This is a genomic window from uncultured Planococcus sp., assembly GCF_947501725.1.
Lineage (GTDB): Bacteria > Bacillota > Bacilli > Bacillales_A > Planococcaceae > Planococcus > Planococcus donghaensis_C.
In genome coordinates this window covers 171,701-287,043 of the sequence record NZ_CANMXD010000004.1, presented here as the reverse complement: position 1 = coordinate 287,043, position 115,343 = coordinate 171,701, and the positions used below count along the sequence as shown (strand labels likewise).

General features: G+C 45.0%; 124 protein-coding genes, 1 other RNA gene, 1 pseudogene and 1 riboswitch (2 of these 127 running past the window's edge). Of the genes and pseudogenes, 111 read left to right on the top strand and 15 right to left on the bottom strand.

Annotated elements, in window-relative coordinates; translation table 11 throughout:
* The 4 genes from Q0785_RS08050 to Q0785_RS08035 all read left to right on the top strand — a co-directional run.
* A protein-coding gene (locus Q0785_RS08050) for a hemerythrin domain-containing protein (protein WP_298828262.1) crosses the window boundary here: on the top strand, positions 1-300 show its 3' portion. 228 nt of this gene lie to the left of the window's left edge; the window shows 300 of its 528 coding nt (coding positions 229-528); its start codon lies off the left edge, out of view; it ends in the stop codon at positions 298-300.
* A 283-nt stretch (positions 301-583) separates the two neighbouring features.
* Positions 584-2,113 (top strand): nitrate/nitrite transporter, encoded by a 1,530-nt coding sequence (locus tag Q0785_RS08045; RefSeq protein ID WP_298828259.1) that lies wholly within the window; start codon positions 584-586, stop codon positions 2,111-2,113.
* Positions 2,114-2,174: 61 nt separating this feature from the next.
* Positions 2,175-3,188 carry a GTP 3',8-cyclase MoaA gene (gene moaA, locus Q0785_RS08040; RefSeq protein ID WP_298828256.1) on the top strand — a complete coding sequence of 338 codons (1,014 nt, stop codon included), beginning with the start codon at positions 2,175-2,177 and terminating at the stop codon, positions 3,186-3,188.
* 59 nt (positions 3,189-3,247) lie between these two features.
* On the top strand, positions 3,248-3,946 hold the full coding sequence (locus Q0785_RS08035) for a Crp/Fnr family transcriptional regulator (RefSeq protein ID WP_298828253.1): 699 nt from the start codon (positions 3,248-3,250) through the stop codon (positions 3,944-3,946).
* A 65-nt stretch (positions 3,947-4,011) separates the two neighbouring features.
* On the opposite strand, the gene Q0785_RS08030 is transcribed toward Q0785_RS08035, so the two are convergent.
* On the bottom strand, positions 4,012-4,914 hold the full coding sequence (locus Q0785_RS08030; RefSeq protein WP_298828250.1) for an aldo/keto reductase: 903 nt from the start codon (positions 4,912-4,914) through the stop codon (positions 4,012-4,014).
* 80 nt (positions 4,915-4,994) lie between these two features.
* On the opposite strand from Q0785_RS08030, the gene Q0785_RS08025 reads away from it, so the two are divergent.
* The 7 genes from Q0785_RS08025 to Q0785_RS07995 all read left to right on the top strand — a co-directional run bounded on the left by Q0785_RS08025 (position 4,995) and on the right by Q0785_RS07995 (position 11,738).
* Positions 4,995-5,546, top strand: a complete 552-nt coding sequence (locus Q0785_RS08025; RefSeq protein ID WP_298828247.1) for an NUDIX hydrolase — start codon at positions 4,995-4,997, stop codon at positions 5,544-5,546.
* 104 nt (positions 5,547-5,650) lie between these two features.
* Entirely contained in the window at positions 5,651-6,112 is a 462-nt protein-coding gene (locus tag Q0785_RS08020; RefSeq protein WP_008430965.1) for a Fur family transcriptional regulator, read from the top strand.
* A gap of 111 nt (positions 6,113-6,223) precedes the next feature.
* The gene (gene xerD, locus Q0785_RS08015) at positions 6,224-7,126 is read left to right on the top strand and encodes a site-specific tyrosine recombinase XerD (protein ID WP_298828242.1); all 903 of its coding nucleotides are present in this window, start codon (positions 6,224-6,226) and stop codon (positions 7,124-7,126) included.
* A gap of 68 nt (positions 7,127-7,194) precedes the next feature.
* Positions 7,195-8,382, top strand: coding sequence for a phosphopentomutase (deoB, locus tag Q0785_RS08010; protein WP_298828239.1), 1,188 nt, complete (start codon positions 7,195-7,197; stop codon positions 8,380-8,382).
* Positions 8,383-8,501: 119 nt separating this feature from the next.
* A complete protein-coding gene (locus Q0785_RS08005) occupies positions 8,502-9,806 on the top strand; it encodes a pyrimidine-nucleoside phosphorylase (protein ID WP_298828236.1) in 1,305 nt (434 codons plus the stop codon).
* Positions 9,807-9,875: 69 nt separating this feature from the next.
* Positions 9,876-11,198, top strand: coding sequence for a diaminopimelate decarboxylase (gene lysA / locus Q0785_RS08000; protein ID WP_298828232.1), 1,323 nt, complete (start codon positions 9,876-9,878; stop codon positions 11,196-11,198).
* Between the two features lie 180 nt (positions 11,199-11,378).
* On the top strand, positions 11,379-11,738 hold the full coding sequence (locus tag Q0785_RS07995) for a GNAT family N-acetyltransferase (protein WP_223632952.1): 360 nt from the start codon (positions 11,379-11,381) through the stop codon (positions 11,736-11,738).
* Between the two features lies 1 nt (position 11,739).
* Here Q0785_RS07995 and Q0785_RS07990 read toward each other — a convergent pair whose 3' ends face one another.
* Positions 11,740-12,240: a DUF309 domain-containing protein gene (locus tag Q0785_RS07990; protein WP_223632949.1), complete on the bottom strand. Its 501-nt coding sequence runs from the start codon at positions 12,238-12,240 to the stop codon at positions 11,740-11,742.
* Between the two features lie 83 nt (positions 12,241-12,323).
* Between Q0785_RS07990 and Q0785_RS07985 the strand changes: the two genes are divergently transcribed.
* The 11 genes and pseudogenes from Q0785_RS07985 to Q0785_RS07935 all read left to right on the top strand — a co-directional run bounded on the left by Q0785_RS07985 (position 12,324) and on the right by Q0785_RS07935 (position 23,528).
* Positions 12,324-13,097, top strand: coding sequence for a segregation/condensation protein A (locus tag Q0785_RS07985; RefSeq protein ID WP_298828222.1), 774 nt, complete (start codon positions 12,324-12,326; stop codon positions 13,095-13,097).
* Positions 13,075-13,665 carry an SMC-Scp complex subunit ScpB gene (gene scpB, locus Q0785_RS07980; protein ID WP_298828220.1) on the top strand — a complete coding sequence of 197 codons (591 nt, stop codon included), beginning with the start codon at positions 13,075-13,077 and terminating at the stop codon, positions 13,663-13,665. Before Q0785_RS07985 ends, scpB begins: the two co-directional genes overlap by 23 nt.
* Positions 13,666-13,922: 257 nt before the next feature.
* Complete coding sequence (locus Q0785_RS07975; RefSeq protein WP_223632941.1) at positions 13,923-14,654, top strand: pseudouridine synthase; 732 nt, start codon at positions 13,923-13,925, stop codon at positions 14,652-14,654.
* Positions 14,655-14,745: 91 nt separating this feature from the next.
* Positions 14,746-15,306, top strand: a complete 561-nt coding sequence (resA, locus tag Q0785_RS07970; protein ID WP_298828213.1) for a thiol-disulfide oxidoreductase ResA — start codon at positions 14,746-14,748, stop codon at positions 15,304-15,306.
* 13 nt (positions 15,307-15,319) lie between these two features.
* The gene (locus Q0785_RS07965; protein WP_298828211.1) at positions 15,320-16,978 is read left to right on the top strand and encodes a cytochrome c biogenesis protein ResB; all 1,659 of its coding nucleotides are present in this window, start codon (positions 15,320-15,322) and stop codon (positions 16,976-16,978) included.
* The gene (ccsB, locus tag Q0785_RS07960; protein WP_298828209.1) at positions 16,975-18,159 is read left to right on the top strand and encodes a c-type cytochrome biogenesis protein CcsB; all 1,185 of its coding nucleotides are present in this window, start codon (positions 16,975-16,977) and stop codon (positions 18,157-18,159) included. Before Q0785_RS07965 ends, ccsB begins: the two co-directional genes overlap by 4 nt.
* A gap of 158 nt (positions 18,160-18,317) precedes the next feature.
* A complete protein-coding gene (locus Q0785_RS07955; protein WP_298828207.1) occupies positions 18,318-19,034 on the top strand; it encodes a response regulator transcription factor in 717 nt (238 codons plus the stop codon).
* On the top strand, positions 19,027-20,808 hold the full coding sequence (locus Q0785_RS07950) for an ATP-binding protein (protein WP_298828205.1): 1,782 nt from the start codon (positions 19,027-19,029) through the stop codon (positions 20,806-20,808). Before Q0785_RS07955 ends, Q0785_RS07950 begins: the two co-directional genes overlap by 8 nt.
* A gap of 37 nt (positions 20,809-20,845) precedes the next feature.
* A pseudogene (gene sigX, locus Q0785_RS07945) lies at positions 20,846-21,388 on the top strand (RNA polymerase sigma factor SigX); the annotation flags it as partial.
* On the top strand, positions 21,378-22,580 hold the full coding sequence (locus Q0785_RS07940) for a hypothetical protein (RefSeq protein WP_298828201.1): 1,203 nt from the start codon (positions 21,378-21,380) through the stop codon (positions 22,578-22,580). The pseudogene sigX and the gene Q0785_RS07940, both read left to right, overlap by 11 nt.
* Positions 22,581-22,653: 73 nt before the next feature.
* Positions 22,654-22,786: riboswitch (FMN riboswitch) on the top strand.
* Between the two features lie 145 nt (positions 22,787-22,931).
* Complete coding sequence (locus Q0785_RS07935; protein ID WP_298828159.1) at positions 22,932-23,528, top strand: ECF transporter S component; 597 nt, start codon at positions 22,932-22,934, stop codon at positions 23,526-23,528.
* Positions 23,529-23,719: 191 nt separating this feature from the next.
* On the opposite strand, the gene Q0785_RS07930 is transcribed toward Q0785_RS07935, so the two are convergent.
* Positions 23,720-23,971 carry a ferredoxin gene (locus tag Q0785_RS07930; RefSeq protein WP_142826477.1) on the bottom strand — a complete coding sequence of 84 codons (252 nt, stop codon included), beginning with the start codon at positions 23,969-23,971 and terminating at the stop codon, positions 23,720-23,722.
* 106 nt (positions 23,972-24,077) lie between these two features.
* Here Q0785_RS07930 and Q0785_RS07925 point away from each other — a divergent pair, with 106 nt between their 5' ends.
* The 36 genes from Q0785_RS07925 (at position 24,078) to Q0785_RS07750 (ending at position 55,041) form a co-directional block, all read left to right on the top strand.
* Positions 24,078-25,103, top strand: coding sequence for a helix-turn-helix domain-containing protein (locus Q0785_RS07925; protein ID WP_298828147.1), 1,026 nt, complete (start codon positions 24,078-24,080; stop codon positions 25,101-25,103).
* The gene (locus Q0785_RS07920) at positions 25,100-26,527 is read left to right on the top strand and encodes an ATP-dependent DNA helicase RecQ (RefSeq protein ID WP_298828144.1); all 1,428 of its coding nucleotides are present in this window, start codon (positions 25,100-25,102) and stop codon (positions 26,525-26,527) included. The genes Q0785_RS07925 and Q0785_RS07920 overlap by 4 nt, the downstream gene beginning before the upstream one ends.
* 79 nt (positions 26,528-26,606) lie before the next feature.
* Positions 26,607-27,395, top strand: coding sequence for a LysM peptidoglycan-binding domain-containing protein (locus Q0785_RS07915; RefSeq protein ID WP_298828141.1), 789 nt, complete (start codon positions 26,607-26,609; stop codon positions 27,393-27,395).
* Between the two features lie 67 nt (positions 27,396-27,462).
* Positions 27,463-28,092, top strand: a complete 630-nt coding sequence (locus Q0785_RS07910) for a CBS domain-containing protein (RefSeq protein ID WP_298828138.1) — start codon at positions 27,463-27,465, stop codon at positions 28,090-28,092.
* A 68-nt stretch (positions 28,093-28,160) separates the two neighbouring features.
* Positions 28,161-28,922, top strand: a complete 762-nt coding sequence (locus Q0785_RS07905) for a metallophosphoesterase (RefSeq protein ID WP_298828135.1) — start codon at positions 28,161-28,163, stop codon at positions 28,920-28,922.
* A 67-nt stretch (positions 28,923-28,989) separates the two neighbouring features.
* Entirely contained in the window at positions 28,990-29,958 is a 969-nt protein-coding gene (locus tag Q0785_RS07900) for a YpdA family putative bacillithiol disulfide reductase (protein ID WP_298828132.1), read from the top strand.
* A gap of 67 nt (positions 29,959-30,025) precedes the next feature.
* Complete coding sequence (locus Q0785_RS07895) at positions 30,026-30,994, top strand: asparaginase (protein ID WP_298828129.1); 969 nt, start codon at positions 30,026-30,028, stop codon at positions 30,992-30,994.
* 87 nt (positions 30,995-31,081) lie between these two features.
* Complete coding sequence (prsW, locus tag Q0785_RS07890; protein WP_298828126.1) at positions 31,082-31,777, top strand: glutamic-type intramembrane protease PrsW; 696 nt, start codon at positions 31,082-31,084, stop codon at positions 31,775-31,777.
* Positions 31,778-31,857: 80 nt separating this feature from the next.
* Positions 31,858-32,532, top strand: coding sequence for a (d)CMP kinase (gene cmk, locus Q0785_RS07885; protein ID WP_298828123.1), 675 nt, complete (start codon positions 31,858-31,860; stop codon positions 32,530-32,532).
* A 1-nt stretch (position 32,533) separates the two neighbouring features.
* Positions 32,534-33,124: a lysophospholipid acyltransferase family protein gene (locus Q0785_RS07880; protein ID WP_298828119.1), complete on the top strand. Its 591-nt coding sequence runs from the start codon at positions 32,534-32,536 to the stop codon at positions 33,122-33,124.
* A 68-nt stretch (positions 33,125-33,192) separates the two neighbouring features.
* Positions 33,193-34,338, top strand: a complete 1,146-nt coding sequence (gene rpsA, locus Q0785_RS07875; RefSeq protein ID WP_298828116.1) for a 30S ribosomal protein S1 — start codon at positions 33,193-33,195, stop codon at positions 34,336-34,338.
* Between the two features lie 22 nt (positions 34,339-34,360).
* Positions 34,361-35,395, top strand: a complete 1,035-nt coding sequence (fni, locus tag Q0785_RS07870) for a type 2 isopentenyl-diphosphate Delta-isomerase (protein ID WP_298828113.1) — start codon at positions 34,361-34,363, stop codon at positions 35,393-35,395.
* A gap of 93 nt (positions 35,396-35,488) precedes the next feature.
* Positions 35,489-36,799 (top strand): ribosome biogenesis GTPase Der, encoded by a 1,311-nt coding sequence (der, locus tag Q0785_RS07865; RefSeq protein ID WP_298828110.1) that lies wholly within the window; start codon positions 35,489-35,491, stop codon positions 36,797-36,799.
* A gap of 21 nt (positions 36,800-36,820) precedes the next feature.
* A complete protein-coding gene (locus Q0785_RS07860; RefSeq protein WP_298828107.1) occupies positions 36,821-37,840 on the top strand; it encodes an NAD(P)H-dependent glycerol-3-phosphate dehydrogenase in 1,020 nt (339 codons plus the stop codon).
* An 87-nt stretch (positions 37,841-37,927) separates the two neighbouring features.
* Complete coding sequence (locus Q0785_RS07855; protein WP_223632841.1) at positions 37,928-38,131, top strand: DUF2768 domain-containing protein; 204 nt, start codon at positions 37,928-37,930, stop codon at positions 38,129-38,131.
* A 10-nt stretch (positions 38,132-38,141) separates the two neighbouring features.
* Positions 38,142-38,852 (top strand): hypothetical protein, encoded by a 711-nt coding sequence (locus Q0785_RS07850; RefSeq protein WP_298828100.1) that lies wholly within the window; start codon positions 38,142-38,144, stop codon positions 38,850-38,852.
* 172 nt (positions 38,853-39,024) lie between these two features.
* Positions 39,025-39,297 (top strand): HU family DNA-binding protein, encoded by a 273-nt coding sequence (locus tag Q0785_RS07845; RefSeq protein ID WP_006829858.1) that lies wholly within the window; start codon positions 39,025-39,027, stop codon positions 39,295-39,297.
* A 644-nt stretch (positions 39,298-39,941) separates the two neighbouring features.
* Entirely contained in the window at positions 39,942-40,526 is a 585-nt protein-coding gene (folE, locus tag Q0785_RS07840) for a GTP cyclohydrolase I FolE (protein ID WP_298828092.1), read from the top strand.
* A 21-nt stretch (positions 40,527-40,547) separates the two neighbouring features.
* Positions 40,548-40,769: a trp RNA-binding attenuation protein MtrB gene (mtrB, locus tag Q0785_RS07835; protein WP_006829861.1), complete on the top strand. Its 222-nt coding sequence runs from the start codon at positions 40,548-40,550 to the stop codon at positions 40,767-40,769.
* Positions 40,770-40,846: 77 nt separating this feature from the next.
* Positions 40,847-41,623: a heptaprenyl diphosphate synthase component 1 gene (locus Q0785_RS07830; protein WP_298828079.1), complete on the top strand. Its 777-nt coding sequence runs from the start codon at positions 40,847-40,849 to the stop codon at positions 41,621-41,623.
* A 5-nt stretch (positions 41,624-41,628) separates the two neighbouring features.
* Positions 41,629-42,327: a demethylmenaquinone methyltransferase gene (locus Q0785_RS07825; protein ID WP_223632829.1), complete on the top strand. Its 699-nt coding sequence runs from the start codon at positions 41,629-41,631 to the stop codon at positions 42,325-42,327.
* A gap of 31 nt (positions 42,328-42,358) precedes the next feature.
* Positions 42,359-43,324: a heptaprenyl diphosphate synthase component II gene (hepT, locus tag Q0785_RS07820; RefSeq protein ID WP_263298539.1), complete on the top strand. Its 966-nt coding sequence runs from the start codon at positions 42,359-42,361 to the stop codon at positions 43,322-43,324.
* A gap of 85 nt (positions 43,325-43,409) precedes the next feature.
* Positions 43,410-43,856: a nucleoside-diphosphate kinase gene (ndk, locus tag Q0785_RS07815; RefSeq protein ID WP_008431013.1), complete on the top strand. Its 447-nt coding sequence runs from the start codon at positions 43,410-43,412 to the stop codon at positions 43,854-43,856.
* 225 nt (positions 43,857-44,081) lie between these two features.
* Positions 44,082-45,254, top strand: coding sequence for a chorismate synthase (aroC, locus tag Q0785_RS07810; RefSeq protein WP_223632822.1), 1,173 nt, complete (start codon positions 44,082-44,084; stop codon positions 45,252-45,254).
* A 2-nt stretch (positions 45,255-45,256) separates the two neighbouring features.
* Complete coding sequence (gene aroB, locus Q0785_RS07805; RefSeq protein ID WP_298828070.1) at positions 45,257-46,330, top strand: 3-dehydroquinate synthase; 1,074 nt, start codon at positions 45,257-45,259, stop codon at positions 46,328-46,330.
* A complete protein-coding gene (aroH, locus tag Q0785_RS07800) occupies positions 46,330-46,713 on the top strand; it encodes a chorismate mutase (protein WP_298828068.1) in 384 nt (127 codons plus the stop codon). Before aroB ends, aroH begins: the two co-directional genes overlap by 1 nt.
* Positions 46,710-47,798: a prephenate dehydrogenase gene (locus tag Q0785_RS07795; RefSeq protein WP_298828066.1), complete on the top strand. Its 1,089-nt coding sequence runs from the start codon at positions 46,710-46,712 to the stop codon at positions 47,796-47,798. Before aroH ends, Q0785_RS07795 begins: the two co-directional genes overlap by 4 nt.
* 16 nt (positions 47,799-47,814) lie before the next feature.
* Positions 47,815-49,098, top strand: a complete 1,284-nt coding sequence (aroA, locus tag Q0785_RS07790; protein WP_298828064.1) for a 3-phosphoshikimate 1-carboxyvinyltransferase — start codon at positions 47,815-47,817, stop codon at positions 49,096-49,098.
* 86 nt (positions 49,099-49,184) lie between these two features.
* Positions 49,185-50,438 carry a tetratricopeptide repeat protein gene (locus tag Q0785_RS07785; protein ID WP_298828062.1) on the top strand — a complete coding sequence of 418 codons (1,254 nt, stop codon included), beginning with the start codon at positions 49,185-49,187 and terminating at the stop codon, positions 50,436-50,438.
* 14 nt (positions 50,439-50,452) lie between these two features.
* Entirely contained in the window at positions 50,453-51,013 is a 561-nt protein-coding gene (locus Q0785_RS07780) for a ReoY family proteolytic degradation factor (protein ID WP_298828060.1), read from the top strand.
* Between the two features lie 9 nt (positions 51,014-51,022).
* Positions 51,023-51,475, top strand: coding sequence for a DUF2487 family protein (locus Q0785_RS07775; protein WP_298828058.1), 453 nt, complete (start codon positions 51,023-51,025; stop codon positions 51,473-51,475).
* A gap of 140 nt (positions 51,476-51,615) precedes the next feature.
* A complete protein-coding gene (locus Q0785_RS07770) occupies positions 51,616-52,119 on the top strand; it encodes a ubiquinol-cytochrome c reductase iron-sulfur subunit (RefSeq protein ID WP_223632800.1) in 504 nt (167 codons plus the stop codon).
* Between the two features lie 21 nt (positions 52,120-52,140).
* Complete coding sequence (gene qcrB / locus Q0785_RS07765) at positions 52,141-52,815, top strand: menaquinol-cytochrome c reductase cytochrome b subunit (protein ID WP_223632797.1); 675 nt, start codon at positions 52,141-52,143, stop codon at positions 52,813-52,815.
* Positions 52,816-52,853: 38 nt separating this feature from the next.
* On the top strand, positions 52,854-53,636 hold the full coding sequence (locus tag Q0785_RS07760; RefSeq protein WP_223632794.1) for a menaquinol-cytochrome c reductase cytochrome b/c subunit: 783 nt from the start codon (positions 52,854-52,856) through the stop codon (positions 53,634-53,636).
* Between the two features lie 61 nt (positions 53,637-53,697).
* Positions 53,698-54,309: a DUF1405 domain-containing protein gene (locus Q0785_RS07755; RefSeq protein WP_298828050.1), complete on the top strand. Its 612-nt coding sequence runs from the start codon at positions 53,698-53,700 to the stop codon at positions 54,307-54,309.
* Between the two features lie 54 nt (positions 54,310-54,363).
* Positions 54,364-55,041, top strand: a complete 678-nt coding sequence (locus Q0785_RS07750; protein WP_298828048.1) for a zinc metallopeptidase — start codon at positions 54,364-54,366, stop codon at positions 55,039-55,041.
* A gap of 39 nt (positions 55,042-55,080) precedes the next feature.
* Here the strand turns inward: Q0785_RS07750 and Q0785_RS07745 are convergent, their stop codons facing one another.
* Positions 55,081-55,947: a YitT family protein gene (locus Q0785_RS07745; RefSeq protein ID WP_298828045.1), complete on the bottom strand. Its 867-nt coding sequence runs from the start codon at positions 55,945-55,947 to the stop codon at positions 55,081-55,083.
* A 107-nt stretch (positions 55,948-56,054) separates the two neighbouring features.
* Between Q0785_RS07745 and Q0785_RS07740 the strand changes: the two genes are divergently transcribed.
* From Q0785_RS07740 to Q0785_RS07665, 16 genes are all read left to right on the top strand, one after another.
* Positions 56,055-56,393 (top strand): nucleotide pyrophosphohydrolase, encoded by a 339-nt coding sequence (locus Q0785_RS07740; protein ID WP_298828043.1) that lies wholly within the window; start codon positions 56,055-56,057, stop codon positions 56,391-56,393.
* Positions 56,390-57,190: a 4-hydroxy-tetrahydrodipicolinate reductase gene (dapB, locus tag Q0785_RS07735; RefSeq protein WP_298828041.1), complete on the top strand. Its 801-nt coding sequence runs from the start codon at positions 56,390-56,392 to the stop codon at positions 57,188-57,190. Before Q0785_RS07740 ends, dapB begins: the two co-directional genes overlap by 4 nt.
* A 12-nt stretch (positions 57,191-57,202) precedes the next feature.
* A complete protein-coding gene (mgsA, locus tag Q0785_RS07730; RefSeq protein ID WP_223632776.1) occupies positions 57,203-57,607 on the top strand; it encodes a methylglyoxal synthase in 405 nt (134 codons plus the stop codon).
* 11 nt (positions 57,608-57,618) lie between these two features.
* The gene (gene bshA / locus Q0785_RS07725) at positions 57,619-58,761 is read left to right on the top strand and encodes an N-acetyl-alpha-D-glucosaminyl L-malate synthase BshA (protein ID WP_298828038.1); all 1,143 of its coding nucleotides are present in this window, start codon (positions 57,619-57,621) and stop codon (positions 58,759-58,761) included.
* Entirely contained in the window at positions 58,758-59,891 is a 1,134-nt protein-coding gene (locus Q0785_RS07720) for a CCA tRNA nucleotidyltransferase (RefSeq protein WP_298828036.1), read from the top strand. The genes bshA and Q0785_RS07720 overlap by 4 nt, the downstream gene beginning before the upstream one ends.
* The gene (locus Q0785_RS07715; RefSeq protein WP_298828034.1) at positions 59,869-60,852 is read left to right on the top strand and encodes a biotin--[acetyl-CoA-carboxylase] ligase; all 984 of its coding nucleotides are present in this window, start codon (positions 59,869-59,871) and stop codon (positions 60,850-60,852) included. Before Q0785_RS07720 ends, Q0785_RS07715 begins: the two co-directional genes overlap by 23 nt.
* Positions 60,853-61,212: 360 nt before the next feature.
* Positions 61,213-62,049 (top strand): pantoate--beta-alanine ligase, encoded by an 837-nt coding sequence (gene panC, locus Q0785_RS07710; protein WP_298828032.1) that lies wholly within the window; start codon positions 61,213-61,215, stop codon positions 62,047-62,049.
* 3 nt (positions 62,050-62,052) lie between these two features.
* Entirely contained in the window at positions 62,053-62,436 is a 384-nt protein-coding gene (gene panD / locus Q0785_RS07705; RefSeq protein ID WP_223632766.1) for an aspartate 1-decarboxylase, read from the top strand.
* Between the two features lie 145 nt (positions 62,437-62,581).
* Entirely contained in the window at positions 62,582-65,344 is a 2,763-nt protein-coding gene (gene dinG / locus Q0785_RS07700; RefSeq protein WP_298828029.1) for an ATP-dependent DNA helicase DinG, read from the top strand.
* A 24-nt stretch (positions 65,345-65,368) separates the two neighbouring features.
* Positions 65,369-65,539 carry a YpmA family protein gene (locus tag Q0785_RS07695; RefSeq protein WP_191714259.1) on the top strand — a complete coding sequence of 57 codons (171 nt, stop codon included), beginning with the start codon at positions 65,369-65,371 and terminating at the stop codon, positions 65,537-65,539.
* Positions 65,540-65,547: 8 nt separating this feature from the next.
* Positions 65,548-66,024, top strand: coding sequence for a DUF5590 domain-containing protein (locus tag Q0785_RS07690; RefSeq protein ID WP_298828020.1), 477 nt, complete (start codon positions 65,548-65,550; stop codon positions 66,022-66,024).
* 15 nt (positions 66,025-66,039) lie between these two features.
* Positions 66,040-67,230, top strand: a complete 1,191-nt coding sequence (locus Q0785_RS07685) for a pyridoxal phosphate-dependent aminotransferase (protein WP_298828017.1) — start codon at positions 66,040-66,042, stop codon at positions 67,228-67,230.
* Between the two features lie 31 nt (positions 67,231-67,261).
* Positions 67,262-68,557, top strand: coding sequence for an asparagine--tRNA ligase (gene asnS, locus Q0785_RS07680; protein ID WP_298828014.1), 1,296 nt, complete (start codon positions 67,262-67,264; stop codon positions 68,555-68,557).
* Positions 68,558-68,586: 29 nt separating this feature from the next.
* Positions 68,587-69,288 carry a DnaD domain-containing protein gene (locus tag Q0785_RS07675; RefSeq protein ID WP_223632756.1) on the top strand — a complete coding sequence of 234 codons (702 nt, stop codon included), beginning with the start codon at positions 68,587-68,589 and terminating at the stop codon, positions 69,286-69,288.
* Between the two features lie 12 nt (positions 69,289-69,300).
* Positions 69,301-69,981: an endonuclease III gene (gene nth / locus Q0785_RS07670; protein WP_298828006.1), complete on the top strand. Its 681-nt coding sequence runs from the start codon at positions 69,301-69,303 to the stop codon at positions 69,979-69,981.
* The gene (locus tag Q0785_RS07665) at positions 69,956-70,294 is read left to right on the top strand and encodes a YpoC family protein (protein WP_298828003.1); all 339 of its coding nucleotides are present in this window, start codon (positions 69,956-69,958) and stop codon (positions 70,292-70,294) included. Before nth ends, Q0785_RS07665 begins: the two co-directional genes overlap by 26 nt.
* Before the next feature lie 43 nt (positions 70,295-70,337).
* Here Q0785_RS07665 and Q0785_RS07660 read toward each other — a convergent pair whose 3' ends face one another.
* Together Q0785_RS07660 and recU are read right to left on the bottom strand one after the other, a co-directional pair.
* Positions 70,338-73,049 carry a penicillin-binding protein 1A gene (locus Q0785_RS07660; RefSeq protein ID WP_298828000.1) on the bottom strand — a complete coding sequence of 904 codons (2,712 nt, stop codon included), beginning with the start codon at positions 73,047-73,049 and terminating at the stop codon, positions 70,338-70,340.
* 34 nt (positions 73,050-73,083) lie between these two features.
* Positions 73,084-73,695 (bottom strand): Holliday junction resolvase RecU, encoded by a 612-nt coding sequence (gene recU, locus Q0785_RS07655; protein ID WP_298827997.1) that lies wholly within the window; start codon positions 73,693-73,695, stop codon positions 73,084-73,086.
* A 354-nt stretch (positions 73,696-74,049) separates the two neighbouring features.
* Between recU and Q0785_RS07650 the strand changes: the two genes are divergently transcribed.
* The 11 genes from Q0785_RS07650 (at position 74,050) to Q0785_RS07600 (ending at position 89,446) form a co-directional block, all read left to right on the top strand.
* A complete protein-coding gene (locus tag Q0785_RS07650; protein WP_298827994.1) occupies positions 74,050-74,418 on the top strand; it encodes a YppE family protein in 369 nt (122 codons plus the stop codon).
* Positions 74,411-76,681 carry a DEAD/DEAH box helicase gene (locus Q0785_RS07645; RefSeq protein ID WP_298827991.1) on the top strand — a complete coding sequence of 757 codons (2,271 nt, stop codon included), beginning with the start codon at positions 74,411-74,413 and terminating at the stop codon, positions 76,679-76,681. The genes Q0785_RS07650 and Q0785_RS07645 overlap by 8 nt, the downstream gene beginning before the upstream one ends.
* 6 nt (positions 76,682-76,687) lie before the next feature.
* On the top strand, positions 76,688-77,935 hold the full coding sequence (locus tag Q0785_RS07640) for a ribonuclease H-like domain-containing protein (protein ID WP_298827988.1): 1,248 nt from the start codon (positions 76,688-76,690) through the stop codon (positions 77,933-77,935).
* A gap of 65 nt (positions 77,936-78,000) precedes the next feature.
* On the top strand, positions 78,001-78,294 hold the full coding sequence (gpsB, locus tag Q0785_RS07635) for a cell division regulator GpsB (protein ID WP_223632736.1): 294 nt from the start codon (positions 78,001-78,003) through the stop codon (positions 78,292-78,294).
* Between the two features lie 48 nt (positions 78,295-78,342).
* Positions 78,343-78,722, top strand: an RNA gene (gene rnpB, locus Q0785_RS07630) — RNase P RNA component class B.
* Positions 78,723-78,889: 167 nt separating this feature from the next.
* Positions 78,890-80,026, top strand: a complete 1,137-nt coding sequence (locus Q0785_RS07625) for a class I SAM-dependent RNA methyltransferase (RefSeq protein ID WP_298827981.1) — start codon at positions 78,890-78,892, stop codon at positions 80,024-80,026.
* A gap of 49 nt (positions 80,027-80,075) precedes the next feature.
* Entirely contained in the window at positions 80,076-81,983 is a 1,908-nt protein-coding gene (locus Q0785_RS07620) for an ATP-dependent DNA helicase (protein WP_298827978.1), read from the top strand.
* Positions 81,984-82,036: 53 nt separating this feature from the next.
* Entirely contained in the window at positions 82,037-83,542 is a 1,506-nt protein-coding gene (locus Q0785_RS07615) for a carboxypeptidase M32 (protein WP_298827976.1), read from the top strand.
* A gap of 533 nt (positions 83,543-84,075) precedes the next feature.
* On the top strand, positions 84,076-84,834 hold the full coding sequence (locus Q0785_RS07610; RefSeq protein WP_298827973.1) for a glucose 1-dehydrogenase: 759 nt from the start codon (positions 84,076-84,078) through the stop codon (positions 84,832-84,834).
* Positions 84,835-84,931: 97 nt separating this feature from the next.
* Complete coding sequence (locus tag Q0785_RS07605) at positions 84,932-88,513, top strand: dynamin family protein (RefSeq protein ID WP_298827970.1); 3,582 nt, start codon at positions 84,932-84,934, stop codon at positions 88,511-88,513.
* 3 nt (positions 88,514-88,516) lie between these two features.
* On the top strand, positions 88,517-89,446 hold the full coding sequence (locus tag Q0785_RS07600) for a sulfurtransferase (protein WP_298827966.1): 930 nt from the start codon (positions 88,517-88,519) through the stop codon (positions 89,444-89,446).
* Positions 89,447-89,489: 43 nt separating this feature from the next.
* On the opposite strand, the gene Q0785_RS07595 is transcribed toward Q0785_RS07600, so the two are convergent.
* On the bottom strand, positions 89,490-90,800 hold the full coding sequence (locus tag Q0785_RS07595) for a hemolysin family protein (RefSeq protein ID WP_298827963.1): 1,311 nt from the start codon (positions 90,798-90,800) through the stop codon (positions 89,490-89,492).
* A gap of 170 nt (positions 90,801-90,970) precedes the next feature.
* Between Q0785_RS07595 and Q0785_RS07590 the strand changes: the two genes are divergently transcribed.
* The 6 genes from Q0785_RS07590 to Q0785_RS07565 all read left to right on the top strand — a co-directional run bounded on the left by Q0785_RS07590 (position 90,971) and on the right by Q0785_RS07565 (position 96,361).
* A complete protein-coding gene (locus Q0785_RS07590; RefSeq protein WP_298827958.1) occupies positions 90,971-92,548 on the top strand; it encodes an amidohydrolase in 1,578 nt (525 codons plus the stop codon).
* Positions 92,548-93,297 (top strand): SDR family NAD(P)-dependent oxidoreductase, encoded by a 750-nt coding sequence (locus Q0785_RS07585; protein WP_298827955.1) that lies wholly within the window; start codon positions 92,548-92,550, stop codon positions 93,295-93,297. The genes Q0785_RS07590 and Q0785_RS07585 overlap by 1 nt, the downstream gene beginning before the upstream one ends.
* A complete protein-coding gene (locus Q0785_RS07580) occupies positions 93,294-93,503 on the top strand; it encodes a hypothetical protein (protein WP_298827952.1) in 210 nt (69 codons plus the stop codon). The genes Q0785_RS07585 and Q0785_RS07580 overlap by 4 nt, the downstream gene beginning before the upstream one ends.
* A 293-nt stretch (positions 93,504-93,796) precedes the next feature.
* Positions 93,797-94,435: a pyridoxamine 5'-phosphate oxidase family protein gene (locus tag Q0785_RS07575; RefSeq protein ID WP_298827949.1), complete on the top strand. Its 639-nt coding sequence runs from the start codon at positions 93,797-93,799 to the stop codon at positions 94,433-94,435.
* Positions 94,436-94,555: 120 nt separating this feature from the next.
* Entirely contained in the window at positions 94,556-95,014 is a 459-nt protein-coding gene (locus tag Q0785_RS07570) for an SRPBCC family protein (protein ID WP_298827946.1), read from the top strand.
* 36 nt (positions 95,015-95,050) lie between these two features.
* Positions 95,051-96,361, top strand: a complete 1,311-nt coding sequence (locus Q0785_RS07565) for a hypothetical protein (RefSeq protein WP_298827943.1) — start codon at positions 95,051-95,053, stop codon at positions 96,359-96,361.
* Between the two features lie 104 nt (positions 96,362-96,465).
* Here Q0785_RS07565 and Q0785_RS07560 read toward each other — a convergent pair whose 3' ends face one another.
* Positions 96,466-97,035: a biotin transporter BioY gene (locus Q0785_RS07560; RefSeq protein WP_298827932.1), complete on the bottom strand. Its 570-nt coding sequence runs from the start codon at positions 97,033-97,035 to the stop codon at positions 96,466-96,468.
* 191 nt (positions 97,036-97,226) lie between these two features.
* Here Q0785_RS07560 and Q0785_RS07555 point away from each other — a divergent pair, with 191 nt between their 5' ends.
* Together Q0785_RS07555 and Q0785_RS07550 are read left to right on the top strand one after the other, a co-directional pair.
* On the top strand, positions 97,227-97,544 hold the full coding sequence (locus Q0785_RS07555; RefSeq protein ID WP_298827927.1) for a hypothetical protein: 318 nt from the start codon (positions 97,227-97,229) through the stop codon (positions 97,542-97,544).
* 100 nt (positions 97,545-97,644) lie between these two features.
* Positions 97,645-98,661, top strand: a complete 1,017-nt coding sequence (locus tag Q0785_RS07550) for a potassium channel family protein (RefSeq protein WP_298827924.1) — start codon at positions 97,645-97,647, stop codon at positions 98,659-98,661.
* 258 nt (positions 98,662-98,919) lie between these two features.
* Here the strand turns inward: Q0785_RS07550 and Q0785_RS07545 are convergent, their stop codons facing one another.
* The 3 genes from Q0785_RS07545 to Q0785_RS07535 all read right to left on the bottom strand — a co-directional run bounded on the left by Q0785_RS07545 (position 98,920) and on the right by Q0785_RS07535 (position 99,857).
* Positions 98,920-99,063, bottom strand: coding sequence for a hypothetical protein (locus Q0785_RS07545; RefSeq protein ID WP_298827922.1), 144 nt, complete (start codon positions 99,061-99,063; stop codon positions 98,920-98,922).
* A gap of 290 nt (positions 99,064-99,353) precedes the next feature.
* Complete coding sequence (locus tag Q0785_RS07540) at positions 99,354-99,494, bottom strand: hypothetical protein (RefSeq protein WP_223632685.1); 141 nt, start codon at positions 99,492-99,494, stop codon at positions 99,354-99,356.
* A gap of 45 nt (positions 99,495-99,539) precedes the next feature.
* Positions 99,540-99,857, bottom strand: a complete 318-nt coding sequence (locus Q0785_RS07535) for a hypothetical protein (RefSeq protein WP_298827916.1) — start codon at positions 99,855-99,857, stop codon at positions 99,540-99,542.
* A 241-nt stretch (positions 99,858-100,098) separates the two neighbouring features.
* On the opposite strand from Q0785_RS07535, the gene Q0785_RS07530 reads away from it, so the two are divergent.
* The 6 genes from Q0785_RS07530 (at position 100,099) to Q0785_RS07510 (ending at position 105,192) form a co-directional block, all read left to right on the top strand.
* Positions 100,099-101,196, top strand: coding sequence for a hypothetical protein (locus Q0785_RS07530; RefSeq protein ID WP_298827913.1), 1,098 nt, complete (start codon positions 100,099-100,101; stop codon positions 101,194-101,196).
* A gap of 99 nt (positions 101,197-101,295) precedes the next feature.
* Entirely contained in the window at positions 101,296-102,045 is a 750-nt protein-coding gene (locus tag Q0785_RS07525; RefSeq protein WP_298827910.1) for a class I SAM-dependent methyltransferase, read from the top strand.
* 32 nt (positions 102,046-102,077) lie between these two features.
* Positions 102,078-102,419, top strand: a complete 342-nt coding sequence (locus Q0785_RS07520; RefSeq protein ID WP_298827907.1) for an ASCH domain-containing protein — start codon at positions 102,078-102,080, stop codon at positions 102,417-102,419.
* The gene (locus Q0785_RS20370; RefSeq protein WP_366522830.1) at positions 102,383-102,574 is read left to right on the top strand and encodes a nucleotidyltransferase family protein; all 192 of its coding nucleotides are present in this window, start codon (positions 102,383-102,385) and stop codon (positions 102,572-102,574) included. Before Q0785_RS07520 ends, Q0785_RS20370 begins: the two co-directional genes overlap by 37 nt.
* Before the next feature lie 351 nt (positions 102,575-102,925).
* Positions 102,926-104,197 carry a serine/threonine transporter SstT gene (gene sstT, locus Q0785_RS07515; protein ID WP_223632670.1) on the top strand — a complete coding sequence of 424 codons (1,272 nt, stop codon included), beginning with the start codon at positions 102,926-102,928 and terminating at the stop codon, positions 104,195-104,197.
* Positions 104,198-104,484: 287 nt separating this feature from the next.
* A complete protein-coding gene (locus Q0785_RS07510) occupies positions 104,485-105,192 on the top strand; it encodes a DNA alkylation repair protein (protein ID WP_223634838.1) in 708 nt (235 codons plus the stop codon).
* Positions 105,193-105,283: 91 nt separating this feature from the next.
* On the opposite strand, the gene Q0785_RS07505 is transcribed toward Q0785_RS07510, so the two are convergent.
* Positions 105,284-105,559, bottom strand: a complete 276-nt coding sequence (locus tag Q0785_RS07505; protein ID WP_298827898.1) for a hypothetical protein — start codon at positions 105,557-105,559, stop codon at positions 105,284-105,286.
* A gap of 133 nt (positions 105,560-105,692) precedes the next feature.
* On the opposite strand from Q0785_RS07505, the gene Q0785_RS07500 reads away from it, so the two are divergent.
* Entirely contained in the window at positions 105,693-106,127 is a 435-nt protein-coding gene (locus Q0785_RS07500) for an NUDIX hydrolase (RefSeq protein WP_298827895.1), read from the top strand.
* Between the two features lie 145 nt (positions 106,128-106,272).
* On the top strand, positions 106,273-106,488 hold the full coding sequence (locus tag Q0785_RS07495) for a hypothetical protein (protein WP_058385191.1): 216 nt from the start codon (positions 106,273-106,275) through the stop codon (positions 106,486-106,488).
* A 94-nt stretch (positions 106,489-106,582) separates the two neighbouring features.
* On the opposite strand, the gene Q0785_RS07490 is transcribed toward Q0785_RS07495, so the two are convergent.
* Together Q0785_RS07490 and Q0785_RS07485 are read right to left on the bottom strand one after the other, a co-directional pair.
* On the bottom strand, positions 106,583-107,275 hold the full coding sequence (locus Q0785_RS07490) for a DUF3169 family protein (protein WP_298827877.1): 693 nt from the start codon (positions 107,273-107,275) through the stop codon (positions 106,583-106,585).
* Positions 107,272-107,478, bottom strand: coding sequence for a helix-turn-helix transcriptional regulator (locus Q0785_RS07485; RefSeq protein ID WP_223632658.1), 207 nt, complete (start codon positions 107,476-107,478; stop codon positions 107,272-107,274). Before Q0785_RS07485 ends, Q0785_RS07490 begins: the two co-directional genes overlap by 4 nt.
* 208 nt (positions 107,479-107,686) lie before the next feature.
* Here Q0785_RS07485 and Q0785_RS07480 point away from each other — a divergent pair, with 208 nt between their 5' ends.
* The 7 genes from Q0785_RS07480 to Q0785_RS07450 all read left to right on the top strand — a co-directional run bounded on the left by Q0785_RS07480 (position 107,687) and on the right by Q0785_RS07450 (position 113,493).
* Complete coding sequence (locus Q0785_RS07480) at positions 107,687-108,109, top strand: Rrf2 family transcriptional regulator (protein WP_298827874.1); 423 nt, start codon at positions 107,687-107,689, stop codon at positions 108,107-108,109.
* A 24-nt stretch (positions 108,110-108,133) separates the two neighbouring features.
* Positions 108,134-109,060: an NAD(P)/FAD-dependent oxidoreductase gene (locus Q0785_RS07475; protein WP_298827871.1), complete on the top strand. Its 927-nt coding sequence runs from the start codon at positions 108,134-108,136 to the stop codon at positions 109,058-109,060.
* A gap of 487 nt (positions 109,061-109,547) precedes the next feature.
* A complete protein-coding gene (locus Q0785_RS07470) occupies positions 109,548-110,141 on the top strand; it encodes a class I SAM-dependent methyltransferase (RefSeq protein WP_298827868.1) in 594 nt (197 codons plus the stop codon).
* 297 nt (positions 110,142-110,438) lie between these two features.
* Positions 110,439-111,827 (top strand): M1 family metallopeptidase, encoded by a 1,389-nt coding sequence (locus Q0785_RS07465; protein ID WP_298827865.1) that lies wholly within the window; start codon positions 110,439-110,441, stop codon positions 111,825-111,827.
* 258 nt (positions 111,828-112,085) lie between these two features.
* Positions 112,086-112,535 carry a hypothetical protein gene (locus Q0785_RS07460; protein WP_223632644.1) on the top strand — a complete coding sequence of 150 codons (450 nt, stop codon included), beginning with the start codon at positions 112,086-112,088 and terminating at the stop codon, positions 112,533-112,535.
* 154 nt (positions 112,536-112,689) lie between these two features.
* Complete coding sequence (locus Q0785_RS07455; RefSeq protein ID WP_223632632.1) at positions 112,690-113,175, top strand: hypothetical protein; 486 nt, start codon at positions 112,690-112,692, stop codon at positions 113,173-113,175.
* A gap of 135 nt (positions 113,176-113,310) precedes the next feature.
* Positions 113,311-113,493: a hypothetical protein gene (locus Q0785_RS07450; RefSeq protein ID WP_223632630.1), complete on the top strand. Its 183-nt coding sequence runs from the start codon at positions 113,311-113,313 to the stop codon at positions 113,491-113,493.
* On the opposite strand, the gene Q0785_RS07445 is transcribed toward Q0785_RS07450, so the two are convergent.
* Positions 113,475-113,711: a hypothetical protein gene (locus Q0785_RS07445; protein WP_223632628.1), complete on the bottom strand. Its 237-nt coding sequence runs from the start codon at positions 113,709-113,711 to the stop codon at positions 113,475-113,477. The two genes, Q0785_RS07450 and Q0785_RS07445, sit on opposite strands and share 19 nt — an antisense overlap.
* Positions 113,712-113,827: 116 nt before the next feature.
* On the opposite strand from Q0785_RS07445, the gene Q0785_RS07440 reads away from it, so the two are divergent.
* The 3 genes from Q0785_RS07440 to Q0785_RS07430 all read left to right on the top strand — a co-directional run.
* Positions 113,828-114,226 (top strand): NUDIX domain-containing protein, encoded by a 399-nt coding sequence (locus Q0785_RS07440; protein ID WP_298827860.1) that lies wholly within the window; start codon positions 113,828-113,830, stop codon positions 114,224-114,226.
* A gap of 150 nt (positions 114,227-114,376) precedes the next feature.
* Positions 114,377-114,787 (top strand): HIT domain-containing protein, encoded by a 411-nt coding sequence (locus tag Q0785_RS07435; protein ID WP_223632624.1) that lies wholly within the window; start codon positions 114,377-114,379, stop codon positions 114,785-114,787.
* A gap of 65 nt (positions 114,788-114,852) precedes the next feature.
* On the top strand, positions 114,853-115,343 hold the 5' portion of the coding sequence (locus tag Q0785_RS07430) for an MFS transporter (protein WP_298827856.1). It continues 754 nt past the right edge of the window; the window shows 491 of its 1,245 coding nt (coding positions 1-491); its start codon is at positions 114,853-114,855; its stop codon lies beyond the right edge, outside the window.

Below are 115,343 nucleotides of genomic sequence, written 5' to 3'. Positions count from 1 at the left end.
TTTTTTCCAGCATTAGGGAATTATATCGGATTCGAGCAGGGTCCTCTTGTCGGTATTCAAGACGAGCATCAAGAGATTGATGCTTATATCGGTCATTTCTTTCACCATACCCGTGACAATATCGATTTGTTGACATTGGAACAGATGAAGACAGTCGCTCAGGATGCTGCAGAGGCATTTGAAGTCTTGACGGTCCATTTCATGAAAGAGGAAACCGTGTTGTTCCCGATGGCTGAAAAAGCCATGAAAGCAGTCGATCAGGATGAATTATATAAAAAACTGAATACCCTTATCACCTGAAAAGATCGAGGGGCTGTCCTAAAAATCATGGAAAATGATTGTGGGGCGGCCTTTTTTTATTGGTCAAGAAATTGGGCGCTTCCACTTTTCTTGATTGTCCAGACTCCAGCTCCAGCGCTTGCCAGGACTAAACGGACGCTTCCGCTTTTCTGAAATTTAAGGGTTTCCCCTCCCAGTAGAAGGGCTCTCCCTTATTAAAATGCAGATACGCTCGGGATACAATGAAGGCAGGGAATCAATATGAAAAAATCGTAAAGAAAATTCAGTGGAAAAGGTGATTTTGATGATTAAGAAACTGCAATTGCCCCTTCAAACAATGAATCTCGTGGTCGGTTTTATGGTGTGGGTGATTATATCTTCCCTGATTCCATTTATCAGCGAAGATATAGCCATAGCTCCGGAAAGATTGGCTATAGTAACGGCTGTGCCTGTTGTCCTGGGTTCCATTCTGCGGATTCCACTTGGCTATTACGCCAATGTCTTTGGAGCGCGAATTATTTTTCTAGTAAGTTTTATCCTGCTTTTGTTTCCGGTCTTTTACTTAAGTGAAGCCTCCAGTTTTTCAGACCTCATCATCAGTGGATTATTCCTGGGCATCGGGGGAGCAGTCTTTTCAGTAGGGGTAACCTCACTTCCGAAATACTATCCGAAGGAAAGACACGGATTCGTCAACGGAATTTATGGTGCCGGTAACATCGGTACAGCGGTCACTACATTTTCAGCTCCATTGATTGCCACACAGATTGGTTGGTCAAACACTGTCAAGATCTACCTGATCCTGTTGCTGATTTTTGCCGCATTGAATTTCTTCTTTGGTGACCGCCATGAACCGAAAGTGAAAACCCCTATTATTGAACAGATTAAAGGCGTTTATAAAAATGAAAAACTTTGGTTCTTTTCCTTGTTCTATTTCATCACATTCGGTTCTTTTGTAGCATTTACGATTTATCTGCCCAACTTCCTAGTCAGTAATTTCGGGCTGGATAAAGTGGATGCCGGTATGCGGACTGCCGGTTTTATCGCACTTGCGACTTTTCTCCGGCCGGTAGGCGGATGGCTTGCCGATAAACTGCAGCCTTTGCTGCTGTTAATGGGTACGTTCTTCGTCTATACCATCGCAGCCATTGTGCTGGCGTTCTCTCCGACAATCGGGATCTATACAGTCGGTAGTTTGGCTATTGCAGTAAGTGCCGGTATCGGCAACGGCGTCATCTTTAAACTAGTGCCGTTTTACTTCAATAAGCAGGCAGGTATTGCAAACGGCATCGTATCCATGATGGGCGGCCTCGGCGGATTTTTCCCACCGATCATGCTGTCGATTATCTTTTCCGTCACGGGCCAATATTCAATCGGATTTATGCTCCTCTCCCAAGTTGCACTGGCGAGTCTCGTGCTGGTTGTCTGGATGTACTACCAGGATCGCCTGCAGCTGGCAGCCGAAGTTTTCAAGTCAACCGGACAGGGCATTTTAGTGACAGATATTTCCGGGAAAATAAAAACGGTGAATCCGGCTTTCACTAAATTGACTGGCTTTGAAGAAGAGGATGTCATCGGCCAAAACCCAAGCATCATGAAATCCGATAGACAGCCAAAAGACTTCTACAAAGAAATGTGGCAGGAAATAGAGCAGAAGGGAATGTGGCAAGGGGAAATTTGGAACCGGCGCAAAAATGGAGAGGAATATCTTCAATGGTTGAATATCAGTGCAGTAAAGGATGACACAGGTGAGGTCGTCCGTTACGTTGGTACATTCACGGATATCACTTCTGAATACCAGAAAAAAACCGGCGCCATTCCAGTGATGACTACATGAACAAGAGACCGAAAAAAACTCTTTTAACTGAATGAAGTGTTTAAGAAAGGTGGATACGAAGATGATGGAACCATTGACCGATCGGCTGGGACGTCCAATGAGGGATTTGCGCATTTCTGTTACAGACCGCTGCAACTTCCGGTGTTCTTACTGCATGCCAAAAGAGGTGTTCGGTGACGACTATGCATTTTTGCCTAAACAGGAATTGCTGACTTTTGAGGAAATCCAAAGACTCACCAGATTATTTGTGTCGATGGGGGTTAAAAAAATTCGATTAACGGGCGGAGAACCTTTATTGCGCAAGGGATTGCCGGAATTGATCAAAATAATCTTTTCGGTTGAAGGGGTAGAAGATGTCGGATTGACCACCAATGGCTTGCTGCTTAAAAAGCACGGCCTGGCTTTATACGATGCAGGACTCAGAAGACTGAACATCAGCCTTGACGCACTGGATCCGGAATTATTCGGAAGCTTGAACGGTCGAGGGGTCAGCTCAGAAAATATTTTGGAACAGATAGATTACGCAAAAGCTCTTGGATTTGAAATCAAAGTGAATATGGTGGTCCAAAAAAATGTCAATGAGGCTGAAATACTTCCTATGGCTGCCTATTTCAAAGAACGGGAAATCACATTGCGTTTTATTGAGTTTATGGATGTCGGAAATGACAATAATTGGAGCTTTGAAAAAGTCGTAACCAAGCACGAAATCCTCCGGAAACTGGAATCGGTTTATACATTAACGGCTGTCGACGAAGATTATTTTGGGGAAGTTGCCAAACGGTACCGTTATGAAGGCAGCGAAGCTCAAGTTGGTTTCATCACATCCGTTTCAGAATCGTTCTGTTCATCGTGTACAAGGTCCAGGTTATCGTCCGACGGAAAATTCTATACCTGCCTTTTCGCTACGGAAGGATTCGATATCCGTAAACTTCTTCGGGGTGATTGGGATGATCGGCAGCTTCTTGATGCAATCGGTGCAGTCTGGAGCGGGAGAAAAGATCGTTATTCCGATGAACGGACTGAAGAAAGTGCCAAAAGCCGAAAGAAAATCGGGATGTCTTATATAGGCGGTTGATCTTTCGGGTATAGGTAAGGGAGAGATCTAACGATATGGATCAATACAGGAGGGAAAGTATGGAGAACAATGGGGTAAAGCAACCATCTTCGTCACATGAACATCTATGTGTATCCATCGTTCCAATTTTTAACCATCTTGAACCAGCCGAACTGAAAGAAGTCGCCGCTACAACCAAAGGTCGGAATTTGTCAAAAGGCGAAATTCTCTACAGGGCTGGCGAAAAATCCAATTCTTTGTACATTATCCATAAAGGGAAATTGAAAGTATATCGTTTGACTGAAAGTGGCAAAGAGCAGGTGATCCGGATTTTGCAACCGGGTGATTTCACAGGTGAACTGGCTCTTTTTACTGACAATGTACACGATTCTTATGCAGAAGCAATGGAAGCTACGGAACTGTGCACGATCAGCAGTGAAGATATTAACGAATTATTTTTGAAATATCCGCAAATATCATTGAAGATCATCAAGGAATTCTCGTTAAGACTGGATCAGGTAGAACATCAAGTGACCAGTTTTACGACAGAAGACACGGAGACGAGAGTCGCGTTGTATTTGGTTCAGCAAGCTGAATCCAGCCAGAGTAAAGAGATCCGATTGCCGATGTCGCGAAAAGACCTTGCCTCTTTTCTCGGAACTACACCGGAAACGATCAGCCGGAAATTGGCTAAGTTTGAAGATAAAGGATGGATCCAGCAATACGATCAACGAGCCATACGGATACTGGATATCGAGAACTTATCGATTTATAAATAGAAAACCAGCAGCAAACCGTTTTTTATTGACGGCATTGCTGCTGGTTTTTTATTGTTAAGATTAGGTTATTCTCGATGATCCTGATAGATATCCTGGCGAGTCAGTTCTTTAGCCTCTTTAATTTGCTCGGGTGAAACCGGCATATCGTAAGCTTTGATGGTCGCTTTGAGCTGATCTGCTGAACTGGCACCAGCGACGACTGAGCTGACTGTGTCGTGCTGCAATACGCTCTGTAATGCCAAGGCATGCAAATTGTCGTGGACTGCCGATAATTTCTGGAGAGTGGTTTTCAATTCCTCTGCCCCATACCCCATATAGCCGTCCATTTTTCCTGCCCGCTGAAGCCCTTCCCCGGTTAATAGGCCTTTCGCAAGCGACCCGCGTGTAACAACGGATTTTCCAGCTTGTCCGATGCTGTCAAGAAGTTCTTCCGGCCGGCGGTCCAGTAGGCTGTATTGCATCATGATGGAAGAAATATCACTTTTTTCGAGAAAGCGTCTGATGACGTTCGGCCGGATGGAAGAAATGCCATACGCACGAATCAGCCCTTCTTCTTTTAATTCTTCAAAAGCCTCAATGGTTTCTTCGGCATCATCGGTGATCATGCCACCATGCAATTGGTACAGATCGATATAGTCCGTCTGGAGCCGTTTTAAGCTCGCATGGATCTGCTTTTTGATGTACGCTTTCGTCGGATTCCACTTGACCTCATCTGTTTGGGCGCTCCATTCATTGCCGACTTTGGTAGCTAAGACGATGTCTTTTCGGTGCTCTTTTAATGCTTTTCCGACAACTTCTTCGTTAACTCCTTTGTTATACAGATCGGCAGTATCAAAATAGTTGATGCCCTGTGCAATTGCTTCATCAACAATGATGCTTGTTTCTTTTGCATCTGTTGGCAGGGACATGCAGCCCAACCCGATTTCACTGACTTCAATCTCGCTGCTACCTAAAAAGTTTTTCTTCATTTCTGCACCTCATTTAGTCTGTCCTACCTTATATGGTATACTTTTCCTCAGAGAAACCACAAATGAAAAGAGGATTCCAAATGAAAAAGTTTGAAGAAAAGACCATTCATTCAAATCGTTTATACGAAGGGAAAATCATTAATTTGAAAGTTGATGATGTGTCGCTTCCCAATGGCCACACATCGAAACGTGAATTGATCGAGCATCCAGGAGCGGTTGCCATCATCGCCATTACTCCTGAAAATAAAATCATACTGGTGGAACAATACCGAAAAGCATTGGAACGTTCCCTTGTGGAGATTCCTGCAGGGAAGCTTGAACCCGGAGAAGCTCCCGAATATACCGCAATGCGTGAGTTGGAAGAAGAAACAGGGTATACAGCAGAGAAGCTTGTTAAAATACAAACGTTCGCCACATCTCCTGGATTTGCGGACGAAGTTGTCCATTTGTTTGCGGCGGAAGGATTAAGCAAAGCGACAAATGGTGCGGTACTTGATGACGACGAATTCGTGGAATTGATGGAAGTAACCATTGAAGAAGCGGAAAAAATGGTTGTAGATGAAAGAATCTATGATGCAAAAACTGCGTTTGCCGTGCTATGGGCAAAGCAACGAATCTCAATTGAGAATTGAAACTATTATTACTTTGTAACGATTATCATTAAAGAGTGGATAGTATTGTTGTAATTGAGAACTCCCTTTTGATATAATAGAGGCAGTTTGAGGGAGGGCGTCGCATGGAAACCAGGATTGATCGGATTAAAAAGCAATTACACGCTGCGAGTTACAAATTGACGCCACAGCGTGAAGCGACAGTTCGAGTTTTGTTAGATCATGAGGAAGACCATCTAAGTGCGGAAGACGTCTATCTTTTAGTGAAAGACATTGCACCGGAAATCGGATTGGCAACGGTGTACCGAACATTAGAGCTTTTAACAGAATTGAAAATTGTCGACAAAATAAATTTCGGTGATGGTGTGTCGCGCTACGATTTGCGTCAGGAAGGCGCAGCACATTTCCATCATCACCTTGTGTGTTTGGAATGTGGAGCAGTGGATGAAATTCAGGAAGACCTTCTGGAAGATGTGGAGAACATAGTAGAGAAACGTTGGAATTTCCAAATTAAAGACCACCGTCTTACTTTCCATGGCATCTGCTGGCGCTGCAACGACAGCAATTCCCAAAATCCATCAGAATAACTGATGCCAAAAGGACGGCCCATACAGGCCGTCCTTTTTTTATGGGAAAACAGAAATGTTTGTATGGAGGGATTGGCTAGTTTAAATGTAAAATATAGAGGAGGCAGACGCATGAATTTTGGCAAAGATGCACTCGACGATTACGTGCATTTTCTGCGTGTCGAAAGACAGCTTGCGGATAATACACTGTCGTCATACGAACGGGATCTGAAAGCCTATCTGCAGTATTTAAAAGAAGTGGAACAATTGGAGTCCCTAAGCAAAGTCGAACGCGTACATATATTGAATCATTTGCGCCATCTGAAGGAATCGACGAAAACTCCACGGACAGTAGCCCGCCATATTTCATCAATCCGTTCATTTCATCAATTCCTGATTCGTGAACGAATTGTAGAAACAGATCCAACTGTTCATTTAGAGATGCCCCAAATGGACAAGAAACTTCCGAATATCCTCTCTATTGAGGAAGTGGATGCTCTGATACAGGCACCAGCCACCAATAAAGCGAACGGTTTACGGGATCAGGCCATGCTAGAATTATTATATGCCAGTGGAATGCGGGTCAGTGAATGCATCAATCTGGATGTAGAAGACGTCCATTTAACGATGGGGTTTGTCCGCTGTACTGGTAAAGGCGGGAAAGAACGAATCATTCCTTTAGGGAAATCGGCGCTGAAATCCTGTCAAACCTATCTTGAACAGGGACGATTGGACCTAATGAAAAGTGGGGAAAAAACGGATGCGATGTTCATCAATCAGCGCGGTAAACGACTGACCCGCCAAGGGTTTTGGAAACTGCTGAAGCAGCATGCCCAAAAAGCGGGCATCCAAAAGGAATTGACACCACATACGCTGCGCCATTCCTTCGCTACACACCTTTTGGAGAATGGAGCAGATATCCGCGCAGTTCAGGAAATGCTGGGCCACGCAGACATCTCGACCACACAAATTTATACACATGTCAGCAAAACACGCTTAAAAGATGTTTATTCTCAATTTCATCCTCGCGCTTAAAAGAGGTCTGACTTCCGACAAGAGTTCGGAATGTGGTAAAATAAAAACGAAAATAAGGAGGAAGACTTATGACAATCAAACCATTTAAACGCGTACACTTAGTAGTATTGGATTCAGTGGGCATCGGTGAAGCACCTGACGCTGAAGCCTTTGGAGATAAAGGATCAAACACACTTGGCCACATTGCGGAAGCGATGGGCGGATTGAACATGCCGAATATGGAGAAACTCGGCCTTGCCAACATCGTCCCGGTGAAAGGGCTTGCAGCATCTGATGCTCCGGCAGCCTATTACGGCAAATTGCAGGAGGCTTCAGTCGGCAAAGACACTATGACTGGCCATTGGGAAATTATGGGTTTGAATATCGACACACCTTTCAAAGTCTATCCAGACGGATTTCCAGAAGAGTTGATCCGACAGCTGGAAGAAAAGACAGGCCGCAAAGTTCTTGGCAACAAACCGGCGAGCGGTACTGAAATTCTGGACGAACTTGGCCAGCAACATATGGAAACGGGCGCAATCATCGTCTATACATCTGCTGACCCAGTCTTGCAGATTGCGGCTCACGAGGAAATCATTCCACTTGATGAGCTTTACCGCATTTGTGAAATCGCCCGCGAATTGACACTGGAACCGGAATACCTGGTAGGCCGTGTCATTGCACGCCCGTTCCTTGGACAACCCGGAGCTTTTAAACGGACATCGAACCGACATGACTATGCTTTGGCGCCATTTGAACGCACGGTAATGAATGAGTTGAAAGATGGCGGCAAAGACGTGATCGCCATCGGCAAAATTGATGATATCTACAATGGCGCAGGCGTCACGAAAGCCTTGCGTACAAAAGACAACATGGACGGCATGGATAAATTGGTTCAAGTCGTGGGAGAAGAATTTCACGGATTGAGTTTCCTGAACCTGGTGGACTTTGATGCGCTTTACGGACATCGCAGAGATCCGAAAGGGTACGGAGATGCACTGGAAGCATTTGATGTCCGATTGGCCGAAGTACTGGAAAAAATGCAAGAAGACGACCTGTTGATTCTTACAGCCGATCACGGCAATGACCCGACGTTCCCTGGTACGGATCATACGCGCGAATATGTTCCGCTTCTCGCTTATTCTCCGCGCTTCAAAAGCGGCGAGCAGCTGGAAACCGGAAAGACGTTTTCTGACATCGGTGCTACTATCGCTGAGAACTTCTCAGTGGCGATGCCTAAATTCGGCAAGAGCTTTTTGTCCCGTCTAAATGGGTAATCATCTAAAGTGAATTAATTAATTATATTGCGTACTCTACTGTTGCCGAAAAACAACAAATACTCCAATAAGCTTTTGGTTCACAGTTCGAAAACTAAACTAAGAAGGCGGTAGAATTCATGAGAATGGTAGATTTGATTGAAAAGAAAAGAGACGGCAATGAGCTGTCGACCGAAGAAATCAAGTTCGTCATCACCGGCTATACAAATGGCGATATCGAGGATTATCAGATGAGTGCATTTCTGATGGCTGTCTATTTTCAAAACATGACAGAACGCGAGCGCGCAGACCTGACGTTGGCAATGGCTGAATCAGGAGACCAAATCGACTTGTCGGCGATTGAAGGCATAAAAGTAGATAAGCATTCCACGGGCGGAGTCGGTGATACGACTACACTTGTTCTTGGTCCTTTAGTGGCGGCATGCGGCGTTCCGGTTGCAAAAATGAGTGGGCGCGGCCTTGGCCACACCGGCGGAACGATTGACAAATTAGAAGCGATTGACGGCTTTCATGTGGAGCTTTCAACAGAAGATTTCATCAAACAGGTAAATGACCATAAATTGGCGGTTATCGGCCAAAGCGGCAATCTGACTCCTGCCGATAAAAAATTGTATGCATTGCGTGATGTGACAGGTACTGTCAATAGCATCCCGTTGATTGCTAGCTCAATTATGAGCAAAAAAATTGCAGCTGGAGCAGACGCAATCGTCCTTGACGTTAAAACAGGCGAAGGCGCATTTATGAAGACTCCTGAAGATGCCAAGGAATTGGCACATGCTATGGTGGGGATCGGCAATGCAACAGGCAGAAAAACAATGGCCATCATTTCTGATATGAGCCAGCCACTTGGCTTTGCGATCGGCAACGCATTGGAAGTCAAAGAAGCGATTGAAACACTGCAAGGCAAAGGGCCGGAAGATCTGACGGAATTGTGCATGGTACTCGGCAGCCAGATGGTTGTTGTTGGAGGCAAAGCAGAAACATTGGAAGAAGCCCGCACTATGCTGGAAAACGTGATTGAAAATGGACAGGCTTTGGAAATCTTCAAGCAATTCATCGCAGATCAAGGTGGAAATCCGGCAGTGGTGGATGATGTCACATTATTGCCACAAGCTGAATTTGTTACAGAAGTCCCTTCCAAAGAAGAAGGCTATGTGTCATTTATGGAAGCTGACGAAATTGGTACAGCCGCAATGGTACTGGGAGCAGGCAGAGCAACGAAGGAATCCGAAATCGATTTAGCTGTCGGCATTGTCCTCCACAAGAAAGTTGGAGACTTCGTCAAAGAGGGAGAGTCGATCGCTACGATCTATTCCAACACAGAAGAAGTCGCAGAATGTTCTAAAATGATATATAATAGTATCGAATATACTAGTGAACCGGTTGAAAAAATCAAGTTGATCTCAGCTTTGATAACCGATTGACAAAAAATCTTGCTGGGTAGTCGCTCAGCAAGATTTTTCACATACATACATCATCAGGAGGGGCTTTTATTGCATTTATACGGCACACAATCAATCAATGAGCAGAATCATTTGACCATAGGTGGAACGGATTCCTTGGATTTGGTGAAAACCTATGGAACGCCGCTTTACGTCTACGATATCCAATTATTCCGAGATCGAGCCAGAGCGTTTCAACAGACTTTTGAAGAGGCAGACATCGGCTACCAGGTCGCTTATGCGAGCAAAGCATTTTCGACTATCGCCATTTACCAGGTAGCTGCAGAAGAGAACCTGTCTTTGGATGTGGTTTCCGCTGGGGAATTATATACAGCCGTTAAAGCCGGGTTCCCGGTCGAAAAGATCCATTTCCACGGCAATAACAAAAGCTTGGAAGAATTGCAGATGGCGTTTGAAGTGGGGATCGGCTGCATCGTGGTCGATAATTTCCACGAAATTGACTTATTGAAGAAACTTTCTGAGCAGTCCGAACGACCAATGAATATCCTGTTGCGTGTGACACCTGGAATTGAAGCCCATACACATGACTACATCACGACCGGGCAGGAAGATTCGAAATTCGGTTTTGATTTGAAGAACGGCCAAGCGGACAAGGCATTCCAGCAAACATATGATCATGAATATTTGAAGCTGATGGGTCTTCATTGCCACATCGGTTCTCAGATTTTTGATACAGGTGCATTCCAGCTGGCTGCAGAAAAACTGCTGCAGAAAATGGCTGGCTGGAAAGAGGATTTCGGTTATACGTGTCCGGTATTGAACTTGGGCGGAGGCTTTGGAATTCGTTATACAGAAGATGACAAGCCGCTTGAACCTGCGGTCTACGTGAGGCAGATGATTGAAACTGTCAAACAGACATCTGAAGCTGCGGGTTATCCGATTCCGGAAATTTGGATCGAACCGGGCCGTTCATTGATCGGCGATGCCGGAACGACGCTTTATACCATCGGCTCGATGAAGGAAGTGCCCGGCACACGCAAATATGCGGCGGTTGACGGAGGCATGTCGGATAATATCCGTCCTGCACTGTACGGAGCAAAATACAGTTCATTGATAGCCAATAAGGCAAATGCGGCATTGACAGAACAATACACCATTGCAGGGAAATGCTGTGAATCAGGAGACAAACTGATCGAGAAAGCCGAGCTTCCTATGGTTGAACCGGGAGATATTTTAAGCGTTTTCTGTACAGGTGCCTATGGCTATTCAATGGCAAGCAATTATAATCGCATCGCCCGTCCAGCTGTTGTTTTCGTGGAAAATGGTGTACACCAGCTGGTTGTAAAACGTGAAACAAATGATGATCTGATTAAACAGGATCTGAGTTATTCCCAAAAGGCTGTCAAAAAATGAAAAAGGGAAACTTGGTCTTGTTGCTTTTTATCCTCGCGATGGCCATCGCATGGGGAATCGTCTATTGGGTCTTTTTTGCAGAAAATGTCGTTAGCGGCTAAAGAATGCTCTCTTGAGTTATCCAGAGATCTATAGTAGTATGGTAAAAGCCGCTTTTAGACGAAAATGAGGGATTTAATTATGTTATTCAGATATAAAAAATCATTCGAGAAAATCGCTATGGGGCTGATGTCATTCATGCCGAAAGAGCGAGAGTTGAAAAAATTGCAGCAAACCATGCATATCTATGAAGAAAATCCGGATTGGCAATTATTCCTTTGGAAAAAAGGGGATGATTTTGTCGGGTTATTAGGTGTGGAAGTCGGCGAGGAATCCTATACGATCCATCATTTGTCAGTGAATCCTTCGCATCGCGGAGACGGAATCGGCCATGAAATGGTGGACAAGATCCAAGATATTATGCAAGATCGAAAAATGCTGGCGACGGAAGAAACCGAAGCATTTCTAAAAAAATGCCCAGTAAAAAAAGGCGACCTTTAAGTTAAAGGTTCCGCCTTTTTTTTTGTTCACGTAAGCTGATGATGGAAGTACGGTCACGAAGCCTATGCTTATGCATAAGAAAGTAAGGATCCTGTTGCGTTAGAGGGTGTTCAGAGTAATAGGCTTCGACAGCCTGTTTCAGCTCTTCGGAAATGATCGGGATTTGCTGGTCGAAAAAAGGTTTGCGTTCTGTGACAGCTTCAATCGATTCCGTTAAGATACCGATCAGCTTTTCATGATCAAATCCTTCCACCCAAACGCCGCCTGAAGCCAATTTGACCTTTGCACGGATAAACGAGCGCAAAGCTCCCGGATAATTGCTTCTTCGCCAATGGTACATGCCGACTGCCAACTGGATCCAGCCGGTAAGTGGATGCATCTTATCTTTGGGGGCGATGGACTTCCAGTATTCTTCGCCAACTTCGTGGCATTCGAAAAAATCTTTTTCTTGATTAAAATTGATGATGTATTGGATAAACAGCGGATGTTGAAGTGGATGCATTTTGATCCCCTTTCTACTATAATAAAGGTTAATTGCCCATTAATCGGGAACAATGAGTATTTTAACAGTCAGGTGGTAAAATCATGTCTTACGAAGTAAAAGTAGAGGCGTTTGAAGGTCCTCTAGATTTATTATTGCATTTAATCCACCGTTTGGAAATTGATATTTACGATATTCCTGTTTCACAGATTACTTCACAGTATATGGAACACATACGTGCGATGCAAGTCCTGGAATTAAATGAAGCAAGCGAGTACCTTGTTATGGCGGCAACTTTGCTGGCGATAAAAAGCAAGACGCTGCTGCCTGTCCATGAAGGGGAACTGGATGAAGTAGAATATGAATTCGATGAACAGGATCCCCGTGAAGAGTTGGTATCACGGCTTGTCGAATACCGCAAATTCAAGGATGCTTCTGAGAAGTTGAAAGAGTTGGAAAGTAAACGCTCATTCATTTTTACGAAAGCCCCCATGGATTTATCGGAAATACAGGCAGCCATTCCGTACGAACAGGTCGATCTCGAAGTGAATGCTTATGACATGCTCGGGGCATTTCAGAAGATGCTTCGCCGTAAGCAATTGAAAGCACCATTATCTGCGCGGATCGCAAGACAGGAAATTTCCATCAAACATCAAATGACTTCAATCGTCAACCAATTGAAGTTATCAAAAGGACGTACGTCATTCAGTAATCTGTTTCCATCTGATGACAAAACCGTTTTAGTGGTATCATTCTTGTCCATTCTGGAATTGATGAAGCGGCAAGTAGTTGGGGTTGAGCAGGAAACCAATTTCACGGACTTGATGGTGGAACTGAGAAAGGACAAGTGGGAATATGAAGACGAATCTTTCGAGTAAAATAGAGGCTTTGCTGTTTGTGGCAGGAGATGATGGCCTGACGATGAAACAGCTCCATTTTTTGACGGAAGCGGAGATTGAAGAATTACAAGCAGGAATCGTGGAGTTGGAGATACGTTACGCTGAATCTGTCAGCGGCATCTGCCTTAAAGAACTGGCAGGAGTTTTTCAGCTGGTAACCAAGCAGGAAGTAGCTGAAACGATTCAAAAACTGGTGGAGAATCCCACTGTCCAAGCATTGTCTCAAGCTTCTTTGGAAGTTTTGGCAATCATTGCCTACAAGCAGCCGATTACGCGGGTGGAGGTAGAGGATCTGCGCGGAGTAAAAAGCGAGAAAGCGCTGCACACCCTTGCGGCGAAAGGATTGGTTCAGGAAGCGGGTCGGGTTGAAGGGACAGGACGCGCCATTTTATATGGCACAACCAACGAATTTTTGAATTATTTCGGGTTGAAGAACTTGGATGAACTGCCTCCGCTGCCTAAGGAAGCGATGAATGATCTGGATGAAGACGCAGATCTTTTTATGACAAATTTTCAACAGACTTTTAAAGAAGAAGTGAAAGTATAGAGATTCTCTGAAGGCTGAGCCATTGACAGTCTTCTTTTCTTTTGAGCTTAGCGCTTCCGCTTTTTTGTGAAATGTGACATAATTCCGAGAGGAACGAACGGCATATCGAGTTATTGTAAACCATTTGCAGTACTTGGCAGGGATGTCTGGAAATGTGCAATTGCATACTCCAGTCTATTCTGTTGCAGCGTTTATCCCAGTAGGGTGAGCGAGCACGTAGGCTTTTCGAAAAAAATACTAATGAGGTGAACTTATTTATGGAAAGATTACAGAAAGTACTAGCACATGCAGGAGTGGCGTCACGACGTAAGTCGGAACAATTGATCTTGGATGGAAAAGTAAGAGTCAATGGAAAAACGATCAAAGAATTGGGAGTCAAAGTTTCAAGCACGGATAAGATCGAAGTGGAAGGCGTTCAGCTTGAAAAAGAGCAGAAAGTCTATTATTTATTGTATAAGCCACGCGGTGTCATTTCTGCTGTTTCTGATGATAAAAACCGGAAAGTTGTCACGGACTTTTTTGGGGATATCGAAAAACGGATTTATCCGGTCGGGCGTCTGGATTATGATACATCCGGCTTGCTGATTATGACAAATGACGGTGAATTCGCCAATATGCTGACCCATCCGAAATTTGAAATTGACAAAACTTATGTAGCCCGCTTAAAAGGGATCCCGGAAAGAGACGATTTGAAAAAATTGGAACGTGGCATCAAACTCGAGGATGGCATGACAGCCCCTGCAAGAGTGAAGCTTTTGTCTGGAGATAAAAAGACGGGCAAAGCGATTGTGCAGATCACTATTCATGAAGGCAGAAACCGCCAAGTCCGCAGAATGTTCGAAGCAATCGGTTACCCGGTTCAGAAATTGAGCCGTGAACAATTCGCTTTCCTGACACTGCATGGCTTGAACGCGGGTGAATCGCGCGAGCTTTCTGCGCATGAAGTCAAACTTTTGCGCGTTTTGGCTGAAACGGGCAAGCGCGTCTAACGTTCACAAACACTTCAAAACTCCAGACTTGTGACTGTTTAAACTTTGTTATAATTAAGTTTGCATAATATCCCTCGAAGGAGGAACAAGTATGGGTGAACAGGTCAAACAAAAAAAGAACAGCAAGAAGCAAAGAAGAGCTGTGATGAGAACAGCCATCCTGGCGATACTGGTTGCCGCGATCGGCTACACCATCTATAACAGTGCAACGGCCAAGGATGTCAGCTTGCTTGAAGTCGGTGACAAAGCGCCTGATTTTGCCTTAGTGGATCTTGAAGGCAATGACCATAAATTATCGGATTATGAAGGCCAAGGAGTCTTTTTGAATTTCTGGGGTACTTGGTGCAAACCATGTGCAAAAGAAATGCCAGCCATGGATCGGCAATATGAAGCTTTCTCAAATGATGGCGTTCAAGTGCTCGCAGTAAACATTGCTCAATCAGATTTTGAAGTCCAATCTTTCGCTGATCAATACGGTTTGTCTTTTCCAGTAGTGATTGATAAAACAAAAAGTGTGATGACGGCCTATAACATCAGGCCATTGCCAACCACAGTGCTTGTTAATCCGGAAGGAAATATTCAGCGCATCATTACAGGTGAAATGACTGAAGAGGATATTGAAGGGTTTATGGAAGAAATCAAACCTGAATAAGGAGATTTTTTGGATGGAAAATTTACAATGTCAATGTGGTCATGTAAATCCGCCCGGCACGAAGCTCTGTGAATCGTGCGGGCGGTCTTTGACTGAAAAAGATCAAAACAGCAAGCTGGTGGATATGCGCTACGAAGGAACAGCCAGACGTTCCCAAACCTACAATAAATCCATTATCGACAAAATCTGGAACTTTTTTTCAAGCGTAAAAGTAGGCGTCAGCATTATTGTCATTCTATTGATAGCTGCAGCCATCGGTACGATCTTGCCACAGCAGGCGTTTGTACCTGCGACTACAGAAACTGCGATTCAGGAATATTATGCAGATACTTATGGCAGTATTGGCCGCGTCTATCATTTTCTTGGTTTTCATGACCTCTACAGCTCCTATTGGTTTATCGCGTTAGTTGGGATGTTGGCAATTTCGTTGGTGATTGCCAGTTTAGACCGTTTCGTCCCTCTTTATAAATCGTTGAAAAATCAGAGGGTGCTGCGCCATCCAAGCTTTATGGACAAACAGCGTATTTATGCTGAAGGTCCTGGAGCAGAAGATACGCTGCAAAAAGCTGAGACGAAATTGAAGGAATTGAAATACAATGTCCGCACGGATAAAAATGGGCTTTTAGCTGAAAAAGGGCGTTTTTCCCGATGGGGTCCCTACGTCAATCACATCGGCCTGATTATTTTCTTGTTTGGCGTCATGCTGCGTATGATTCCCGGTTTCTATATAGACGAAAGCCTGTGGCTGCGTGAAGGTGAAACCAGAGCCATTCCTGAAGTGCCTGGATACTATCTGGAAAGCAAGAACTTCGAATTGGAAAATTACTCAGGTGAAGGCGAAGAAGAAGTGTTCGGCGAAGCTCTGGATCGTGTCGGCACGGTAGCGAAAAATTATCAGACAGATGTTGTGTTGTATCAGAAACCGGAAGATGCGTTGCCGGGTGCTGATGACAGCCAGGAAGTGGTAAAAGAATTTCCAATCCGAGTCAACCAACCGTTGAAATTTGATGGCTACGCTATTTACCAGATGGATTATCGTTTGGATGAGCTGAAAGCGATGACCTTCGCTTTGACCAATAAAGAAACGGACGAATCGCTTGGTGAACTGACCATCGATTTGATTGATCCGGAAGATACCTATGAGCTTGAAAGTGGTTCAACTGTTGAATTACTTGGCTATTACCCGGATTTTTCAGGGTTTGAAGACGGAGAACCACAAACCGCAACCCCGTTGCCGAACAATCCTGGATTCCTGGTGGAACTGACTACTCCTGAAACACCTGAAGGAGAAACGAGCTTTATTACGATTCAAAACACGGTGGAACCTTTAGGTGAAAATGACTATAAATTAGCTTTCCAGAGTGTAGAAACACGGGATGTTTCAGGTCTGACAGTTCGAAAAGACAGCACGCTGCCGATTCTCGGACTTGGCGGTCTAATCTTTATGATCGGTGTAGCGCAAGGGATGTATTTTAACCATCGCCGTTTCTGGATTCAGCAAAAGGCTGATGGCACAATCTTGCTTGCTGGACATACCAATAAGAATTGGTTCGGTTTGAAGAAAGATCTTGATCAAGTTGTTGAACATGCGTCACTGCCCGCTTACACAGACCAGCAGGATGAAATCGACAAAGCAGAGAAAGCGGAAAAGGAAGGTGAAGCATTGTCATGAATTTAGCCGATTTAAGCTCAAATTTATTATACGTTGCCTTTATTGCCTATTTAATTGCGACATTTGTTTTCGGAGGAGCAGTAAAAGGCAATAAAGAAGGAACGTTCAAATCAGAAAAACGGTGGGGCAGAGTTGCCATCACCATCACTGTAATTGGCTTCATCGCCAATCTGGGTTATTTCTTTACAAGGTGGGGTGCAACCGGACATGCACCACTCAGCAATATGTTCGAATTTACCACGGCTTTCGGCATGACATTGGTCGGCGGATTCATTATTTTGTATATCCTATACAAAACGCCGGTTCTTGGCATGATTGTATTGCCTGTCGCATTATTGATCATCGCATTTGCAAGTATGTTCCCAAGCGAAGTCAGCCCGCTCATTCCAGCACTGCAAACAAACTGGTTGGCGATCCATGTCAGTACAGTAGTTATTGCAGAAGGAATTCTTGCCATCAGTGCTGCTGCCGGGCTTATCTATCTATTGAAAGTAGTGGACCTTACCAAAAGATCCAAGCAGCGTTTCTGGCTTGAAGCCATCATGTACTCACTGGTACTGGTTCTCGGTTTTGTAGTAGCCAGCACGTTCTTCTCGGCCACAGGCTACGAAGCAGAGTTTACCTACGTGGATAAAGAAGGCGCAGATGCTGCCATCACTTACTCAATGCCGCCGATTTTTGGTATGAACGAATATGTGGCTTTGACGGATGAAGCGATGACACCTCTTATCGAAACACCTGCACTTGTTCATGCCGGCAAACTTACGACTGTGTTTTGGTCTGTCATTGTCGGAACAGTTCTTTATTGGTTGATTCGTCTGATTTCAAGAAAACGCATTGCAGCTCTCCTGAAACCATTCGTCAAAAATGTGAATCTGCAATTGATGGATGAAATCGGCTATCGCGCCATTATTATCGGATTCCCGGTCTTCACACTGGGCGCATTGATTTTTGCCATGATTTGGGCACAAATCGCCTGGTCCCGTTTCTGGGGCTGGGACCCGAAAGAAGTATGGGCTCTGATCACCTGGTTATTCTATGCAGCATACCTTCATTTGCGTTTAGGCAAAGGCTGGCAAGGTGAAAAATCCGCATGGCTGGCTGTTATCGGCTTTGTGATCATCATGTTCAATCTGGTTGCTGTTAATTTAATCATTGCCGGATTGCATTCTTACGCGTAAAGCAGGATGGATAAAAGCCTTTTCCGGAAACGGAAAAGGCTTTTTGTTTAGTGCAGGTGTTTCGGCCTCTGGATTTGGCCGGCGCTTGCGCTTTTCTTTATTTTTGACATAGTTATCGGTACAATGATACATAACAGAAGAAAGTTGGAGGGGTTAGCATGTCTGAAGAGATTACGGTATTGGTAGTGGACGATGAGGAACGGATTCGGCGATTGCTGAAGATGTATCTGGAGCGTGAAGGATATTTGGTGGAAGAAGCTGAGAATGGTGTCCAGGCGCTGGAAATGGCGACGGAAAAAGATTACCATTGCATTCTGCTCGATCTTATAATGCCTGAAAAAGATGGTATTGAAGTTGCTACGGAATTGCGTGAAACGAAAATGACACCGATCATCATGCTTACCGCAAAAGGCGAAGAAGCCAACCGTGTGGAAGGCTTTGAATCCGGAGCGGATGATTATATTGTCAAACCCTTCAGTCCAAGAGAAGTGGTGTTGCGTGTCAAAGCGATATTACGGCGTTCATCCGCCTATTCGCCGATTTCCAATTCAACAGTCTCAAAAGACTTGGTTGTCTTTCCCCATCTGACGATAGACCATGACGCGCACCGGGTCACTGCTGATGGCGTAGAAGTGAACTTAACACCAAAAGAATATGAATTACTATACTTTTTAGCAAAAGCACCGGATAAGGTATTTGACCGGGAGCATTTGCTGAAAGAAGTTTGGCATTACGACTTTTTCGGCGATTTGCGGACTGTCGATACACATGTCAAGCGCTTACGTGAAAAACTGAACCGCGTGTCGGAGTCTGCAGCGAAGATGATCGTCACCGTTTGGGGCGTAGGCTATAAGTTTGAGGTAGGAAATGAATAGAATATGGAATAGTGTCGTCGGGAAGCTCTGGATTACGATCCTGCTTCTCGTTTCCTTTGTCCTTTTTATAGTGACAGTTCTGCTTTTGGAGTTTCTTGGAAACTACCACAGTGAAACAGTGGAAGAAGCGTTGAACAGCGAAGCGAATATGATTGCGAATATTTTCAACGACCATGAAGAAGTGTCCGGTGCGCTGGGGATCATTGAAGATGTCATCGGTCCAGAAACCAATGCGGTTATCGCTGAAGAGCCATATGACAGCAGCTATTATATTCATGATGGCTTAAATGGCGCGGAAACGCGTGAAAAAATATTGAATGAACCTACTTTTCAAAAGGTATTTGAAACTAGTGAAACAGTGATGAAGGAAATGCTTTTGCCTTCATTGACGGAACAGAACCGTCTGGAGTCCTATATTGTCCTGGCAAGTCCATTGCAGACTGGAGAAGAGCAGCATGGGGTCGTATTTATCTATCAATCATTGGAAGTGATGGACCGTACTGCAGAACGGACGACCAATATCGTTTTCCTGTCGGCATTCATCGCTCTTTTGCTGACGACGTTTTTTGCGTTCTTTTTGTCTTCCCGAATTACATCGCCTCTACGGAAAATGAGGGAAGGTGCATTTGAATTGGCGAAAGGCAATTTTGACACTAAAGTAAGAGCTACTTCAAGCGACGAAATCGGTCAATTGGCTACGGCATTCAATCAAATGGGCCGACAACTAAAGCATCATGTCGAAGTGATCAATCAGGAAAAAGAACAATTATCCAGTATTTTGACATCGATGGCTGATGCAGTCATCACTTTTAATCAGGATAAAACCATCTTATTGAGTAATCCGCCAGCAGAGAAATTATTGCAGCAGTGGGTCTTTAAAAAGGGCGCTACTGAAGCGCAGCCGCTGCCGCCGGAAATGCTTCATATGCTCGATCATGTACTCGGCTTTGAAGAGGAGATCGAGGAGGAGCTGGAGATTGAAGGTGCTTATTACGCCATTAATTTCAGCCCCTTATACAGTGGTGAAACCATACGGGGAGCTGTTGCCGTTTTGCATAATATGACGGAGCAGCACCGTTTGGAAAAACTCAGAGAAGATTTTATTGCCAATGTATCCCATGAGTTACGGACTCCGATAGCCATGCTTCAGGGATATAGTGAAGCGATTCTTGACGATGTCGGGGCTACAGAGGAAGAACGACGTGAAATGACCAAAATCATTTATGAAGAATCGCAGCGGATGGGGCGTTTAGTCACCGATCTATTGAATTTGGCACGAATGGAATCCGGTCATATGAGGCTCTACAAAGAAATTGTCCAATTGAATGGTGCAATCGAGCGCATGACACTCAAATTCTCGCAAATTGCTAAAGAGAACGGAGTCCAGCTGTCGTTCGAAACGACAATCGACGATTGGTCAGCCAGTGAAATCGATCAAGATCGAATTGAACAGGTTATGACCAATCTGATAGATAATGCGATCCGCCACACACCCGAAGGAGGGCAAGTGGTGGTTCGTGTCGAACAACAACAGGAGTATGCGAAAATATCCATTAATGATAATGGGGTAGGAATTTCAGAAAAAGATCTGGAGTTCGTCTTTGAACGTTTTTATAAAGCGAATAAGGCCAGAACACTCGGCAAAGGCGGAACTGGCCTTGGACTGGCGATTGCCAGTAATATCATCCAGGCGCATGAGGGCAAAATCTATGCGGAGAGTAAAATGGGACAGGGAACTTCATTTGTCTTTTTACTTCCTTTGAAGAATATGTAACTTTCTATAGACAGAGACGACTAATCTTAAGAACGGGGGGAGTATATTGAATGACTCCGTTTTCCATCGGCTGTATGAACAATATCACCAGGACGTTTTTCAATTCTTGATTTATCTGGTGAAAAACAGGCATCTTTCAGAAGACTTGATGCATGAAGTGTACATCCGTGTTTTTCGGGCATATGACCGTTTTGAAGGGAAAAGCTCTGAGAAAACATGGCTTTTTTCGATTGCCAAAAACGTAGCGATCGATCATTTCCGAAAAACAGCAGTACGTAAAAAACACTCGATGGAGTTTTTTGATTGGGAAACACAGCAATTGGTTTCGTCTGACCGGATTCCTGAAGAAGTATCATTATTGAACGAAGATAAAATCCTTCTGTATAAGGCATTGGATACCTGTACGGGAGACCAGAAAATGGTTATCATCATGCGGTTCTTCCAAGATTTGTCGATAGCAGAGACTGCTGATGTTCTGGGGTGGACTGAAGGGAAAGTAAAGACCACACAGCACCGCGCAATCAAATCCTTGCGCGAAAAATTAATAGCCAGGGAAGGGGGAGAAGAAAATGCCGAATAGCAAATGGACCGATGAGACTATCGAAGATTTGTTAAAGGATTTCCCCACTATAAAAGATGACCGGACAAAAGAAGAAGTTTATAATCGTCTCCTCCAAAAAGAGAAGGTCCAAAAAAGGCCGAAAAGATGGCTTCCATTATTGGTAGCGGCATTGGCATTTATAACCATTGGCATAATGGTGGCTTCCATCATCAGCCAAAACGGAGCGGATAGCGCTCAAAATCCAGAAAATTCAAGTGGCGAATCAGAAGAGTCCACGGCTGTAACTGAGGGAAATGGACAAGAAGGGGCTGCTGATATGGCTGCTGATGAAGAATCCGGAACAGAAGAACCGGGTCAATTTTCAACATCGCAGGTAGAAGTTCCATTGCGCACAGCAGTTTATGAAGAGTCGATCGGTGATCAGGTACTCATGACACTTGGAATGACTGATAATGCGTTCGTAATACCGGTCTCTTTCTTGATCCCGCGTGACCAGGTTGATGCAGCTTTTGATGACATCGCACCCTCCTCCGTTGATTTGTATAAGGAATACGCCGATGATATTGATGAAACGCAGCTAGGATTCGACGAATATCATCCTTATGTCGGAACGTTGGAAAAAACATCTTCTGGCATCCGTCATATGTTGCCTCAGGACCATCAATATGACATGGCATCTGCCAGTATCGGTGTCTATCTCAATACACTTTCAGAGACATTTACAGAGGTACCTGTAATAGAAGTGGTCAATGATGATGGATCACCCGCGGAGTTTTCTGAAATTGGGCAAATGGAGCCACTCGTTCCAGACCAAAACAATATTGCCTATTATTCATTTTCAGCTGGAAATGGTCAGATTTACCTTGTGCCTGGCTATGATATGCCGTTTGAAGAAGTGAGTGAAGCAATTAAAGCACTTGCAGACAGCCCGAACGATTTCTATCAGCCCACCATTCCAGCAGACCTGGATTTTCAGGTGGCAGAGACGGCAGACTTGGTAGAGATTGAGTTCGAAGGTACAGTCGACCTGAGTTTGATGGACCAGTTGGAAGCGGTCCGGATGATTGAAAGCCTAGTCATGACGGCTGATGCTTTTGATAAAGAAGTGAAAGTGAAAGGCTTGAAACCGGAAATCTGGAATGGATTTGACTTTAGCCAACCATTGCCGATTCCAGTAGCGCCAAACCTGCTGGACTGGCCGGTGCAGTAATAAGAGGGGGTGTAAACAAATCTGTTTACAATGCCTCTTTTTTATACTAAGATTAGGCCATAACAAAATATCGATTCATCTTCGGGGCAGGGTGCGATTCCCTACCGGCGGTAATTGAACTCTGTTCATAAGCCCGCGAGCCGTAAAACGCAGGATTTGGTGAGACTCCAAAGCCGACAGTATAGTCTGGATGGGAGAAGGTGAAGGTGCGGACGTTTGTCGTTTACATGTAGACGGAACGCTTATTAAGTGTGCCTTTTCTCCTTTAAGTGCTTGTTGCTTAAGGGTTTTTATATGTAGATGCTGGGTCCAAGCCTTTCTTCTGGTGAATCACGACAAGGAGAGAGGAATATGAAGAACAAGAAGTTACAAACGATGATCGTCATTGGGATGTTGAGCAGTATTTCTTTTATTTTGATGCTTTTCAACTTTCCGCTACCCGCTTTACCTGCTTTTTTGAAAGTGGATTTCAGTGATGTGCCTGCATTGATTGCAGCCGTTACAATGGGTCCGGTCGCAGGGATTTTAGTCGCATTCTTTAAAAACGCATTGGATTGGTTATTTGCAGGAAGTCCAACAGGCGTTCCGGTTGGGCACATGGCGAATTTTGTGACGAGTCTGCTGTTCATTTTGCCGGTTTATTTTATCTATCACAAAGTAGCAACCAAAAAAGGCATGGCTTTCGGATTGGCAGTCGGTACATTATCCATGGCGATTGGTATGAGTATTTTAAATTACCTGGTCTTTCTGCCGATGTACACGTATTTCCTTAACATGCCAGCTGAAACAGGCAGTGTATTGTTCGGAACCATCGTTTTGGGGATTTTACCGTTTAACTTAATAAAAGGCCTGCTCTTGACTGCGGTCGTCCTACTGATGTTCAGCAGCATGCACACGTGGATCGAAAAGCAGCGTTCCTATTATTTATCTATAGATAGAAAAGAGTAAGCGCCCATGTAGCTCTGCCGGGCATAAGACAGACCAGCAGAGTGGCGCTCTTTGCCACGGCGCTGGGTTGACTTATGACCCAAAGAGCTGGGCGCTGAAGCCTGGACAGAGAAAAGCCAAAACACTTTACATTAAAATCAAAAAAGAAGGCGTTCGGGAGGTTAACCTCCCGAACGCCTTTTCTAGTTGAATCAGTCTTCGTATTTTAAAGGGTCGCCTTCGAAAGATGAATCTGCAACTTTGATGGAATCTGTTGGACATCCTTCAAATGCATCTTCCATGTCTTCCTCGAGTTCGTCTGGAACTTGTTCTGTTCCCATGTTATTATCTAAAATAACAAAAGCGATTCCTTCGTCATCGTAATCATAAATATCAGGTGCAGCAGCACCACAAGCACCACAAGCGATACAAGTATCCTTGTCGACAATGGTATACTTAGCCATATTGTTTTCCTCTCCTTTATCTCCGAACAAGTTCAGTTATGCTATCGTATTTATTCTAAAGGTGTTTGAGGAGTTTTTCAACCCAAAACCGCTAGGGGGCACAAGCTTGTTATTTACCGAACTCATTTTGGCCATTATGAAGGCCGTTAATCGGCAGCGGACCATCTCTTCCCCTTATCATTTGATAAAAGGAAAGAAGTCTGGGCAAACGATACAGGATATCGGCTATTTCGGCCTTTATCCTTATTTCGGTGTGCTGCCAAAACTAGATAAGAAAGCCTATGACGGAGCGATTCAGAGCTTGTTTTCACAAGGTTATTTGTTGGCCAATGATCAAGTGGTCGATCTATCCGAAAAAGCGTTGGACTTGGATATTGGAGCGTCGCCATTGAACGGTTGGAAATACAGGGGCAATGAAAATCTTTTCTTTAGCCGTTTGTCACTAATTGTTCAAACTTTCTCCCATTTCAGCCAACGGGCAAATACCTTTGATCCAATTGTCAGCAATGAAGAAATACAAAGCTGGGTAAAAATCTATCTAAACCGGATCCGTTTTCGTGATTTGACAGTGGCTCAAAGCTTTAAAGAAGAACTTGTAATTACATTAACCGATACGGCTGTATCTGAAACACATAAAATGATCGTTATGGAGCGTTTATCCGGATTCGGATTGAGCGGTATGACGTGGCAGCAAATTGCAGCTTCCAAAAACCTGTCCGTCATGGATGTCCAATTGATGGCTGTAGAAACACTGCATGGTTGGATGGCGGTGATTGAACGTTCCAAGCTACCACTCTTGACCGGACTTATGGAAGGCATCATTCAGCAATCTTCGTTAACCGAGTCTGCACAGCGCACAGAAAAACTTTTTGAGAGGGGCTTTTCTTTGGAACAGATCGCTTCTCTTCGCCAATTGAAATCCAGTACCATCGAAGATCATTTCGTGGAGTTGGCTATGAATGATCCATATTTCAATTACACGCCATTCGTGGATGCCGGATTATTTAAGGCGATTATTGCCGAAAGCCGACGTCAGAAAACAAAAAGATTGCGTGAAATCAAAGAACATTTACCGGAGGCGAGCTATTTTCAAATACGTCTGGCTCTGGCGATTAAGGAGGAACAAGGATGACTCTGGATGACTTATTATATTCCACCTATGGTTTCTCTTCATTCCGACCAGGTCAACGGGAAATCATTGAGCGGGTATTGGCCGGCGATGATGTCATCGCCTTGTTGCCGACCGGAATGGGGAAATCAATCTGTTACCAGTTGCCAGCAAAACTTTTGCCGGGCAGTGTCTTGATCGTATCCCCATTGCTGTCGCTGATGCAGGATCAAGTCGCCCAACTGAAAAAAATGGGTGAGAAATCAGTTGTCGCCATCAACTCATTTCTAAAGCCGGAAGATAAAGAGAAGATTTGGAGCAGCCTGAGCTCTTATAAGTTTATTTTCATATCACCGGAGATGCTGGTTCAGCCTTTTGTTAAAAGACAGCTTCAACAGCTCCAGATTTCCTTGCTGGTAGCCGATGAGGCCCATTGCATCTCACAATGGGGTTTTGACTTCAGACCGGATTACCTGCGGATTTCAGAAATCCTGCCCACCTTAAAATTCCCCCAGGTACTGGCATTGACTGCCACAGCTACGGACAAAGTTACGGAAGAAATAAAGAAATACCTTGAATTGAAACAACCTTATATTTACTGCCATCCTATGGACAGGGAAAATATTGTCTACGATATAAAAAAGTTTGAGGATAGCCGCGAAAAGCTGGATTTTCTGAAGGGTTTTATTCGAAAATTCAATGGTCCCGGAATTATTTATGCAGGCACTAGAAAAAAGTCCCAAGAACTGTCGATGCTTTTAACAGAACAAGGTATTTCCTCTGCTTTCTACCATGGAGGAATGGAGCATCAGGATCGGGTTTTTGTCCAACAGCAATTCCAGAATGGTGAATTGCAATGGATCTGCTCCACGAATGCTTTTGGGATGGGTGTCCATATCCCGAATATTCGCCATGTCATCCATTTTCAATTGCCGACTTCCATAGAAGGATATGTCCAGGAAGTGGGAAGAGCCGGAAGAGATGGCCAACCGGCTTTGGCTACGCTGCTTTATGCGCAAGGTGACGAAGCATTGCTCGAAAGCCTGGTCATGGACGATTTGCCGACTCAGCATGAAATCGAAGCGGTTTACCGCGAGGGCAGTGCGGCGACGTACTTAATCGACCAGGGGATTGTCCGGGAAACTGCGTTTCGTGTACTCTCTTATTGGATCACAAAATTGCCCTTGGAAGGTGTCATCAGGCAAATGGAACTGTTGAGAAGCGGCAAGAGGCAGCAAGCTGCGAAAATCCGTGAGTTTCTATCCCATGAAGACTGTCTGCGGAGTTATATTATCGAATGCTTTGATCAGGAGCTCTTAGACAAACCGGTTAATTGTTGTGTGAACGATGGAATTGATTACACTGTCTTTGAAGCTTATTCAGATTCAAAAGAAAAGCAATTACCCCTTGAATGGCAAGACCGTTTACGTGTAATATTACCTATATAAGAATCTCATTAACTAACATTTACAAATGAGCCTTTTTTCGTCATAATAGATATATTAGTACAGATAGGGGTAGTCATGTATGGGGAATAATAGTTATCATGAGTCGATTGAGAAGAATCGACAGGAAATATCGGTGGACAAAAATTCGGCATTGTCGAGAGCAGCTCAACGGCAGGCACAAAAGCCTAAGACCAAAAAAAGCAAAAGTCTCTTGATGCCTGCATTATTTTTTATCTTTATATTAATTCCGGTTTCTTTGCTGATTTATGTGGCTTTCTTATTCGAACCCGACGATACACTGACAGCTAAACCCGCAGAAAATGAAGTAAGCTTTGAGATGAATACCCAACCGTCAGCTGCTTCTGTTGCTGCGGCAGATGAAGAAAAAGAAGCAAAAGAGAAAGCTGAAAAAGACAAGGCAGCTGCAGAAAAAGAAGCAGCTGCTGCAAAAGCGGCTGAAAAAGAAGAGGCTGATGCTGCCGCGAAAGCAGAAGCAAAGGCCAAAGAAGAAGCTGCCGTGAAAGCCGATGCTGAAGCGAAGGCGAAAGCTGCAGAAGCGGAAGTTCAGGCAAACGCTGAAGCCAAAGCGAAAGCCGATGCTGAAGCGAAGGCCGTAGCAGAAGCCCAGGCAAAGAAAGAAGCAGAAGCAGAAGCAGAAGCGAAAGCAAAAGCTGAAGCTGATAAAGAAGAGGAAGCTCCTAGTGCAAACGGTAAAACCTATGTCGTTCAATCCAGCGAAACCTTGTATCGAATCGCCGTCAATAATTACGGGGCAGCAGGAGCGGCTGCAGCAGTGGAAAAAATCAAACAGGCTAATGGGTTGAGTTCGAACAGCATCAGCCCTGGACAAACCCTTATTTTGCCGTGAGCAGGCGGTTGATTAAAAGCAGCCGGATAGGGAATAATGAGTAGAGAATAGAGAGTGGGGCGAGCAGATGTTTGTTAAAAGTGCAATGGTCAAACGAGAAAAATGCCATACAGTAAAGTTAAATGACTCCGTACAAGTAGGTTTCGATCTATTGGAGAAGTATTCAATCGATGCTTTACCGGTAGTTGAAGGAACAGAGTACAAAGGGATTTTCACATGGTATCATGCATACCGCGCCTTTTTCTATTCCGGAAAATCGAAAGAAGAGTTCAATAGCACAACTAAAGTTAGCGATGTAATCGTTAATGAAGATGTTTATCTGAATATCAATGATGTGTATGAAAAAGCATTGGTTGAATTGAATGATTTCCCAATTATTGCAGTAGTTGAAGACCAGCAATTTTTGGGGATCGTGACCCGTTTCGACATCGTCAACCAATTGCAAAGTGCTTTTGGGATGAACAAACCAGGTTACCGCATTACATTTACATCGGTGGAATCGGAAGGCCGGATTGGCCGACTTGGAGAGATCATTGAAAAATACAAGGAATCCGTCATTTCCCTCGTCACTTTTGATGAGACCAATAAAATGGTACGTCGCATTGTCTTGAAGATTAAAAAGAAGGATAATGTCGATCGCTTTGTAAAGGAACTGGAAAAATCCGGTTTCCGTGTATTGGACATCGCAGAAGATTAATAGCAGAATAAGAAGAAAAAACATAAGCCCCGCTTATGTTTTTTCTTCTTTTTGGAAGGAAGCCCGACATGAAATATTTGATTCGTATAGTTCTGGCAGCTCTGGTGCTGCTTCTTTTTATGGTGCGAAATGCTTTCTCGGAAAAATTGGTGAAAAAAACAGTTGAATTGCGTGCCGTCAAACCTTTTGAGCCGTTTAAACTTCTTTTTATCGCCGATGTCCACAGGAGAGTCATTCAATCCGATATAATCGATTTCCCGATAGATCTCATCATAATCGGGGGCGACTTGGTGGAGAAAGGTGTTCCGCTGGAGCGGGTTGCTGAAAACATAAAAACCTTAACGGACCGTGCTCCCGTTTATTTTGTTTGGGGCAATAATGACCGGGAAGTCGACGAAACTTCGCTCAGAAAAATTTTCGATCATTATGGAGTGAATGTACTGGATGACCGATCGATGACACTGTTCGGCAACGACCGGCTGAAGCTGGTTGGATTTGACCATTTTGCCTATAAACCTGATGGGTTGGAAAATGCTTTCAAAGAGATTGATGATCAGGACACGGTCCTGTTTGTTTCGCATACCCCTTTTGATTTCTGGAAAATCAAAGGGGAATATTCAGCGGATCTGCTGCTTGCCGGCCATACCCATGGTGGGCAAATACGTATCGGACCATTTGGTTTGTTCAGGAATGGTTCTATGAAGATGAAGAAGGACCGGGTTGAGTTGATCAGCAACGGTTTCGGAACGACGACTTTGCATCTGCGGTTAGGTGCACAAGCGGAATATCATCTATTGACTGTTAAGCCTAAAGTAGAGATGTCCGAATAAAAGTTTGTCACAAACCAGCTGCATCCATTATGCTTAGAAAAGGATTAAATACAGGAGATGTTCAGATATGGAATATGTAGATGCCCTAATTATCGGAGGCGGGCCGTGCGGCTTATCGGCCGCCATTGAATTGAAAAAAAACGGCCTTCAGCCGCTAGTCATCGAAAAAGGCAATATCGTCAATGCCATTTTCAATTACCCAACCCATCAAACCTTTTTCAGTACCAGTGAAAAATTATCGATTGGGGATGTGCCATTCATCATCGAAGGACGTAAACCCAAACGCAATCAGGCGCTGGTCTATTACCGGGAAGTCGTTAAGCGGAGCGGTATCAAAGTGCGTTCGTTTGAGACGGTGGAACAGGTGGAAAAAGACGGCTTGTTTACCGTGACCACTTCAAAAGGCCGCTATCAGGCAAAATATGTGATTGCTGCCACCGGCTATTACGATCAGCCCAATGAACTTGAAGTGGAAGGTGCGGATCTTCCTAAAGTGATGCATTACTTTAAGGAGGGCCATCCTTATTTTGATCAGGATGTTTTGATTATCGGAGGGAAAAACTCCGCTGTTGATGCAGCCCTTGCTTTGCACAAGGCCGGAAGCCGAGTAACTGTTTCCTATCATGGCACCAGCTACTCGAAAAGCATTAAGCCCTGGATTCTGCCGGAATTTGATGGTTTGGTACGAAAAGGCGAAATTACGATGCTGTTCGACTCGATGGTCGACAAAATTACAGACAACAGTGTGGAGTTGACCGTCAATGATCAAAAGGAAACGATTCCCAATCAATTCGTTTTTGCGATGATCGGCTATCATCCCGATCATCAATTCCTAAGATCGATGGGCATTTCCATCGATCCGGTTTCCGGACGCCCAAGCTTCGATGAAAACTCGATGGAGACCGAAGTGGAAAATCTGTACATTGCCGGAGTCATCGCGGCAGGGAATAATGCCAATGAAATCTTTATTGAAAATGGACGCTTTCATGGACAGCAAATTGCGGAAGCTATTGCAAAAAAAGAAAGCACAGTTTGATTGTGCTTTCTTTTTATGGTCCTGAAAATTGAGGCCGATTAACCGCAACAGGAAAGGGAGTTGGAATATGAAGAAGAAAGTATCATTGATTACGACAGGCGGGACAATTGCCAGCAGGGAGATTTCCAACGGACTTTTAAAATCCGGTGCGATTTCAGGGAAGGAATTAGCTGAGCTATGCCAGCTGCCGGAAGAAATCGAAGTTAAAGTAATCGACGTATTCCAGTTGCCGAGCATGCATATCGGCTTCGATGAGATGTTGACAGTAAGAGAAGCAGTCCTTAAAGAACTGCAGGATCCTGAAGTTGAAGGGATCGTTGTGACACATGGTACGGATACTTTAGAGGAAACCTCTTATTTCTTGGATCTGACAATTGACGATGAACGGACTGTGGTCATCACAGGCTCACAGCGTTCTCCTGAGGAAGTTGGAACCGACGTCTACTCCAACCTCCGCAACTCCATTTATGTGGCGGTGGACCACAGCCTGAGAGGGATAGGAGCTGTTGTTGTATTCAATGAGCGGATATACAGCGCCAAATATGTTAAAAAAGTCCATTCCAGCAATCTGCAGGGCTTTGATTCGTTTGGTCATGGTTATCTTGGCATCATTGACAACGATACAGTAAGGGTCTATCAGAAGCCGGTGCTGCATGAAGTTCACTCTGTACATGGCCCATTGCCTCGGGTGGATATCATCAAATGCCACTCAGGGCAGGATGGCTATTTGATTGATATGCTGGTTGCCGGACCTTCTAAAGGTATTGTTTTGGAAGCGGCTGGAAGAGGGCAGGTGTCGCCTCATATGGTGGAGGCGATCGACCATGCGGTCAGGCAGGGGATTCCGGTGGTTCTGACGACTGGCGCTGAAGAAGGAAATGCCTATCCTGCATACAGCTATCCAGGAAGCGCGCATGACCTGTTGACGCGTGGCGTTATTTTGGGAAGTGACTACGACAGCAAAAAAGCACGTATTAAGCTTGCGGTTTTATTGTCAGCTAAAAGCGATATACAGGCTGATGTTTTTGAACGATAGCCAATTGGTAAAAACTATCCAGCTAAGATGAAAATTATGTTGCAAAACATGGTACACTAGATGTAATCCAAACAAAGGGGTACGCGTATGTTCATCTTACTAACTGTAGCAATAGCCCCAAGTCTAGCGCTTTTCAGTTATTTGTATTTGCGCGATCAATTTGCAAGTGAACCGTCGAAGCTGCTGTTTCAAAGTTTTTTATATGGAGCTGTTCTGACGTTCCCGATACTTTTTGTCCAATACGTGTTTAATGCTGAAGGCGTCTTTACCAATGATTTTACCCGGAATATCCTGTTTTCCAGTGTGATTGAAGAGTTTTTCAAATGGCTGGTTTTATTGATAGCGGTCTATCGCCATGTCGATTTTGAAGATCCTTACGACGGAATTCTTTATGGAGCCAGTGTTTCTCTCGGGTTCGCAACAGTCGAGAATATTTTATATCTGCTGGAGTTCGGCCTTCAGACCGCATTTATCCGTGCATTCCTGCCGGTATCTAGCCATGCATTGTTCGGAGTTGTGATGGGCTATTATTTCGGCAAGGCGAAGTTCACCAGGAGCAGTAAACGCTGGCGTTGGATCGGTTGGGCGTTTATAAGTTCTGTAATTCTTCATTTGGCTTATAACACCAGCCTGTACGTTTATGACAACATCATTTACGGAGCCATTCCGTTCATGCTGTTCCTCTGGTGGTTCGGCCTCCGAAAAGTCAAACAGGCCCACCAACTTTCCCTGACGCATTACCATGACCATAATTCATCAGCGCAATCAGGCGAGCTAAAATGAATTTCTAAAGAAAAGTCTTATACATGAAGACTTTTTTTTTATGTTAAAATATGATGAATACATAGGATGAGGTGACTATTTTGACGAAACCGATACAAATAGCGATTGATGGGCCAGCTGCTGCAGGCAAAAGTACAATAGCGAAAATTGTGGCAGAGAAATTAGGCTATGTATACATCGATACCGGTGCTATGTACCGTGCTATTACATTGAAAGCTCTTACAGAAGGAATCAATATGGCCAGCAACGAAGAGGCAGGCAAATTATTATCTAAAACAGAAATCGACCTGCAGCCAACAGATGACGGCCAATTGGTATTCCTAGATAAAAAAGATGTAACAGAAGCGATTCGTTCCCAGCACGTAACGAAAGCTGTTTCTGAAATGGCTGCCCATGAACTGGTCCGCCTGCGGATGGTTGAACTGCAGCAGCAATTGGCTGAAGGGCGGGGAGTGGTCATGGATGGACGGGATATCGGGACCCATGTCCTACCGGACGCAGCATTGAAAGTGTTCATGTCGGCATCTGTCGAAGAACGTGCAAGAAGAAGGTTCGAGGAAAATAAGAAAAGGGACATCCTGACGCCCCTTGAAGATCTGCAGGCTGAAATTGCCGAAAGGGATAAAATGGACAGCGAACGCGAAGTGGCACCGCTGCGCCAGGCGGAAGACGCAATCTATCTCGATACAACCGCTCTGACGATTGATCAGGCGGCTCAGGAAATATTGAAACTGGCTGAAGAGAGGTTGGGGTAAAGTGAATTTATATGCAGTCGGCAAAGGCCTGGTAAAAACCGTATTAAGTCCTTTATATCGTTTTGAAGTGATCGGAGCTGAGAATTTTCCAAAAGAAGGCGGTATTCTCCTGTGTTCCAACCATATCCATGCGCTTGACCCGCCCGTTGTCGGAATGACGGCTCCAAGAACTGTGCATTTCATGGCAAAAGAAGAACTCTTCAAGGCACCTATTCTGGGGCCGATTCTTCCGAAGGTGAACGCTTTCCCGGTCAAACGGGGGATGAGTGATCGTGAAGCTCTCCGTACAGCACTGAAGATTTTGAAAAGCGGTGAAGTTGTAGGGCTATTTCCTGAAGGCACCCGTTCAACGGATGGCGTATTGAAAAAAGGGTTGAGCGGCGCTGGATTTTTCGCGCTCCGCGGCAATGCAGACGTAATGCCCTGTGCGATCATCGGACCTTATAAAGCATTCCGCAAAGTCAGAGTGGTATACGGAGAACCGATCCGGATGGACCCATTCCGCGAGCGGAAAGCTTCAGTTGATGAAGTGACCGAAGCCATTATGGGCAGTATACAGAAGATTTTGGATGAGTATGCCGACAATAAGTGATAATTTTTGTTTTTATTAGAGAATTCGAATAAAATAGAAGGTGGATAGTTTGTGAAGGAGGGCTACTTATGTCAGAGGAAACGAACATGATGGAAAACCGTGACTTCCAAACAGGAGATCGCGTAAAAGGGATAGTGGCAAAAATAGAAGAAAAAGCAGTGACCGTTACAATTGAAGGGGCGCCTTTTGACGGCATCATACCTATTAGTGAGTTATCAAGCCTTCATATCGAAAAGGCATCGGATTCCGTTGAAGTAGGTGACGAGCTGAATCTGATCATAACGAAAGTGGAAGATGAGAATTTTGTTTTATCCAAACGCAAAGTCGATGCCGAACAGGCATGGGATGAATTGGAGAAAAAATTCGAATCAGGCGAGATTATAGAAGCTGAAGTAAAAGACGTCGTAAAAGGCGGTCTGGTAGTTGATTTGGGTGTGCGCGGATTTGTTCCCGCTTCCTTGGTGGAAGATTACTTTGTTGAGTCTTTTGAAGACTATAAAGGCAAGACATTGACCTTTAAAATCGTCGAAATGGAAAAGGAAAATAACCGTCTGATCCTTTCCCATCGGGCAGTCATCGAGAAGGAAAAAGAGTCGCAGAAAGAACAGGTGATGGAGCAGATCCATGCCGGAGACGAGCTGAAAGGGAAAGTGCAGCGCATTGCATCCTTTGGCGCATTTGTCGATATAGGTGGAGTGGACGGCTTGGTCCATATCTCCCAATTGTCTCATGAACATGTGGAAAAGGTTTCTGATGTGGTCACGGAAGGGCAGGAAGTTACTGTTAAAGTACTGTCCGTCGACCGCGATTCAGAACGCATTTCGCTGTCCATCAAGGATACGCTTCCTGGGCCGTGGGATTCCATCGACGAAAAAGCGCCAAAAGGTTCCGTCCATACCGGTACGGTCAAACGTCTTGTCAGCTACGGAGCATTTGTGGAAGTTCTCCCTGGAGTTGAAGGGTTGGTCCACATTTCTCAAATTGCACACAAGCATATCGCAACACCGAACGAAGTGTTGACGGAAGGCGAAGAAGTTCAAGTTAAAGTGCTGGAAGTCAATAAAGCAGATAAACGCCTGTCGCTCAGCATCAAAGAACTGCAGGAAAAAGAAGGCGAACAGGATTTCTCAAGTTATGATATGCCTGAAGAGTCTACTGGATTCTCCATCAGTGATGTAATCGGTGATAAATTAAAAGGATTTAAGTCCGAATAATATGTCGAGAGCCGAACGGAAAATGGATCATATACAATACGCTTTATCGACAGGGCAGAGCAGAAAAAACATGTTCGATGATATCCGGTTTGTTCATCAGGCTTTGCCTGATTCGGCGGTCGCCGATATTAGTATAAAACCCAAAACAGGTGATTTGAACTTGAAATCACCTGTTTTTATTAATGCCATGACGGGCGGCGGAGGCAGGGACACCGAACAATTGAACGGTCTTTTAGCTCGGGTTGCCAGAGAGACTGGAGTTGCGATGGCTGTTGGGTCGCAGATGGCAGCACTCAAAGACAGCAGTGAACGGCAGTCCTATGCAATTGTCAGAAAGCAAAACCCCGAAGGCATCCTGTTCGCGAACCTTGGCAGTGAAGCAACTGTGCAACAGGCAGCGCAAGCGGTTGAAATGATCGAAGCAAACGCATTGCAGATCCATTTGAATGTCGTGCAGGAGTTGACCATGCCTGAAGGAGATCGTGATTTCCGGGGAGCGCTGGAACGCATACAGGCAATTGCTGAGCATCTTTCCGTCCCTGTAATCATCAAAGAGACGGGCTTTGGCGTATCGCGCGAAGCTGCAGAAAAATTGAAGGATACCGGTATATCGGCAATTGATGTCAGCGGTTTTGGCGGAACGAATTTTGCGCTCATTGAAAATGAGCGGCGCCGAAGAAAGCTTTCCTATTTTGAAGATTGGGGCATCCCAACAGCTGCAGCTATTGTGGAAGTGAAGAGCGTCTTTAAAAAAACGGTCCTTGCTTCCGGCGGCATACAGGATGCACAGGACATGATTAAAGCTTTTCTACTGGGAGCAGATGCAATAGGTCTCGCAGGTTCTTTCCTGAAGACCGCAATACAAGATGGCGAAACTCAGCTCATCAATGATATAGAAGCGCTGTATGAAGATTTGGCGATGATAATGACGGCCCTTGGAGCAGAAAACCTGACAGAGCTGCAGAAATGTCCGGCAGTCATCAGCGGGGAACTGGCACAGTATCTCAGTGCCAGAGGCTTTAGTCCGGCATCTTATGCAAACCCGGAGAAAAACTGAATATTGCACATTTTAAGGGGATGGACATTTAACAGATGCCATCGCCTTTTTCGTGTATAATAGGCATATCAGAAGTGGAAGGATGAATTTATTATGTCTAAACCGGTAGTAGCAATAGTAGGCCGGCCGAACGTTGGTAAGTCCACGATATTCAATCGCGTGGTAGGAGAACGGGTTTCCATAGTGGAAGATATTCCAGGAGTGACGCGTGACCGTATTTACAGCTCGGCAGATTGGCTGACACATGAATTTAACATTATAGACACAGGAGGCATCGATCTACGTGACGAGCCATTCCTTGAACAGATCCGCCAGCAGGCAGAAATCGCCATGGACGAAGCGGATGTCATCATTTTCCTTGTCAACGGACGCGATGGCGTTACAGCACAGGACGAGCAGGTAGCCAAAATTTTATACCGTACAAAAAAACCGGTCATTTTGGCCGTCAATAAAATCGATAATCCTGATATGCGCCACATGATCTATGATTTCTACACGCTCGGAATGGGCGAACCTTTTCCGCTTTCAGGATCACACGGATTGGGATTAGGGGATCTTTTGGACGAAGTAGCCAAAAACTTCCCGACAGACGATGAAGAAGAGTATCCGGATGACGTCATCAAATTCTCATTGATCGGCCGTCCGAATGTCGGCAAATCATCTCTTGTGAATTCATTCCTGGGTGAAGAACGCGTTATCGTCAGTGAAGTCGCAGGAACCACGCGCGACGCTATTGATACTCAATATGAATACAATGACCAGCCATACGTTATTATCGATACGGCTGGAATGCGCAAAAAAGGGAAAGTTTATGAGACGACTGAGAAATACAGTGTATTGCGTGCTTTGCGCGCCATTGAACGCTCGGACGTTGTTTTAGTGGTCTTGAACGCAGAAGAAGGCATTCAGGAACAGGATAAAAAAATCGCCGGATATGCACACGAAGCCGGTAAAGCTATCATTATTATCGTCAACAAATGGGATGCCATCGAAAAAGATGAAAAAACCATGAATGTCATGACACGCAAAATCCGTGAGCATTTCCTATTCCTGGATTATGCACCGATCATGTTTGTCTCCGCAATCAGCGGCAAGCGTGTCCATAGTATTTTGGAAATCGTCAACAAAGTGAACGATAACCATTCGAGACGCATCCAGTCGAGTATCTTGAACGAAGTAATTGAAGACGCAGTTGCCATGAATCCGGCACCAACGGATAAAGGCCGTCGTCTGCGTGTTTATTATGCAACTCAAGTGGCCATCAAGCCGCCGACATTCGTCGTCTTTGTCAACGAACCGGATCTGATGCATTTCAGCTATGAACGCTTCCTGCAGAACCGGATCCGCGAAAGCTTCGATTTTGAAGGAACTCCTCTTCGTCTGATAACGAGAGCGCGTACTTAAGGTAAAAGGTGGTTTTAGCTTATGGAAAAAGTTTCTGTTTTTGGAGCAGGAAGCTGGGGGACCGCATTGAGTTATGTATTGGCTCAAAACGGCCATGATTTATTGCTATGGACACATCGCCAGGAACAGGCTGATGAGATCAACCAGCATACAAACAAACGGTATTTAAAAGAAACGCAATTACCGGAGAGCCTGAAGGCGACGAGCGATTTGGCTGCAGCTGTCGAGCACGCGGATATTTTTGTCCTCGCTGTTCCGACGAAAGCCATCCGGGAAGTCTGCCAGGATATCAAAAGGAATCTGGATCGTAAAATTCTATTCGTCCACGTTTCCAAAGGAATTGAACCGGATTCACTAAAGCGGATTAGTGAAATGATCCGTGAGGAAATACCGGAACAATGGATTGAAGATGTGGTTGTATTGTCCGGTCCAAGCCATGCGGAAGAAGTGGTTCAGGAGCATCCGACCACCGTTACAGCGGCTTGCGAGAACACCGCAGCAGCTAATCGGATCCAGGATCTGTTCATGAACCATTATTTCCGTGTCTATACCAATACTGACGTTATTGGCGTTGAAATCGGCGGTGCTTTGAAGAACATCATTGCCTTGGCAGTGGGGATCACTGACGGTTTAGGTTTCGGCGATAATGCGAAAGCGGCCATCATGACACGCGGACTGGCTGAAATCGCCCGTCTCGGCGTAAAAATGGGAGCAACCCCCCTCACGTTCTCTGGATTGACCGGAGTGGGTGACTTAATCGTGACCTGTACGAGTGTACATTCGCGTAATTGGCGGGCAGGAAATATGCTCGGCAAAGGCAAGTCCCTCGACGAAGTGCTGGAAGAAATGGGCATGGTCGTCGAAGGGATCCGCACCACAAAAGCGGCTTATCAATTGTCTAAAGCATATGATGTACCGATGCCGATCACAGCGGCGCTTTATGCTGTTCTTTTTGATAATGTGTCGACTGACGATGCGGTTGGAAAGTTGATGGGACGCATGAAGAAGAACGAAATGGAAGATTTGATCAACTTGCTTTAATTGTCACAAAAGAAGAGGATGCTACAAGCTGACTCTTCTTTTTTTATGCTATACTATTGACTGAAACACTATGAAAGGCGGGCAATTATGAGTGCTTTAGATAAAATGTGGGTATCATTTGCTGGGATTGCTTTTTTGATGATTTCAATGGGCTTTATCTATTTAAGCAGATACAAACTGAAAAACGGCATCCTTAAATTTATTTTCGCGCTAGTTGCATACATCTTGCTGATTCTTGGATTCTTCATCATGATATTCACGGTATTCAGCGGCCCTACCGGCGGCGCATGAGGTGAGAAAAATGAAAAAAACATCAATGCTCATTCTGCTTCTGCTGATTTCTGCATTTCTGACAGCCTGCGGATATCCTCAAAGCGAAAGAGCTGAAAATCAGATTCCGTATGAGGATCAACTGATTACAGTTCAAAATGCAGTAAATCAATACAGGGGAGCGACAGGTGGTTTGCTGCCGATCAAGACTCGGGAAATGGATGTTGATCAGTTCATCAAATACCCTGTCGATTTCTCGAAAATCGTTCCTGATTATACAGCAGAAGTGCCGACAAACGCATTTGAAACCGGCGGTATTTTTCAGTACGTACTTATGAATGTTGAAGAAAATCCAACAGTGAAGTTGGTCGATCTGCAGTCCGCGGAAGCGATAAGATCCGTCAATGTGCGGAAAAGTGCCAACGGAGGACAAGCTCCGATATCCGATATCCTTGCAGATAATGTCTATAAGTTCAACCACAAAGCGATGGGTTTTTCTGAGGAACCGACAGCCGTGAGCCCTTACAGCGGCCGTAATTTGCCGATGGTGATCACAGGCAGCGGGGATGTTTACATCGATTATTCGATGGATCTTTATTCTGCTCTTCAGGAATATGAAGGGGAGCTGGAACCAGGCCAGGATATCCGTTTCATCCTTTATGAGGACCATCCAGTGGTCCCTGCCTATTCACTTCCCTACACTATAAACGAAGAAAATGAACCGGTATTTTTAAGCGAGTGAAAACATTGATTTGACGCGTTTTTGATAGAAATGACCGCTTTTTAGAAAGTTTTGTTAGTATTTGGTGGTTTTATTGAAAAAGCGGGCTGTTTGTTGTTGCTATGCGATTTTCGATGTGATACTCTTTTTACAGGATTGATGATTGCATCCCCTTTGAGAGGAGGTGAATAGCATGAACAAAACAGAATTAGTGAACTCTGTTGCTGAAGCAGCTGAACTTTCTCGTAAAGACGCTGCCAAAGCAGTTGACGCTGCATTTGAGACGATTCAAGACGCTCTAACTAAAGGTGAAAAAGTTCAGTTGATCGGATTCGGTAACTTTGAAGTACGCGAACGCGCGGCCCGCAAAGGACGTAACCCGCAGACTGGCGCTGAAATCGAGATCGCTGCAAGCAAAGTTCCTGCATTTAAGCCAGGTAAAGCGCTTAAAGATGCAGTGAAGTAAGCTTTAGCCTCTGTACATAGGATGACTTTTGCGAGACACAATCTTGCAAAAGTCATTCTTTTTTTGAGTCAACAGTTTTGCGAAACACCTGTGCGTATGCTACGATTCATGTGAGAAAAGCGGAAGCGGCCGTTCTGCTCTGACAGGCATAAGACGATCTGGCGAAGCGGCGTCCTTTGCCGCATAGCCAGAGTGGCTTATGACCCGAGGAGCAGGCCGTTGGAGCTGGACAATGAGAAAAGCGGAGGGAACCGTTTAGACCCGACAGGCATAAGGCAGACCAGCAGAGTGGCGTCCTTTGCCACGCAGCTGGGTTGCCTTATGACCCCGAGGGTCTGGCTCCCGGAGCTAGACAGTGAGAAAAGCGGAAGCGGCTTAAGGAAGGTAACCTAAAATCGCGGCTTCCTGCCGCAACGGTTACCTGACCCACATCCTGTGGGCCTCCGACAGGCATAAGACGGGCTGCCGAAGTGGCGCCCTTTGCCACACAGGCGGAACGGCTTATGATCCCGAGGGTTTGATCGCCGAAGCCATTGATGAGAAAAGCAAAAGCATTCCAGGAAAAGCACAGTTAAAAACATATCCGCCGGTAGCCATCCTGCTGCCATCCAAATAACGATTCGTCTTCAACAGGAGGAAACAGAATGATAGATGTGAAAACACAGAAGGTAGACCTTGATAAAATAGAACAAGCTGTCTCGATGATTTTAGAGGCGGTTGGGGAAGACGTAAACCGAGAAGGATTAAAGGATACGCCTAAAAGGGTAGCTAAGATGTATGCGGAAGTATTTTCTGGATTAAAGGAAGATCCGAAAGAATATTTCAAAACCGTTTTTCATGAAGGCCATGAAGAACTGGTGCTCGTCAAAGATATTCCTTTCTACTCGATGTGCGAACATCACCTCGTTCCGTTTTTCGGAAAAGCGCATATCGCCTATATTCCTCGCGATGGGGTTGTGACTGGGTTAAGCAAATTGGCCCGTGCGGTAGAGACAGTTGCGAAACGTCCACAGCTCCAGGAACGCATCACTTCGACGATTGCAGATTCATTGATGGAAACATTAAATCCGCATGGCGTTTACGTCATGATTGAAGCCGAGCATATGTGCATGACCATGAGAGGCATCAAGAAGCCGGGCTCGAAGACAGTGACAGCAGTATCCCGTGGGATACTGGAAACCGATGACATCAAACGTTCGGAAGTCATCACTTATATCAATATGGACTAATACGGAAAAGCAGGTGTGAAAATGGCTCAGACAGAATATATTATTATCCGCGCCCAGGAAGACGGTGTGAATGTCATCGGATTGACGCGCGGCAACGACACAAAATTTCACCATACTGAAAAATTGGATAAAGGCGAAGTGATGATTGCCCAGTTTACGGAGCACACTTCAGCTATGAAAATCCGCGGTAAAGCGGAAATTCATTCTGCCCATGGTATCGTCGAAAGCGAAGCTAAAAAATAAACGATATTGGATGAAGGCAAGGCTTTGCCTGTGATATACTATTGTAGTATGGCTAAATCATGAATGGAGCAAGCAGTATGAAGGGACATCAAATACAATCGAAAATTATTTCCATGGAAATCGAGGTCTTGAATGCTGTGCGCCAGCGGACACTCGACCAGTTTACAGATGGTCCATCCGTCAAAGAATCCCGTTTGTTTTTTTTGTTATTGCCTTTTTTCGACGGGAAAACTTGGTCGGCAGATATCGAGTCCTCTGCAAAAACGGTTTCCATCGTCTATGCCGCTTTGCATGCCCATGATCAAATCAGAGAAGATGCACCTATCATCAAAGAACAGCAATTGACCGTGCTTGCTGGTGATCTGTACAGTGGAATCTATTATCAGATGCTGGTGAATGCCGAGAATATTGCCATGGTCCAGCACCTGGCGTCCGCCATTATTCAAGTGAGTGAAAAGAAAACTTCGTTCTTTGAAGACGAGATCCGGCCGATTGAAGAAATAGAAGAAGCGATTACTATTATTGAAACTGAACTTTTAATGTCATTTTATAGATTCTATGGCTATACCGAATACGCTCCAATCGCTGAACAGGCGTTGCTGTATATACGCTACACAGACGAGCTGAAGCGGTTGCAATCCAAAAATTATACCCTTTTCCTTCGTGAACTGAACGCCAATCTTGTTCATGAAATTTATACCGAACATTGGTTGCTGGAAAAGCTGGATAGCCTGCATGGACGGATATTAGCATCCATCGCTGATTGTTCACTGGATTATGAACTGGCACAATTTTTGCTCCATCAAATAACCCCGCACCAGCATAGAGCTGAGCAGCTGACCCGAGAAGGATGACTGATATGCCTAAAACAAAAGAACAAAGAGTCCACGAAGTATTTGAAAAGATTTCAGAGAACTATGACCAGATGAATTCAGTCATCAGTTTTCAGCAGCATAACAAATGGCGTGAAGATACCATGTATAAAATGCAGGTTCCCAAAGGTGCTGCAGCTATCGATGTTTGCTGTGGAACTGCTGATTGGACCATTGCGCTTGGAAAAGCTGTCGGTGAAACCGGTCAGGTCGTCGGCCTGGACTTCAGCCAGAACATGCTGAATGTCGGACATGAGAAAACCAAGGAAATGCCTCAAATCAAATTGATACAGGGAAATGCCATGTCACTGCCATATCCCGATAATTCATTTGACTTTGCGACAATCGGTTTCGGTCTTCGTAATGTTCCGGATTACCGCCAGGTCCTTTCTGAAATGCACCGCGTACTGAAGCCGGGTGGAATGATTGCCTGTCTAGAAACATCACAGCCTGAGAACATTCTCTTCAAACCATTTTTCAGAGTGTATTTCCGTTTCATCATGCCAGTCTTCGGCAAGCTTTTCGCTAAAAGCTATAAAGAGTATTCATGGTTGCAGGAATCGGCAAAAACTTTCCCGGGCATGAAACAGCTGGCGAAACTGTTCACGGAAGTCGGATTTGAAAAAGTGAAGTACAAACCGTATACAGGAGGCGCCGCAGCCCTCCACCTAGGAATAAAAAAGTAAATTAGCGGGAGAAGGATTTTAAGTGGAAAAGATGAAGTTGAAATTGCTCTATTCCGACCTTAGACCGGAACTGGAAATGATCGAGAAGGAATTGGAACAGGCAGTGGATTCCAAATCTCTCCTTTTAAATGATGCGTCTCTTCATTTATTGCAGGCCGGAGGGAAAAGAATCCGACCTGTTTTTGTTTTGCTTGCAGGAAAATTCGGCGATTATGATATTGATGTCATGAAACGCGTAGCCGTGCCGCTGGAACTGATCCACATGGCTTCATTGGTCCATGATGACGTCATTGATGACTCGGAGATCCGGAGAGGCCAACCGACTGTCAAGGCGCAGTGGAACAACAGTGTTGCGATGTATACAGGAGATTTTATTTTGGCGCGTGCATTGGAACGGATAACTGAAATTGAATCTCCACGTGTCCATGAGATCCTCTCGAAGACTTTGATTGAAGTTTGCCGTGGTGAAATTATTCAGATCAAAGATAAATACAAATTGGATCAAAATTTGCGGGATTATTTCCGCCGCATCAAACGGAAGACGGCTTTGTTGATTTCTTCGAGCTGTGAATTGGGCGCGCTTGTTTCGGGAACTGATGAAAAAACTGCAGCTCATCTTCGCCGTTTCGGCTATTTTATCGGGATGTCCTTCCAGATTATCGATGATATTCTCGATTTCACATCAACTGATGAAGAACTGGGAAAACCGGCGGGCAGCGATTTTATCCAAGGAAATATCACTTTGCCTATTTTGTGTGCGCGAAAGGATCCCGAAATCTATGCCATGTTGAAAGAAAATTTAAATAAGGAATTATCCACTGAAGAACGGTTGCGGATTGTCGAGACAATCCGCAAGAGTTCTGCTATCGAGGAAGCAAAAGCGATGAGCGAACGGTATTTGGAAAAAGCTTTGCGTGAACTTACATTCCTGCCAAAAGGGCGAGCGGTGAAAACAATGCGGAAAATTGCATTCTTTATCGGGAAACGGAATTTTTAAGTTGCCGGTTGACAAATGACTCGACAATGATAGTATTTTTTAAGGTGGGCAATAAGCCTGAGCTTTTAATAGAGGAGTGTTTACAATGGAAAAAACATTTTTAATGGTTAAACCAGACGGCGTTCAACGTAACGTAATCGGAGAAATCGTCGCACGTTTCGAGAAAAAAGGATATCATTTAGCAGGTGCTAAATTGATGCAGATCCCTACTGAATTGGCAGAAGAACATTACGGCGAGCACAAAGAACGTCCATTCTTCGGCGAATTGGTTGAATTCATCACTTCAGGTCCTGTATTCGCAATGGTTTGGGAAGGCGAAAACGTTATTTTGACTGCACGTCAAATGATGGGCGCTACAAACCCTAAAGATGCAGCTCCAGGAACGATCCGCGGCGACTTCGCAGTTACTGTCGGCAAAAACATGATCCACGGTTCGGATTCTGCTGAAAGCGCAGAACGCGAAATCGGCTTGTTCTTCAAAGAAGAAGAATTGGTTTCATACGAAAAAACAATGAACAGCTGGGTTAACTAATCCAATCTGATGAAAAGCAGCTCAGCTGCTTTTTTTTATATTTACTGATAGAGCCGTCCGGTTTTCGGGCGGCTCTATTTCATTTTGGAAATGAACAAATATTGAAGGTAAAAATTCTCAATTGATTGAAGTTTCACTTTATCTGATTTTCATATAGAATTGAAGAAATGCCTTATGGTATAGTGATACATAAATACTTTAGCACGTTGAAGGGAGAAAGCGTAAATGCGTTATTTAACAGCAGGAGAATCACACGGTCCGCAATTGACTGCCATCATAGAGGGGTTGCCGGCGCAATTGCCTTTGACGGCAGAAATGATCAATAAAGAGTTGAAAAGACGCCAAGGCGGACATGGACGCGGAAGACGGATGCAAATCGAGAAAGATACGGTTGAAATTGTTTCCGGCGTTCGGCATGGCAAAACATTGGGCTCTCCTGTAGCTTTAGTCGTTGCGAATGACGATTGGAAACATTGGACTTCCATTATGGGTATCGAACCGATCGAAGAGACAGAAGAAGTGAAGCGCCAAATATCGCGCCCACGTCCCGGACATGCGGATTTGAACGGTGGCATGAAGTATGGGCACCGGGATCTAAGAAACGTCCTGGAGCGGTCGTCAGCGCGTGAAACGACGGTCCGTGTAGCAGTTGGGGCAGTAGCCAAGCAGTTGCTCGCAGAACTGGGCATCAATATCGTCTCTCATGTAACCGAAATCGGTGGCATTAAGGTGAACCCAGAAAGTTATCTTGGAAAGTCGGCTGACGAAATCCGTGATATCGTTGAAAATGATGCAGTATATTGTGCAGATCCTTCCGTCACCAAACAAATGACGGATTTAATTGACCAAACCAAGAAGAATGGCGATTCCATCGGAGGAACAGTGGAAGTGATAGTAGAAGGCATGCCGGCAGGGATCGGAAGCTATGTCCATTATGACCGGAAACTGGATGCTAAATTGGCAGCAGCGATTATGAGCATCAATGCCTTTAAAGGCGTGGAATTTGGTTTGGGATTTGAAATGGCCCGTAAACCCGGCAGTGAAGTGCATGATGAAATCCTATGGGATGAAGAACATGGCTATACGCGCAAAACCAATAATCTGGGTGGATTCGAAGGCGGCATGACAACCGGAATGCCGATTATTGTCAGAGGGGTCATGAAACCGATCCCGACCTTATACAAACCGTTAAACAGTGTGGACATCGAAACAAAAGAGCCGTTTCAGGCAAGCATTGAGCGATCTGACAGCTGTGCGGTTCCGGCAGCATCCATTGTTGCCGAGCATGTAGTGGCCTGGGAAGTTGCGAACGCATTGCTGGATCAATTTGATGCGGATCAAATGCCGCGTTTGGTCGATAACCTGAAAAATTACATGAATTACACGAAGGAGTTTTAAGCATGAAGCAATTGCGGGTCGAAGCTGATCAACCATATACAGTCCACATCGGTTCTGGGGTATTCGATTTGTTTGCTGATGCATATCGTCCTTTGCTCGATGCGGCAGACCGCATTGTCGTTATAGCGGATGAACGGGTTGCAGAGCTTCACTTGCAGTATTTAATGGGTTTTCTGGCAGACTGGGATATCCGTGTCATGACGGTCCCTGCCGGAGAAAATGCGAAGTCTGTGGAGACCTTCATGGCCTGCCATAGCTTTCTGTTATCCGAAAACTGTTCAAGAAATTCATTGTTGTTGGCATTTGGAGGAGGAGCGACAGGAGATGTGGCTGGATTTGTCGCTTCAACTTTTATGCGCGGCATTCCGTTCATCCAGCTTCCAACGACGATTTTAGCCCATGACAGTGCGGTAGGTGGAAAAACAGCCATCAATCACGAATTGGGTAAAAATATGATCGGTACGTTTTATCAGCCGAAAGCGGTTTTGTATGACAGCAAGCTGCTCACTACATTGCCACCGGGAGAAATTCGTTCTGGAATGGCTGAAGTGATCAAACATGCTTTCATATCCAATGAAGAGTGGCTGGCAGAACTCTTGTCAATCCGTGATTTCGCGGATATCTCCCAAGAGGATCTGAATCGGCATTTGGAAAAAGGCATTGCAGTAAAAGCTGCTATAGTCGAAGAAGATGAATTTGAAGGCGGCGTCCGCAAATACTTGAATTTCGGCCATACTTTGGCACACGCTTTAGAGGGGCACCTGGGTTACGGCAAAATTACGCATGGAGAAGCGGTGGTGTTGGGCATGTCCTACGCATTGTTGCTTTCAGGACACGAAAAATTGGATGAATTCATCCGATGGTCCAATGCAAATGGCTATCCACTTCATTTATTGCGGGAAATTCAATTTGAAGCCTTATTGCCTTATATGAAAAAAGATAAGAAGTCCTCGAAAGGTGCGTTGAATTTTGTGCTGCTGGAGCAGACGGGCAAGCCTTTTGTGGAAAAAGTGGAAGAACTGCACGCCAGTAAAGCATATGGAAAATTAGTTTTACAGATAGGAGAAGTGATTTAATGATACGTGGAGTAAGAGGTGCAATCACGGTTTCTGCAGATCAGCCGGAAGAAGTCCTGAAAGAAACAAGACGGCTGGTTTTGGAGATGGCCAAAGAAAACAAGATCGAACCGGATCATGTTGCTTCTGTCATCATTTCGACAACAACTGATATTTCTTCGGCTTTTCCTGCAAAGGCTGTCCGAACAATTGAAGATTGGAATTATGTACCGGTCATGTGCACGCATGAAATGGACGTTCCCGGAAGCATGCCTTTGTGCATACGAGTCATGATGCATGTCAATACAGAGCTTAGCCAACAGGAAATCCATCATATTTACTTAAATGAAGCGACGAAACTGCGCCCGGATCTGACGGCTAAAAGCCAGGTGAGTTCGACGTGACAACTCATATTTTAATCATCGGATTGGGCTTGATTGGCGGATCGCTGGCAAAAGCGCTTCAGCGCAATAGCGATGTCCATGTCGCCGGCTACGATGCTGATGCATTAACTGCAAGAAAAGCTTTTAAGATGGGCATAATACATAGTTCGCCTCCATCACTTGAACAAGCAGCTTCTGAAGCGGATCTCATCATTTTTGCTACGCCCGTAGGTGCCACGATTAAACTGATGGAGCAAAGCAGATACTGGAATTTAAAAGAAGATGTCATTTTAACGGATACAGGCAGTACGAAAATACAAATAATGGAAGCTTCAAAAAGTCTGGATCATATTTTTATAGGCGGTCATCCGATGGCTGGTTCCCATAAAAGCGGTGTAGAGGCTGCAAAAGACGTCTTATTTGAAAATGCCTTCTATATTTTAACGCCTGGTGATAAAACGGATGAAAAGAGTCTCCAGTTCCTAAAGAAATTATTGGCGGTGACAAAAGCGAAAATCGAAGTGCTGCCAGCTGAAGAACACGATCATATGACAGCGATCGTCAGTCATTTTCCGCATTTGATCGCTGCTTCGCTGGTCCATCAATTGGATCAGGAGGAGAAATTCCCTTTTGCCCGGCAGTTGGCAGCAGGCGGTTTCCGGGATACGACACGTATTGCTTCATCGAATCCGGAAATGTGGCGTGACATCACCACCCAAAACAACGCGATGATCGTCCAGCAATTAAGCAATTGGATGGAGCAGATGGATCAATTGAAAGATATGCTCGTGAAAAACGACCCTGAACCGATCGAGCAATTCTTTTCGCATGCCAAAACGGTACGCGACAAACTCCCGATAGCCGGACATGGAGCGATGTTTTCCGTATTTGACCTTTACATTGACATCCCCGATGTTCCCGGAAGTATATCGGAATTGACGGGCTATCTGGCAGAAGAACAGATCAGCATCGTCAATCTTCGGATTCTGGAAACGCGTGAGGATGTGTTCGGTATTCTCGTCATCAGTTTCCAAACTGCTGAAGACCGTGCCCGTGCACAGAAATGCATTTCGGCACGGACTGTCTATGATTCGTATATTTCCTGAAAGGACGGATAAGCCCATGGCAATATCGTTAACGTATAAAAAACCTTCCCTGACCGGCAGCATCAAAGTGCCAGGGGACAAATCCATCTCCCACCGTGCCATCATGTTCGGTTCGATGGCTACCGGGAAAACTACAGTTGAAGGCTTCCTGATGGGAGACGATTGTTTAAGCACCATATCCTGCTTCAAAAAATTAGGCGTCGAAATTGATATTGCAGATGACCTTGTTACCATCCAAAGCGAGGGGGAAGATTCCTGGAAAGAGCCTTCCGAGGTTCTGGACACAGGAAATTCAGGTACCACCACTCGCCTGATGCTTGGTTTATTGGCGGGAACATCCTTCCATTCGATTCTGGCAGGCGATGAATCGATCGCCAAACGTCCAATGAAGCGAATCATCAATCCGCTTCGTGAAATGGGAGCCGATATCCGTGGACGGATGGATGGACAATACACGCCTTTAGCAGTTCAAGGAACACAGTTGAAGGCAATTGACTATACATTGCCTGTTGCCAGTGCTCAAGTGAAATCCGCGATTCTCTTGGCAGCACTGAAAGCGGTTGGCAAGACAGTCATCCACGAACCGATTGCGTCACGCGACCATACGGAAATCATGCTGGAACATTTTGGGGCCACAATTACGCGTGAAGATCACCAGATCAAGCTGGAAGGCGGCCAGAAGCTGACGGCAGCCCATGTACAGGTGCCAGGTGACATATCATCGGCTGCGTTCATGATCGGAGCGGCTTTGATTACAGAAGACAGTAAAGTGATTTTGGAGAATGTCGGCATCAATCCGACTCGTACAGGCATTTTGGATGTGATTGAACAAATGGGCGCTTCTTTTAATCTGGAAGAAAACGATACACAGGGAGAGCGTTCCGCTGACCTGACCGTTTATTCCAGCAATTTGAAAGGGATTGAAATCGGCGGTGACTTGATTCCACGGCTGATTGATGAAATTCCTTTGATCGCCCTTATTGCGACGCAGGCAGAAGGAACGACCGTGATTAAAGACGCTGAAGAGCTGCGGGTCAAGGAAACCGACCGAATTGCAGCAGTCGTCAAGGAATTGTCGAAAATGGGTGCGGACATCGAAGCGACGGAAGATGGCATGATCATCCATGGACCTACGGCCTTGACCGGTGCTGAAATGACCTCTTACGGCGATCACCGCCTGGGCATGATGGCGGCAATCGGTGCTTTGGCGGCTTCCGGTGAAGTTGTGATCGATGATGCGGAATGTATCTCGATTTCCTATCCGAACTTCTTTGAACAATTGAATTTACTGACAAATTGACTCTCCTCCTGGAGAGTTTTTTTATTATGATAAAGCGGTTCTTTCGTGTAGGATGAGAGTAAGAACGTGAAGGAATAGGTGATAGTATGGCTAATATTGAAGAGATACAAAAAGCGGTGGAACAAGGGGATCCCGATCTCCTGAACACCTTACTGGATAAGTATTTGCTGCAGGGAGATCCTGATGAGCAATATGGTCTATCTGAATGGCTTGCAGAAATCGGCTTTGTGGAAGAAGCCATTAAGGTGCTGGAGCATCTGCAGTACATTTTTCCTGAAGAAGCACAGTTGATCATCGACCGGGCCAACCTGTTGATTGATGCCGATCGGGAAGACGATGCATTGAATGCCCTGATGGAGGTGCCGAAAGACGACGAGCTGTATGCACAGGCGCTCGTTACGCTGGCAGACCTGTTTCAGTTGCAGGGATTGCTTGAAGCAGCTGAGAACCGCTTGAACGAAGCGATAGAACTGATGCCGGATGAGCCGCTGCTGCAGCAGGCAAAAGCGGAATTGCTGCTGGATTCCGGACGTTATCTGGAATCGGCGAAGATCTATCAGGAACTCGAAGCGCAAAATATCGCAATTGAAGGCGTAAACTTTTCCGAACGGCTGGCTGAAGTATATAGTGCAGGAGCTGCCTACGAGGAGGCCTTGCCTCATTATGAAAAAGCGTTGGAGGATCAGACGACGCCGGATGTTCTGTTCGGTGCAGCATTTGCCGCCTTCCAGACACGCCAATATGAAATGGCCGTCCGCCGTCTTGACGAATTGATCGACATCGATCCCGATTACTTTTCAGCTTATTTATTGAAGGCGCAAAGCCTGAATATGACAGAAGATTACCCGGCAGCCTATCAGGCCATAAGTGAAGGCATAGCAAGGGACGAATTCGACAAGGAATTGTATCTATTTGCCGGCAAGCTGGCCATGAAACTCGGTAAGGCAGAGGAAGGTGTTGGACATCTGCGCCAGGCAATTGCATTGGATCCAGAGTATATGGAGGCCATCTACACGCTGGTGTCGTATTTCCATGCTGAAGAGTCGGATGACGATGTGCTCGAGCTTGCAGAGATGGTGATCGAAAGCGGCGACGATTGGGCGGGCCTTTACCCAATGATCGCTGAAGCCTATGAACGCGCTGAGAATTACGGGCAGGCAACTGTTTATTACGATAAGGCTTACCCATCTTTTAAAGAGGATGCAGGTTTTCTGAAAAAGTATGCCTTATTCCTGATAGAAGAAGGAAAAAGAGAGGGCGCCCTCGAAATTATTAAAGAGCTGCAGGTATTGGAACCTGAAAATCCGGAATGGTTCGATTGGCAGCAGTCATTTGATTGAAAGGAGGAAATTTCATGACCGCTTCAGTATCGATAGGTGAGAAAAAGCAATTCGTCCGTTGGTTTCTGCAATCCTACAAGATGAAAAGACGTGAATGCATTTGGATTCTTAATTATATGTTGAGCAACGAAGAGCTGCTTGAAAAAACCCATTTTGTTGAAGAAGCGCATTATTGTCCACGTGCAATGGTCATGTCCTCTACTGAATCGAAAGAAATTCCGTTTCGCTTCTATAAAGGAAATCTGATGACAGCAGATGCGGAAAAGTCGTTTCATGATCTGCGATTGAATCCTGATGATGATTTGTACGTTCAATTGAATTTCCCGAATATACCTCCACCAGCGTTGTATTTATCTGTGTTGGAAGAAAATCCGTATGTACCTAAAAACGCATCGGTCAATGAACAGGATCGCCTGATAGCGGAGAAGATTCTCGAAGAGAGTATGTCGATTTTTCAGGAAGAAACCATTCACAAACAAATTGATGAGGCACTGGATGCCAATGATCGTGACCGTTTCTTCGAACTGTCAGCGATGTTGCAGGCATTCAAAACCTTGAAAAAAGATGGAGAGTGAAAAAGTTTTATGCATTTTATCGGAAAAGAAATGGATCAATATTTAAGCCAACAGGACTATGTGGATACGGCTGTAGTGCCGCTCTTGCAATTGGATTTAAGCGCTGCAGGCATGAAGCCGAGTGCAGGCGCTTCTGAATACCTGCAAACCTTGACGGCATTATTGGAAAAGCAATTTAAAGGGCGGATCCTTTTGTTTCCGCCCGTTTCTTATGCCAAAATAGCGAATCGGCAGCGAATTGCCGATGAACTATCGGAAGAACTGGAGCATACCAAGTTCAAACATGTCTTTTATCTGACTACTGATTCGGAATGGCGGATGATCGACAGCCTGAAAAACGTTTTATGGCTGCCTGCAATTCCGATCGAAGATATGGACCAATCCTTCAAGAAATCGGTCATGGAAGACCAGCTGAGACAGGTATTGCCGCTATTTATGAAAGAATGGTCACATCATTCATGAAATGTTCACAAACTACTGGAATACGCTGAATGCGATATTGACCTAAAGATTTGATTGATATATCATTAGGTTGTCCTAGTAATTATATTTGAATGAGTATGTCCATTGGACTGACCTTGAATGTTAGAGGGGGGAAAAGGATGAGTAATAATCGTGTATCACGACGTCAATTTTTAGGCTACACATTAACTGGTGTAGGCGGTTTCATGGCAGCAGGAATGTTGATGCCAATGGTTCGTTTTGCGGTAGACCCGATACTTCAGCAACATGAAGGCGGAGATTTCGTTCTAACTGATCAAGCTGCAGCTGATATTACTGAAGAGCCAGTACGTGTCGACTTTGCTTTCGAACAAACGGATGCATGGTACGTATCTGAAGTAACGAATTCAGCTTGGGTGTATAAAGAAGGCGATAAGTTAATCGCGCTTTCACCTGTCTGCAAACATTTAGGATGTACAGTGAACTGGGCGGGAGATCCAGAAAACCCGACACAATTCTTCTGTCCATGCCACGCAGGCCGTTATGAGAAAAACGGACAGAACATCGCAGGAACACCACCGCTTGGGCCACTGGATGAGTACGAAGTACAAGAACAGGATGGCTTTGTAGCGATCGGTGCAGTAAGACAAAACACATTAGTTTAATAGTTAGGGGGTACGACACCAGTGCTAAACAAGTTATATGATTGGGTTGATGAGCGATTAGACATCACGCCTATCTGGCGTGATATTGCTGACCATGAAGTACCTGAGCACGTAAACCCCGCACACCACTTTTCAGCATTTGTATATTGTTTTGGAGGACTTACATTTTTCATTACAGTAATTCAAATCTTATCCGGTATGTTCTTAACCATGTATTATGTACCAGATATTGAAAATGCTTGGCAGTCGGTTTACTATCTTCAGAACGAAGTCGCTTTTGGAGAAATTGTGCGTGGGATGCACCACTGGGGAGCTTCTCTTGTAGTAGTTATGATATTCCTTCATACACTGCGGGTATTCTTTACAGGTTCTTATAAGAAACCTCGTGAGTTGAACTGGGTCGTGGGCGTTATGCTATTTGGCGTAATCCTTGGATTGAGTTTCACAGGTTACTTGCTTCCATGGGATATGAAAGCTCTATTTGCAACAAAAGTTGGGATTGAAATTGCAGCATCTGTACCGGTTATCGGACAATCAATCAAGATTCTATTGGCTGGGGATTCAACAATCCTTGGTGCACAGACTTTGACACGATTCTTCGCTATCCACGTCTTCTTCTTGCCTGCGGCTTTGCTTGGGTTGCTAGCTGCTCACTTTATCATGATCAGAAGACAGGGTATTTCAGGACCGCTATAATTCATTCTGCAACAAGGATTTATTAAGGAGGGAACACTATGCATCGCGGAAAAGGGATGAAATTTGTAGGGGATTCGCGTGTTCCGAGTATGGAATTCCGTAAGCCGAATGTTCCTAAAGATTACTCCGAATACCCTGGTAAAACAGAAGCTTTCTGGCCGAACTTCCTTTTGAAAGAATGGATGATCGGTGCAGTCTTCTTGATCGGTTATTTGCTTTTGACCGTCGCCCATCCGTCGCCTCTTGAAGGTCAGGCAGATCCGACCGATACAGCTTATATTCCTTTGCCAGACTGGTATTTCTTGTTCTTATATCAATTACTGAAATACGAATTCGCTTCCGGACCATTCAACGTGGTTGGTGCCATCATCGTTCCAGGACTTGCTTTTGGAGCTTTAATGCTGGCTCCATTCTTGGATCGCGGACCGGAAAGACGTCCTTCTAAACGTCCATTGCCAACAGGCTTCATGCTTCTTGGTATCGCTTCTATCATCTTCCTTACATGGGAGTCAGTAGCAAACCATGACTGGGAAGCTGCTGAAGCGCAAGGACAGATTACAGAGGAAGTCGAAATTGATACGGCTGACCCAGGATATGAAATCTACTCTGGAGCAGCATGCATCAGTTGCCATGGCGACAATCTGGAAGGGGCTGTTGGACCAACACTTGTTGGAACTGGCTTGTCTCCTGAAGAAATCGCTGACATCGCTGTCAATGGTATTGAAGAAGGCGGAGCACAAACGATGCCACCTTCGTGGGACGGAACAGATGAAGATCTGCAAGTCCTGGCTGAATTTATTTCAGGCCTTGAAGCTGAATAATAAAAAAGAAAAAAGAGCCGGGAAACCGGCTCTTTTTTTCTACCCTGAAAGGAAGAAATTGATGCTATCCTTTGCGATTAAGATATCTGCCTGGCTGATGTACCGGCCGTTTTTGATCCTGCTTTTCTTCATTAACTTGGGCGGTACGGTATACGGTTACATATGGTATGGCTGGCAACTGAAAATCACTGAGCCGATTTTTCTGATTTTTGTACCTGACAGTCCGACAGCGAGCCTGTTCTTTACGATTGTGCTGGGACTGTGGATAGTTGGCAAGCGGAGCAGGCTGTTTGAAGCGTTGGCCTTTGTCACATTGATCAAGTATGGCTTATGGGCAGTTGTCATGAACTTGCTGACATTATGGGAAACGGGTTCAATCGGATGGATCGGCTGGATGCTGGTCGCTTCCCATTTTGCAATGGCCCTCCAAGCGGTCCTGTATATTGAACATTACCGCTTTGGCTGGTTCACTGTTGCATTGACCGCCATTTGGACATTGCATAATGATGTCATCGATTATGTCTTTGGCCAAATGCCTATTTACAGTACCTTGAGTGCCTACAGCAGCCAAATTGGCTACTTCACTTTCTGGTTATCAATAGCTTGTGTCGGTTTTGCCTTTTATGTGGCTTATTTGAATAAATCACAATCCGTTTCAGTTGACCAATATTGACTATCCCAAGTAAAATAGGGGTATCAAGCAGAAAGAAAGAGGTGTCGGTTACACATGGGTGGATATATCCTATATTTTATCCTTTTACTGATCATCCCGATTTGGGCTCAATTTAAATTAAAAAGAACATATGGTAAATACTCGAAAATCCGTTCTACTTCCGGCCATACTGGAGCACAGGTGGCACGTACGATTCTGGATGCCAATAATCTTCAGGATATTAAAGTTGTGGAAAGCCGCGGTATGCTGAGTGACCATTATAATCCATTGACAAAAACTGTTGCTCTCAGCAGCCATAATTATCATGAAGCTTCCGTCGCTGGGACTGCAGTTGCGGCTCACGAAGTCGGACATGCCATCCAGGATGCAGAAGACTATTCGTTCTTGCGCCTACGCCATCGCCTGGTGCCGATCGTTAACATCTCATCGAATATGTCATGGGTCTTCATCATGATCGGTTTCTTCTCCGCTTGGAGCGGAGCGCTATTGATCGGGATCATCCTATTGGCAGCAGGTGTGGTTTTCCAATTGGTGACCTTGCCGGTGGAATTCAACGCCTCCAACCGGGCGATGGACCAGTTATTGTCGCATAATATCATCCGGAATGACGAAGAACGCCATGCGAAAAAAGTGTTGAGCGCCGCTGCGATGACCTATGTTGCAGCTACTGCAGTCGCAGTTCTTGAGCTTGCGCGATTGATCTTAATCTATACAAGCATGAACCGTTCATAAAAAAACGGCCCATAAAATGGGCCGTTTTTTCTATGTCCATCAGCCGATCGGCTGCTTTTCTTCATCGAGCGTAAAGCCTTCGCCCATAACGTCATGAACTTCCATCAAGGATACAAAGGCGTGGGGATCGACGGAGTTGATGATGTTCTTCAACCGGACAATTTCATTTCTGGCCACTACGCAGTACAGGACTTCTCGTTCTTCTTTGGTGAAATGGCCATAGCCGCGCAGGATTGTGATGCCCCGGTCCATTTCCACTGAAATCCGGGTGGCAATCTCTTCCTGTGAGTTTGAGATGATCAAAGCACCACGTCCAGCGTAGGCACCCTCCTGTACAAAATCAATGACGCGGGCGCCGACAAAAACAGCGACCAATGTGTACATCATGGAACGATGGTCGAGGAATGTCAGCCACGACAGCATGATGACGCCGGCATCAAATAGGAACATTGTTTTTCCCATGCTCCAGCCGATATATTTCTGCGCCAGGCGTGCGATAATATCAACACCGCCTGTTGTTCCGCCGAAACGGAAAATAATTCCGAGCCCCACTCCAACAAATACACCTGCAAACAATGCCGCCAGGAATAGATCATCCTGCAAGTTGATTTGGATTTCGTAGATCAGGAAAATTTTCAGAAATACGGAAACGGCTACTGTTCCGATAATGGTATACAGAAAAACTTTTCTGCCGAGAAGCTTCCAGCCGATAAAAAACAGGGGAATATTCAATAGCAGGTTCATCAATGCCGGGTCCCAATTGAATATAAAATACAAAATCAATGTAATTCCGGCAAAACCGCCTTCCCCCAATTCGTTTTGGATATTAAAGTGGACAAACCCAAAACTATAGATGGCGGCGCCGAGAAGGATGAAAAAGATGTTTTTTATTTTTAATTCGTTCAATTTAGATAAACCCCTTTCTTGCAAATCAACTTCTGTATTATCGTATAAATAATGTATTTTGACAACATCATCAGTTTTCTTTACGATTGACTGAGGAGTGTGATGAAATGAACGGAGAAAAAACCATGAAACAGCTGCAGCAGGACGTTGACAAGTACATTGGACAATATAAAGAAGGCTATTTTCAACCGATGGAAATGATGGCTCGGATGACAGAGGAGTTAGGTGAGCTTTCCAGAGAAGTCATGCATGAATATGGGCCTAAAAAGAAAAAGAGTACAGAAGAGGTTAATAGCATCGAAGAGGAAATGGGAGATGTTCTGTTCGTCTTGATTTGTATGGCAAACTCAATGGAAATCGACCTGGCACAAGCACACGACCGGGTAATGGAGAAATTCGCCAGCCGAGACAAAGACCGTTGGACTAGAAAGGATGAAGATAAATGAAGATTCGCGTGGCAATTGCAGGAGCAAGAGGGAAAATGGGCAAAGAAGCCGTACATACAGTAATGGACAATCCGGAAATGGAGCTGGTATCTGTTCTGGATTATAAAAATGTCGGAAAGACATTGGCAGACACGAATTTATTTCCTTCTGCTTATACCGTGCCGGTCTTTACGGACCTTAAAGAGCTCTACTTAAAAAGCGAACCGGATGTGCTGGTCGATTTGACCACTCCTGAATTTGTATACGAGCATACGAAACAGGCCTTGGAATTAAACATCCGTCCAGTTGTTGGAACGACTGGTTTTTCGGATGAGCAGCTAGAGGAATTGATGGCATTATCAAAAGATTCGAAAGTCGGCTGCATCATCGCACCGAACTTTGCGGTTGGCGCAGTTTTGATGATGAAGTTTGCAGAGCAGGCAGCCAAGTACTTGCCGGATATCGAGATAATTGAAATGCACCATGACCAAAAACTGGATGCCCCTTCCGGAACGGCGATGAAGACGGCTCATTTGATTTCGAAGGAACGCCCAATTCATGAGCAAGGGCATGTCCGCGAAAAAGAGACGATTGCCGGCGCACGGGGTGCCAAATATGATGGTATGCGGATCCACAGTGTCCGCTTGCCTGGATTGGTCGCCCATCAACAGGTTCTCCTCGGAGGGGATGGACAGCTGTTGACGCTTCGCCACGATTCGTTTAATCGTGGATCGTTTATGTCGGGCGTCGTGTTATCCATTAAAACGGTTATGGAAAAAGAAGAACTGATTTATGGCTTGGAACACATAATCGTTTAAGGGGGAAAAAATATGAAAATCGCTTTGATAGCCCATGATCGCAAAAAAGACGACTTAATCCAATTTGTTACCGCGTATCAGCCGATACTCGCTCAGCATACGCTATATGCTACCGGTACAACTGGACAACGGGTAATTGACGGAACCGGTCTTCCCGTCATCCGTTTCCAATCCGGACCTTTGGGAGGAGATCAGCAGATAGGGGCGATGATTGCCCAGAATGAAATGGATATGGTCATCTTCTTTCGAGATCCCTTGACTGCCCAGCCGCATGAGCCGGACGTAACTGCATTGATCCGTCTATGTGATGTCTACGGTATTCCGTTGGCAACCAATATGGGAACCGCTGAAGTGCTTCTGAAGGGGTTGGAGGAAGGGTTTGTCGACTGGCGCCTGCTAGGAGAACGAAGAGGATAGGAGAGAATACTGTGCGAAAAATGAAAATCGGCATCACCTGCTACCCGACAGTTGGGGGATCGGGTGTCATTGCCACGGAATTGGGAAAAATGCTGGCGGAAAAAGGGCATGAAGTGCATTTCATCACCTCCAGCACCCCTTTCCGCCTGAATAAAACATATGCAAATATCTACAGCCATCAAGTGGAAGTGAATACCTATTCGGTCTTCCAATATGCGCCGTATGATATCGCATTGGCGACAAAAATTGCAGAAGTGATCAAGAATGAGGAGCTGGACTTGATGCATGTCCACTATGCGATTCCCCATGCGGTTTGTGCCATTCTCGGACGGGATATGGCTGGCTCCAATATCGGGATTGTGACGACTCTGCATGGGACGGACATCACTGTATTGGGTTCAGATTCTTCATTAAAGGAATCGATCCGTTACGGCATCGAAAAATCGGATATCGTCACAGCCGTTTCAGATTCATTGAGGGATCAAACCTATAATCTGATCAACCCCGATAAAACCATCGAAACTGTCTATAATTTCGTAGATGAAAGGGAATACTTTCCTCAGGATTCCTCGAAGCTAAAAAATGAATTGGGCATTGATGCAGATGAAAAAGTGATGATTCATGTTTCGAACTTCCGAAATGTTAAGCGCGTACAAGATGTTGTCGAGACCTTTTCAAAGGTTCGCCAGAAGTTGGCATGTAAACTTCTGTTAGTGGGGGATGGACCTGAAATGGGCCGGATCATCCAGCAGGTGCGTGATCTCGGACTGGATGATGACGTATTGTTTCTTGGGAAACGGGAAGGCCTCGCCGAATTCTATAATATCAGCGACATCAAACTCCTGCTTTCTGAAAAAGAAGCATTCGGTCTGGTTCTGCTAGAAGCTATGGCGTGCGGTGTGCCGGTGATCGGCTCCAATATCGGCGGCATGCCCGAGATTATCGAGCCAGGCATAAACGGTTACCTTGTCGAATTGGGGGATACGCAGAAAGCTGCTGATTATGCAGTCCGGATGTTGAGTGATGCAGCGCAACTAGAGAAACTACGGCAAGGTGCTCTTAAAACAGTATCCGAGCGTTTCCATTCCTCCAAAATTCTGGAACAATACGAAGCTTTATATGAACAATTGCTGCCAAAGGATGAACAACAATGAAGACGGCGATCAAGGTCATTGGCGTTTTACAAAAAGCCGGTTTCGACGCCTATATGGTCGGTGGGGCTGTCCGGGATTTTCTGCTTGGAAAAACGCCGCACGATATTGATGTCGCTTCTTCAGCTTCACCACAAGAGGTGAAATCGCTCTTCAAACGGACAGTCGATACGGGCATCGAGCACGGCACTGTGCTGGTGCTGGTTGATGGAGAAGGTATCGAAGTGACGACATTCCGGACCGAAGGCGATTATTCCGATAACCGCAGACCGGATTCAGTTGAATTTGTCCAATCCCTTGATGAAGATTTGAAGCGCCGTGATTTCACCATCAATGCAATGGCGATGACGGAAAACCTCGACATCATTGACCCATTCGGTGGGAGAGATGATCTCGACAACCGGCTTATCCGAGCAGTTGGCGATCCGGATGCACGTTTTCAGGAAGATGCACTGCGTATGCTGAGAGCGGTTCGTTTTTCAGGACAACTGGATTTTGTTATCGACAGGGAGACTTTGGATTCCATCCAGCGCCATGCAGAATTGATCAAAGAGATTGCAGTCGAACGCCTGAAAGCGGAAATCGATAAAATTCTTGTCAATTCGTTCACCGATAAAAGTATGGCTTACCTTTCGGATACGCGGCTGACGGATTTTTTGCCAGCCGGCAATCTGTTCAAAGTGGATTGGAGCCTCTACCATTCCAGCGGCAAAGCGGTTTTTGGCTGGATTTATCTCTTGCATAAAAGCAATCGTCCATTTGCAGATATAAGGGATTACCGTTTCTCGAATGATGACAAACGGCTCATTCAAAAAAGCTTGGAAGTGGCCAGTTTAGACTTTTGGGATCAATGGACATTTTATCAGTATTCAACCGAACAATTGGAGATGGCTGCGCGGATAACCGGAAAACGGCTAGATCCTGCAGAAGCCAAAGAGCAACTGCCCATCCAAACAAAATCCGACCTTGCAGCGAGCGGCCGGGAGCTGATGGAATGGAGCGGAAGCAAATCAGGTCCCTGGCTGAAGGAATGGCTCGAAAAACTGGAAAAGCTCGTTGTTTATGGAGAATTAAAGAATGACAAAGAACTCATAAAGGACTGGTTTGTAAATGAATATCACCGTCACGCATAAGTTAGCGAAGCGATTGATCGAGTCGAACGGTGAAGCCGTGTCGGGACAGCAACTGGCAGATGAATTCGGCATTTCCAGAACAGCAATCTGGAAACACATCAAAGACCTTGAAGAAAAGGGCTATATGATTGAATCGGTTAAGAAAAAGGGCTACCGCATTGTTTCTATGCCGGATACACTGGAACCGCTTGCCATTCAAACAGGATTAAAGACCAAGCGAATCGGCCAAAAAATTGAATACATCGAAAGCTGTCCCTCCACTCAAATCATCGCCCATCAGCTGGCGCAAGAAGGCGCGCCAGACGGCACTGTGGTGCTTACGGAAGCCCAAACAGCCGGTCGGGGAAGATTGGCCCGTAAATGGGATTCAGCAGCAGGGAAAGGTGTCTGGATGAGTATTATCCTGCGTCCGGATGTAGTACCCCAAAAAGCCCCTCAATTTACACTTGTCACTGCAGTTGCAGTAGTCAGAGCCATCGAAGAAGTGACCAAGCTGCAGCCGAAAATCAAATGGCCGAATGACATTTTGATGAACGGTAAAAAATGCACAGGCATCCTGACTGAACTTCAATCGGATGTGGATGGCATTCAGGCATTGATCATCGGCATCGGATTGAACATCAATCAGGAAAAAGAGGATTTTGACCCGGAAGTGCAGGATATCGCTACTTCTCTGAAGATGGAAAGCGGAGAGTTCGTCAGCCGCCAAAAATTGGTCCAGTCCCTATTATATTATCTGGAAATCTATACGCAGATGTATATTGAAGAAGGCTTCGGAATGCTGAAAGTCATGTGGGAAAGCTACTCGACCACCATAGGCCACCCGGTTCGCGCGCGAATGACCAACCAGACGCTCGAAGGCATCGCAGAAGGCATCACCGATGACGGTGTCCTCCAGTTGCGGACAGCGGATGGCAAACTTCACGGCATCTATTCAGCGGATATCGAAATGGCCGATTAAAGGTGCTGGATTCATTCTAAATATGCGATGATGAGTTATTCAGCAAACCAGCTCCGCTTTCGGGCCCGCAGGATGTGGGTCGTCCGGCTGGAACGCTTTCTTCAACCTAAGATTCACATATTCCAACAAGCATGGAATATGTTTTTTTCTGGATTTCTGGTATAGTATTTTTAACGGGCAGTATCGCTTGCGAACTGCACCGAACAACCGCACTACATCCAAAATTCATAGTAAACAGTTCTGCCTTGATCACTTACACGACAGGGACGGAGGAAACCAAACGCACATTTACTGTCCTTCTGTCTTTTTTTCGGCGGAAGGGCTTTTTATATGGTTTTCTTCCCGAGAGGAGAGAAAAAATTGTTGATTCTACAGACGGTGGATGAGCTCAAAAACTGGGTTCGGGAAACTAAAAGAGCAGGCAATACCATTGGGCTTGTCCCGACTATGGGCTTTTTGCATGAAGGGCATCTGTCCCTAGTGAAAAAAGCCAAAGACGAAAATGATAAAGTGGTGATGAGTATTTTCGTGAACCCGGCTCAGTTCGGACCAAACGAGGATTTCGACCGCTACCCGAGAAATCTGGAGCGCGACCAGCAGCTGGCAGAAGGCGCGGGAACCGACGTCATTTTTGCGCCAAGCGTGGAAGAAATGTATCCACGCGAAAGCCAAATCAAAATTACAGCCGGTACACAGGCGGAAGTACTTTGTGGAGCAAAAAGACCCGGACATTTTGACGGCGTACTGAAAGTGGTCACGAAGCTGTTTCATTTAACTGAAGCGGACTTGGCGTACTTTGGCCAGAAGGATGCGCAGCAATTGGCGATCATTGAATCGCTGGTGAAGGATTTTGATTTTCCGATGGCGATTCGGAGAGGCCAGACGGTCCGGGAAGAAGATGGACTGGCGAAAAGCTCCCGCAATGTTTATTTGAGTGATGCAGAACGAAACGAAGCACCTCACTTGAAAAAAGCATTGGAAATGGGCAAGAACTTATTTCTGCAGGGACAGGATCCGATTGAACCCATGACTGCCTACTTGATTGAACATACATCCGGAAAGATCGATTATATCGAATTGCTCGATTACCCGACATTGACGGCAGATATCCAAAACGACGCGATTCTGGCACTGGCTGTCCAATTTGAGAAAGCGCGATTGATCGATAATATCATTTTCAACCCAAAGGAGAACTGATCTATGCTTAGAATGATGCTCAATTCAAAAATACACCGTGCGACGGTGACAGAAGCCGATTTAAATTATGTGGGAAGCATTACCATCGATCAGGACTTGTTGGATGCTGTCGGTATGCTGGCAAACGAAAAAGTCCATATCGTCAATAACAATAACGGTGCACGTTTCGAAACCTATATTATTGCCGGAGAGCGCGGCAGCGGTGTCATTTGCGTAAATGGAGCGGCAGCGCGTCTTGTGCAGCGCGGAGATATCGTCATCATCCTGTCGTATGCGTATGTTATGAACGAAAATGCACGCGATCATAAACCGACAGTCGCCATCATGGATGCCGATAACCAAGTCAAGGAAATCATCCATTACGAACCCGAAGCGACAATCATGTAAACCATGCAGCCCCCGAAAATTTTCGGAGGCTGTTTTTCTTTTGTATGCAAGGCAGGAAAGAATTTTGAATTTTCATCTTGAAAGCGGAAAACTGCAGGATATGTTACAATTTTTCTAGGCAATCACCTAAGAAAGAGGGGCTAAGATGAACACGCAAAAGTATGTCGTTGTCGATATTGAAACAACGGGCCATTCCCCTGCAAAAGGTGACCGGATTATTCAACTGGCAATGGTAACGATAGAAAATGAGGTAATCACTGATACATATACGAAATTCATCAATCCGGGACGAAGCATCCCATTATTTATACAGGATCTGACGAATATTGCAGACGCAGATGTGGCAGATGCCCATGATTTTGAATATTACGCACAAACTGTGTACGAAAAGATGCAAGATGCTATTTTTGTTGCACATAATACAAATTTCGACCTGCCTTTCCTGCAGGCAGAGCTAAAGCGCAGCGGCTTGCCGAAATGGCAGGGCATCACGATGGACACGGTCGAATTGGTTCGTCTGATGTACCCGACAGCATTCAGCTTTAAATTGCAGGACATCACGTCGGAGCTGGGGATTCCGTTGGAAAGCGCCCACCGTGCGGACGATGATGCAATGGCCACTGCCCTGTTGTTTTTGCGCGCCAAAAATGACTTGGAAGCACTGCCTTACGATACATTGGCATTTCTGCATAAACGGTCTTTCCAGTTGAAATCAGATTTATCCCGTCTGTTCTTTGAGCTGACGCAGAAAAAAAGAAATGCGCAGGCCGATCATTTCGACCGGTTCCAGGGAATCCCTTTAAAGCCGAGAACCTCATATGCGGAAAATGCGGATATGCAGGAATCACTTCCTCGGGATTGGCGGCAGGGACTTGAAACCGTTTTTCCGAATTTCGAAAAGCGGCCGAGCCAATACAATATGATGGCATCGATCGAGGATGCACTGACACAGAAAAAAGAGCTGGTTATCGAAGCTTCGACAGGCATGGGCAAGACAATTGCTTATCTGCTGCCGGCGGTAAATCATTCCCTTAAAACCGGCAAACAGGTTTTGATCAGCACCTATACGACGCATTTGCAGGACCAGCTGGTGCTGAAGGAAGGACGGATGGTCGAAGCCTTTATCGGTTCCCCTGTGCGGATTTCGTTGATCAAGGGCCTATCGCACTATATTGACCTTGCCCGCTTCGTAGAATTGCTGCAAGGCGATGATGAATCCTATGACGAAACCTTCACGATTATGCAGGTGCTGGTTTGGCTGACGGCCACAGAAACCGGAGACTTAAATGAAATCAATTCATCAAGCGGCGGCCAGTTTGTTCTGGATAAGATTCGCCGTTCCCATATACGAAAACTTTCGAAACAGGAAAAAAGAGCCGATTTCTATGAGTTCGCGCTGAAACAGGCACAGCATGCCCATATTATTGTCACGAACCATGCTTTTCTGCTGAATCAGCATTTGAGCAAGAAATCGATTCTGTCAAATGTTGATGCCTACATTTGGGATGAAGCGCACCAGGTTGTACAGGCGGCCGTTTCCCAGCATGAGAAAACTTTCGTTTATACGCAATGGAAATATATTTTCGGTCAGATTGGAACTCTGGACGATCGGCAGTTATTTGCAGCGCTTTTTGAGACAGCTGATCGGACTGGTTTTTCGACTGTTCCGGAATTGCTCAAGCTCGAATCACTGTTCCAGAAGTTCACAGCGCTGTTCGATGATGTTTCAAGCCTCATGGCAGTTGAGTTTGCATCGAAGTTTGCATCCAGCCGCCATAAGAAGAATGCGTCGCTCTTGCGTGAACTGCCACTCGAAGACAGCCGGTTTCTGGAAATGCTGCGTTATTTGAACGGATGGATCGATTTGTCGCAGCTCATTCTTCAGAAAGCTGAGCGATTGACGGAAAAAACCATTCAGGACCAGCTGACGATAGCGGATTGGCGCTATTGGACGGAAGAAATGATGGTCAAAGCAGTTGAATTCAGCGAAATTTTCGTTTTTCCTCTTACTGATGAAGTCAGCTGGATCGAAGGAGACCTCAGAAGTCTGCCGACCAGTTTGTCTCTGTACAAACGGCCGTTTGCCGTAGCATCCCTGGTGGACAAGGTAGTGGCGTCTGCTCGAGAAGACAAAGCGGTTATCTGGCTGTCCGGCACCATGACCGTTCCTGCCAATGAGCGTTTTATCGTCAATCAGATCGGCATCCCGCAGAATGTACCCATCCTGAAGTTCGAACCGCCGAAGGATTTTTATCAAGGGGCGCATGTATACATTGTGGAAGACATGCCGGACATCCAGCAAGTTTCTCAGCATGAGTACATCGAATCGGTGGCGGACGCGGTGATTCAGACGGTGATTGTGACGGAAGGCCGCTGTTTTGTGCTGTTTACGTCACAGGATATGCTCCGAAAAACCGTTGATTTGATTCAGGATACGGGTTTGCTCGATGATTACATGCTGTTTGCGCAAGGCATTTCATCAGGCAGCCGCATGAAATTGTTGAAATCATTCCAGCGTTTCCAGAAATCCGTGCTGTTTGGCACCAATAGTTTCTGGGAAGGCGTCGATGTGCCGGGGGATGCGCTTCGTGCCGTAGTGGTGGTGCGTTTGCCGTTCACTTCACCGGATGAGCCGATTTTCAAGGCTCGCTCTGAAATCATCACACGCGAAGGCATCAATCCATTTCTGCATTATGCATTACCGGAAGCAGTGCTCAGGCTACGGCAGGGATTCGGCAGGCTGATCCGTTCGAAAAACGATAAGGGACTGTTCATCGTACTGGACCGCAGAATCGAGACGAAATCGTATGGACATGAATTTATAAGCGCTTTGCCGAAAGTCAAAGTATCCAAAGTGTCTTTAGAAAAGATGGTAACGGATATTGAAGCTTGGTATAATAAGCAATGAACTAACGAAAGGAAGGGCACATACATGGAATCGAAAATTGAAGTGATCTCCACAGTGGAACTTACGTATCAATCAGATTTATATAAAGTGGTGGACGCCTTGAACCGCACCTTGAAAGACAAAAATTTAATGTTCGGGCTGGCGCTCGATAAGGAAGATTCTGAAAAAGCGATTTTTACAATTTATAAAACATAGGTGATGAAATGAGACAATGGATCACATTCATACTTGGTTTTTTATCTTTTTTGGCAGTAGCCATCATCATCCTGGTATTGTTTCTTGGCAATAAACCTTATTCGGAAACGGAAGGCCAGGCAATTGACCGTGCAAAAAGCGAGCAGTTGATCGAAGAGGTGGAACGGGCGTATGTCTATACCAATTCCTCTGCTTCTGTAACCGTGCTTGGAACAAACAGCAAAGGTGAATTGACCGCTGTTTTTGTGCCGGAAGGTGAAGGCAAGATGCAGACGATGCTATTGGATGACAAAATCACTGCTCAACAGGCACGTGAACTTGCCCTTGCAGAGATGGATGTCAAGAAAATCCTGCATACCAAACTCGGTATGGAAAGCGATGGGCCGGTATGGGAAATCGCTTTTTTGAATAAAGAGGACAGCTTAAATTATGTCTATTTAACAGCTGATGATGGAACATGGTGGAAACGCATATTGAATTTGTGAAAGGGCGGAAAAAATTTGATCAACTTAGCGAATCGTGTACAAACTCTAACACCCTCAACAACTTTGGCAATCACTGCAAAAGCAAATGAATTAAAAGCTCAAGGAGTCGATGTCATCGGTTTGGGAGCCGGGGAACCGGATTACAATACACCGGCAAATATTCTGGAAGCCGCTTATCAGTCGATGAAAGACGGCAAGACGAAATACACGCCAGCAGGCGGACTGCCCGCTTTGAAAGAAGCCATCATCAATAAGTTGCAGCGGGACCAGCAATTGAGCTACCAACCGAAAGAAGTCATGGTCGGCATCGGGGCAAAACATGTCCTTTACACTTTATTCCAGGTATTGCTGAATGAAGGCGATGAAGTGATCATTCCGATTCCTTATTGGGTCAGCTATCCGGAGCAAGTGAAATTGGCACAGGGCGTTCCGGTATACATAGAAGCGACAGCCAGCCAGGAATACAAGATCTCTCCGCAGCAATTGAGAGAAGCTGTGACTGATCGGACGAAAGCCGTCATCCTCAATACACCGAGCAATCCGACTGGCATGATCTATTCCAAAGAGGAATTGGAAGCGTTGGCCGAAGTTTGCCGGGAATTTGATATCCTTATCGTTTCGGATGAAATCTATGAAAAACTAATCTATGGGGATGTGGAGCACACATCCATCGCAACTCTTTCGGAAGATGCAAAAAACCGCACGATTTTGATCAATGGGGTTTCAAAATCCCATTCAATGACAGGATGGCGCATCGGTTATGCAGCAGGTGATGCTAAATTGATCAAAGCCATGACCGATTTGGCGAGCCATTCCACATCAAATCCGACAACTACTTCTCAATATGCAGCAATTGAAGCCTATAATGGACCACAGGACACCGTGGAAGAAATGCGTCAGGCGTTTGAAAGACGTTTGACTGCTATTTTTCCGAAACTGCAGGACATTCCAGGTTTCAACGTGATCCGTCCTCAAGGCGCGTTTTACTTATTGCCGGATGTTTCGGAAGCGGCCGCGAAAACCGGCTACGCTTCCGTCGACGATTTTGTAACAGCTCTATTGACGGAAGCGAACGTTGCGGTTATTCCCGGCTCGGGATTCGGAGCGCATTCGACGATCCGCCTATCCTATGCAACGTCACTTGAAACGTTGACGGAAGCTGTAGAGCGGATCCATCAATTTGTTACATCTAAATGGAAAGACTAAGATCACATTATTTTTTGGAGGCTATCGCTGGATGAAAAAAATTACCATTGCCGAAATGGCTAAATATAACGGACAAACAGTAAAACTGGGAGCTTGGATCGCCAATAAGCGTTCAAGCGGAAAAATTGCATTCCTGCAGCTGCGCGACGGTTCAGGATTTGTACAGGGTGTGGTCGTAAAAGCTGAAGTGGGCGATGATATCTTCGCAGCTGCTAAAGCCTTGACACAGGAAACGTCTCTGTATGTAATAGGGGAAGTAAAAGAAGATGAGCGGTCTGCATTCGGCTATGAGCTGGCTGTAACAGGCATCGAAGTGATCCACGAAGCGAAGGATTTCCCGATTACGCCAAAAGAGCATGGAACAGAATTCCTGATGGATAACCGCCATTTGTGGCTGCGTTCACGCAGACAGCATGCCATCATGAAAATCCGCAACGAAATCATCCGTGCGACATATGAATTTTTCAATGACAATGGCTTTGTGAAAGTGGATCCCCCAATTTTGACGGGTTCATCTCCAGAAGGAACATCTGAATTGTTCGCAACAAAATATTTTGACGAAGATGCGTATTTGTCGCAGTCAGGCCAGCTTTATATGGAAGCAGCTGCAATGGCGCTTGGAAAAGTATTCTCATTCGGACCTACTTTCCGTGCCGAGAAATCCAAAACACGCCGCCACTTGATCGAATTCTGGATGATCGAGCCTGAAATGGCCTTTGTGGAACACGGAGAAAGCCTGGAAGTACAGGAGCAATATGTTTCCCATATCGTCCAGTCTGTTTTGGACAACTGCAAATTGGAATTGGAACGTCTGGAAAGAGACGTATCGAAACTTGAAAAAATAAAAGCACCATTCCCGCGTGTATCTTACGATGATGCAATCAAATGGCTGAATAAAAACGGCTTTGACGACATCAAATGGGGTGAAGACTTTGGCGCGCCGCATGAAACGGCCTTGGCAGAAAGCTATGATATGCCGATTTTCATCACCAATTACCCGATCGGCATCAAGCCTTTCTATATGCAGCCGCATCCGGAACGCGATGATGTCGTATTATGTGCAGATATGATTGCACCGGAAGGATACGGAGAAATTATCGGCGGATCTGAACGGATCCATGATTATGAGCTGATGAAGCAGCGCATTCAAGAACATGGGTTGGATGAAGAAGCTTATGCCTGGTATTTGGATCTAAGCAAATTCGGCGCTGTTCCACATTCAGGGTTCGGCTTGGGCCTTGAACGCACAGTTGCTTGGATCAGCGGCGTGGAACATGTCAGAGAATCAATTCCGTTCCCACGACTATTGAACCGCTTATACCCATAAAAAATAATAAATGGAAAGGTGGTTGGGATATGAAACAACCTAATCGGCTGCAAACGTGGATTGAGCAGGGAAATGTTAACATTTCCCAGCTTTTTTTTCAGTTTTATAAAGAACTGAAGATCACAGACGAAGAAGCCATGCTGCTCATGCATATACAGGCATTTCAACAAACCGGGAACCAGTTTCCGACGCCTGATGAAATCGGTGCGCGCATGATGACTTCGCAAAAAAGCGTAACGACTATGCTGCAGAAATTAATGCAGCAAGGATATTTGGCAATTGAACAAACGACTGAAAACGATGTATTGACAGAAATCATTTCTTTGCAGCCTTTGTGGGATCGAGTGCTGGATTGTATTTACAAAGAACAGCATGAAGTGAAAGAAAACACCCAAAAAGAACTGGAAGGGGAAATCTTCCAATTATTCGAGCAGGAGTTCGGACGTTTTCTTTCTCCAATGGAAATCGAAACCATTTCGATGTGGATGGACCAGGATGGCCATACGCCGGAAGTGATCCGGATGGCATTGAAAGAAGCGGTCATTTCCCAAAAAATCAGTCTCCGTTATGTGGACCGGATCCTATTCGAATGGAAAAAGAAGAACATCAAAACCTCTACACAAGTCACTAAACACGCGAGCTCTTTCAGAGAGAAAAATATACGGATTCAGCCGACAGAGAACGTTGCAAAAAAAGTTCAGTTTTATAATTGGCTGGAAGACCGCAATTAGAAGGTGAAGTAGATGATGTCCAAAAAAGAATGGCTTGCTTGTCTAGATGAGATGGACCGAATGTTCCCGGATGCCCATTGTGAATTGGTCCACCGCAATCCTTTTGATTTGCTGATTGCGACGCTCTTGTCCGCTCAATGCACGGACAAGCTGGTGAACCGGGTAACGGCTGACTTATTCCAAAAATACCATACACCTGAGGATTATGTATCGGTATCCTTGGAAGAGCTGCAGCAGGATATCCGCTCCATCGGCCTGTTCCGCAATAAGGCTAAGAACATCCAGGCGCTGAGCCGGATTTTGATCGATGAATACGGCAGCATCGTACCAGCTGATCGGGATCTTCTGATGACGTTGCCGGGAGTGGGGCGCAAAACGGCAAATGTAGTTGTTTCAGTGGCTTTTGGAATTCCCGCTTTGGCGGTGGACACTCATGTCGAACGGGTCGCCAAACGTTTGGGGTTGAACCGCTGGAAAGACAATCCGCTTCAAGTGGAAGAAACGATCATGAAAAAAACACCCGCTGATGACTGGTCCAAAACGCATCACCAAATCATCTTTTTTGGCCGCTATCACTGTAAATCACAGAATCCGGGCTGCCATATCTGCCCGCTGTTCGATCGTTGCCGTGAAGGGCAGAAGCGTGAGAAAAAAGGACTTGTTAAACGTGAAATCGTCACAGAAATTAACTAAAGAACAACTAGAGCCTTTTTTTAAGGAATGGAATCAGCTATCAACAGAATTAGCCGATCTCCATCGCCAGCGAAACAGGGGAGCAAAAGCTGCCATGCAAGTCGGGCTTAAGGTATACAATTCCTTGTTGGCCCATTGCCGTGAAGCTTTGCAGGATGAGAGATTCGAACCCTTGAATGGCTTAGAGCGATTATTATTTATCGAGGCATCCCCGGGCACTTATGCTGCTTACCGCCAGATGGACGAGCTGTTTTCAGAATTGAAGAAGACACTTGCAAGAAAGCGGATCGAACTCAGCCGTTTAAAAGAATAGAACGAAAAACCCCCGAATGCTTGATTCGGGGGTTTTTGCTGTGTTAGTTAGTATCTTCACTGTCGGCTTCGCCGTCTTCGGAATCATTGTTCCCATTCCCGTTTCCGTTTTCATTGCCATTCCCGTTGCCATTATCAGCATTATTGTTCCCGCTGCTGTTGACAGAAGGCGTTTCGCCTTCCTCTTCTTCAGTCGGGTCTTCCGGTACATCAATTGGCTCATCTTCGGCTGGCTCTTCTTCTACGGGTTCTTCTTCGGCGGGTTCTTCTTCAGCCGGTTCTTCTTCAACCGGCTCTTCTTCGACCGGCTCTTCTTCGACTGGCTCTTCTTCAACCGGTTCTTCTTCAGCCAGTTCTTCTTCAACTGGCTCTTCTTCCGGTTCTTCAGGAGCAGCAGCAATTTCTACAACAGTCGAAGCAGGATCGCTTCGTTGGGTGCTGTTGACAGCCACAACACGGAAGGTATAGCTTTTACCTTCTTCAAGGCCATTGAAGGTATAGGACTGGCTTGATGAAGTGTTGAGTACGGTACGTGAACCATCAACCTCGACCGATACTTCAAAGGATACATCGTCGTCGCCGTGATTCCATGATAGCTGCGCTGCATCACCTTCCACATTTGCACGCAACCCGCTTGGAGCATCCAGGTCTTCAACGATATAGCGTTGCGAAACTGAATTCGGTTCTGTGCCGCGGGCGAATAATTCAGAGCTGCGCATGCTGTAAGGTGTAAAAGCACTGGCCAATTTTAATGGATCAGAGCCTACTTCTACCACTTGCTCAGTTACTGATTCTGGCTGTTCAAAACGGGCTGTCTCTGGAGAAGAAATCTCTGACATTACACTTTTGAACAATCGTTGGGATAACAGCCGTTCATCTGATGCTGTATCCATCGGTGTCTTCCGGCTAGGATAGCCACTCCAGACGGAAATGGAATAATCTGTTGTGTAACCCGCAAACCAAATATCCGGTGCGGAGCTGCTATCCAGTCCAAGATCTGTTATTTCATCAGTCGAATAGTTGGTTGTACCAGTTTTACCAGCCATATCAAGACCGTTGATGGCGGCTTCTTTGCCTGTAGATCCTGCAATATTCGTATCCACTACATCTCTCAGGATATCCGTGACCATATATGCAGTGCTGTCTTTCATCGCCTGCACTGGCTCGGGTTCGACGACTTGTTCGGTCGAACCATCACGGAAAACAATTTTCTTGATTGTATGCGGTTCAATGAACTCGCCTTTGTTTCCAAGGGCTGCAAAAGCACCTGCCATTTCGACAGTTGAAAACTCGGCGGATCCCAAGGCTGTCGATTCAAAGATACCTTCCATGTCGAGTCCGACATTCTTCATGAATTCACCGGCATTTTCAGAACCGACTTCCTTCAAGGTTTTAATGGCTGGAATATTACGTGAGCGGTAAAGTGCTTCACGGATCGTCATAGTTCCAAGGAACTGTCCATCTACATTCCGGACATCCTGGCCACCATCATCGTAAGAATAAGGCTCATCTACAATCGTCTGGCCGGTTGACCATCCAAGGTATTCGATAGCCGGACCATAATCCAGCAGGGGCTTAATGATCGATCCTACCTGGCGGCTTTTTGCGGTAGCATAATTATGGCGCACATCGCCGGTGTATTCGCGTGCGGCCCCAACTGCGCTGATTCCGCCTGTTTTCGTATCGACGACAGTAATGGCCGATTGGACATTTTCATCGAAGAACAAATCGGAAGCCATCGCTTCATTGACTTTTGTCTGGACATAAGGCTCCAGCGTCGTGTAGATCGTCAAGCCTTCATCAAGCGAATAATCGCCTTCTAATGATTCAAGCTCGTTTTCAACCATTTCCATGAACGCTGTGTGTTCGCTGCTGGCCGTCTGAGGCTGGCGTTCGCCTTCAGGAACCAATGAATCGGCAACGGGTGCTGCCTGTGCCTGTTCTTTTTCTTTCGTACTGATTTTCTCGTGCTGTTCCATCAGGCTCAAAACGACATTTCGCCGTTCTTCTGCACGTTCAGGGTTAGTGAACGGATTATAACCATTGGGACTTTGAGGCATACCTGCAAGCAAAGCCGATTCAGCGAGAGTCAGCTCACTCAGTGGCTTGCCGTAAAAATATTCTGAAGCAGTTCCGAAACCATAGATATTTCCGGACATCAGAATCTTATTGAAATACATCTCGAAAATTTCCTCTTTTTCGTATTCACGTTCCAGCTTGAATGCCAGGTAAGCTTCCTGCGCTTTTCGTTTTAAGGTCTTGTCATTTGTTAAAAATGAATTCTTGATGACCTGCTGGGTGATGGTGCTGGCTCCCTGTGAGCCGAAGCCGCCGGTGATGTTTGCAATGACTGCGCCACCTAAGCGGATGACATCGATTCCGGAGTGTTCATAGAAGCGATTATCTTCCGTCGCTAAAATGGCATTTTCAATCGATTCGGGAATATCTTCATAATCGACATACTCCCGATTTTCGGCGGTGATATAAGGGATTTCGGTTTCACCGTCTGCTGCATAGAAAGTCGGGCTGATCGGATCGCGCAATAATTCTTCATCAAGGTCTGGCGCGCTGCTTGCATAGTAAGCAAACAGGGAGGCTCCGAAGACGAAAACGGCTATGCCGATGGCGACAATTGCCAGCAGGATGCGCTTCATCCATGTCACTGCAGGGGATTTCTTTTTCTTTTTGTTATTGGTCTTCTTTTGGCGTTCGATTGCTTTGCGGCGCTCTTCACGCGAAATTTGTTTATCACTCAAAATCGGTTCCTCACTTTCATATATATGATGATGCTTAAAGCTTATTCAAAAGAGGCAAATAATCGATGCGTGGGAATGCTCCAGGTGTTATCTCAAATGAAGTTTCTTCAATTTCCTGCAAAGTAACCGATTTTCTTCCGCCTGTCATCATCCGGTTCCAAAAAACCTCGAGTTCTCCAAACGGCATGATGAAATACCGCTGCCATGAAGAGAATCGAATGATCATAAACGCCGTACCATTCTGCTTGACTACTTGGGACATGTGATGAATCTGGTGATCATGAATATTCTTCAATGGGAAGGATGTCTTGTTTTCCGTTTCCTTTGCTTCAAAGTCGATGTACCGGCCGTTCCAAACGCCGTTGTAATCTGTCGTGGAAGGAGCCTGGAAGTACGCTTCCCGGATGACAGCTGCACTTCTGGAAGGGTACTCAACTCTGACAATCTGAAGGGGCACCGGTTTTTTATGGATGACGGCCAATCCGAGCTGAAGGTAATAATCATTGGTTTCATTCAATTCGTCTTCTAATGTCTTGCCGCGGTTGCTGAAGGAGAAATCCTTCTTCTTTTTTGCGGCAGTTTTTTCTTTAGCAGGTTGGTCTTTTGACGGAGTGAATTTTTTTCCGTTCGGGTAATTGATTGCCATTGTGATACACCTCGCTAACTCTATCATATCACAAGCTTTTAGACGACTGATATGATGAAAGGTTTCAACTGATTAAGTTGAGGCTGAGACCGTTGCCTATGACTGTTCCGTGATTCTGTTTCACATACTCTTGAAGCTGTTTCCGGTATCGCTGTGCAAGAGATCGCTGAGAGGCGAAGGCAGCTGAACAAATCAACTCGGTACTCTATAGTTCAACTTTAGAGTCCACCCTATTTATATCTTTTAATAATAGCGGATTTCTTCGCACGTTCCAACAGGAAAGAATGTCTGTTCGATAAAAGTCGTGTCGCTTTAGTGAATATGATAAACTAATGGCAATGGAGGGGTTGCAAAATGACAGTTAGAGAACTCTCTTCTGCATTATATGACGAATGCGGAAAATGCTTGGACCGCTTTTATGAAATGCGTGAAAAAGACGCGGTTCCTGATTTTTACGAGGATGTTAAACCATATGCCGATTACTGGCATGGAAAAATAAATGAATGGCAAAAAGAATCATTGCTGTATATTCAGCAAGAACGCCCTAAGTATGTCCATAAGCCAACAATTGACACAGCGGCGGAAGGCATGACACAATTTTTTGTCCAAAGTTTTTACAAGGAGACAAGCAAGAAACGCTTTATCCAGACAATCCAGGCGGCTCAATACACGCTCCAGACATTCATCTTAGCCATCGATGAAAAGAGTGCTGAGAATGATTAAGCGTAAAAACCTGCCTGAGTTGATGGATGAATGGAAAACAGAACCGGATATGATGGAACGGATTGTCCATTGGCATACCAGGCAGGAAAAACCTGCCCAATACGCAGACTTTCCACCGGAAATGCACGACAGCCTAAAAGCGGCTCTCCGTAAAAAAGGCATAGAGCAGTTGTATACCCATCAGCGTGAAGCGTTTGATTTGGCGACTTCCGGTAATTCGTTCACTGCCGTAACACCGACAGCATCAGGGAAGTCCTATTGCTATCATTTGCCGGTCCTGCACAAGATTTTAAACGATCCGGGTGCACGGGCTCTGTACTTGTTTCCGACAAAAGCATTGGCGCAAGACCAGAAAAGTGATCTGCATGACTTGATCGAGAAGACCGAAGAGTCGATTCTATCCTATACCTATGACGGAGACACGTCACCGGCGATTCGGACCAAGGTGCGTAAAGCCGGACAGATTGTCATGACCAATCCGGACATGCTGCATTCCGCCATCCTGCCGCATCATACAAAATGGGTCTCTCTTTTCGAGAATCTTCATTATATAGTCATCGATGAATTGCATACGTACAAAGGCATATTCGGCACACATGTGGCGCATGTTATCCGCAGACTCAAAAGGATCTGTGAATTTTACGGCAGCAATCCTGTCTTTATCTGTACATCCGCCACCATCGCCAATCCAAAAGAGCTGGCGGAAAACCTGAGCAACAGCACTCATAAGCTGATTGACCAAAACGGGGCACCTTCAGGCAAAAAGCATATCGTCTTCTACAATCCGCCGATTATCCATCCGACTTTCGGTGTCCGCAGAAGTGCGATATTGGAAGTCCGCGACCTGGCGACCCATTTGATCAAAAATGGCATTCAGACCATCGTCTTCGCAAAGAGCCGTGTCCGTGTCGAGATGCTGGTGACGTATCTGCAGGCGATCACTAAAATGAAGCTGCAGGACGACTCGATCAAAGGCTACCGGGGAGGCTATTTGCCGACGGAACGCAGAGCCATCGAAAAAGGCTTGCGTGACGGTTCGATCCAATGCGTGGTATCCACCAATGCATTGGAGCTTGGCGTCGATATCGGACAGCTTCAGGCCTGCATCATGACGGGATATCCCGGCAATATCGCCAGCGCCTGGCAGCAGGCAGGACGAGCTGGACGGCGGCAGGATGAATCGCTGGTGATCTATGTGGCCCAGTCGACAGCACTTGATCAATACATCATCAACCATCCGGAATATTTGCTGGACCAGTCTCCGGAAGAAGCACGCATCCACCCGGAGAACATCATCATTCTGATGGACCATTTGAAATGTGCTTCTTTTGAATTGCCATTCCGCATCGACGATCAATACGGGGAGTTCGAAGTCCAGGAACTGCTCGAGTACCTGCAGGAAGAAGGGGTGCTCGTCCGGACATCGGATCGCTGGCATTGGATGAGCGATCGTTTCCCGGCACATGACATTTCACTGCGGTCAGCTTCGCAGGAAAATGTCGTCATCATCGACCAGTCTGTTCCTGCAGACACACGTGTGATCGGTGAAATGGACCGTTTCAGCGCCATGACATTATTGCATGAAGAGGCGATCTACCTGCATCAGGGCACACAGTTTCAAGTGGAGATCCTGGACTGGGAAGAAAAGAAAGCTTACGTCAGGGAAGTCGACGTCGATTATTTCACGGATGCGAATCTGGCAGTGGAACTGAAAGTGATGAGTGAAGACAAGGACAAGAAGATGAACGGCTCGGAAGTTTTTTACGGGGATATCGCGGTACTCGCGATGCCGACGATTTTCAAGAAAATCCGTTTTGATTCGCATGATAATATCGGTTCCGGACCGATTTCACTGCCGGCGGAAGAGTTGCATACTTCGTCGACGTGGCTGAGTTTCACGAAGCCGGAAGATTTTTCGGAAGCGGAATTGTCGGATACAATGACCGGAGCTGCCTATGCGATTGAATCGTTTATCCCGATATTCGTTCAATGCGACCGGCGGGATGTTCATGTCGTGCCGCAGGTGAAATCGCCGCATAACGATATGCCATCCTTTTTCATCCACGATTCCTATCCGGGGGGAATCGGCATCAGCGAGCGGATTTACGATTTATGGCGGCCTTTGCTTGATAAAGCCCGGCAGCACGTCTCGGAGTGCCCTTGCTTGGACGGATGCCCGTCCTGCATCGGTGCACAGGATGCTGCCGTCAGCATGAAAGGGCATGTCATCCGGTTGTTGGATGAGCTTCGCAAAGAGAGGTGAAGAAGGATGTCGTTTGAAAATAAGCTTCTCCAGATGAAAGGCTTGTTGAAGAATAAGCCTACCCAGAAACAGCAGCCAAAAGCGGCAGAGCGGCCGCTGCACGAAGATAAATGGAACAAAACCGGATTGGAGCTCGTCGAAAACAAATTCGGTTTTGTCTTCCGGAAGAAAATCATCTATCCTCTTGATACCCGTCATGGATCTGTTATCCTGAACGAACTGGACCCGGTACTGAAAGCATGGGAGAATACGGATTTTGACCACCCTTTCAAGCTGAAAGAAGAGGATCCGCTCGTCTTCTTCGATACGGAAACGACAGGGCTCAGCGGTACGGGTGCCTATATCTTTTTGATCGGCCTATTGGTGAAGCGCAGCGATCATTTCGAGATGATGCAATACATCATGCCGGACCCGTCGCATGAAGCGGCGTTTCTCTATGAAACCGGTCTATGGAAAACGGGTGATCCCATCATCTTTTCCTATAACGGCAAAAGCTTCGACTGGCCGCAGCTGACGTCCCGCTGGACCATGCACCGACAAATTCTTCCGAAATTGCCGGTGCCTCGCCAAATCGATTTGTTCCATGGCACCAAACGGATCTGGAAGAATGAATTGGCCCGGATGAAGCTGAGCACCATCGAAGAGGAGAAGCTTGGGTTTATGAGACAGGGGGATGTGCCCGGCTACCTGATTCCCGCTATTTATCTCGATGCAGTGAAGAGCGGTTTTCCGGACGGTCTGGCAAAGGTTCTGTACCATAATGAACTGGATATCCTGTCACTGGTGTCGTTGTATGTATTGTCATCCAATTTGCTGATGGAGGATATGGAATCGGAAACGAGCGGCGCCTACACAAATATCGGCAAATGGTATGCCGACCTGAAGCAGTTCGACCAAAGTGCGGCTTATCTCGAACATGTCACCGTCGAAAGAGGAGCTTCTTCCGCATTAGCGCGTTATTTACTGGCCATTCAGAAGAAAAGGGCTGGCCAGCCGGAGGAAGCCGTTAAATTGTTCAAGGAAGCTGCTCCTCACCTGCGCGGCAGCATCGAAGTGGAAGCATGGATCCATGCTTCCAAATTGTACGAACATCAATTGCGTGATCTGGACCAGGCAATCATCATGGCCGGCTTTGCGAAAGAAGCAAGCGAGCACACGAAAGTGCGTCAATCGCTTATTGAAGACATCCGTAAAAGATTGGCGCGCCTGGAAGAGAAAAAGCGAAAAAAACGCCCGGAACTTGAAGAGAACTAAACACGAAAAATCCACCTTATGCTATACTTAGCGTAAGGTAGTTTTTTTATGGAAGGACGATTGGAATGGAAAATAAATTCACATCTAAAGATATACTTGAAAAAGATTTCAAAACAGCGATGCGCGGTTATAATCAGGATGAAGTGGACCATTTCCTGGACGAAATCATCCAGGATTACGAAGCTTTCTCGAAGCGGATCGAACAACTTCAAAATGAAAACAAACGCTTACGCATGGAATTGGAAGATACACCAAGAAAACAGGCGACACCCGCTCCGGGCACAACCAATTTCGATATTCTGCGCCGTTTGTCCCATTTAGAGAACCATGTTTTCGGAAACAAACTGGACAACAACTAAAACGATTGTTTTATTGCATCAAATGACGTATACTTATAAAGCCATTTGAAATTCTGGCAATCGCTCCGGCTTTTTAGCTGGAGAGGAAAGTCCATGCTCGCACGGTTCTGAGATGACCGTAGTGATCGCGCCCAGTGAAACAATAAGCTGGGGCAGCTAGCAATAGCTGACGGCGGGTAGAACGCCTAAGTCTTCGGATATGGCCGAAATACCCTGAAGGTGCCACAGTGACGGAGCTGTATAAGAAATTATACAGGTGGAACGAGGTAAACCCCGTGAGCGAGAAACCCAAATTATGGTAGGGGCACTTTTCTGAGGGAAATGAACCGATGAAGAGGCAGACGCAAGTTTGCAGATAGATGGTTGCTGTCCACTAGTACAAGGTGCAAACCGTTTGAGTACGTGGAAACAAAACATGGCTTATAGAATTTCACATGGTCTTAAAATGCTTATCAAAGGCTCCCCTTTTGGGGGAGCTTTTCTTCATATTATGAGACGAACTAGTAAAGAGAATAGATTTTTTGAAAAGATCACTTCAATAATAATCCACAAAAAATGAAATCTGAAATAGTGAACAACTGGAGAGGGAGTCGTTATGACAACATTTAAATTGCTCGCAACCGCCGCGATGGGTCTTGAGTCCATTGTAGCCAACGAAGTAAAAGAATTAGGGTATGAAACGGAAACTGAGAACGGCAAAGTATTTTTTGAAGGAAATGAACGCGATATCGCCAAAACGAACCTATGGCTGCGGACAGCTGACCGTGTCAAGATCATTGCTGGGGAATTCAATGCGTATACCTTTGATGAACTGTTCGAACGCACAAAAGAAATCGAGTGGGAGAAATTCCTGCCGGTGGACGCTGAATTCCCGGTACAAGGGAAATCGGTTAAATCGACTTTGCACAGTGTGCCGAACTGTCAGTCCATCGTTAAAAAAGCGATTGTTGAGCGTTTGAAAAAAGCCTATCACCGCAATTCCTTTTTGGATGAAACCGGACCACGCTTTAAAATAGAAGTATCGATTTTAAAAGACAAGGTCCAACTATCCATCGATACAAGTGGAGCTGGCCTTCATAAACGCGGCTACCGCCTGGATCAGGGTGAAGCACCATTGAAAGAAACCTTGGCTGCGGCCTTGGTGAAATTATCACGTTGGACTCCCGACCGTCCATTCGTGGATCCATTCTGTGGTTCCGGAACCATCGCTATCGAAGCGGCGATGATTGGACAAAACCTGGCGCCTGGCTATAACCGCGATTTCGACAGCGAAGAATGGCCATGGATCGGACAGGGAATTTGGGATGAAGTCCGCGAAGAAGCGGAAGAGTTGGCGAACTATGACCAACCCCTTAACATTCTGGGGACAGATATCGACCATCGCATGCTGAAGATTGCGGAAGAAAATGCCCGGGAAGCCGGTTTTGCCGACTTGATCCAATTCGAGCAGCGCCAAGTGAAGGATTTCACAACAACCGAAGAAAACGGTGTTGTCGTCGGCAACCCGCCTTACGGAGAGCGTCTTGGCGAAATTGAAGTCATCGAAGAAATGATTGCTGACATGGGCCGCGTTTTTGCGCAACACCCGACATGGTCAATCTATATGCTGTCTTCCATGGGGCGTTTCGAAACCCTATACGGACAGCCAGCTACGAAGAAGCGTAAATTATTCAACGGGTTTATCCGCACGGATCTTTTCCAATTCTGGGGAGAACGTTCAAAAAATAAATGAGACGAGACGGAAGGGCAGCAGCTCTTCCGTTTCTCTGTGAGGAGAGTTTATGAGACAGCCACTACCATTTCCTTTAACGAAGGACAAAACTTTCTTTGAATCACTCAATGACTGGATCGGCGATATCTTCTACGACGAGTTACCTGAAAAAGGCTATGATCTTCGCGATGAACAAATTTTCATGTCTTTCCAAATCGAACAGGCATTGAAAGAAAAAGCGGTGCTTTTTGCAGAAGCAGGCGTTGGGACAGGAAAAACCATGGCTTATCTGCTACCAGCCATCGCCTATGCCCGTTATACCGGCAAGCCGGCGCTTATTTCGTGCGCGGATGAAACCCTGATCGAGCAATTGGTGAAAAAAGGCGGGGATGTCGACCGCCTGAATGACTTGTTTGACTTGAACCTGGATGTCCGCCTAGCGAAATCCCGCGACCAGTATTTATGCCTCCAGCGCCTGGAAGGTGCTAAAAAACGCAGCGATGCTGATTTTTTGGACGATATCGAATACAGCCTGCCGGAATTCGTCAATAAAACCTATTCCATGCAAAACACTTATCCATACGGTGAACGCTCAAGTTATCCGGAAGTCACGGATGAAGAGTGGCAGCAAGTCAACTACCACCCGATCCAGAACTGCAATGCCTGTGAACTGCGCAATAAATGCGGACAGACCATCCACCGCAACCATTATCGCCAGGCGACGGATCTGGTCATTTGCTCACATGACTTTCTAATGGAGCATATTTGGACAAAAGAAACACGCAAACGTGAAGGGCAGACACCTTTGCTTCCTGAATTCTCCCAAATCGTATTGGATGAAGGCCATCTGTTGGAATTTTCCGCACAGCGTGCATTGACTTATGAAGTACAGGAAAGCACGCTTCAAGACGTGACGGAAAGTATTCTTTCCGATGGCATGCGCGAAAAAACCTTGAACATGATTGAGGAGACAATCGATCTGCACAACGAATTTTTCCGTCTGCTGCGCATCCATACCGTCGAAAGCATCGAAGACCGCAAAGCGATCACCAAAGCTCCGGAATTGGTCAAAGTCGGCAAAATACTGATTCGCCACATCGATTTGATGATGGAGGAATTCGTCTTTGAAGGCGAGCTGTTCACCATTCCGGAATACGAACTGCGTCTGGCGGAAGAGTATTTTGAGCAATACACCTTCTCGATGCGTTTATTTGTCGAAGAAGGCGACGCTGTAACGTGGCTGGAAATAAAAGATGAAATCGAGACGCTGGTCATCATGCCGCGCCTTGTAACTGATATTTTGGATGAAAAACTGTTTGACGGAAAAATTCCGATCATTTTTTCTTCTGCTACATTATCGATCCAAAAAGATTTCACTTACCTATCGGATAGTCTTGGAATCGACAAATACCAATCGTTTTCTGTACCATCTCCATTCGACTATGAAGATGTTATGAAAATCTTCAAGCATCCGCTTGAACAAGAGCAGAAATTCGAACGGGTCTATGACCTGTTCAGTACAGGTGATCAGTCGCTGGTATTGTTTACTTCGAAAATGGAAATGGATAACTTCAAGAAATCTCTGCCTTTGGACCATCAATACACCATTGAATTCGAAGGGGACCGTGAGCTGTCGACGGTCGTCAAGGAGTTCCAGGAAGGCAAGTTCCAGATTCTATGTTCCTATCATCTATGGGAAGGTTTGGATCTGCCCGGTGAAGCATTGACGAAAGTCATCATCGTCGATCTGCCATTTCCACCGAAAGATCCTGTTTTTGATGCCAAGCGCAAATTCAGCAATAATCCGCTGGAAGAAATCGATTTGCCCTTCATGCAGCTTCGCATCCAGCAGGGAATTGGACGTCTGATCCGGACCTCCAAGGATTATGGGGAAATCCATTTGCTGCTGAATGAAGATGAGTTGCGTGTGGAACATCTATGGGAAACAATCCTGCCGGTACCTGCTGAAAACTTTTAAGCTGCTGGTGTCCTTGTGATACAATAGTCTCATCAACCATTGGAGGGATTTTTGTGTCACTCGAAAAACAGTTTACTGATCATTTCAGCAAGATTAAGGGCTATGAAGAAGCAATCGCGTTATTGTACTGGGATTTACGGACAGGTGCTCCCAAAAAAGGAGTGGAACTTCGCTCTGAAAGCATCGGTACCTTATCGGCGGAAGTATTCAATCTATCGACATCGGATGAATTCGGCGAATTGCTGACTTCTTTGGAAGCGGATCAGGCAACGCTGGATCCTTTTATCCGCCGTTCTGTAGAAGAAGCCCGGAAAGAATACGATTTGAGCAAAAAGGTCCCTCCCGCAGAATACAAAGAATTCATCATTTTGAAATCGAAAGCGGAATCGATATGGGAAACCGCTAAAGAAGCTTCGGACTTTTCGTTATTCCTTCCTTATCTGGAGGACTTGGTCAGCAGTACGAAGAAAATGATCGGCTATTGGGGCGAAAAAAATGGCAGTCCTTATAATACCTTGCTCGATCAGTACGAACCGGGCATGACCACTGAAGTTCTGGATGAAGTGTTCGGCAAGCTGCGTGAACGCATCGTTCCCTTGGTGCAAAAAATTGCAGCTTCACCGAACAAGCCGGAAACGGCATTTCTCTACGACCATTTCCCGAAACAGGCGCAGCAGGATTTCAGCCGCCAGATGCTGGACCAGCTGGGCTATGATTTCGAAGCAGGCAGACTGGATGAAACGGTTCACCCCTTTATGATCTCGATCAACCGCCAGGATATCCGCGTTACGACCAAATACGATGAAGGCGATTTCCGCAATGCCGTCTTCGGCACAATCCATGAAGGCGGACATGCCATGTATGAACAGAATTTGGGCGATGCCTTGGCTGGATTACCGATCGAAACGGGCGCATCTATGGGAATCCATGAATCCCAGTCCTTATTTTGCGAGAACTTTATCGGCCGCAACGAACATTTCTGGCAGAAAAACTTCAGTCTTTTGAAGGAATACGCTCCCAAGCAGTTTGCGGATGTTGAATTAGCGGATTATGTGCGCGCAATCAATGAATCCAAACCGTCGTTGATCCGCATTGAAGCGGATGAACTGTCGTACGCATTGCATATCATGGTCCGTTATGAGCTCGAAAAAGGATTATTTGATGGAGATATACAGGTCCGTGATTTGCCGCAGCTATGGAACGACAAATACGAAGAGTACCTAGGCGTCCGGCCTTCGAATGACGCGGAAGGCGTGCTGCAGGATGTCCACTGGGCAGGCGCGAGCTTCGGCTACTTCCCATCATACGCACTGGGCTATATGTATGCGGCCCAGTTCAAGGATGCCATGTTGAAGGATTTGCCGAATTTCGATGAGCTATTGGCGGAGCGGGACATCACGCCGATCCGTGAATGGTTGAGCAAAAATGTCCATCATCATGGGGCGTTTAAAAAACCATTGGAAATTCTCAAGGAAGTCACGGGAGAAGGACTGAATCCGGATCACTTAGCTGATTACCTGGAAGAGAAATATTCGAAGATCTACCAATTGGATAATTGACCAAAGAGCCGCCGTGAATTTTCACGGCGGCTCTAGTTGTAGAAATAAGTTACCCAAATTGACTAGCGGTGCATATCCCTCAACTGGTCCCGACACTTCGCGTTCCGAGGGCTCAGCTTCAGCCGTAACTGAAAATCATGCTCCTACATTGCTGCACTAATTTCACACCTTTACTGCTTTCACAGGAGTCTCTGTGATCAGTCAGATTCTGAGAGTGTAGCTACGATTAAAGGGAATAGCCCGCTAGTCAGTTCCAGGAAAAAATAGTCTCAACAATTCTGTAATCCTCCGCTCAAGAATCCGGAGCGCAAGGCGGCGACTCCTGCGGGATAGCGAAGTGTCGAAATCCACTCGGGCGCCAGTCCGAGTTAGTTCGGCGTGAGTCCGCGGAAAGCGTCTGCCTGGAGCGTAGGATTCTATATAAGTGCGATGATATGTATGTTCATTCTTTAAATGATATCAATGTTTTTTGTCTTATTTTATAAGACAAAAAGCGAATTGTTTGATTATAATAAAAGCGGAGGCGATAAACGATGTTGAAATCATTCAGTTTGGAAGGCAAGACAGCGATTGTGACAGGCGCCGGGAAAGGAATCGGCAAAGCGATCGCCATGGCGCTTGCAGAAGCGGGAGCCAATGTCATGCTGGTAGCGCGGACCGAAGCCGACTTGAAACAGACCCGGAAAGAAATCGGCAATGACCGTACATCCTATGTGCTTGCGGACATCACAAAGCGCAGCGACATTCTGGCTGCAATTGAAAGAACGATGCAGCGATTCGGGGCAATTGATATTCTCGTCAATAATGCCGGGATGAATATCCGCTCCTCCTTGTCGGAGGCAACCGATGCGGAATGGCATCAGATTATGGACACTAACGCACAGAGTGTCTTCATGTTTTCACAGGAAGCCGTCAAAAAGATGGACAGCGGCAGTTCCATCATCAATATCAGCTCAGTCGGAGGCGATCGTGCGTTGAAGACCGGTGTGGTTTATGCGGCGTCCAAAGCTGCAATCATCCAGATGACCAAAGTCATGGCGATGGAATGGGGCCCGAAGAATATCCGTGTCAATGCAATCGGACCGTGGTATTTTAAAACGCCTTTAACGGAAAAGATCTTAAGCGATCCGGAATACCTGGATTCGATCCTGGCAGTAACTCCGATGAAGCGGGTCGGAGAGTTGCCGGAAGTGGCGTCACCGGTCGTATTTCTAGCTTCGGATGCAGCAAGTTATATTACCGGCCAGACGCTTTTCGTCGATGGCGGCATGTCCATCCATGGATTTTCATAAGAAAGTGAACATCCTTCCTGATTTCGGGAAGGATGTTTTTCGTTCTGTCGTAAAAATGATATGATAGAGAGCAGTAAGCGGAGAAGGAGATTTCTAAATGACAGTTCTGGATCATAAGAAAGAATTACTTGAAACGGCGCATCTCTACAAGATCTTCAGAGACAACGAAGATACAGAGCGTGAAGCGAAAGCCCATTTATTTGCGAAGAAAATCCTGAAGAATAATTTCATCATCGGCTTTGCCGGCCATTTTTCATCCGGTAAGTCGTCCATGATCAACGCGTTGACAGGCGAGACTTTATTGCCGTCCAGCCCGATTCCGACGAGCGCCAATATCGTCAATGTCCAGAAAGCGGATAAAGACTTCGCCATCGTCAATATGCGAAACGAGAAGCCTGTCTATTTTCCCGAGAATTACGATTTTAATGCTGTTAAGGAATTCTGCAAAAGCGGGGATGTCACACAGATCGACATCGGCCATCAGGCTTCTGTCCTGCCAAAAGGCATCACTGTAATGGATACGCCTGGCGTCGATTCCACCGATGACGCTCACCGGCTGTCGACAGAATCGGCTCTGCATGTGGCGGACATGGTCTTTTACGTCATGGACTACAACCATGTGCAGTCCGAATTGAATTTCAATTTCACAAAAGAACTGCAGAAATACACCGAGCTGTACTTGATCGTCAATCAAATCGATAAGCATCAAAGCAGCGAAATGAGCTTTGCGGATTTCCAGCAAACTGTACATGATTCGTTTGCGGCGTGGGGAGTTGTTCCAAAAGGCATCTTCTTTACATCTTTGAAGGACTTCACTTTCCCTGGCAATGATTTCGAACAGGTCAAAGAATTGGTGTCATCGACCATGCAGGACTGGAAAGGCCATATCGGCGAAGCTTCGGATTTGGCCCTGGATCAATTGAAGGATGAACACATCAAGTTTTTGGAAGATGAGAAAGCGGAGCGTCTGCAGGCATTTTCCGAAGTTCTTGATCCGGAAGAATGGGAAATGCGCGAAGACTTGAAAAAGGAAAATGCATTGGTGTCACGCAGAATGTCTGTACAGGATTTCGAAAACTGGCAGGCCAAATTCGAGAAGAGCCGCAAGGAACTATTGGAAAACTCGAATATCATGCCCTATGAGCTGCGTAGCGCGTTGACCAGCTACTTGGAGTCGGTCCAACCGAATTTCAAAGTAGGTATGCTGTTCAGCGGCAAAAAGACAGAAGAAGAACGGCAGAAAAGAAAACAGGAAGTGGATGAGCGGCTGGAGTCGACCGTTTCTTCCCAAATCACCAACCACCTGAAGAAATTGATGAAAGCTTCTTTGAAGGATGCTGGATTATTGACCGACAGTGAATCCCTGGCGATCGATGATATGGTCTTTGATGTGCCGTTTTCTGTAGTCGAAGATCAAACTCCGACAGGCGCTTCCACGACTGGAGATGCTGTGCTGAATTTTGCCAACAGCATCTCTACAGCTGTCCAGCGCTGGTTTATCCGCGAAACGGACGGCTGGAAAAAAGCGCAGGAAGAAAAGTTTGAAGGCCTGTCGGATGATGTCAGCACGGAAATCGACATGAAAGCACAAAATCTGTCCAAAAAAGTACTGGCGATCCAGACGCTTGAAGAAATGGACAGCAAAATCGATAAAGTGAAAAAATCCTATTCGGCGATGCTGCCGAAGCAAAAAACAGCCGCTGAGGAAAGAGTGGATCAATGGCTGGAAGAGTTTGAAGTTTCCATTGAAGAGATGACGGAATTCGATCCGGCGATGCTTGAAAAAGATGACCAGCAACAGATCGAACAGGAACAGCAGGCTGAAGTGCTTGAAGTGGCTGCATTCGATGAAAAAGCTGTACTTGAACGTGCCAACCGCACCGCAGAAGTGATCAACCCGATCAAAGGCTTTGCCGAAACCGCAGCTTATTTGAAACGGAAAGCCGGCCGCCTGGAAGGGCAGGAATTCACCATCGCATTATTCGGTGCATTCAGTGCCGGGAAATCATCATTTTCAAATGCCTTGATGGGTGAAACTGTCCTGCCGGTATCACCGAATCCGACGACGGCAACCATCAACCGGATCCGTCCGGTCACGGAAAAGCATCCACATGAAACCGCGGATGTGCGTTTGAAGACCCGTGCCCAGATGACGGAAGATGTCAAAAACTCCTTCCATGTCCTAGGGATTGAAGTGACGTCTTTGGAAGATGCCTATGCCAAGTCGCTGAAATTGCCGGAGGATACGCCAACTGAGCAGCAGGTCCATAAATCGTTCATCATCGCCTTCAATAAAGGCTATGAAGGCTTCAAGGACCGTTTGGGTGAAACCATCCGGACAGACCGTGAAGAATTCGGTTTGTATGTAGCGAAAGAAGAAAAAAGCTGTTTTGTCGATGAAATCGACTTTTATTATGATTGTGAACTGACGCGCAATGGCGTAACGCTGGTCGATACGCCGGGAGCGGATTCCATCAATGCGCGGCATACCAATGTCGCCTTCGAATATATTCGCAACGCTGATGCCATCCTGTTCATCACTTATTACAACCATGCATTTGCGCGGGCGGACCGGGAATTCCTGATCCAGCTCGGGCGGGTCAAAGATGCTTTTGAAATGGATAAAATGTTCTTTGTCGTCAATGCCATCGATTTGGCCAATGACGAGCAGGAAAAAGATGCGGTCGTCACGTATGTGAAAGACGAGCTGCAGCGCTTCGGCATCCGCTTCCCCCGGTTGTTCGGAGTTTCCAGCCTTTTGGCACTGCGTGACCGGGAGCATTCCGGCATGCCGCAGTTCGAGGAAGCGTTCCAGCACTTCTTGAAGGAAGAGCTGAAAGGCATGGCCGTCCAGTCACTGGCAGAGGAAGAACAGAAAACGGTGGATCGTTTCCGAAGCCTGATCGAACATACGGAAAAGAACCTGATGCGAAAAGACGAACGGCTGGAAGAACTCAAGCATCTTGAGCAGCAGTTGCGCATCCTGTTCGGTGCATCGATCGCCAAACTATTGGAGCGCGAAGCCCTGCAGGAATTGGATGAATTGCTGTATTACGTCAATCAGCGGGTTTTCTACCGCTTCAACGACTTTTTCAAAGAAGCATTCAACCCGTCGGTCTTTTCAAACAAATCGGCGCAGCAAGCCTTGGATACCGCGTTGCAGGACATAAACGAAATGACCGGTTTTGATTTCCAGCAGGAATTGCGTGTCACCAATTTCCGCCTTGGCCAGTTTATCGAAAAGAAACTGGAATTGCGCTTTAAGGAAGACACGGCCAAGCTGAAAGAACTGAATCCGGACTTTTCATTTACACCGTATGAAGTCCAGGAAGCAGGTTCGTTGGATATCCCTAAACCGTTTACGGATGCCGATTATTCATCGGTCAAATCGTATTATAAGAACAATAAGAGCTTCTTTGAAAAAAATGAAAAAGAAAAGCTGCGTGATGCACTGCAATCCATGATGGAACCGGATGCTTTGCGTTATCTGGAAAAAGAGAAAAAAGAACTCGGCAACTGGGCGGAATTTTGGATCGAGCAGGAAGCGGAAGGCTTGCGCCAGCATATTCTCCGCCAAGCTGTCGACCAGATCGACTCGGAGCGTACTTTGCTTCAGCAATCTGAAAGATTGTCACAATGGAAAGAGCTGTATTCAAATTTGATGGACGGAAGGGTGTAGACGATGTCTGTGTTTATAGAAACAACCGATACCGAAAACCATAAATGGATAGATGCACGATTTGATTTGAAGGATCCGTCAGCAGGCCACAAGATGTACAAAGAAGAGCATGTTGCTGGTGCTGTCTTCTGGGATCTGGAAAAAGACTTGTCGGATATGTCAGCGACTGAAGGACGGCATCCGATGCCTTCGAATGAGCAATTGACTGAATTGATCCGTTCAAGCGGCTTGAACAAGAACGATTCGATCGTCATTTACGACCAAGGCGGTTCTCCTTTTGCGGCACGTGCCTGGTGGCTGCTGAAATATGCAGGATTCGACGAGGTCCATATCAGCCAAAAAGGCTTTCATGAGCTGAAAGAGCAGGGGATTGCAGTTTCTGCTGAAGTGCCGAACCCTCAACGCACAGACCTTGAACCGGATTTCGTTAGTGAAATCTTCGCTGATCAGGCCTACGTGAAAAATGTCATCAGCGGCGACGAATTGGGGGTTCTGGTTGATGCACGTTCTGCAGTGCGTTATGCAGGACTTGAAGAGCCGATCGATCCTGTTGCAGGACGGATTCCAGGAGCGCGAAATCTGGACTGGGCACAATTCGTTTCTCAGGGTGAGTTCCAGTTAAGTGAAGACATCAGCCATATCGTACAGAAGCATGAACCGGCTGTCGTCTATTGTGGCAGCGGCGTAACGGCAGCGGCACTTTATGCCATCTTGGCTGAAAAAGGCTATGACCAGCTGAGACTTTATATGGGCAGTTTCTCGGACTGGATTACAGACGCAGAAAACGTCGTGGAATTTGACCGCGGCGAACATCCGGAAGCAGCGGATGATGAAACCAAAGCGATATTGGCGAAATTGATCGAAGAAGGCTATTCAGGCGAGATGCTGATGAAAAAGTTCGAATACGAAAAATCATTATTGGAAGAAAAATAAAAAAATCCCCGACAACAATATCTGTTGTCGGGGATTTTCCTGGTTATTCGATTCGCTCTGCAGTGCGCGTTAAGAGTACCCGGATAATCTGATGATTTTCCATTTCGCGTACGGTGATGGTATGGGTGGGCAATTCAACCGACTCGCCTTCACTGATATCTGTATTCTTCAACTGGATCCAGCCGCCGATGGTATCGACATCTTCACTGTCATCAAACTCGATGGCGAAACGATCTTCCAGATCAGACAAGAGCACGCGGCCGTTCAATAAATAATTATTGATGTCGACGGCTTTGATCTCGTCGCGCTCGTCTTCGTCAAACTCATCGCGGATTTCCCCGACGATTTCCTCCAAAATATCTTCCATCGTGATGACGCCGGCAGTTCCGCCATATTCATCGACGACAATCGCCATGTGGACATGCTCTTTCTGCATTTTCAGCAACACGTCCTGTATCGGAGCCATGTCATGCACAAAAGGAATATCGTGGATGACGATGCTATCGTTCAAATCTTGTTTATAGGTGTAATTGGTCAGCATTTCCTTAACGTTGACAAAGCCGATAATATCATCTTTGTCACCATGTTCGGTTACCGGATAACGGGTGTACTGGTGGTCACGCACAATCTCCATCAAATCGTCATGGCTCATCTCAAGTGAAATGGTCTCCATTTGTGTCCGCGGCAGCATGACATCTTTTGCCAGCCGTTCATCGAAAGAAAAAATATTCTGCATATACGATAGTTCCGTTTGATTGATTTCACCGCTGTTGTAACTTTGTGTCATGATGATCTTCAACTCTTCTTCCGAATGGGCATGCTCGTGCTCAGACGGCTCAATGCCGAAGGCCCGCAGCAGCAAACGTGCTGATCCATTCAACACCCAGATGAATGGCAAAAGAATGACGCCAAACAGATAGAGCGGGCGGGCGAGGACAAGGGCCATTTTCTCTGCATACTGAATTGCCAGAGTTTTAGGGGCCAATTCGCCGATCACCACGTGCAAAAAAGTAATGACGGTAAATGCGATGATAAAGGAAAAGATCGACGCAGTCGGTTCTTCTATTCCAAAGTTTTCAAAAACCGGATGCAGGATCCGTTCGACAGTCGGTTCACCCAGCCAACCAAGGCCAAGCGCCGTCACTGTAATTCCCAATTGGCAAGCGGATAAATAATAATCCAGATTGCTGGTGATTTTCTTTGTCAAGATGGCGTTTTTATTGCCTTCTGATACAAGTTGATCAATGCGGGACATCCTGACACGGATAATTGAAAATTCCGATCCAACAAATAAAGCGGTCAGCCCGATTAAAAGAGCGACCAAAAACAAATTGAGAATGAGTATACTGTCCAATTCGTCCCTCCGATTGGGAGGGTTCACCTCTGCTTTCTATAAGTAAAAACAGTATACCATATTTAGGTATGCTTTTGCTTTGCGGGTGAATCATTGAAAAATTCAAACCAAACGTATTGAATGCCACGGCGAATAAACTTATGATGAGAAGAGAGAAAAGGAGTGGTTAGATGAAAGTGCTATGGCATGGGGGAACAATTTATACAATGCAAGCTGAAGGCGCTACTGCAGAAGCAGTATTGGTGTCGGATGATCATATAGAGAAAGTCGGTACGTATGAGGAGTTAAAGCAATGGGCTGACAAGGAAATCGATCTGCAGGGAAAAAGCATGTACCCGGGATTTGTCGATAGCCATATGCACATGATCGGCCACGGCGAAAAGCTGATGCGTGTCGATTTATCGAAAATCGAGAGCTCAGAAGAAATGCGGGAGCAATTGATCGAGTCCACCAAAGGATTGAGCAAGGAAGAGTGGTTTATCGGAGAAGGCTGGAACGAAAATAATTTTGCAGACCGTAAAATTTTCCACCGCCACGAACTTGATGAAATCAGCGAATCACCGATGTTGCTGAAACGGGTATGCCGTCATGCGATTTTGGCCAATTCCAGTGCTTTGGCACTTGCGGGCATCACAAAAGACACCCAAGATCCTGAAGGCGGTGTAATTGTACGTGATGCTGACGGAGAGCCGACCGGCTATCTGTTGGACGCTGCACAAGATCTTGTCGCCAACCAGGTTCCGGAGGTCAGCGTTGAATATTTGACGCGTGCCCTGCAAAAGTCAGTAGACAATTTACTGTCGCTTGGTTTGACGGGTGCACATACAGAAGATATGGGCTATTATGGCCATTATTCAAGGCCTTTGCAGGCATTCAAGAATGTCATCGGCGATGAGGTGAAATTCCGTGCGCATCTGCTTAGAGCACATAGCGCATTTGAAGACATGATGGAAAACGCGACATACGCTGAACCGTTCGTCGATCCGGGCCCGATGAAAATCTTTTCGGACGGATCAATCGGCGGCCGCACAGCATTGCTGAGCAAACCGTATAACGATGACCCATCAACAATCGGCGTCGCGATCCAATCAGATGAGGAGTTCAAGCGCTTGGTCTCTATAGCACGCAAACATGGGGAAGCTGTAGCTATACATGTCATTGGTGATTTGGGACTGGAAATGGCATTGGATGCTATTGAAGCCCATCCGGTGCCTGCAGGCAAACGTGACCGCCTCATTCACGCAATGGTGGTTCGTGAAGATTTGGTGGAGCGCATGAAGAAGATTGATGTAGCGTTGGATCTCCAGCCGAGCTTTGTGACATCTGATTTCCCTTGGGTTGTGGAGCGTCTGGGTGAGAGTCGGTTGGAATGGGCATATGCCTGGAAAAAGCTGCTCGACCATGGCTTGATTTGTGCTGGAGGATCGGATGCGCCGATCGAAGAGGTCGATCCGTGCCTCGGCATCTATGCGGCAGTAACACGCAGAAAGCCATATGAAACCCATAAAGGTTTTCAGCCTGAAGAAAAACTGTCGCGTTTTGAAGCGATCCAGCTTTATACAAGCGGCAGTGCAGCAGCCATCGGCAAGGAAGCGGAACGCGGTGTGATCCGCGAAGGCTTTGATGCCGATTTCACGATTTTCGATCGGGACCTGTTCTCAGGAAATGAAGAACAGATTTTGGAAGCTCAACCTGTCATGACGGTTGTGGCTGGAGAAATCATGTATCAAAAAGGCGGGGAGGCGTAATGGCAAAAGAAGCATACATCATTACCGGAGCATCTAAGGGGATCGGTTTTGAATGGAGCCGCCAGCTTAGTGAAGCGGGGCATTTGGTCATCGGAATTGCACGCACCGAACCGGAAAATTGGCCAGGAGGGCATTTTCTGCCATTCGATCTGACCCATCTGGAAGCAATTGAAGAAATCGTAGCACAGGCTTTAAATCTGATTCCTGGAGAAACAGAAACGATTGTCTTGGTGAATAATGCGGGAACCATCGAACCGATTGGACTTGCCCACACCAATGACTCGGCACAGGTCAGCCAAAGCATCGTGCTCAACTTGACGGCGCCGATGCTGCTTTGCGGTGCTTTCATCCGGCAGCTGAAAAGCAACTCAGCCGAGAAGAAAATCGTCAATACTTCTTCAGGAGCGGGACGTAAAATCTATGAAGGCTGGAGCGCTTATTGTGCCGGAAAAGCGGGGCTCGATCATTTCAGTTCGTGCCTGGATGCGGAAAATGATGACGTGAAAGTGGTATCTGTGGCACCGGGAATCATCGATACCGCCATGCAGCAGAAAATTCGCCAAAGTGAAGCAGCCGATTTCCCGTTAGTCGAGAAATTCCTGGATTACAAAGAGAGCGGATTGCTCAGCAGTCCGGAAGAAACGGCTCGCCTATTGATGGAAATGACCCGACGAGCTGATTTTAAGGAGTTGCCGACCATTTTGGACATCCGTAATTTACCGGAGGCAGGAAAGGGGAGCTTGGAGTGAGTAAAACACCGGACAATATCCTGATGAAGCTGGCAGATGCCAACCAGGCGGGTATCGATATGGCAAGCCCGAAAGCCGTGGTCACTTTTTTATTGGCACAAGGCGAAAAAGAATCCATCCTGTTCTTCTATAAGCCCAACAGCGTCGAATTTGATTTCGACAAATTCAGCAGAGCCGTAGCGGAGATGAACGATTGTAAGAATTGAGCACATCATTCACTATTCGCAAATGTAATTAAGAAAAAATGAACGTCCGTAAAGTGCCAAAACACTTTACGGACGCTTTTTGTGTTTCAGCTCATGAGATAGTAGGAAGTTACCCAATAGAAAGAAAACTAAAAACACGGAATAGTTAGTGCAATATAATGTAAAATAGAGTTATAAAACACTAAAGTGAAAATCTATAGCCTAAAAACTACTGGTTCGCACACTATGGATAGCAGTTACACAATTAATGTACTGAATAAAAAGGGAATTTGAAACAAAGGGGATGGAGAACATTGAAACTGGAAAACACCTTTCCAAATACAATAAAGACAGTGGAAGAATTGAGGGAAATCACCGGAAAGCCGAGTGAACTCGTAAATAATAAAGTGATTTCATACTTGGATGAACATTGCAGAGGTTTTATTGCAAAATCATCCTTTCTAACGTTATCAACAGCTGATGAATTGGGATTTTGCGATGTTTCTCCTCGGGGCGACGCTGCCGGTTTTGTTTATGTATTGAACGATAAGCAGTTGATCATACCGGAAAGGCCCGGTAACAAACGGATGGATTCCATGCGGAATATCTTGTCGAATCCGAATATCGGTTTGATGTTCCTGATTCCGGGACTGGGTGAAACCCTTCGTATAAACGGAAAAGCCAGTGTAATCCACGACGAAGAACTGCTTGGGAAAATGGCGGTCAATGGAAAAAATCCTCTTCTTGGAATCGGCGTGGACGTGGAGGAATGCTTCATTCATTGTGCCAAGGCGTTTAAACGGTCGGAACTGTGGAATCCTGAAACATGGACGGATAAAGAAGAACTTCCAAAAGGTGCAAAGATTTTAGCGGCTCATGCGAAATTGCCGAATGTGGACGAAGAAGCGATTGGCAAACTTCTGGAGAAGAGCTACCGGGATACCCTCTATTAAAAGAGAGATGGCGAAGGAGTGATTTAAACTTCGATCATCGGATAGCGGATTTTAAAGAAAGCCTACTCAATTTTTAGTTGAGCTTTCTAAGTAAATAAGATAGGCGGAAAGAGGTCTAGTATGCCAATTATCACGCATGAAATTTATATCCAAGCACCGATTAGGGTTTGTTTTGATCTTGCCAGAAATGTTGAAATACATACCCGAACTACTGCTAAGACCAAGGAACGAGCTGTAGCAGGGGTGACTGAAGGGTTAATGGAACAAGGGGACAGTGTCACTTGGGAAGCCACTCATTTTGGCGTAAAGCAAAAGCTGACAGCTAAAATAATTGAAATGGAGAAACCTTATCAATTTATAGATGAAATGGTGAAAGGAGCATTCCATTCCTTTACCCATACGCATGAGTTTATAGAAAAAGACAACGGAACAATCATGAGAGACCGATTCGTTTATCGCTCCCCTTTAGGTTTTTTGGGGATAGTAGCAGATAAATTATTTTTAGAGGCGTATATGAGGAGTTTTATAGTGAATCGAGCAATTGAATTGAAGAAAATAGCCGAAGATCGGACAATATGAAGTTTATATTTCCATACATAATGGGAGGACGGTCAAATGAAAAGTCATCGTGCTCTATTGATTTCCATTGGTATTGTCGCTGTACTTTTCGTGGCAGTGATCACTTATGGGATTTTGAATGACGAGACTTCGTATAGTACTCACTCAGGTTTGGGTTCAAGTATTTCTCTATCGCCAGATGATGCGACTCTTGCATTTTCTTATTATGAAAATGGAAAGGAAGCTATTTATCTGGGGAGTCTGGAAGACGGGGAAGTGAGGAAAGTGACGGAACCGGCAGAACAGGACCACAGAATGCCTCAATTTTCACCGGTTGGCGAAGGGTTTCTGTATCTGGCGGCTAACAGTGTTGGCGTCCAGTCTCTGCATCACAAAACCGGGGAAACTGGTGAATCCATAAAATTGACCGGAACAGAAGTGCATGTGTCTGACGCTGCTTTTTCACCGGACGGCAGCACTATTTATTATATGGCGATTCCCGCCGAAGACTTTTTAAAGCCTGAAGGGGAGAAAGAAAATGGAGCCGACTTATTTTCAGTGAATGCCGAAGGCGGAGATTTTCTTAAGCTTACTGACAAAGACTCTTTTGCAATGGACGACTTAACGGTTTCAGGCGACGGAACAACGCTTTATTATACGGAGTTTGACGGTGTGCAACGGCTGATTGCCTATTCAATCGAAGAAGGGATGGAAAGCGCTTATTTGCCGCAGTACATCAGCAATGACCTTTACCATCCGGATTTTTTTAATGATGAAGGGCTGCTGGCTTATACAGCAGTATCGGAAGAATCCAAAAATAATGGCTCGCTATATGAATACGAACTTTTTTTGATGGAAACCTCATCGGGGGAAACGAAAAGACTGACGGACTTCAATGCTTCTGTCGCATCTCCAACTTTTTTCCATCATGAAAACCGCATCGCCTTTTTGATGCAGCCGAATTGGCCAAGTCAACCGGAGGACTATGAGGCAATGACCGTCGATTATAGCAGCGGGGAAACGTCATCTGTGAGTTTGGATTTTCCTGAACCGAATACTGAGTTCCGGCCATCCGCACTAGCACACTGGCTCGCAAACCCGATAACGGTTACAGGTCTTTATCTTCTGCTGTTCGGTTTGTTGACCGTCTACTGCCAGTCGGCATTGAAAAAAAGATATCTCCCGGTTAAGGTAAGTGCTGTTCTGACCGGCATCATATTGGCAGGCAGCTTTGCAGTCGCTGTTTTCGACCCGTGGCCGGCCATCGGTCTATTTGCTTTAGCTGCAGGACTGGCTGTCTGCACGGGAATCATCCTGGTTTTTGCCTATAGCTACCGGCGCTCAGAAAAAACGATGAATGAAATATAATTGCCGCATTCATAAAAAACTGTCGCCCCAAATGTAGGGCGACAGTTTTTTATGAGTTAAGTGGCTATGTAAAGCGAATGTCACTTGTAGAAGTTCTAGATTATTTATGGCGTAGTTTGAGTTTCACTATATAAAAGACTTGCGGATTTTAAGCGTTTTCTGACTGAGATTCCTATCCAGGCAGCAAGTGCGGCTTTGATGACACCCACTAAAAGGAATGGGAAAAATCCTCCCATAAAGGCACCTGTCCATGACAGGTTTGCGAATATTTTCAACCAGACAGTTCCGAAAGTCAAGGCAACAAACATGCCGATGACATTGGCAATAACTGCATGAGTAACTGTAAAGCCCGTCTTCTCAAGATAATACCCGATAATAAAGGCGGTTGGGATAAAACCAATTAAATATCCGCCGGTTGGTCCAAACAAGCTGCCTAAACCGCCTGACATTTGCGCAAATACCGGAATTCCTACTGCACCGATCCCTAAATAAACCAAAACAGACAATGTTCCGTACTTAGCCCCTAAAATAGTTGCAGCAAGTCCAATTGCTAATGTCTGGCCTGTAATCGGCACTAATGGCAATGGAATAGTTACTTGCGCTAAGACTCCAATAATGGCTGCAAATAATGCTGTAACAATCATCATTCTCAATTTCAAATTCGATTCCGACAAACCTGTACGCCTCCTTATGAGTTAACCTTTTTATTTTATTGGTTAACTCATATACTAGCGTAGTTGAGTAAAATATGTCAATAAGCTTTTTAAGGATAAAACAAGTGATGAATAAAAAACAGAAAAATCACTCTATGGTGTAATGGAATAGTATAAACTAATAAGAAACATAAAGCGATGGGAGGGTTATTATGAGTTGGATCAATGGTGTAATTCCATTCCTTTTGATTTGTATCTTTATATACGGTTTGATAAAACAGATTCAACAGTCTGTAATTTTGCAGAAAACAATTTCAGCTGCCGATTCCCTCAATAAAAGGCTGCTCATCGGAAATCATTTCTATACCTTTGTATTTGCAGGATTTGTTTTTCTTTTACTGATGAATGGTCTTGTTTATTTTGGGCTCATTCCTCAAACTCAAACGATCAGCAATGCTGTAAGCCTGTTGACTGTTTTGTTTCTGGTGCTGATGTTCATCGCGAAATTTGCAGTTATCCCTAAAAGTTAGTTTGGATTTCCTCTATCCATTAAAAGACTGTAGTTAAACTGCTTAATCGACTGCTGAAGGCAGTGGGAATCAGAAATGCATCAAGGTTGGAGGTTTTAGGATGTTCGAACTGATCAAGCGAATTGTAAAAATCAATCCGGGTAAATTGATCCTGTTTGCCAGTCTATTTTACATCGCCAGTGCATATATCATCTACATTATCGAGCCACAAACTTTTCCTAGCCCTTTTGCTGGTTTCTGGTGGGTGATGACGACGGTCACCACTGTAGGTTTTGGTGATTATTCTCCAACTACGGTTCCGGGAAGGATGTTTGGAATATTCCTCTATATATTCGGTATCGGACTCGTTGGTATCATACTTGGGAAAGTGGTGGATTTTTATACTTATTACGGGAGGCTTAAAATGGAAGGAAAACTGGCTTACAAAGGAAAAGATCATTTTTTGATAATCGGCTGGTCAAAAAGTGTACAGAAGACCATCGAAGAAATATTGCTTAGCAGAGATATCAAAACAGATGTTGTGTTGATTGACCATGTGAAAGAGGCGCCCTTTAAGCATGAGCGGTTTCACTATATCCGTGGTAACCCCACGAATACAAAAGTTTTGCAGGAAGCAAACATCGATAGGGCAAACTCAGTATCGATATTCGCTTCTGAAAATGATTACGAGGTCCAGGCAGACGGTAAAACATTGCTTATCGCATCCGCTATCGAGAGATATGCCGTTGATCAGAAGAGGAATATATATACCATCGTCGAAATCACACACGAAGATCATATCCGGATGTTCCAACATGCCGGAGTCAATGAATTTGTGCTGTCGAGTGAATCTTTCCCCCAGTTGATGACGAAGTCCATGCTACATCATGGGTCGAGCCGTTTATTTATGCAGCTCTTGAACCACACATATGGAGAAAACATATGGGAAATCAGCCCTGCTCCTTCTTGGCGCATATACAAAGATGCATTCGATGCGTTGAGTGAACAAGGTGCCAATTTGATTGCAGATGGACCTGACTTCAGCATTATTCGCAGAATGGGGGATCCTATATCTGAAGGTGCCCGGCTTTTTATCATCTGCGATCATGCAACCTATGAAAATTTGAAGATGCAATAAACTTGGATAATAACAAAAAAGGAAGGAAGAATCCCTTACAGGTGATTCTGTCCTTCCTTTTTCATAGGTTCAGTTCACTTCGTCTGTTACTTTGGAATTGTTGATTCTTTTAAATGAAGAAACCAAGTTTTGATTTTCCTGCAGCTTCTTTACTCTTACCGGTTTAAATGATGGAAGCTGTTTATGCATGAGAGACTCTGCAATCGTAGTAAACCAATAAATCAACACCATGAAAATAGATAGTGGCGGAAGAATCAACTAGTACTGGTTCGTCACAAAAACTTCCCTGGAAATCGCAATCATTCCTGACAGTTCATAAATTTCCGGCACCAAGCGGGGAGAATCAGACTGATACAGCGCTCCACCGGCAAAAATAGACAAAATACCCAAGTGCACGAACATTTGAAGCACCTGCACAATGTGCTGTACCCACATCAACAGCAATTTTGGCCAGATCTGTGGCTAGATGTGTTTGGCTAGAATCCAACTCAGGGAACCTCCCATTAACACTGAACTCAAGACGTATTCTTTTTTCAACGACTCATTTATCTCGTTTCCGATTGCGCTGGTCGTTACAGGCAACACGATCACTGTCATAATGAACTTTTCAAAGACAGCATTCCGTTCGATTTCATTCCGTTCCATAAACAGTTCAATGGCTGTGTAGAAAACGAAAAAAGGAATGAACATTGTCAGCAGGATAAAAGTGATGCCTTTGGGACTGAAATCCGATCGCAGATAGCACCGCCGAATAAAGCAGGCGTCACACTGATCAGGACGATTCCAATAACGCCGAATAGAAATTTCATGGAAATCTTTATTACTTTCTTCATTCCGACCTCTTATATTTTGGGATTAACCTGGTAAGTGCATTCAAGTCAAAAATACTCCCTGTAGATATAAAAGGTCAGTCCAATTACGATTAAGAGGTAAAGGACGGAACCGATGAAAATATATGATCTTCCTGCTGAATGGGCTTCCCGCTCCATCCGAATCCCCGTTTGCCCTTGAATGGACATGTCCAACTGGCGGCTGGCCATGCCTCCTTTAGATTTGAAAAAATAAATGAGGACCAATGCAAGTCCCGCAAAAGGGATAGCAATATCCAAAAAAGCCATTTGCAGAATAGCAGCTGCCACCCAATTGCCTAAAATCAACACAGCTAAAGTGATTAAAATAATCAGCCAATTTTTCATATATACCTCCAATTTGAATTTTTTGAAAAAAATGTTAATTTCTTTGTATTCTATACGTTAACATAGAAGATGGGTTTCAGAAAATGAAATATTCATAAATGAGAAGCTGAAAATACTATTTTTTATTTCCTTTATGTATAACCTGTAAGCGAAAAGATTTTTCCGTAATCTTCTGTTTAATAATGGTAAACTTGATTTATCGTATTTATCTGTCTACTTAAAACAGAAAGCAGGGACAATTGTGGATAATATAAAATTAGAAAAAGCCTTACAGCATGCTGGTATCAATTCAGCAGAATATCTCGGGGAAGGGGCGTGGCATTACGCATGGAAAGTATCGCGAGCTGGTATCGATTTAGTGTTGCGGATCCCGAAAGCTAGTGCCTATGGCAAGCAGGTCCCGTTCGATGAAGAGACTTTAAAAGCAGATTACGGGGGAACTGAACTTTATTACCGAACCGTCAATAAAGCAGTTGCTGGAGCAGCGCCATCATTTTTTCAATACCATGTGTCCCCAGAGCTTACGTATACACTCGAGTCTTTTGGAGGAGAAAAGATCGATTTACATAAACTCACCGATGGAGAAGCTTACCGGATAGGCCGGGAGATCGGATACATCCACCGTAAGACAGAAGAGATTCCCCATGGATTGGAAGGTTTCGGTTATCTGAAATGGTCACAAACTCAAGGGCTGCAAGGCAGTCTGTCAGGAAGTGCTGAAGCATTTCTTATAGAAGAAAGTGAAGAGCATTTAGCGGATTACCAAGCATTAAGTGCAGTCCTTCCTGAGTTCGAAGACAAAACGCTCGGCGAAGCGATCCGCATGTCCGTAGAACTTAGAAAACAAACATTCACAAAGACTTTGTTGGTCAATCAGGATGTCTCACCGGAGAATATCTTGATGAATGATAACCGGGTCGTTGTAATCGACCCTTTTCCAAGTGTTTACTATCCGCGAGGAATGGCTGGAAATTTTATGAATTTGTACGAAACTTTCTTTGTCGCTTTAGCGGATACAGATCGCTATAAACAACATGATTTTAGTGCAGTTGCACATATTTTGAGAATGATCGGAAATGGATTTTTAGAAGGCTATAGCGAAGGGGATGCACATATCGCCAATCAAGTAAGAGGAGAACAACTGCTGCAGCTTTTGGAAACAGCAAACATACACCATCAATTGCTGTCGGAAGACATGACCGAAGGAATTCGGATTCGCTATGGAACAAAGCAGCAGATAGAAAATCGCCTGATGCTGCTTTCCAAAGAGTTAAAAAGATTGGGGGCTTCTGAAGCTGGGAATCTAGCAAAATCAGTCCAATCAGCTTACCGCGAGTAAAACAGTAGTTGGTGAAGGGAAAGATTTACCGAAATGAAAGTCTTCCAGATCAAGTGAACCAACTGCACGAATACTATTGATTTGGATGGGGGCGACTATATGGATGAATTGGAGTATGCAAGGTTTTACGAAAAAACCGGAAAGGTAAACGGATGGGACTTCAGCCAATTGCAAGTTTCCGTCAATGGGACAGGATGGCAATTCAATGATGAAGTAATCAAAAGGTGCAATAAAACAAAAATCTTGTTGGACATCGGTACGGGGGGAGGAGAAAACCTGTTAGCACTTGCTCCTACCGTACTGCTGGCAGTTGGAATTGATTCATCAAATGGAATGATTGATTCGGCAAAAGAAAACCTGAAAAAAATGAAGTTAGCTAACCTGCGTTTTGTGAAGATGGATTCCGAGAATTTGTTTTTCCCTCCAGATTTCTTTGATGTCGTCACCTCTCGCCACGCTCCTTTCGATTCAAATGAAGTCGCTCGAGTGTTGAAAAGCGGCGGGGTATTTTTAACGCAGCAAGTGAGCGAAGACGATAAACTGAATATCAAAAATACCTTTGGACGCGGCCAGTCTTTTGGAGATGCTGATGGGGCATTGAAACGAAAATACATGAAGGAATTAAAAGCTGCCGGTTTTTCTGTAGTGCAGGCATTCGATTATGACGCCAAAGAATATTATCAACGGCCAGAAGATCTCCTGTTTCTACTCCAACACACACCAATCATTCTTGATTTCGGCAAAAAGATGAAAGACCTTCGCCTTTTCGATGAGTTCATCAAAAACAATCAAACAGCAAAAGGAATTTGCACAAATGCTAAACGGTTTTTGCTCATAGCAACTAAATAAGCACTTTCAAATTTTTCATAACGGAGGACATGATGAGACATACCATGGGGTTGGATAATGAATACTTCAGACTGATGAAAGAAGGAAAGAAAAGAATCGAGGTGCGGCTGAACGATGAAAAGCGTAGAAAAATTAAAGTTGGAGATACTATCAAGTTTAAAAAGCTTTCTGGACAAGATGAAGTGATGGAAGTTGAAGTTACCAATCTTACAACTTATTCAGGCTTTCAAGAAATGTATAAGCAAGTACCTTTTGTGGATATGGGTTGTGGAGGGTGGACAATGGACAGGATGATTAATGAAACGTTTGAAATCTATTCTAAAGAACAAGAAACACAATGGGGTGCATTGGCGATAGAGGTGAAATTGTTTTAGGGCAGTTGATTAGATTGACAAGGGAAAATAAAATCATTATTCCGGAGACCGCGACAGTCCTGGGAGTTCGACTGGACAGGCGTGATAACTTAATCTTATCGGCACCTCATGGGATTGACGATCCCACCAGTTTGGTCGTTAAACCAACTCCATAAGTTCACCGCAGATATCGGCAGGATTGAAGTTTATAGAAGTCGGATGGAACAGAAGAATTGGAAAAGGTATTGGCCAAAACTTAGGATAAAGAATCTGGATTAAACGAAGTCTCTCAATGAGGATACAATATTCGTTTTGTATATCTGAAGAAGGGAAAATTGATAAATCACAATAAAGTTACAAACTAATCATTGATTTTAGAAAAAATTTGTTTTATTCACTCTTCAGGTTGTATAGAATAAGATTAGATTGAAAGCGTTATTATAAGGGGGAAAGACAACTAGAGACGTTCAGCAGAAGATGGGCTGTGTTTAGGCTACTTAGAAATCAACAGGGGGAATAACGAACGTATGAAAGTATTGAAAGCATGGAATCAGATTAGTCTTGTAAAGCAAATATTGATAGGGCTGATATTAGGGGTCGTACTGGCTGTTTTGATTCCAGAAGCAGCAAAATCATTGACCATCTTTGGTACTTTATTTGTAGGCGCACTGAAGGCAATCGCGCCTGTATTGGTGCTATTTTTAGTGATGGCATCAGTCGCGCAGCATAGAAGCGGCAAGCCGACAAATATGAAAACAGTTATATTTCTTTACTTATTAGGAACGTTTTTGGCCGCATTGATTGCTGTCATCGCCAGTTTCATCTTCCCGGTAAGCATTGCCTTGACTCAAGGTGCTGAGGATTTGGCGGCTCCGGGTAATGCGATTGAAGTTATTAAAACTTTAGTGTTGAACATTGTCGATAATCCAGTAAGTGCGCTTTACAACGCAAACTATATCGGTATTTTAGCTTGGGCGATTGTCATTGGTTTGGCGTTGAGAACGGCCGCTGATAACACAAAATTAGTAATCACTAATTTCTCGGATGCAGTAGCTAAAATGGTTGGCTGGGTCATCAAGTTTGCACCACTTGGCATCATGGGTCTAGTGATTGAGTCCATTACGACAAACGGGCTTGGGGCATTGCTGAGTTATGGGAAATTGCTCGCTCTTTTAATTGGATGTATGCTTTTTGTGGCGCTTGTGGTCAATCCGCTTATCGTTTTTATGAACATTCGCCAGAATCCATATCCACTTGTATTTAAGTGCTTGAGAGAAAGCGGCATTACGGCTTTCTTCACGCGCAGTTCTGCAGCAAATATCCCAGTAAACATGACGTTATGTGAAAAGCTGGGATTGGACAAAGACACATATTCTGTATCAATACCACTAGGAGCAACTATCAATATGGCAGGTGCCGCTGTTACCATTACTGTTCTGACGCTCGCTGCTGTGCATACGCTTGGCATCCAAGTGGACATCCCTACAGCGATTATCCTTAGCGTATTGGCCGCAGTATGTGCATGTGGCGCTTCCGGTGTTGCGGGCGGATCGCTTTTGCTGATTCCTTTAGCTTGCAGTTTGTTCGGCATTCCTGCTGATGTGGCTATGCAAGTAGTAGGTGTTGGCTTCGTGATAGGCGTGCTGCAAGATTCATTTGAAACATCGCTCAACTCTTCAACAGACGCACTTTTTACAGCAACAGCTGAATACAAGAAGCGACTGAAGGAAGGCGAAAAAGTGAATTTCAAAGAAGTATTTGAACTCAATAAACCATCCGAAAATTTGGTGAAGAGTTAAATTTTTGAATCATTCGCTATGAATAACGTGATGCAATTCTTGTATCATGATGTGAACCAGTAAACTTAGACATGTACAAAGCGTCGTTTTGGGCTACTTGATTTTCGGATTCTTTCGGAATGAAAGTAGCCTATTTTTTTATGCGATCTTCTTGGATTTTCGTGTCCACCTTTTTGCTTAACTGCTAAAAAGGACTACATGGTGTACACTTACGTTAGAAAAGAGTGGATTTGACATGGCATTTGCTGAAGCAAGATATTATTTTTCTCAAGAAAGGGTGCTGAATGATGGAGTATGAAACAGTGATGCAGGAGCTTGAAGCATTAGGCAAGGAACGGATGAAAAAAATATACCTATCCAATGGCGCGGTTGAACCTGTTTTCGGCGTAGCTACAGGCGCCATGAAACCGATGGCCAAGCAAATAAAAAAAGATCAGCCATTAGCTGAACAACTGTATGCAACCGGCAATTACGATGCCATGTATTTTGCGGGCATCATTGCAGATCCGATAGCAATGACCGCAGCTGATTTCGACCGATGGATGGATGGTGCCTATTTCTATATGATATCGGATTTTGTAGTAGCGGTGACGCTTTCCGAATCGGATATTGCGCAGAAAGTGGCCGATAAGTGGATTGAGAGTGGTGAGGAACTGAAGATGTCTGCCGGTTGGAGCTGTTACTGCTGGCTTTTGGGGAACCGGAAGGACCATGAGTTTTCTGAAAGCAAGATTTCCTCGATGCTCGATAAAGTGAAAAACTCAATACACGATTCACCTGAACGTACGAAATCTGCCATGAACAATTTTTTGTACACGGTGGGGATTTCCTATGTGCCGCTAACTGAAAGAGCGATTGAAGTTTCCAAAGAAGTCGGTGTAGTGGAAGTGAAGCGTGACAATAAAAAAAACAGTTTCCTGAATGCTTACGAGAGCATTCAAAAAGATGTGGCTAAAGGCAGAGTGGGGTTCAAGCGAAGATATGTCAGATGCTAATGGGAGAGGGCAAGTCCATGATGGACATGCCTTTTTTGATATCAACAGATTCTTTCAGAACAGAACAATATAAGGAAATCAAAAAATTTTTTTACTCCTCACGAAGCTTTTTGGATGCATAGCCTATATACAAAAAGACAAATCCGGTGAACGATGTAGCAATAGCAAAAATAAAGCCGAAAAAGCTTACCCCAATTCCAGCATTTACGATAGGAGCAACGATTTTAAGAAAAATAGCATACACTAAAAAAGGCAGCAAAAACGCTGTAATATAGCCTGAATGGATCCATCGGTGGCGTTTGGTTCCGGCAAATTTACTTACAGAAAAACTTAACAATGCAATGTACAGTGCTAAAATTAAGATCACACGAAGACCTCCAGTTCATCATTTCACAATAGAATAGTCGGTATTTGTTTACCCTTTTAAAGTGAAGCAAATGCAAGAACTGACAAATAAGTTGCTGAATATAGGTCTTGAGAGAAAAGAGGTAGAAAACAGGATGAAAAGAGTAGATGTAGTCTATATACTTTTATTCGACAGCAAAAAAGAAAATATCCTGGTGGTGAAAAATAATGCACCTGATTCCTCATACTATACACTTCCTGGAGGAGCAGTCGAATCTGGCGAAACTTTGGAAGAAGCAGCTATACGTGAAGTGAAGGAAGAGACGGGATTGGATATTGAAGTAGGTGGCATGTATGCGGTGAGTGAAGCGTTTTTTGAAGAGCGGGAACATCACGCCATCTTCTTTACGTTCGAAGGGAAAATCGTTGGCGGAGAAATTAACCGGTCGCCTACTGACGAAATAGAAGAAGTTACTTGGATGGATGAAAAAACAGCAGAAAAATATGCGTATGTTCCAAGTGAAGAAAAAGGCTCAATACATAGGAAGACAACTATTCCATACGTACTTCGCGGGAAAGTATTTCATTAAGAATGAATAAGGATGGATGAATATTATTATATAATGTGGCTGGCCCGTGTTATAATAAAGGACTTAGGGCAATTACTGGTATTGCCTCAATTGAACGGATGCCAAAAAGCCTCCGCTTACGGAAAGAATATGGAGGTGTAACAAAATGAATAAACGATGGACTTTCAAAGAAATTAAAGCATTTGTCGAAAAAAACTCAGACAGTAAATTATTATCGACGGAATACCACGGTTTTTCTCAAAAGCTGCTGTTTAAATGTGCATGCGGCAATAACTTCGAAAAAACATTTACGAAATTCAATACGAAAAACCAGCGTAAATGTGACGTATGCCAGCCGCCAAAAGCGCCACGAGGCGAATAAGATACGAACAAAGCCCCAATTTCTGAAATTAGAAACTGGGGCTTTGTTATGTCTGATCAGAAATTCAGATCACCTCTTTGTTAGCTGTCGGCATTTATTTATTTCGAATACTGAACTGATATTGCATATTGGTGATCGCCAAAATACCGATAATGATGAAAATACTGAACAGCTGTGATGATTCTGAAGCCATCGAATAGAAAAGAAGCAGAACAATCGCTCCCAGCAACAGGGAATTCATGGTGATATGGGTTTTGTACAAACCGCCAAGCATTACATGCTTTTCACCGTCATCCGAAACATTCAGTAGTTTTTCAGCATATTTCTTATCACTGATGGTAGGCAAGTTTCGTTCCGGGTACATATTCTTCATAAGTCCCGGGAGGATGATGGATATGGTGAAACTGAAGATAATCAGTACAAGACCCAAAAGCAGCAGCCATAACGGCTGGATGGTCAGGATGCTTAGGCTCATTGATGCTAAACTGAGCAGAATTGCCAGAGTGGAACTGAGGCTGGCATCGGAATACTTTTTGTACATGCGTCCTTCAGCTGCATCTTTTTCGTCTCCGGTCAAGTCCTGTTTAGCGAGAATGCGGACACTGAAATAACAGTATGCTGAAAAGACAACCAGAGCTGCAGCGATGGCAAGAATGATTATGTTTCCTGCGTAGGCGTATGGCGACAAGTCTATACGGATATCGCCATCCAGGACAGCAAGCATACCGAAAAATCCTATCAGCGAACCGATCAGCAATTGACCACTTATTCTTCCGAATTTTTTCATTCCAGTTCCTCCTCCTCAAATTGAAAAATCTCTTCGACGGGTTCTTCAAAGACACGTGCGATTTTCGTGGCAATCAACAGAGAAGGCATAAATTCTTCCCGTTCAATCAAACTCACTGTTTGTCGGGAAATCTTTGCCCGCTTAGCTAGTTCTGTTTGGTTGATGCCCAATCGAGCCCGTAATTCCTTCAATCGTGTTTTCATGTCTTCACCTCATTCTATCTAAAGGGTAACTGATTTGTTTCAAAATGACAACTATATTAGTCAAATTGAAAAGTATCTTTGTCTTATTAGTTTAAATCATGAGGATAAAAGTTAATGAATTGACTTTTGCCATAAAAGGATGATATATTTTAATCAATTAGAGACAACGGGAGTCTGTAATATCTTTAAAAGGAAAAAGGAGGCCGTTATGAAATATTCAAATGCAACGAACTATGCCTTGCATACAATGGTGCACTTAATCCGTTTGCCGCTAAATAATACGATAGGTGTTCAGGAATTGGCGGAATTTCAAAAGCTGTCACCGACTTATCTGTCGAAGATTTTGACCAAGCTTACGAAAGCCGGACTGATTGAATCCACACCAGGCGCAAAAGGCGGGTATAAAATTTCAAAGTCATCGAATGAAATTTCATTTTTGGATGTCATTACGGCAATCGAAGGGGATACCAATTTGTTTAATTGTTCCATCCATCGTCATGAAGGCTGTCTGATTGAAGGAGTCATGAGACAATCTGAAGAAAACATGAAAGAAGAGCTTCGGAAGCGCCTCTTGATCGATATTGTGATAAAGATGGAAGAAAAGAGCCAGAGAACAGAAAACATCAACTAAAGATTCAAGAAAGAAGATGATGACATGATAGTGGATTGTGCCGTAATTGGTGGAGGGCCGGCGGGGTTGAACGCTTCGTTGGTTCTCGGAAGAGCAAGAAGAAAAACCGTCTTGTTTGATGATAATAAGCCCCGCAATGCAGTGACTTCAGAAGCACATGGGTTTATAACTCGTGACGGGATAGACCCACAGGAGCTGAAAAGGATTGCCCAAGATGAGCTGAATAAATATCCGGACGTCAAAATTGAAAAACAGCGGGTAGTGCACGTAAGAAAAGAACAGCAGCTATTCCATATTGAAACCGAAAATGGAATGTTCTATAAAGCTCGAAAGGTAATTTTAGCAACCGGTTTCAAAGAGGTTCTTCCGGATATCAACCGCTTGAAAGAGTTTTATGGAACGAGTCTGTTCAGTTGTCCATTCTGCGATGGATGGGAGCTTCGAGATCAGCCATTAGCCATCATTGCAGAAATTCCTGGCGCTTTTCATATGGCCAAAGTGTCTTCCAATTGGACGAATGACTTAGTTGTCTGTACGAACGGAAAGCCGATCCTTTCAGCAGATGAAAAAGGCATTTTGGAACAGAACGGCATTCAGGTCAATGAGGAAAAAATCCACTCATTGATTGGGAAAAACGGTAAGTTGGAGGCAATTGAGCTTGTTGGCGGCGAACGTCTCTTCCGTACAGGCGGATTTGTAGCGTCACAATGGATACAGGCCTCTGCTATTGGGGAATCACTCGGCTGTAAGTTAAACGAGCGGGGCGGAGTGGAAGCTGATCGTTTTCGACGGACCAATGTAGAGGGGGTCTTTGCCTGTGGAGATACGGTTATGGATGGCCCATCCCAATTGATCATGGCAGCTGCAGAAGGCAGTATGGCTGGGATTGCTTTGAATGGAGAGTTGTTGGAGGAAAGATTTGCACAAGTAAAAGTAAGCTCTATAAGTTGAACTAAAGAAGTAACATTTATATGCCGATTCGGCGGCTATGGAAGAGAAGAGAACAATGATCCTCCGCAAGCTCTGTTGTATAGGTGAACCAAATTCTTCTGGCGTACCTTGGTTCCCACGATAAGCCGAGAAAAACACACACCTTACTGCCCCACCTCATCCTGAGCAGCACCGGCGCTGGAGAACTCTCAAAGATATGGAGCAAAACAGCGAAGACTCCTGCGGCTTAGCGATTCGACCGATACACCGCAGGGAATAAGGCGGGCAAAAGGAATTTGCCTACCTTATTTGCGACGAAGCTAGCGCAGCGATGCAGGAGCACCGGTTTTTCGCAGCGGACGAGGAGGATTGGGCGGGAGCCCGCTGGAAAGCGGAGCTGTTTTGCGGAGTATCGACTGAAATAAATCATTAGTTCAACTTATATAGCATAAATAAATTATTTAGTAAACCAAAAGCATTTACCAGCAAATCAAAAGGAGATCAGAAAATGGCTAATGAACACAGTAAATCCCATGGAACAGCTCATCAGCACGGAAAAGTTTCTTACTTGGAGAGCGCAAAAAGAAAAGCCGAATTTTCACCGGAGCAATTGCTGAATAGTATTCCATTAAAGAGCACCGATCATATTTTAGATTTTGGGGCGGGAACGGGCTATTTTACGATACCTGCTGCTAAAAGAGTGGACGGCCAAGTGTTTGCACTTGATACCGATCAGGAGATGCTGGAGATGATCAGCCAAAAAGCAGCTAAGGAAGAGCTCGCCAATATTGTTCCGCTCCAGGGACGCAACATGGGAATTCCGATCCCTGATGCATCAATCGATGTGGTAATCGCATCATTGGTATTGCATGAAATCCATCCATTGGCGGCGACTTTGACACAGATTAAAGATGTACTTAAAAACGATGGTTATGTAATCGTCATCGAATTGGAGCCGAAAGGGCAGTCAACGCATAAGACACCAAGAATTTCTTTAGCTGGTATGGAAGAGGAGTTAGAGGCTGTAGGACTGCATATTACAGAAAAATTCTTTCCAACTGAATCTTTGTATGTCTTGATTGCACAAAAACATGCGTTTTGAAATAAAACCTTTTTTTATCTGAATTAGAGATAACGTGTATCTTTAAAGTATCTAATCGGACCGTGAAGAGTACCATTTGAAGTTTACAAGGAAGGAGCAGGTTTAAAATCTGCTCTTTTCTATTGTGAAGAAAATAATCTTTTCTCATACATATGAAAACGAAATTTGAAAATCAAAAATTATGCGAGCCAGTTCGAAAAACAAATGATACTATTTAGAAAGAATAGTCTATTGGATGATTTGCCGGAAAATAATTGCTGGAAATGATAAAACATTTAAAGAGATGAGAGATGCACCGTGAAGCTGAAAATATGGGCAGCAGTTTTAGTTGTGGCAATAGGAGTCGTCGGATTTTTAATTTTGAGAGCTACTGTCTTTTGTGAAGACTGCGGACCTCAGGAATCCGGAAGAGTGGAAGATACAGTAAACGCTATTTATGACTTGGAGGTTTCTCTGAATGAGAGAAACGAATTTCAGGTAGCGGCTTCCATCAGTGTTACGAACTATTCATCGGACACTTGGGAAGATATCGGTTTTTACTTGGTTCCTAATGCCATGAACTCTGAAGAAACCTCTTTTTATAAAGATGACGATGTATGGCTGGAAATAATTGCGGTATCTGTTAATGGAGAAGAGTCGGGTTTTAACTTGGATAATAATGAGTTGTTGGTGGAGTTGGATACAGATCTAGAACCTGATTCAACTGTAGATATTCAAGTGGAGTATTCAATGGTTTTGCCGCAAAACGGTATGCGGTTGTCACAAGTGGACAACAACTTTTACTTGGCCCATTGGTATCCGATGCTTGGCTATTACCAAAATGGATGGGATATTGAAGATTATGACTCGAAAGGCGAGTCCTACGATACGGATTATGGGGACTATACCGTCAGCTACGACTTGCCCCAGGACTATTTGGTGGCCAGTTCGGCTGAAGATGGTGAAATCGTGGCCGCTTCAACTGGCACTGTGCAAGGTGACAATATAAAAGACTTTTACTTAGCCATTATGGATCCGGACGAATGGGAATTTGAAACCGTAGCAGCGAATGATACAAAACTGCGGGTGTTTACACCTCTTTCAGCGGATATGCTGGAGGAGACTTCAGGACTGGCAGCGGAGTCCTATGTGTATTTTGAAGAACACATCGGCGATAATCCCTTTGGCGAGCTGGACATCATAGGGAACGACGGCTATATGGAATACCCGAATATTATCGAAGTCGCAGCGGATGAAGAATCCCAGGAGTCTGTACTTGTGCATGAAATTGCCCATCAATGGTTTTACTTCCTGGTGACGAATGACCCGTACGAGGAAGCTTGGTTGGATGAAGGATTGACGGAATTCGCAAGCTCGCTTTTCCTAAGCGACTATTATGATGACGATGAATATGGATTTTGGGGCGCGCAAATGGCTCAAGAGTACTACCCGCCAGAAACCTATGTGAACTTGCCGCTCGACGAATTTAAAGAAGAGTCTTATTACTCTACGATCTACGGCAAGGTTCCGATTCTGCTGAAGGACTATTTTAACGGCCTGGACGGAAATGAAACCGCGCTCGATTTTTTAGCGGCCTATTACGAAGAATATCAATTCGAGCAAGTGGATACGGAAGAGTTTCGAGAGTTTTTTGAAGATTATTTTGAAGGGGACCAAAGTGAGTTTTTGGACAGCTGGTTAGAATAATAAATAATAGGTAAAGGGGAGAAGCTGCATTTATGCTTCTCCTCTTTTGTATTGTTTCGGTAAAAACCAATCTGATCGCGACAAAAAAACGGAGCCAGTATTAAAGTGAACCCCACAAGTAACTGCCCTTATAAAGACGTTATGCAGGCTCTACATCTAAAGTCTTAGTTCCAAGCACCCCTCAGGCTGATTAGTTATATGTCAAAACCGGTTATGCTGTTCTTATCAAAGGCTTAACTAAACAGTAGGAGGTTCAGTATGCAATCTACACGAAAATTGGTTTCACTATCCATCATTCTATTGGTGGCTCTTTTGGCTGGCTCGGTATTATCTTTGAACTCATTAGAGAAAAACCCATGGGTACATGATCAGCTGGTCGAACTATTCCAAAATGATTCGAAAGTGCAACTGGATATGAACAGAGGAGAAGTCACGGTTTCGGCTGACCAATTTGCGGCTGAGATGATCCTCTTTGCTGAAGATGTTCTGATTTATCCTTTTTATATGATTGTCTTCGCCGTATTCTTCAGCTTGTTCGGTTTGGTGATGTTGTCGACTTTTCCATCAATTGCGGCCGCATTCCTTGCGCTGGCTAGTATCTTGTCGCTATTTACTTTGGTGCCACCTCTGCTCTTATTTTTTGCAGCAAACAGTTTACTGAAGTCGGAAGGTAGTTTAAAAGCAATGACCACCAAGAACGCAATTTGATGGATTGGTGACTGGTTGAGAAGAGGCGCTGAAATGCGCTTCTTCTTTTTTTAGCTAAATAAGGTTTCATTTAATGCAAACCGGAAGGAATCTTTCGGAAAATGGAGAATATAACCATATGGTGTAAAAAGCTGGATCAGCAAGGAGGAAGAATATGTACAAACTGCTTATGTTATTGTATTGGCTTTCCGCAATCCTTACTCTTGCTGCTTTTTACGGAATGAACGCTTTAAGTGAACCTGTAAAAAATGATGGCTTCGGAGGTGGGAATGGAAATCCGACTTTGGTCATTCCTTTTTTTCTGATGCCATTCATCATGTACTTTCTGTACGGCACTGTTGAATTGTCGATGCGGATTGCCAGCAAGTGGCTTACTTCGAGAAGTATTTGGCTGGGGATTTTAATCAGCTCTGTTTATGTAGTCACAGTCTCAGTTTACACATTGAAAAAAGCAGATGATTTCCGTTCCTACATCGTGGAAACGAAAGACGCTTTTGACAATCCAGAAGATTTTTCCCTGTTCACTATCTTTTCGAATCACATTTTCTTTAATCCACTGACTTTCATTTTGGTGGTGATGATTTGTTTTCTGGCAGGGTTGGTTTGGAGTTTGATCAGGGATAGACCGAAGAAAAAATGAAGGGTTCAAAATGGCAGTTGCCGAGCTTCTGTGATTGACGGCCATGAAAGCAATGGAAGACCGGCAAAAGAATAGAGAAGATTCATACCTACAATATGTTAAAAGTAAATAATGGATAGAAAGGAGATGTTTACTATGTCCAATGAAGTGATCGGAATCATCGCATTAGTGTCAATAGCGATTTGGATTGCAGTATCCAAAGAAGCGGTAAAACCAACGAAAGAGATCCAATGGCCGAAGATGTTGACCTTGTTGTCTGCCGGAACCCTATCGGCATTCATCATCACCATTTCACTTTTTCAAAGCCTGCCGCTTTGAGATGGACTCGTTAGTTTGAGTCTTTTTTTCTTTCTGTATTTCAAACGCCAAAAGTAGAAAATAATCCAGGCACTCAAAATCACCAAGGAAGCAATAGATTGATATGTATAGTCTGCAAAAATCAAAATGGAAAATCCGATGATTGCGGTGGGGATCATGATGTAAATCCACATTCTCACTTCTTTATTCTTCCAACTGAGATCGAATCGATTTTCCACAGCCTTCCCCTCCTCTAAACAATTATCTCTAGAAATTTATTTTGCTAAGGCATCACTCTTATCAACAGAGTATACAATAATTAGGCGAATCAGGAAATGAAGAAGGCAGGTGAACGATGAGGGATCGCAGTGCAGTGATATTGATAAAACATAACAAATTAGGTCTCATTAAACGAGTGAAAAACGGAAACACATATTATGTTTTTCCAGGCGGTGGAATAGAAGATAGCGAAACTCCGGAAATTACAGCAAAAAGAGAAGCAATGGAAGAAACCGGGCTTGAAGTTGAAATTCAGGAATGTTTTGTGAAGATCGATTTTCATGGAACCCAGTATTTTTTTCTCGCCACAATAGTAGACGGTGAGTTTGGTTCGGGGAATGGTGAAGAATTTAATGACGATAGCAGAAACCGAGGCACATATTTACCTGTGTGGGTAGATATTAGCAAGTTAAACGCATTTGATGTAAAACCAAAGGAAGTAGCTAGAAAAATACAGGCTCTGTTCAGCTGCTGATAATTTAACAATGCACCATGATTATCCGGAAGACTTGGAACTGCTTCTCGCTTTTGTTGAAAGGGATTTTTCAGAAGCTGAACGTTAACTTGACGAAATTTAAATTCACAGACCAAATGGAAATAACAAAATCAGAAAGGTTGGTAAATCATGTCTAACGAAACGAGTTGTCCATTTTGTGATCCTCATAAAGACCCGAACCAAAAGATTGTGTTGGAGAATACGAGCTGCTATTTTCTGCAGCATGCGAAACAACAGGATGTATTGGAGGGAAGTGGTGTGATCGTCCCAAAGCAGCATCGCACCCTAACATTTGATTTAACGAAAGAGGAATGGAACGATACATACGACTTGTTGAAACTGGCCAGGGAATACTTGGACAATGAATTTTCACCGGATGGCTATACATTGGGCTGGAATGTAGGCGCGGCTTCAAATCAGTCGATCGGCCACAGCCATTTTCATGTGATTCCCCGGTATAACGATGAGCCATTGGCAGGCAAAGGCCTGCGCCATTGGCTGAAGCAGCCGGAAAATAGAAGGGATAAGGAGACGCTCTAACCGGGAGCAAGTCTTAGACGCTTGCTCATCAGAGGAATTTCGCAGTAGCTATAGGGGGAAATACTTTGAAACAAAATCTAAACGAATGGAAAACACCTTCGATTCTCCTTGGTTCTTTGGGCATCGCCAGTGTGGGAGATTTCATTTACCTGGTTGCGATTAACATCATGGTTTACCAGATGACCGCTTCGGCAGCCGCTGTAGCAGGGCTATGGATAATCGGACCTTTGACCAATATCGTGACGAAGTTTTGGACCGGCAGTTTCATCGATTATCGAAGCAAGAAAAAAATCGTATTGGTGACCCTGATTGCAAGAGCGTTGTTTATCACGTTGATTCCCCTGGCACCGAATCTTTCAACGGTGTACGCGATTCTTGTTGTTCTCAGTGTTGCCAAATCGTTTTTTGGCCCAGCTTCAATGACCTATATTACCATGCTGGTATCACCGCAAAAAAGAAAACGATTCAACTCACTGCGGTCATTCACATCGTCGGGAGCTTTTATCATCGGACCGGCTATAGGAGGCGCGTTTATATTACTGAGCAACATCTCAGT

Bases quoted from the DNA above. Each gene is read 5' to 3' on its own strand.
- Q0785_RS07540 (WP_223632685.1), bottom strand. From the start codon at position 99,494: ATGAAGAAAGTAATAAAGATTTCCATGAAATTTCTATTCGGCGTTATT.
- Q0785_RS07910 (WP_298828138.1), top strand. From the start codon at position 27,463: ATGTTTGTTAAAAGTGCAATGGTCAAACGAGAAAAATGCCATACAGTA.
- sstT (WP_223632670.1), top strand. From the start codon at position 102,926: ATGAAAGTATTGAAAGCATGGAATCAGATTAGTCTTGTAAAGCAAATA.
- Q0785_RS07460 (WP_223632644.1), top strand. From the start codon at position 112,086: ATGCAATCTACACGAAAATTGGTTTCACTATCCATCATTCTATTGGTG.
- ccsB (WP_298828209.1), top strand. From the start codon at position 16,975: ATGAATTTAGCCGATTTAAGCTCAAATTTATTATACGTTGCCTTTATT.
- Q0785_RS07450 (WP_223632630.1), top strand. From the start codon at position 113,311: ATGTCCAATGAAGTGATCGGAATCATCGCATTAGTGTCAATAGCGATT.
- mtrB (WP_006829861.1), top strand. From the start codon at position 40,548: ATGGCTCAGACAGAATATATTATTATCCGCGCCCAGGAAGACGGTGTG.
- folE (WP_298828092.1), top strand. From the start codon at position 39,942: ATGATAGATGTGAAAACACAGAAGGTAGACCTTGATAAAATAGAACAA.
- fni (WP_298828113.1), top strand. From the start codon at position 34,361: ATGGATCATATACAATACGCTTTATCGACAGGGCAGAGCAGAAAAAAC.
- Q0785_RS07490 (WP_298827877.1), bottom strand. From the start codon at position 107,275: ATGAAAAAATTCGGAAGAATAAGTGGTCAATTGCTGATCGGTTCGCTG.
- Q0785_RS07545 (WP_298827922.1), bottom strand. From the start codon at position 99,063: ATGTTCGTGCACTTGGGTATTTTGTCTATTTTTGCCGGTGGAGCGCTG.
- Q0785_RS07690 (WP_298828020.1), top strand. From the start codon at position 65,548: ATGAGACAATGGATCACATTCATACTTGGTTTTTTATCTTTTTTGGCA.
- Q0785_RS07975 (WP_223632941.1), top strand. From the start codon at position 13,923: ATGGAAAGATTACAGAAAGTACTAGCACATGCAGGAGTGGCGTCACGA.
- Q0785_RS07650 (WP_298827994.1), top strand. From the start codon at position 74,050: ATGACAGTTAGAGAACTCTCTTCTGCATTATATGACGAATGCGGAAAA.
- prsW (WP_298828126.1), top strand. From the start codon at position 31,082: ATGTTCATCTTACTAACTGTAGCAATAGCCCCAAGTCTAGCGCTTTTC.
- Q0785_RS07480 (WP_298827874.1), top strand. From the start codon at position 107,687: ATGAAATATTCAAATGCAACGAACTATGCCTTGCATACAATGGTGCAC.
- Q0785_RS07850 (WP_298828100.1), top strand. From the start codon at position 38,142: ATGAAAAAAACATCAATGCTCATTCTGCTTCTGCTGATTTCTGCATTT.
- Q0785_RS07570 (WP_298827946.1), top strand. From the start codon at position 94,556: ATGCCAATTATCACGCATGAAATTTATATCCAAGCACCGATTAGGGTT.
- Q0785_RS07470 (WP_298827868.1), top strand. From the start codon at position 109,548: ATGGCTAATGAACACAGTAAATCCCATGGAACAGCTCATCAGCACGGA.
- Q0785_RS07550 (WP_298827924.1), top strand. From the start codon at position 97,645: ATGTTCGAACTGATCAAGCGAATTGTAAAAATCAATCCGGGTAAATTG.
- Q0785_RS07625 (WP_298827981.1), top strand. From the start codon at position 78,890: ATGACAACATTTAAATTGCTCGCAACCGCCGCGATGGGTCTTGAGTCC.
- Q0785_RS07435 (WP_223632624.1), top strand. From the start codon at position 114,377: ATGTCTAACGAAACGAGTTGTCCATTTTGTGATCCTCATAAAGACCCG.
- Q0785_RS07935 (WP_298828159.1), top strand. From the start codon at position 22,932: ATGAAGAACAAGAAGTTACAAACGATGATCGTCATTGGGATGTTGAGC.
- panD (WP_223632766.1), top strand. From the start codon at position 62,053: ATGCTTAGAATGATGCTCAATTCAAAAATACACCGTGCGACGGTGACA.
- Q0785_RS07695 (WP_191714259.1), top strand. From the start codon at position 65,369: ATGGAATCGAAAATTGAAGTGATCTCCACAGTGGAACTTACGTATCAA.
- Q0785_RS07915 (WP_298828141.1), top strand. From the start codon at position 26,607: ATGGGGAATAATAGTTATCATGAGTCGATTGAGAAGAATCGACAGGAA.
- Q0785_RS07825 (WP_223632829.1), top strand. From the start codon at position 41,629: ATGCCTAAAACAAAAGAACAAAGAGTCCACGAAGTATTTGAAAAGATT.
- Q0785_RS07585 (WP_298827955.1), top strand. From the start codon at position 92,548: ATGGCAAAAGAAGCATACATCATTACCGGAGCATCTAAGGGGATCGGT.
- Q0785_RS07775 (WP_298828058.1), top strand. From the start codon at position 51,023: ATGCATTTTATCGGAAAAGAAATGGATCAATATTTAAGCCAACAGGAC.
- Q0785_RS08005 (WP_298828236.1), top strand. From the start codon at position 8,502: ATGAGAATGGTAGATTTGATTGAAAAGAAAAGAGACGGCAATGAGCTG.
- Q0785_RS07855 (WP_223632841.1), top strand. From the start codon at position 37,928: ATGAGTGCTTTAGATAAAATGTGGGTATCATTTGCTGGGATTGCTTTT.
- Q0785_RS08020 (WP_008430965.1), top strand. From the start codon at position 5,651: ATGGAAACCAGGATTGATCGGATTAAAAAGCAATTACACGCTGCGAGT.
- Q0785_RS07950 (WP_298828205.1), top strand. From the start codon at position 19,027: ATGAATAGAATATGGAATAGTGTCGTCGGGAAGCTCTGGATTACGATC.
- rpsA (WP_298828116.1), top strand. From the start codon at position 33,193: ATGTCAGAGGAAACGAACATGATGGAAAACCGTGACTTCCAAACAGGA.
- moaA (WP_298828256.1), top strand. From the start codon at position 2,175: ATGATGGAACCATTGACCGATCGGCTGGGACGTCCAATGAGGGATTTG.
- ndk (WP_008431013.1), top strand. From the start codon at position 43,410: ATGGAAAAAACATTTTTAATGGTTAAACCAGACGGCGTTCAACGTAAC.
- nth (WP_298828006.1), top strand. From the start codon at position 69,301: ATGATGTCCAAAAAAGAATGGCTTGCTTGTCTAGATGAGATGGACCGA.
- Q0785_RS07985 (WP_298828222.1), top strand. From the start codon at position 12,324: ATGTCTTACGAAGTAAAAGTAGAGGCGTTTGAAGGTCCTCTAGATTTA.
- asnS (WP_298828014.1), top strand. From the start codon at position 67,262: ATGAAAAAAATTACCATTGCCGAAATGGCTAAATATAACGGACAAACA.
- Q0785_RS07845 (WP_006829858.1), top strand. From the start codon at position 39,025: ATGAACAAAACAGAATTAGTGAACTCTGTTGCTGAAGCAGCTGAACTT.
- resA (WP_298828213.1), top strand. From the start codon at position 14,746: ATGGGTGAACAGGTCAAACAAAAAAAGAACAGCAAGAAGCAAAGAAGA.
- Q0785_RS07780 (WP_298828060.1), top strand. From the start codon at position 50,453: ATGACCGCTTCAGTATCGATAGGTGAGAAAAAGCAATTCGTCCGTTGG.
- Q0785_RS07715 (WP_298828034.1), top strand. From the start codon at position 59,869: ATGAATATCACCGTCACGCATAAGTTAGCGAAGCGATTGATCGAGTCG.
- deoB (WP_298828239.1), top strand. From the start codon at position 7,195: ATGACAATCAAACCATTTAAACGCGTACACTTAGTAGTATTGGATTCA.
- Q0785_RS07990 (WP_223632949.1), bottom strand. From the start codon at position 12,240: ATGCATCCACTTCAACATCCGCTGTTTATCCAATACATCATCAATTTT.
- der (WP_298828110.1), top strand. From the start codon at position 35,489: ATGTCTAAACCGGTAGTAGCAATAGTAGGCCGGCCGAACGTTGGTAAG.
- Q0785_RS08045 (WP_298828259.1), top strand. From the start codon at position 584: ATGATTAAGAAACTGCAATTGCCCCTTCAAACAATGAATCTCGTGGTC.
- Q0785_RS07620 (WP_298827978.1), top strand. From the start codon at position 80,076: ATGAGACAGCCACTACCATTTCCTTTAACGAAGGACAAAACTTTCTTT.
- Q0785_RS07520 (WP_298827907.1), top strand. From the start codon at position 102,078: ATGAGACATACCATGGGGTTGGATAATGAATACTTCAGACTGATGAAA.
- Q0785_RS07475 (WP_298827871.1), top strand. From the start codon at position 108,134: ATGATAGTGGATTGTGCCGTAATTGGTGGAGGGCCGGCGGGGTTGAAC.
- Q0785_RS07640 (WP_298827988.1), top strand. From the start codon at position 76,688: ATGTCGTTTGAAAATAAGCTTCTCCAGATGAAAGGCTTGTTGAAGAAT.
- Q0785_RS07525 (WP_298827910.1), top strand. From the start codon at position 101,296: ATGGATGAATTGGAGTATGCAAGGTTTTACGAAAAAACCGGAAAGGTA.
- Q0785_RS07940 (WP_298828201.1), top strand. From the start codon at position 21,378: ATGCCGAATAGCAAATGGACCGATGAGACTATCGAAGATTTGTTAAAG.
- mgsA (WP_223632776.1), top strand. From the start codon at position 57,203: ATGAAAATCGCTTTGATAGCCCATGATCGCAAAAAAGACGACTTAATC.
- Q0785_RS07500 (WP_298827895.1), top strand. From the start codon at position 105,693: ATGAAAAGAGTAGATGTAGTCTATATACTTTTATTCGACAGCAAAAAA.
- scpB (WP_298828220.1), top strand. From the start codon at position 13,075: ATGAAGACGAATCTTTCGAGTAAAATAGAGGCTTTGCTGTTTGTGGCA.
- Q0785_RS07955 (WP_298828207.1), top strand. From the start codon at position 18,318: ATGTCTGAAGAGATTACGGTATTGGTAGTGGACGATGAGGAACGGATT.
- Q0785_RS07905 (WP_298828135.1), top strand. From the start codon at position 28,161: ATGAAATATTTGATTCGTATAGTTCTGGCAGCTCTGGTGCTGCTTCTT.
- Q0785_RS07760 (WP_223632794.1), top strand. From the start codon at position 52,854: ATGCATCGCGGAAAAGGGATGAAATTTGTAGGGGATTCGCGTGTTCCG.
- recU (WP_298827997.1), bottom strand. From the start codon at position 73,695: ATGGCAATCAATTACCCGAACGGAAAAAAATTCACTCCGTCAAAAGAC.
- Q0785_RS07755 (WP_298828050.1), top strand. From the start codon at position 53,698: ATGCTATCCTTTGCGATTAAGATATCTGCCTGGCTGATGTACCGGCCG.
- Q0785_RS07645 (WP_298827991.1), top strand. From the start codon at position 74,411: ATGATTAAGCGTAAAAACCTGCCTGAGTTGATGGATGAATGGAAAACA.
- Q0785_RS07440 (WP_298827860.1), top strand. From the start codon at position 113,828: ATGAGGGATCGCAGTGCAGTGATATTGATAAAACATAACAAATTAGGT.
- Q0785_RS07895 (WP_298828129.1), top strand. From the start codon at position 30,026: ATGAAGAAGAAAGTATCATTGATTACGACAGGCGGGACAATTGCCAGC.
- Q0785_RS07600 (WP_298827966.1), top strand. From the start codon at position 88,517: ATGTCTGTGTTTATAGAAACAACCGATACCGAAAACCATAAATGGATA.
- Q0785_RS07770 (WP_223632800.1), top strand. From the start codon at position 51,616: ATGAGTAATAATCGTGTATCACGACGTCAATTTTTAGGCTACACATTA.
- Q0785_RS07750 (WP_298828048.1), top strand. From the start codon at position 54,364: ATGGGTGGATATATCCTATATTTTATCCTTTTACTGATCATCCCGATT.
- Q0785_RS07485 (WP_223632658.1), bottom strand. From the start codon at position 107,478: ATGAAAACACGATTGAAGGAATTACGGGCTCGATTGGGCATCAACCAA.
- hepT (WP_263298539.1), top strand. From the start codon at position 42,359: ATGAAGTTGAAATTGCTCTATTCCGACCTTAGACCGGAACTGGAAATG.
- Q0785_RS07590 (WP_298827958.1), top strand. From the start codon at position 90,971: ATGAAAGTGCTATGGCATGGGGGAACAATTTATACAATGCAAGCTGAA.
- Q0785_RS07675 (WP_223632756.1), top strand. From the start codon at position 68,587: ATGAAACAACCTAATCGGCTGCAAACGTGGATTGAGCAGGGAAATGTT.
- aroB (WP_298828070.1), top strand. From the start codon at position 45,257: ATGAAGCAATTGCGGGTCGAAGCTGATCAACCATATACAGTCCACATC.
- dapB (WP_298828041.1), top strand. From the start codon at position 56,390: ATGAAGATTCGCGTGGCAATTGCAGGAGCAAGAGGGAAAATGGGCAAA.
- Q0785_RS07965 (WP_298828211.1), top strand. From the start codon at position 15,320: ATGGAAAATTTACAATGTCAATGTGGTCATGTAAATCCGCCCGGCACG.
- Q0785_RS07930 (WP_142826477.1), bottom strand. From the start codon at position 23,971: ATGGCTAAGTATACCATTGTCGACAAGGATACTTGTATCGCTTGTGGT.
- Q0785_RS07860 (WP_298828107.1), top strand. From the start codon at position 36,821: ATGGAAAAAGTTTCTGTTTTTGGAGCAGGAAGCTGGGGGACCGCATTG.
- Q0785_RS08025 (WP_298828247.1), top strand. From the start codon at position 4,995: ATGAAAAAGTTTGAAGAAAAGACCATTCATTCAAATCGTTTATACGAA.
- Q0785_RS07720 (WP_298828036.1), top strand. From the start codon at position 58,758: ATGAAGACGGCGATCAAGGTCATTGGCGTTTTACAAAAAGCCGGTTTC.
- Q0785_RS07740 (WP_298828043.1), top strand. From the start codon at position 56,055: ATGAACGGAGAAAAAACCATGAAACAGCTGCAGCAGGACGTTGACAAG.
- Q0785_RS07830 (WP_298828079.1), top strand. From the start codon at position 40,847: ATGAAGGGACATCAAATACAATCGAAAATTATTTCCATGGAAATCGAG.
- Q0785_RS07605 (WP_298827970.1), top strand. From the start codon at position 84,932: ATGACAGTTCTGGATCATAAGAAAGAATTACTTGAAACGGCGCATCTC.
- Q0785_RS07785 (WP_298828062.1), top strand. From the start codon at position 49,185: ATGGCTAATATTGAAGAGATACAAAAAGCGGTGGAACAAGGGGATCCC.
- aroH (WP_298828068.1), top strand. From the start codon at position 46,330: ATGATACGTGGAGTAAGAGGTGCAATCACGGTTTCTGCAGATCAGCCG.
- dinG (WP_298828029.1), top strand. From the start codon at position 62,582: ATGAACACGCAAAAGTATGTCGTTGTCGATATTGAAACAACGGGCCAT.
- Q0785_RS07495 (WP_058385191.1), top strand. From the start codon at position 106,273: ATGAATAAACGATGGACTTTCAAAGAAATTAAAGCATTTGTCGAAAAA.
- Q0785_RS07610 (WP_298827973.1), top strand. From the start codon at position 84,076: ATGTTGAAATCATTCAGTTTGGAAGGCAAGACAGCGATTGTGACAGGC.
- Q0785_RS07565 (WP_298827943.1), top strand. From the start codon at position 95,051: ATGAAAAGTCATCGTGCTCTATTGATTTCCATTGGTATTGTCGCTGTA.
- aroA (WP_298828064.1), top strand. From the start codon at position 47,815: ATGGCAATATCGTTAACGTATAAAAAACCTTCCCTGACCGGCAGCATC.
- Q0785_RS07555 (WP_298827927.1), top strand. From the start codon at position 97,227: ATGAGTTGGATCAATGGTGTAATTCCATTCCTTTTGATTTGTATCTTT.
- gpsB (WP_223632736.1), top strand. From the start codon at position 78,001: ATGGAAAATAAATTCACATCTAAAGATATACTTGAAAAAGATTTCAAA.
- Q0785_RS20370 (WP_366522830.1), top strand. From the start codon at position 102,383: ATGGGGTGCATTGGCGATAGAGGTGAAATTGTTTTAGGGCAGTTGATT.
- Q0785_RS07900 (WP_298828132.1), top strand. From the start codon at position 28,990: ATGGAATATGTAGATGCCCTAATTATCGGAGGCGGGCCGTGCGGCTTA.
- Q0785_RS08035 (WP_298828253.1), top strand. From the start codon at position 3,248: ATGGAGAACAATGGGGTAAAGCAACCATCTTCGTCACATGAACATCTA.
- Q0785_RS07535 (WP_298827916.1), bottom strand. From the start codon at position 99,857: ATGAAAAATTGGCTGATTATTTTAATCACTTTAGCTGTGTTGATTTTA.
- Q0785_RS07510 (WP_223634838.1), top strand. From the start codon at position 104,485: ATGGAGTATGAAACAGTGATGCAGGAGCTTGAAGCATTAGGCAAGGAA.
- Q0785_RS07995 (WP_223632952.1), top strand. From the start codon at position 11,379: ATGTTATTCAGATATAAAAAATCATTCGAGAAAATCGCTATGGGGCTG.
- aroC (WP_223632822.1), top strand. From the start codon at position 44,082: ATGCGTTATTTAACAGCAGGAGAATCACACGGTCCGCAATTGACTGCC.
- Q0785_RS08030 (WP_298828250.1), bottom strand. From the start codon at position 4,914: ATGAAGAAAAACTTTTTAGGTAGCAGCGAGATTGAAGTCAGTGAAATC.
- Q0785_RS07455 (WP_223632632.1), top strand. From the start codon at position 112,690: ATGTACAAACTGCTTATGTTATTGTATTGGCTTTCCGCAATCCTTACT.
- Q0785_RS07920 (WP_298828144.1), top strand. From the start codon at position 25,100: ATGACTCTGGATGACTTATTATATTCCACCTATGGTTTCTCTTCATTC.
- xerD (WP_298828242.1), top strand. From the start codon at position 6,224: ATGAATTTTGGCAAAGATGCACTCGACGATTACGTGCATTTTCTGCGT.